This window comes from Stenotrophomonas maltophilia complex sp. Om-AH-Sm3, from assembly GCF_059337855.1.
On sequence record NZ_JBYBLQ010000008.1, the window covers coordinates 57018 to 172360 of the forward strand.

Below are 115343 nucleotides of genomic sequence, written 5' to 3' on the forward strand. Positions count from 1 at the left end.
CTCGCCGTCGGCGTGGTGATCGGCGCGGCCTTCGGCAAGATCGTGACGGCGCTGGTCGAGAAGATCATCATGCCGCCGCTGGGCCTGCTGATCGGCAAGGTGGACTTCTCGCAGCTGGCGTGGACGCTGTCGCCGGCACGGATCGGCCCGGACGGCAAGGAGATTCCGGCGGTGGTGATCGGCTACGGTGATTTCATCAACACCCTGATCCAGTTCGTGATCGTGGCTTTCGCGATCTTCATCGTGGTCAAGGCGATCAACCGCCTGTCTCGCAAGAAGGAAGCTGCACCAGCCGCACCGGCCGAGGAAGTGGTGCTGCTGCGCGAGATCCGCGACAGCCTGAAGAAATAAGGTATCGGGCGCCTACGGGCGCCCCTCCCACCTGTAGAGCCGAGCCCACGCTCGGCTGATCTGCAAAAGGCAGCCGAGCATTGGCTCGGCTCTACAGAAGCAGGCGAAAGCCCCGCCCCGGCGGGGCTTTCGCTTTGCTGCATCTGGCGGGAAACAGCATCCGCGCCAGCCATGACCTCCCGCCCATGCGCCGGGCTGAACGACTGTTAAGCTCCAAGGCTTAGGTCCCTTCCCGGAGTTGTCCATGCGTCGCCGCGTTCTTGCCATCGCATCCTCCCTCGCCCTGCTGGCCGCCCCGGCCTTCGCGGCGCCGCACACCACTACCCTGCCCCCGGCGTCGCTGGCCACCGCCGCACAGCTGCGCGACCAGGCCTTGGCCGATGACACCGGCTGGAAGGTGGTCGAATCGCTCACCACCGAGATCGGCCCGCGCATCGCCGGCAGCGAGGCTGACGCCCGCGCCGTGGCCTGGGCCGAAGCCAAGTTCAAGGCACTGGGCTTCGACAAGGTGTGGAAGGAACCGGTGACCTTCCCGAAGTGGGAGCGCCGCAGTGAACATGCTGCCGTGACCGGCAAAAATCCGCAGCCGCTGCAGATCACCGCACTGGGCGGCAGCCCGGGCGGCACCGTTGAAGCCGAGGTGGTGCGCTTCGCCGACCTGGCCGCACTGCAGGCGGCGCCGGCCGGTTCGCTCAAGGGCAAGATCGCCTTCGTCGATTACCAGATGCTGCCGTTCCGCGATGGCCGCGACTACGGCCGCGGCGGCGCGATCCGCAGCAAGGGTCCGTCCGAGGCGATCCGCAAGGGCGCGGTCGGTTTCCTGATGCGTTCGGCCGGCACCGACTCGCACCGCGTGCCGCACACCGGCATCACCCGTTTCGATGACGGCCTGACCCCGGTGCCGTCTGCGGCACTGTCGGTGCCCGATGCCGACCAGCTGGCCCGCCTGCTGGCCCGTGGCAGCACCACGGTGAAGGTGGCGCTGGACTGCGGCTGGGATGGTACGGCGACCTCGTACAACGTGATCGGCGAGATCACCGGCCGCAGCCTGCCGAAGGAAGTAGTGGTGATCGGCGGGCATCTGGATTCGTGGGACCTGGGCACCGGCGCGGTGGATGACGGCGCGGGCGTGGGCATCACCATGGCCGCAGGCCACCTGATCGGCCAGCTGAAGCAGGCACCGAAGCGCACCATCCGCGTGATCGCCTTCGCCAACGAGGAACAGGGCCTGTATGGCGGCAAGGCCTATGCCGAAGCGCACGCGAAGGACGTGGCCCTGCACCAGCTGGCCGCCGAGAGCGACTTCGGCGCGGGCCGCATCTACGCCTTCAATACCGGTTCGCCGAATCCGGAAGGCTCGCGCGAAGCGACGAAGCAGATTGCCGAAGTAATGAAGCCGCTGGGCATCGAGTACCAGGCCGACAAGGGTGGCCCGGGCCCGGACGTCGGCCCGCTGGCCGCCAAGGGCGGTGCGTGGGCGTGGCTGGCGCAGGACGGCTCGGACTACTTCCACCTGCACCACACCGCCGACGACACGCTGGATAAGATCGACCCGAAGGCGCTGGCACAGAACGTGGCCGCCTACACTGTGTTCGCCTACCTGGCGGCGGAAGCCGATGGCAGCTTCGGCAGCGAGGCCAAGGCGACCACGCCGCCGAACGAATGATGCGGTAGCGCCGGGCCATGCCCGGCGTTTGCGGCGGGAAGAGCGGTGCGAACCAAGGTTCGCACCCACCAAGTCAGATCCCGCATCGGTAGCGTCGGGCCAATGCCCGGCAAGCGCAGCGGCACGAGCGGTGCGAACCAGGGTTCGCACCCACCGGGCGTCACTCAGCCGCGGCGGCTCGCCCACTGCGCCAGCAGCACGGCCGTGGCGGAAGCGACATTCAGGCTTTCCACCGCGCCGCTGCCGGGGATCGAGACCTGCAGATCGCACTGGCTCGCCAGGCCACGGTCCATGCCCTCGCCTTCGGCGCCCATCACGTACACCAGCCGGTCTGGCAGGGACGCGCGGAACACGTCATCACCGCCCTCGACCAGGGTCGCGGCCAGGCCGAAACCGGCTGCGCGCAGTTGTGCCATTGCCTGAGCGGTCTCCGGCAGCTGCACCAGCGGCACCGCTTCGGCGCCGCCTTCGGCCACGCGCGCGGCGGCGCCGGACAGGGCCAGCGTGCTGCCGGCCGGCAACAGCAGCGCCTTGGCACCGAAGTGCGCGGCCGAGCGCAGGATCGCGCCGAGGTTGTGCGGGTTGCCCACGCCATCCAGCCACAGCGCCAGCGCCGGGCCGTCACCGACCTGCTGCAGCCACTGCGCCAGCGGCAGTGCCGGTGCGCGCAGCATGTCGGCCACCACGCCTTCGTGATGGGTGGTGCCGGCCAGCTTGTTCAGATCGCCATCCTCGACCACGCGGTAGCCCACGCGGTTGGCCACGCACCACTTCAACAACGGCTGCAGGCGCGGAATGCGTGCTTCCAGCAGGTACAGCTTGCGCAGCGCCTGCGGCCGCGCTTCGAACGCAGCCAGCACGGCATTCAAGCCGTACAGACGCAGCTCATCGCTGCCACCGCGCCCACCACCGCCCGTGGCCGGCACCTCCGGGCGCGGCAACGGCGTTGCGCGCGGCGGACGGGCGGACGGGCGGCGGTTGTTCCAAGGGTTGTTCACTTACACACTCTCCTGCTTGCGCTGGCGCCAGAAATCGGCGTTCTTGATGCCCAGGGCATCAGGGTCGAACACCGGATCCTGGCCCAGCTTCTTCTGTCGTTCGTAGTCACGCAGGGCCAGCATCGCCGGCTTCTGGATGATGAGGATGGCAATGATGTTCAGCCAGGCCATCAGGCCCACGCCGATGTCGCCAAGCGCCCAGGCCAGGGTGGCATTGTGGAACGCGCCGAACACCACCATGCCGATGATGCCCAGGCGCAGCACCAGCACCGTCAGCGGGCGCTTCCTGTTGTGGTTTACATAGCTGAGGTTGGTCTCGGCCATGTAGTAGTACGCCATGATGGTAGTGAAGGCGAAGAAGAAGATGGCGATGGACACGAATGCCGAACCCCAGCCCGGCAGCACCGCTTCCACGCCGGCCTGGGCGTAACCGGCGCCTTCGGGAATACCGGCCAGGCCCTGGAAGATCGGCGGTGCGCTGGCACCTGCCGGCGAGTACACGTTGTAGGTGCCGCTGGCCAGGATCAGGAACGCGGTGGCGGTGCACACCATCATGGTGTCGAAGTAGATGGCGAAGGCCTGCACATAGCCCTGCTTGGCCGGGTGCGAGACTTCCGAGGCGGCCGCTGCATGCGGGCCCGAACCCTGGCCGGCTTCGTTGGCGTAGATGCCGCGCTTGATGCCCCACTCCACGGCCAGGCCCATCATGGCGCCGAATGCGGCATGCGTGCCGAAGGCACTCTTGAAGATGATGCCGAACATTTCCGGCACGCGGTCGTAGTTGATGACCATGATGATGATGGCCATCAGGATGAAACCGGCAGCCATGAACGGCACCACCACTTCGGCGAAGTTGGCGATGCGTTTGACGCCACCGAAGATCACCACGCCCAGCAGCAGCGCGACCACGATGCCGATGCCCAGCTTCAGCGCCTGCACCGATTCCATGCCGAAGGCCTGGCCGTCGAGCGGCCCGCACAGCGCGGTGCCACGGCAGGCGTTGATGATGCTGTCGGCGATGGCATTGGCCTGCACGCCCGGCATCAGGAAACCTGCGGCGATGATCGTGGCGATGGCGAAGGCCAGCGCATACCACTTCAGGCCCATCGCCTTCTCGATGTAGTACGCCGGGCCACCGCGGTAGCGGCCTTCGGCGTCCTTGGTCTTGTACATCTGCGCCAGGGTGCATTCCACGTATGAGGTGGACGCGCCGAGGAAGCCCATCACCCACATCCAGAAGATCGCCCCGGGGCCGCCGAAGGCGATGGCCGTGGCCACGCCGGCGATGTTGCCGATGCCCATGCGGCCGGCCATCGACATGGCCAAGGCCTGGAACGAGGACACGCCGGCGTCGGATTTCTCACCCCTGACGGTGAGGCGGCACATTTCGAAGAAGCCACGGATCTGCATGAAGCGCGTGCGCAGGCTGAAGAACAGGCCGGCGCCCAGGCACACGAAGATCAGTGCCTTGCTCCAGATGATGCTGTTGATGAAGTGTACGGTTGCTTCCACGCGCGCTCTCTCCAGTCGGCGGGTTGTAAGGACGTCCCGTCGGCTGGAGGGGACCGGTCGATTCTCCCTGATCGCAGGCCGCTGCGGTAGCGCTGTCGTGTAGCGCCGAGCCCATGTCCGGCTTGGGCCCCGGAATCAGCCGAGCATGGGCTCGGCGCTACAGCGGCCAGCCCGCGCGTTCAGGGCAGCTGCGTGCGTACCCGGGCGAAGCGGCGCAGGTCGTGCAGCGCGCCGCGCTTGTAGACCGCGCAGCGCTCCACGCCCTCTTCCTGGAAGCCGTTCTTCTCCAGCACCCGGGCCGAGCCGAGATTGAAGTCGACCACCGTGGCCTGCAGCCTGAACAGGCGCAGCTCGTCCATCACCCAAGGCGCAAACACACCGACCACCCGGGTCATCAGGCCCTGGCCCCAGTAGGCCCGGCCCAGCCAGTAACCCAGTTCGGCGGTATGCCCACGCTCGGCCACGCCCTGCTGGGCACCGACGCTGCCGCAGGCCTGGCCGTCTATCTCGATGGCCAGGTTCAGGGTGCCGGGAGCCAGCACGCGGCCGGCGAGGAAGGCCTCGCCATCCCCGCGCGTGTACGGGTACGGAAAGCGATCACGCAGGCCCCGCGACACCTCGGCGTCGTTGGCGTGGTGCAGCAGCGATTCCAGATCATCCGGGCGCCAGGGGCGCAATTGGAAGCCTTCACCTCGCAGCACGGTGGTCGGGTCAGGCATGGCCACCCACCGACGGTGATTCCGCTTCCTGCTTCTCCAGCTCGCGCTTCACCGCTTCCGGCGAGCGGGTGTACGGGGCCAGCCGTGCGTAGAACGCCGGCACCACGAACAGCGACAGGAAGGTCGAAAGGGTTACGCCGAAGATGATCACGATGCCGATCGTGCCACGGCTGGCCGAGCCGGGGCCACCGGCGACCACCAGCGGGATCGCGCCGACCACGGTGGCGATCGAGGTCATCAGGATCGGGCGCAGGCGCACCATCGCCGATTCGATGATCGCCTCGCGCACCGTGCGCCCGTCATCGCGCAGCTGGTTGGCGAATTCGACGATGAGGATGCCGTTCTTCGCGGCCAGGCCAACCAGCATCACGATGCCGATCTGGCTGAACAGGTTCACCGTGCCGCCACTCACCCACAGGCCGACCAGCGCACCGAGCACACCCAGCGGCACGGTCAGCATGATGGTGAGCGGGTGGATGAAGCTTTCGAACTGCGCGGCCAGCACCAGGTACACCACCAGCAGGGCCATCGCGAAGGTCAGCAGCACCGCGCCGCCGGCACTCTGGTACTCACGCGACTCACCCTTCCAGTTCACCTGTGCGTACTGCGGCAGTTCTTCCCGGGCCACGTTCTGTGCCCAGGCAATGGCCTCGCCCAACGGATAGCCTGGCGCCAGGCCGGCACTGATGGTGATCGAGCGCAGTCGGTTGAAGCGGTTCAGGGTTCCGGCCTCAGCCACTTCGCTCAGCGTGACCAGGTTGGACAGCGGCACCAGCTCGCCGGAGGTGGCACGCACGCGGATCGCGGCCAGGTCGGCCGGGCTGGCACGGCCATCGCGCCCGGCCTGCACCAGCACGTCGTACTCCTCGCCGTTGTCGACGAAGGTGGTGACGCGGCGCGAACCCATCATGGTTTCCAGCGCCGATCCGATCGCGGTGACCGGCACGCCGAGGTCGGCCGCGCGCTGGCGGTCGATGTTCACCCGCATCTGCGGCCGGGTTTCCTTGTAGTCCGAGTCGGGGCCGACCAGGCCGGGATTGTCGGCCATGCGCAGCAGGATGCGGTCGCGCCACTGCGCGATCTCGGCATATTCGGGACCGCCCAGCACGATCTGGAACGGCTGCCCGCCACTGCGCACCAGGCCACCGCCCACCTGCGTGCGCACGCGCACGCCGCGGATGGTGTCCAGTTCTTTCTGCAGCGCGTCGGCCACTTCAGGCGTCCCCTCGCTGCGCTGGCGCCACGGCTGCAGGAAGATGCTGACGCGGCCGGTGTGCATCTCCTCGCTGGCGCCCCAGCCGCCCGGCACGCGCGGGTTGGCGCGCACGATCGGCTTGTCCGGGCCGACATGCGGCGCCAGCAGCGCTTCTACCTGCTGCACCTGCTGCACGGTGTAGTCGTAGCCGGCGCCTTCCGGGCCGTCGATCATGATCTGGAACGAACCGCGGTCTTCGGCCGGCGCCAGTTCCGACGGCAGCAGCTTGAGCAGGCCCCAGCTGGCAGCCAGTGCGGCCACCATCACCAGCAGGTAGATCCAGGTGCGGTCGACATGGTGGTCGAGCACGCGGCCATAGCTCGAGGCCAGGCGCTCCAGATTGCGGTTGATGAAGCCATGCAGGCCACGCGGTGCCTGCCCTGTGTGCGGCTTGAGCAGCTTGGACGCCATCATCGGCGTCAGCGTCAGCGCTACGAATGCGGACAGCGCCACCGCTGCCGCCAGCGCCACCGCCAGCTCGCGGAACAGGCGCCCGGTATTGCCTTCCAGGAAACCGACCGGCAGGAACACCGCCACCAGCACGGCGGTGGTGGCGATCACCGCGAAGGCAACCTGCGTGGTACCGCGCTTGGAGGCCACCAGTGGGGGCTCGCCCAGGTCGATGCGGCGCTGCACGTTTTCCACCACCACGATCGCATCGTCCACCACCAGGCCGATGCACAGCACCAGTGCCAACAGGGTCAGCAGGTTGATCGAGAAGTCGAACGCGTACAGTGCGATGAACGCGGCCACCAGGCAGACCGGCACGGTCACCGCCGGAATCAGTGCGGCACGGAAGCTGCCGAGGAACAGCCAGATCACCGCCAGCACCAGGATCATTGCCTCCACCAGCGTGGCGTAGACGCGGTCAACGGCGGCTTCGATGAAGGTGGTGTTGTCGAACGCAACAAAGATCTGCGTGCCCTTGGGCAGGGTCAATGCCACCCGCTCGGCTTCAGCGCGCGCGGTGCGCGCCACGTCCAGCGAGTTGGCGGTGGAGGTCTTGACGATGCCCAGGCCGATGCCGGGTTCGCCGTTGCTGCGGTAGTAGGCGCGGCGTTCCGCCGAGGCCAGCTCGATCTTCGCCACGTCGCCCATGCGCACCACGTAGCCGTCGCGGCCCTTGCCCAGCGGGATGGTCGCGAAGTCTTCGGGCTTGATGTAGTTGCGCTCCACGCGCAGGGTGAAATCGCGGTCGGTCGACTCGATGCGGCCGGCCGGCAGTTCCACGTTCTCGTTGCGCAGCGCGGTTTCCACGTCGCCGGTGGTCAGCCCGCGTGCGGCCAGCTGGTCGCGGTCCAGCCAGATGCGCATCGCATAGCGCTGGCGGCCGCCGATGCGGACCTGGGCCACGCCGTCGAGGCTGGAGAAGCGGTCGACCACATAGCGGTCGGCGTAATCGCTCAGTTCCAGCGTGTCCATGGTCGAAGAGACCATGTTGAACCAGATGATCGGGTCGGCATCGCTTTCGACCTTGGCGATTTCCGGCGGACGCGCTTCTTCCGGCATGCGGTCGGCGACGCGGCTGACCGCATCGCGCACGTCGTTGGCCGCCGCTTCGATATCGCGGTTGGAGGTGAACTCGATGCTGACCTGCGAGCGGCCGTTGGTGCTGCGCGCGTTGATCGTATCGATGCCTTCGATGCCGGCCAGCGCATCTTCCAGCACCTGGGTGATGCGGCTTTCGATGACCGCCGCCGAGGCACCGGTGTAATCCACCGACACCGAAACAATGGGCGGGTCGATGGCAGGCAGCTCGCGCAGGGTCAGGCGGGTGAAGGACATCACGCCCAGCACCAGCAGCAGCAGGCTCATCACCACGGCGAACACCGGCCGCTGGATGGAGATGTCGGACAGTTTCATCCGCCGTGCCCCTCGGCCGCGACCGGTGCCGGCGCGGCATCCGGTTTCGCGCCGCTGGCCGGTGCCGCATCCCTGGCCGCGACCTTCAGGCCCGGGCGCAGTTTGCCGGTGCCATCAACCACGATGCGCTGGCCCGCTTCCAGCCCCTGCTTGATCTCGACCACGCCGGCGCGGCGCGCACCGGTGACCACGTCCACGCGCTCGACGCTGTCGTCGGCCTTGATGCGGTACACGAAGGTATCGCGGCCGACCTGCACCACGGCGATTTCCGGGACCACCAGCGCCGGGCGCTCGGGGCGGAACAGCCGCACGTCCAGCAGCATGCCCGGGCGCAGCGCATGATCGCCGTTGGCGAAGTCGGCGCGCACGGTCACCGCACGGGTGACCGGATCGATGCGCGCATCGATGGTGCTGACCTCACCCTCGAAGGTGCGGCCCGGCCACGCCACGCTGGTGGCGCTGACCTTGTCACCGACGCCCAGCGCAGCCAGTTCCACTTCCGGCACCTGGAAATCGACGTGCATGTGCTCGATGTCATCGAGCGTGGCGATGACCGTGGTCGGGGTCACCAGCGAGCCGGGGCTGACCTGGCGGATGCCGAGCACGCCAGCGAACGGCGCGCGCACGCGGCGGTCACCGATGTCGGCCTGCATCTGCATCACGCGCGCCTCGGCCGCATCGCGGATCGACTTCTGCGTATCCAGGGTGGCGCTGGACACCAGGCGCTGGGAGGCCAGCTCGCGCTGGCGCCTGTACAGCTGGTCGGCTTCGTGGAAGGTGGCCTGCGCCTGCACCAGCGCGGCCTCCTGAGCCTGCCCGCGCAGGGTCACGATCGGCGCACCGGCGGCCACATGCTGGCCACTTTCAAAGTGCACCTTCTCGACGATTTCGCTGACCTTGGCCGTCACGCTGATGGACTCGCGCGCCTTGGCCGTGCCCAGCGCCTGCAGCGTGTCATTCCACTGCGAGGACTGCACGACCTGCGCGGTCACCGGCACCGCTTCGCCCTGCCGACGGGCGGCGGCCTCCTGTTTGCCCCCGCACCCGGCCAGAAGGGCCAGGCTGAGGCCAAGGGCCAGGGTCGAAGCAATGCGAGCCAACATGAACGGTCCTGATAGATCCACGGCCGCCGAGTGTAGGCAAGCACCCGTGGAAGCGATATGTGCCAAGCGTTTACTGGCGTGGCACCGGCGGCGCGATAGCGCCGTGAACCTGTTCCGTGCAAGGCTCACAGCAGCGGTGTCGGCATGTGTCGAGGTGTATCCCGCCGTGCGCCGCAGGCGTTGTCATCGTAGAGTCGAAGCTGCCCGACAGAGGGCGTCGGGCGGGGACGGATCCTGGCGGGGATCCGGCCCCGTTTTTTTACCCGGCCGATCAGTACCGGTAGTTCACCTTCATCCACAGGCTGCGCCCGGGTTCATTGATGCGCACCGGGTCGGCCGGGAAGCCGAAGTCGGCGCTGCCGGCCAGGTTCAGGTGCTCGCTGTAGGCGCGGTCGAACAGGTTGTCGACGCCCGCACTGAGCTGCAGCTGCGAACTGAAGCGGTAAGCGGCATTGAGCGCGAAGGTAGCGAAGCCGGCACTCGGCCCCAGGTCCTGCGCGACCACAGTGCCCTGGCCATCTGCGACACGATGCTGATGGGTCACCGCACGCAGCAGCGCACCGGCACTCCAGCGCTGGCCTTCCCAGTTCGCGCTCAGGCGCGCTTCCAGCGGCGGCATCTGCGGCAGCGGACGCTGCTGGTCGCGGTTCTCGCCCCAGGCATAGGCCAGCGTGCCACCCAGCTTCCACTGCGCAGCCAGGCTCACTTCCAGCCCGGCTTCGGCACCGGCGATGCGCGCATCGACGTTGTTGGCCTGGCTCATGCCCATCATGCCGCTGCCGTGATAGGTGAACAGGATGTAGTCCTGGATCTGCCCGGCATATGCCGATACCCATGCCTGCACACGCGGTCCCTTGAACTGCAGGCCCATGTCGAGCTGGGTGGTGCGCTCGGGCTGCACGCCGGTGAACGCGTTCACTGCGCCCGACGGGCCATGATCGGGCGAGAACAGTTCCCAGTAGTCGGGCATGCGTTCACTGTGGCCGAGGCCGGCGTACCAGGTCAGGCCGTCGGCAAGGTCCTGCTCGTAGCGCAGGAACCCGCTGCCGAGCCATTCCTTGCGCGTCTGCCCGGCGCTGGGATTGGGCCGGTTGCCCATCATGCCGCCGATCGATTGCCGCTCATCGCGGGCGCTGGCACGGTCGATGCGCAGGCCACTGATCCAGCGCTGGTCGGTGCCGGCGCCCAGGGTCAACTCGGTGAACACGCCATAGCGGCGGAAGTTCGCATCGGTCTGCCACGCGGCCTGGCGGTAAGTACCGCGGCCCATGCCGTTGCGGCCACGGTGGCGGCTGTCCTCACCGTCCACACCGGCCACCAGCTGCACCTCCTGCCAGCGCCACTCGGAACTGGCCCGGCCGCCCTGGGTTCGGCGGTCCACATTCGAAGCCATCGGCATGGGCATCATGCTGTTGGGATTCGGCGTGCGCAGCGTGTAGTTGTCCATCACATGGTCGGCTTCGTTGTAGTACACGTTGGCCTGCAACGTTTCCCACGCGCCCGGCAGGTTGCGCTTCTCGAAGCGTGCCGCGTAGCTGGTGCGCTCGAACGCGGCGCCGTCCATGCCACGCCCGGCATAGCGCGCGATCGCATCGCCGGCACCGGCGGAGATTTCCAGCAGCGTATCGGCGTCCGGCGTCCAGCCGATGGCCACGTCGCCGTTCCACTTGCGCCACTTCGACGGCACCACGTCACCATGACCATCCTTGTAGTCGTCCGCTTCCGAGCGATTGCCGCTGGCACGCACGTAACCGGCCGGATTGCCCAGCGTCAGGTCCAGCACCTGGTCGTTGCGGTTGCGCGAGCCGACCAGTCCACTGGCATCGGCACGCAGACCGGGTTCCTCGAAGCGCGGCGTATCGCGCTCGAAACGGATGGTGCCGGCCGAGGCACCTGCGCCCCAGCGCACGCTCTGCGGGCCCTTGATGATGGTCAGCCGGTCGAAGCTCTCCGGCGCGATATAGGAAAGCGGATTGTCCATGCGCGACGGGCAGGCACCGATCAGGTTGCCATCGTTGCTGAGGATGTTCAGCCGCGAACCGAACATGCCGCGCAGCACCGGGTCACCGTTGGTGCCGCCGTTGCGGATGGCGGAGAAGCCAGGCACGGTCTTCAGGTAATCGGCGCCATCACTGGCGGGGACCGGCTGCCGCGGCAGGCGCGGATCGGTCACCCAGTGCAGTGGCGACGAAGGCGCGGCGGCAGTGACCACCATCGTGTCGAGGGTGCGCGCTTCTTCAGCAGGCGCAGCGTGGGCCAGTGACGCGGCCACGGCCAGGCCAAGGGCAACCGGCAGGCGCGCGCAGGCGCCCGCGGGGCGGGAAGTCATTTTCATCGGAACAGCTCCAAGGTACGCACGCGCGCACGGCGCCCGGTCAGGCGTCGTGCGGCAGATTCGATAGGGACATCAGCGGACGATGGAGGAGCGTGGTGGTCCACGTGCGGCATGCGCCGGCCAGCGCAGTGCCGGCAGCACCTGTTGCGACCACGGGAACACCAGGCGCGGCCGCCACAGCAGCGGCAACCGCAGCACCAGCACCGCCAGCCACGGCAGCAGGCGCATGGCCAGCACGCAGTATTCGCAGACTTCGCCATGCATGGCGTGGGGGTCGGCTGGGCGGTTGGGTGCTGCCTGCGAAGCGCCATGCGGGTCGTGCCCGGCCATGGTCATGTCGTGCATGCCATGGCCCATGGCGGCGTGGTCCATGCCCGCCATTGCGGTGTGGTCCATCGGCGGCGCCTGCAGCGCGCGGCTGACCAGCGGCGCAAGCACCATCAGCAGCGTCGCCAGGACGGCGAGCTGGAGCAGAAGGCGCTGCGGGCGGGACAGGCGGGTCACCGCGCTAGTGTAGAGGCGGGTCCAGGGTTGCCCTGTGCGACGAACCGTCGCAGGAGGAGGTTTGTCGGCAGGGCTTGCAGCCCTGCACCTGCTGCGGACCACGGCAAGAGCCGAAGCAACAGCAAAAGCGGTTTCCTGAGGGTAGGCGGGGTGGGTCCGGTTGCGGGAGACGCCGTAAACCCATCCATGGGGCTTGGCCGCGGCATCCATGCCGCGGACACTCCCGCAACCGGACCCATCCCGCCTTCGACAGATCTCCGCGATCTGCAGTAGATCCACGCCATGCGTGGATGCTTTTCGATTTCAATTCGAAATATTCGATTTCGATGGAGATTCATCCACGCATGGCGTGGATCTACCGTGTCGACCAAAGTCGACATCTACCAACAGCCGCCGGAATCTGTCAGAGGTGGGGCGGTGTCGGAGTGCGGGGTGTCAGCCGCATGGATGCGGCTGCCAAGCCCCCATGGACGGGTTTACGGCGTCCCCGCACTCTGGCACCGCCCCGCCAACCCGCGGAATGCCAGCTTTTGCTGTTGCTTCGGCCGTTGCTTGAAGCCTCTGCGGGTGCAGGGCGCAGCCCTGCCGAACCCCCCTCTACTTGACCTGCACGTCGATCACGCCGTCGCCGACGCGGGCCTGCAGGGCGTCACCAGGTTGCACCTGGTCGATGCGCCGCACCAGCGCACCATCGTCGCTGCGGGTCAGGATGCTGTAGCCGCGGGCTACGGTGGCCAGCGGGCTGACTGCTTCCAGTGAACGCGCCAGCCCGCGCAGCCGCAGTGCATCGCGCTCCAGCAGACGCTGCATCGCTGCCTGCGGTCGTCCGCGCAGGGCGGCCAGGCGGCGCTGCATCGTGTCGAGCTGGCGCTGTGGATGGTGCCCGCGCAGGACCGCCGCTGCATGGCGAAGCCGCGCAGCACGGCGCTCCTGCTGCTGGTTGAACGCGGCATGCAGGCGTCGTCCCAGATCGAGCTGGCGTCGACGCAGCAGATTCAGTCGTGCCTGCGGGCTCTGGGCGTTCAGGCGCAACAGGGCGCGGTCGGCGCGCTGCATCGCCTGTTGCATCGCATGCCGGTGCAGCTGCAGCATGCGAACGGCCGTGCGGCGCACGCGCAGGGCCAGTTCGCGCTGGTCCGGTACCAGCAGCTCAGCCGCCACCGAGGGCGTCGGTGCACGCAGGTCGGCGGCGAAGTCGCTCAGGCTGAAGTCGGTTTCGTGGCCAACCGCAGACACCACCGGGGTGCGGCTGGCGGCGATCGCACGGGCCAGGGCTTCGTCATTGAAGGCCCACAGGTCTTCCAGCGAACCACCACCGCGGGTCAGCAGGATCACGTCGTAGCGGCCGCTGGCATCGGCGGCCTGCAGCAGCCGGGTGATCTGCGCGGCGGCACTGCTGCCCTGTACCAGGGTCGGCAGCAGGTCCACTTCCAGCAGCGGGAAGCGCCGGCCGAGCACGCTCAGCACGTCGCGCACGGCGGCGCCGGTGGGCGAGGTGATCACGGCCAGGCGCTGCACGTGCGCCGGCAGCGGCCGCTTGCGTGCCGGGTCGAACAGGCCCTCGGCCTCCAGCCGTGCCTTCAGCTCCTCGAAGGCGCGGCGCAGCGCGCCTTCGCCGGCTTCCTCCATGTGGTCCAGCACCATCTGGTACTCGCCACGGGCGTCGTACAGGGTCACCTTGCCGCGCACCAGCACGCGCATGCCTTCGCGCGGCACGAACTTCAGGTACTGCGCCTTCATCCGGAACATCGCCGCACGCAGCTGCGCGCGCGCGTCCTTCAGGGTGAAGTAGAGGTGTCCGGAGGCAGGACGCGCCACGCTGCCCAGTTCTGCCTCGACCCAGATCGCCGGGAAGCTGCCTTCCAGCAGGTCGCGGGCCAGGGTGTTGAGCTGGCTGGGGGTGAGGATGTCGTTGTTGCGTGGCTGCATGGAAACGGCGTGCTGCGGGCGGAATGGGGGCTCAGGATCGCACGTCAGCGCGCCGTATGCTGGCCCAGTGCCCACTGCACGTGTTCACGCACCAGCGGCGAGGGATCGTCGATGCGGGTCTGCAGCGCAGCCAGCGCTTCGGCCGAGGACGGCGCATTGCCCAGCGCCACGGCGATGTTGCGTAGCCAGCGCTCATGGCCGCTGCGCCTGATGGGACTGCCTTCGGTGCGGCGCAGGAACTCGGCTTCGTCCCAGGTGAACAGCTGGTCCAGGCGCGCGGTATCGAGGTTGTTGCGCGCGCGGAAATCGGCTTCGTCGGTGCGCTTGGCGAACTTGTTCCAGGGGCAGACCAGCTGGCAGTCGTCGCAGCCATAGATGCGGTTGCCGATCAGCGGGCGCATCTGTTCGGGAATGGCGCCGTCGTGTTCGATGGTCAGGTAGGAAATGCAGCGCCGCGCGTCCAGCCGCTGCGGGCCGGTGATGGCCTGGGTCGGGCAGACATCGATGCAGCGCGTGCAGGTGCCGCAGTGCGCCGTGGCCGGCGTATCGATCGGCAGCGGGATGTCGATGTAGATCTCGCCGATGAAGAACCAGGAACCGCCATGGCGGTCGATCAGGCAGGTGTGCTTGCCGATCCAGCCGAGCCCGGCGTTGCGGGCCAGTGCGCGCTCCAGGACGGGGGCGGAATCGACGAACACGCGGTAGCCCAGTGGCGCGACTTCGTCGTTGATCTGCGTGGCCAGCTTCTGCAGGCGGTTGCGCATCAGCTTGTGGTAGTCGCGGCCCAGCGCATAGCGCGCCACGTAGGCGCGGCCCGGGTCGGCCAGCGTCGCCCAGGCTTCGGTGTCATCCTTGTGGCTGTAGTCCATGCCCACCGAGATCACGCGCACAGTGCCGGGCAACAGCTCGGCCGGTCGTGCGCGCAGGGTGCCGTGGCGCGCCATCCAGTCCATCGTGCCGTACAGGCCCTGACCCAGCCAGTCGGCCAGGTGCGCCTCATCCTCGCCCAGCTCGATACCGGCGATGCCGCAGCGCTGGAAGCCATGCGCGCGGGCCAGTTCGCGGATGCGCTGCACGGCCTGGGCCGGATCGACGGGGGTGGGGGCGAGGGACATGCGCACCAGTATAAAATCCCTGCATGGCCAACCTCGCCGATCTGTTCGATTCCGCTGCCGCGCGTGCGCTTGATGCCCAGGCGTCCACCCTGGCGGGGGATGCTGGCTGGGGACTGATGGCGCAGGCCGGCCAGGCCGCCTGGCAGTGCCTGCTGCAGCATTGGCCGCAGGCTCAGCGCATCGGCGTGGTGGTCGGTGCGGGCAACAATGGCGGCGACGGCCTTGTGCTGGCTCGCCACGCGTTGCAGGCCGGACGCGAGGTGAGGGTGATCGCCCTGCCGGGCAGGGCGCCATCGACCGCGCTGGCGCAGCGTGCAACATCGGAGTTCAGGTCCGACGGCGGCGCCATCACCGAGTTCGACGGCGCGCTGCCCGAGGCCGACCTCTGGGTCGATGCCCTGTTCGGACTGGGCTTCGATCGCGCGCCGGAGGGTGCGGCGCAGGCGCTGATCGTTGCGATCAATGCGCAGGCGGCACCTGTGCTGGCCCTGGATGTGCCCAGTGGCGTCGATGCCGACCGCGGTGCGATACCTGGCGCGGCAGTGCGCGCGGCGCTGACCCTGCAGTTCATCGTGGCCCATCGCGGTCTGTACACCGGCGACGCGCTGGATCATTGCGGGCACAAGGCCCTGGCACCCCTGCAGTTGCCCGCTGCCGCATGGCAAAGCGTGTCGCCTGCCGTGGAGTACTGGGCGCAGGCACGGTTGCCGGCCCTGTTGCCGCCGCGCCGCGCAAATACCCACAAGGGTGAATCCGGCCACGTGCTGTGCGTCGGCGGCAACCATGGCAGCGGCGGTGCCATCGCCATGGCAGCCGAGGCCGCCTTGCGCGCAGGGGCGGGGCTGTTGAGCCTGGGTACCCGCCGCGACCACGTCGCTCCACTGCTGGCTCGCCTGCCCGAGGCGATGACCCACGCGCTGGAAGACGGCGAGGCGCTGCCGGCATTGCTTGACAGGGCAAAGGTGGTGGCGATCGGGCCCGGTCTGGGCCAGGACGAATGGGCGCGCGCACTGTTTGCGCGGGTGCTGGCCAGCGCCAAACCACTGGTGGTCGATGCTGACGCGCTGAACCTGCTGGCGCAGGATCCGCGTGCCTTGCCTGGCGCCGTCCTCACACCGCACCCGGGCGAGGCCGCACGCCTGCTCGGCTGCAGCACCAGCGACATCCAGGCCGATCGCTACGCCTGTGCGCAGACGCTCGCCGAGCGTTTCCACGCGGTGGTGGTGTTGAAGGGCGCCGGCAGCATCGTGGCGGCGCCCGGGCAAACGCCCCGGTTGATCGCCGCCGGCAATCCCGGCATGGCCGTGGGGGGCATGGGCGACCTGCTCACCGGCATCATTGCCGGCCTGCGCGCGCAGGGCCTGGCCGCCTTCGATGCCGGCGCGGCGGGCGCGTTGCTGCATGCGCTGGCCGGCGACGCGGCTGCCGCTGACGGCGCACGCGGCCTGCTTCCTACTGATCTGCTGGCGCCGTTGCGGCGACTGGCCAACCCGGAACGCTTCCCATGACAGATTTCTTCCTTGCCGACAGCGACGCCACCGAACTGCTCGGGCAGTGGCTGGCGACCACCCGGCCGCCGCAGGCGCTGATCGAACTGCGCGGCGACCTGGGCGCCGGCAAGTCCACCACGGCCCGCGCGCTGCTGCGGGCGCTGGGCGTGCAGGGCGCGATCCGCAGCCCCACCTACACCCTGGTCGAGCGCTATCCGCTGGCCAGTGGCGGTGAGGCGTGGCACCTGGACCTGTATCGCATCGGCCAGGCCGGTGAGCTGGATTTCCTCGGCCTGGACGAGGGCAGCGCGGTCTTGTGGCTGGTCGAATGGCCGGAACGGGGCGCCGGCGCGCTGCCGCCGACCGACCTGGTGGTAGCACTGGAGATCGAAGGACAGGGGCGACGCGCCAGTCTCACCGCGAGCAGCGACGTTGGGCATGAATGGCTGAAACGGCTGCCCCAAGGGGGCGACTTGCAGGCCATTTCTGTCGGCTGACGAGAACAAACACCGGCAGGTTACGGATTATTAAGGAAAAAGGTGTTGCATTCCGTTCAGCGCGGTGATTGAATCCTGAGCCATGCGCCCGGGGAACCGTCTCATCGCCATCTGTGCCGCCGTCGGACTGGGTCTGGCGAGCGTCAGTGCGTGGGCGGGTGAAGTCCGCCAGGTCCTGCTGAACACCGGCGCGACCGGCACCCGTGCCGAGATCTCGCTGGTCGGCAGTGGCGGCTACAAGACCCTGTCGCTGGCCGGCCCGAACCGCCTGGTGGTCGATTTCCCCGACTCCAGCGCCGTACGCAACCTGAAGATGCCGGCCGCGCAGGGCGTGGTCACGGCGGTGCGTACCGGACAGCCGGTCCCGGGCACCTTCCGTGTCGTCTTCGACCTTGCCGAATCGGTGGCGCCGTTCCGTCCGCAGATGCAGCGCGAGGGCAATGAATCCAAGCTGGTGATCGAATGGCCGGGTGATGGCCCTGCCGTGGCCACCAGCCGCCCGGCGACGCCACCGGCGGTGCAGTCGCAGGCGCCCGCTGCGGGGGGCTCAGTCGCGCCCACGCCGGCCGAGAACGCGCAGTCACGCACCGATGCTGCGCGGGCCACCGCCCTGCTGACCGCACAGGTGCAGCAGCAGGCCAGCGCCAGCGCCGCCGCACCCGCCACGCCGACCCCCGCACCGACCAGCGCGCCGGCCCAGGTTGCTGCGGCAGGCGTCGCGGCCAGCAGCACGCCTTCATCCTCGCCGGCTGCAATCCTCGCCGGCCAGCGCACTGCTGCGGTGGTGACCACGCCGCCGGCAACGGCCCCGGCACCGACGCCGACCGAGCCGCCGCGTCCGGCCATGCCCAGCGATGCATCGCGCATCCGCATGCAGCCCGGCATGCGCCACCTTGTGGTGGCGATCGATCCCGGTCATGGTGGCCAGGACCCGGGCGCGATCGGCCCGACCGGCAAGCGCGAGAAGGATGTCACCCTGGCGGTGGCGCGTGAGCTGGCCCGCCAGGTCAATGCCACGCCGGGCCTGAAGGCCTACCTGACGCGCGACAGCGACGTGTTCATTCCGCTGCCGATGCGCGCGCAGAAGGCGCGTGCGAACAAGGCGGACATTTTCATCTCGATCCACGCCGATGCGGCTGAAAACCGTTCGGCCACGGGTTCGTCGGTGTACGTGCTGTCGACCAAGGGTGCCTCTTCGCAGCGCGCCCGCTGGCTGGCGGACAAGGAAAACGCGGCCGACCTGGTCGGTGGGGTGCGCCTGCAGCAGACCGAAGGCACCCTGGCCAACGTGCTGCTGGACCTGGCCCAGAGCGGCTACATGAAGGCGTCCGAAGATGCGGCCGGCCACGTGCTGGGCGGTCTGAAGCGGATCGGCAACAACCACAAGCCGAACATCGAGCGCGCCAACTTCGCGGTGCTACGCACGTCGGACATGCCGGCGATGCTGGTGGAAACGGCATTCATTTCCAATCCGGATGAAGAGCGCCGCCTGACGGACCCGGCATACCAGCGCAAGGTGGCGGGCGCCGTGCTGGATGGCGTGCACACCTTCTTCAGCCGCCAACCGCCGCCGGGCACGTTGTATGCCGCCCGCGCGCAGGCCGAGATCGACGCCGCAGCCACCATGGCAGGCGGCAGCAAGTAAGCCGCCGAAGGCGGATTACTACTTTCCGTAGAGTCGACTGTCAGTCGACTGCGCGCGCAGTATGGGGGTTTCGGTGGCCGGCGAAGAGCAGTCGACTGACAGTCGACTCTACATGCGCAGCCTCCGTTATCATCCCCGCATGACGTCTGCTACCCATCCGCGCCCGATCCGGCCGTTGCCGGAGATCCTGATCAACCAGATTGCCGCGGGCGAAGTGGTCGAACGACCCGCGTCGGTGGTCAAGGAGCTGGTCGAGAACGCGATCGACGCCGGCGCCAGCCGCGTTGATATCGATCTTGAAGAGGGCGGCGTGCGCCTGATCCGCATCCGCGACAACGGCAGTGGCATCGCGCCCGAGCAGTTGCCCCTGGCGGTGTCGCGCCATGCCACCAGCAAGATCGCCGATCTTGACGATCTCGAATCGGTGGCCACGCTCGGTTTTCGCGGGGAAGCGCTGCCGTCGATCGCATCGGTCAGCCGCTTCACCCTGTGCTCGCGGCGCGCGCACGACGAGCACGGTTCGGCACTGCAGATCGAAGGCGGCAAGATCGGCGAGGTGACCCCGCGCGCGCATGCGCCGGGCACCACGGTGGAAGTGCGCGAGTTGTTCTACAACGTGCCGGCGCGGCGCAAGTTCCTGCGCGCCGAGCGTACCGAACTGGGCCATATCGAAGAGTGGCTGCGTTCGCTGGCGCTGGCACGGCCGGATGTCGAGCTGCGCGTGTCGCACAACGGCAAGGCCTCGCGGCGCTACAAGCCGGGCGATCTGTATTCCGATGCGCGCCTTGCCGAAACGCTGGGCGAGGATTTCGCCAACCAGGCCGTGCGCGTGGACCACAGCGGCGCCGGCCTGCGCCTGCATGGCTGGATTGCGCAGCCGCATTATTCGCGCGCGAGCGCCGACCAGCAGTACCTGTACGTCAACGGTCGCTCAGTGCGTGACCGCAGCGTCGCCCACGCAGTTAAGATGGCCTACGGCGACGTGCTGTATCACGGCCGCCAGCCGGCCTATGTGCTGTTCCTCGAACTGGATCCGACCCGCGTCGACGTCAACGTGCATCCGGCCAAGCACGAGGTGCGCTTCCGCGATTCGCGGCTGGTCCACGATTTCGTCTATCGCACGTTGAAGGATGCGCTGGCCGATACCCGTGCCGGCATGTCGGCGCAGGAGATCGGTGCCGGCCCCGCACATCCGGTGGACGCCGCCGCCGTCCCGACGGCATCGAGCGCCGGCGCGTCGGGGTTCGGGCTGGTGCGCGGGGCTGCGCCCGGCTCGGGAGGTGGTGGTGGCGGGTTTTCAGGCTGGCGTCCGCAGCAGCCGCTGGGCCTGCAGGTGGCCGATGCACCGGCCGCCTACGCCGCGCTGTACGCCGCGCCCGCCGGCGTCGAACGCGCAGCGGCGTTGCCGCCGATGCCGAGCGAGAACGGGTTGCCGGTGACCAGTGCCGACGCGGGTGTACCGCCACTGGGCTACGCGATCGCGCAGCTGCATGGCATCTACATCCTGGCCGAGAACGCTGAAGGCCTGATCGTGGTCGACATGCATGCGGCCCACGAACGCATCGGCTACGAGCGCCTGAAGAATGCGCACGATGGCATCGGCCTGCAGTCGCAGCCGTTGCTGGTGCCGATCACGCTGGCGGTGGGCGAGCGCGAGGCCGACACCGCCGAAAGCGAAGCCGAGACACTGGCGGCGCTCGGCTTCGAGGTGACCCGGGCCGGCCCCGGATCGCTGCACGTGCGCAGCATTCCGGCACTGCTGGCGCATGCAGAACCGGAAGGACTGCTGCGCGACGTGCTGACCGACCTGCGCGAGCATGGCCAGAGCCGCCGCGTGGCCAGTGCACGCGACGAACTGCTGTCGACCATGGCCTGCCACGGCGCGGTGCGTGCCAACCGGCGCCTGACCGTGCCGGAAATGAACGCGCTGCTGCGCGACATGGAAATCACCGAACGGTCCGGCCAGTGCAACCACGGCCGACCGACCTGGGCCCGTTTTTCGCTGGCGGAGATCGACCGCTGGTTCCTGCGCGGACGTTGAGGGGAGCATCGATGCGTTATCGGGGAATGGCGGGCCTGCTGGCCGCCGTGGTGTTGGCCGCCTGCAGCCCGGCAACACCGCCGGCGCCGACGGCCGCTGAAGATCCGGCCTACGCGGCCGCGCAGCAGCAATGGCGTGTAGCGCGCTACCAGGACCTGACCCGGCCCGATGGCTGGACGGCCCTGGTCGGCCTGCACTGGCTGCAGAACAAATCCCATTTCGTTGGCAGCGGCGCCACCAACGGCATCCGCCTGACGGTTGGCCCGGACAGGCTGGGCCTGCTGCGTCGCGAAGGGACGCAGTGGTGGTTCACGCCTGAAGCCGGTGTCGATGTCAGCCACGACGGCCAGCCGGTGCGTGGCCGCATCCGCGTCGACACCGACAAGGACGCGCAGCCGACGCTGCTGGCCTTCGATGGCGGCAAGGGCCAGCTCAGCATCATCCGCCGGGGGCCACGGGACGCGCTGCGGGTCAAGCATGCCGAGGCACCTGCGCGGCGTGATTTCGCCGGCCTGCAGTACTGGCCGGGCGGCGCGGACTGGCAGGTGCAGGCGCGCTTCATCGCGCATCCGCCGGGCAAGACCTTGCCGATCGTCGACATCACTGGCTTGACCACCGAGATGCCCAATGCCGGTGCGGTGGAGTTCGAACGTGATGGCCGCAGCTGGCGCCTGGAGGCCATCGGTGCGCCCGGGCAGCCACTGTTCCTGATCTTTGCCGACCGCACCAGCGGCCGCGGCAGCTATCCGGCCGGGCGCTATCTGGATACCGATGCCCCCGCTGCAGACGGCACGGTGCGCATCGATTTCAACCATGCCTACAACCCACCGTGCGCGTTCACCGCCTACGCGACCTGCCCGCTGGCGCCGCCGGAAAACCGGTTGGACCTGCGCGTGGAAGCGGGCGAGAAGGCCTACCACCTGCCTGAAGGAGAAGGCTGACCATGCCGATCAAACACCTGTTCCGTACCGCGCTGTTGCTGGCGGCCTGCGCAGTGGCGCCACTGGCCACGGCCCGCGATGGCCAGGCCAGCCCTGCCGCGGCCGCGGCCGCAACCGCGGCCAAGCCGCCGGTACCCCTGTTGTGGAAAGTCACCGGCCCGGGCGATGCACGCGTGTACCTGCTGGGATCGTTCCATCTCCTGAAGCCACAGGACTACCCGCTGTCGCCCGATGTCGAGCAGGCGTTCGAAGCCTCGCAGCGGGTGGTGTTCGAACTGTCGCCGGAAGACATGCAATCGCCCCAGTTGGCCAGCCGCATGGTGCAGGCTGCGACCCGCACCGATGGCAGCGAGCTGAAGCGTGATCTGGATGCGGCCACCTGGCAGAAGCTGCAGGCTTTTGCTGCCCAGAACCAGTTGCCGCTGGCGCAGATGCAGGGCATGAAGCCCTGGTTCGTCGGCCTGAGCATTTCGATCGGGCAGATGCAGAAGCTGGGCCTGGACCCGGCGCTGGGCCTGGACCGCCACTTCATGGAACGCGCGCAGAAGACCGGCCGGAAGACCGCGGGACTGGAAGATATCGATACCCAGATCGGCATGCTGGACGGGATGACGGTGCAGGAGCAGCGGCAGATGCTGGCCGAAGCACTGGACCAGGCCGGCAAGGCAGATGAGCAGGCGCGGCTGCTGCATGATGCATGGCGTCGCGGCGACGAGCGCCTGCTGTGGACCAAGATGGCGGCAGAGATGCGCCAGCAGTATCCGCAGCTGTACCAGCGCATCAACACCGGTCGCAACGATGCCTGGGTGCCGAAGCTGCAGCCGTACCTGCAGGCCGGGCAGGGCGGTACGCTGGTGGTGGTCGGCACGCTGCACCTGCTGGGCAGTGATGGCGTGGTCGAGAAGCTGAGGGCGAAGGGCTACAAGGTCGAGCGCGTGTGCACGGGGTGCAAGGCCAAGCGCTGACGCACCGCTGGAGCGATGCCAAACAAGACGGCGCGCCAGGGGCGCGCCGTTTTCATATCAGCCGTTGCTGCAGCTCAGCGGCGGGTCTTGCCGCCGGTGCCGGTACCGGTGCCGGGTTCGCCGGGCTTGTTGCCGGTTCCCGTTCCGGTGCCGCCCGGGCGCGGGCCACCGAAGCCGCTGCCCATGCTGCGCTGGAATTCCTGCCACAGCTCCAGGTTGCGCTCGGTCAGCTGGTTCATCATCGCCCACGGGGTCTGGCCCAGCAGGTTGCCCATCTGCTGGCGGAACTGCTGCTGCTGGTCGAGGAAGACCTGCATGCTGCGCTCCAGGTAGTTGCCCATGAAGCCCTGCAGGGAATCGCCGTAGAAGCGGATCAGCTGGCTCAGCAGCTGGGTCGACAGCATCGGTTCGCCGTCCTGTTCCTGGTCGGCGATGATCTGCAGCAGGACCGAACGGGTGAGGTCGTCGCCGCTCTTGGCGTCGCGGACTTCGAAGTCTTCGCCGTCCAGGATCAGCTGGCGCACGTCCTCGATGGTGATGTAGCTGGAGATCTCGGTGTCGTAGAGACGGCGGTTCGGATACTTCTTGATGATGCGGGTCGCAGCCATGAAGCGGTACTCGTCACAGTAGACGCGCAGCATGGCGCAGTGCAGCAGCGGTTGCAACCGCCCCAGCCCCCGCCAGGCTTGGCTTTCAGGGGCGATCATGTTGCGCAGCAAGGGTTTGCGTGCTGCGCAGCATGACCATCGGCAGGGGCCGTCAGCGCATGCCGCAGCGGCCCCTGCGCGGCTTACCAGCCCATGTGGTGGCCGCCGTTGATGTCCAGGTTGCTACCGGTGATCCACGAGGCTTCCTCGGCCACCAGGAAGGACACGCCATAGGCGATTTCCTCCGGCTTGCCGAGGCGCCCGGTGGGGATGTCGGCGATGATCTTGGCGCGCACGTCCTCCGGAACCGCCATCACCATGTCAGTGGCGACGTAGCCGGGCGAAATGGTGTTCACGGTGATGCCGAAGCCGGCGTTCTCGCGGGCCAGCGAAATGGTGAAGCCATGCATGCCGGCCTTGGCCGCGGCGTAGTTGGCCTGGCCGTACTGGCCCTTCAGGCCGTTGATCGAGCTGATCTGGATGACCCGGCCCCAGCCGCGGCGCCGCATGCCTTCGATGACCGGACGGGTGACGTTGAACACCGAATTGAGGTTGGTGTTGATCACATCGTGCCACTGGTCCGCGCGCATGCGGTGGAACGTCGTGTCGCGGGTGATGCCGGCATTGTTGACCAGGATCTCGACCGGGCCCAGCTCGGCCTCGACCGCACGCACCAGCGCCTCGGCGCTGCCTGGATCGGAGACATCGCCCGGGAAGATCGACACGCTGTAGCCGCGCTCGGTCATCGCCTGCTGCCATGCGCGGGCCTTGTCCTCGTCGCGGTAATTGGTGGCGACCCGGTGGCCCTGGTCGGCCAGGCGTTGGCAGATGGCGGTACCGATGCCGCCGGTTCCGCCGGTGACCAGTGCGACGCGAGATGTCATGGAATGCTGTCCGGGAATCAGGTGGGGGAAGGGGGATTCTGCAACATCGGCGCGGAAAGTGCGCCGGCCGGCAACAGGATGTCGGTCCGCGGCAGTCGAGCCGGGTCGAATGCCCGTTGCGCAGTGTGCAGCAGCGCATCCCGGTCATCGGCGCCGTCCAGTGCGGCAGGGGCCTGGCCCAGCAGCTGCCAGAGTGCGCGCAGTACCGGCACCGGCCGTGTACTGTCCACCGGCAGCGACGCCAGCGACTTGGACAGTTTGTGGCCGGGGGCGTCTAGCAGCAGCGGCAGGTGCCAGTAGCGCGGCACGGCCAGGCCCAGCGCCTGCTGCAGCAGGATCTGCCGCGCGGTGGAATCGAGCAGATCGGCGCCGCGCACCACTTCGGTCACCCCCTGCGCGGCGTCGTCGACCACCACCGCGAGCTGGTAGGCCCAGCAGCCGTCGGCACGGCGCAGCACGAAGTCGCCGACTTCGGCATGCACGTCCTGCTGCTGCGGGCCACGCAGGCCATCGTCGAAGCGGACCAGGTTGCCGGGCGGTACGCGGAAGCGGACGGCAGGATCCGGTCGCGGCTGCCGCGCAACGCAGCGGTGGTGGATGCCGCCGCTGGCAGCCAGTTCGCTGCGGCTGCAGTGGCAGATGAAAGCCTGGTCGCTGGCCAGCAACACGTCCAGCGCGGTCTGGTAGGCCTCGCCTCGAGCGCTCTGCCACAGGACCGGGCCGTCGTGGACCAGGCCGAACGCAGCCAGTGCCTGCAGCTGTGACTGCGCGGCGCCGGGTACGGTACGCGGCGGGTCAACGTCTTCGATGCGCAGCCGCCACAGGCCGCCGTGGTGGCGGGCCAGCAGCCAGCTGCCGAAGGCGGCAAGCAGGGATCCGGGGTGGAGCAGGCCGGTCGGCGAGGGCGCGAAGCGGCCGCAGGGAACAATGGCGGTCATGCAGGCTGAATCGTCGGTCAGGTTGGCGCTTGAATTCAAGCTGAGCGCACCGCAAATTGACGGATATCAACCCCTTCCGAGCCGGATTTTCCCATGTTCACCCGTATTGCCCTGTTCCTGGCGACCAACCTCGCGGTCCTGATCCTGGCCGGCATCGTCATGTCGATCCTGGGCGTGGACGCGCGTTCGATGAGCGGCCTGCTGGTGATGGCCGGCATCTTCGGTTTCGGTGGCTCCTTCATCTCGCTGCTGCTGTCCAAGTGGATGGCCAAGCGCTCCACCGGTGCGGTGGTGATCACTGAGCCGCGCAACCAGACCGAGCGCTGGCTGCTGGCCACGGTCGAGCGCCAGGCCAAGGCCGCCGGCATCGGCATGCCGGAAGTGGCGGTCTATGACGGCCCGGAGATCAATGCCTTCGCCACCGGCGCCAACCGCAACAACGCGCTGGTGGCGGTGTCCACCGGCCTGCTGCACAACATGAGCGAGGACGAGGCTGAAGCGGTGCTGGGCCACGAGATCGCCCACGTCGCCAATGGTGACATGATCACCATGGCGCTGCTGCAGGGCGTGCTGAACACCTTCGTGATCGTGCTGGCCCGCGTGGTCGGCGGCATCATCGACAGCGCGCTGTCGGGCAACCGCGAAGGCGGCGGCCGTGGCTTCGCTTACTACATCATCGTGTTCGTGCTGGAGATGGTGTTCGGCCTGTTCGCCACGATGATCTCGATGTGGTTCTCACGCCACCGCGAGTTCCGCGCCGACGCCGGCGGTGCCTCGCTGGCCGGTCGCCAGAAGATGATCGCTGCGCTGGAGCGCCTGCAGCTCAACCACGGCCAGAGCACGTTGCCGACCCAGATTGCCGCCTTCGGCATTTCCGGTTCGACGGCGAAGAAGCTGTTCATGAGCCACCCGCCGCTGGAAGAGCGCATCGCCGCGCTGCGGGCGTCGACGGTGGCGTAATTCTCTGCTCCTTGTTAGTGCAGGAACGCCTGGCCCCGCGCCGGGCGTTTTTGTATGTGCGCGCACGCATTGGTGGTGCCGGGATCATTTCCGCGACCGCGGAGGGGTGTTACTTTCTTTGCACGAGCAAAGAAAGTGACACCCCTCCGCGGTCGCCGAAACGACTCTCGCCAGGTCGTACCCGGCGCCACCAATGCATCGGCGCGCAAACGAAAACGGCACCCTCGCAGGCGCCGTCTCCATGAACCGCTTTACACGGAATCTCAGAACTTCGCGTCGAACTCCGCCGCGTAACCGGTGTTGACCAGTACCTTCTGCAGCGACTCGGCCACCTTCAGGTTGCCGGCCACGATCTGGTGGGTCTCCGGGCCACGGTTGTCCATGCGGCCCAGGGTCGCGCCCTTGAAGTCACAGACCTTGCCGCCCGCCTCGCGGACCAGCAGCAGGCCGGCAGCGATGTCCCACGCCTTCACGCCGGCTTCGAAGTAGGCGTCGGCACGGCCGCAGGCCACGTAGGCCAGGTCCAGTGCCGCCGAACCGGTGCGGCGGATGTCCTCGCCGTGCACCAGCAGGGCGTCGACCGCCTTCAGCTGGGCACTGGCGCGGCTGCGCTCGCGCGGGGCGAAACCGGTGTGGATCATCGTGCCTTCCAGATCCTTGCGGTCGGCCACGCGGATGCGGCGGTCGTTCAGCACGGCGCCGGCACCCCGGCTGGCGGTGAACAGTTCATTGCGCAGCGGGTCGAAGATGACCGCGTCGGTCGGCTCGCCGTTCTCTACCAGCGCGATCGACACGCAGTAGTGCGGCACGCCACGCAGGTAGTTGCTGGTGCCGTCCAGCGGGTCGATGACCCACATCTGGCGGCGCTCGCCCTGCACGCCACCTTCTTCACCGAAGATGCCGTAGTCCGGATAAGCGCGCTTGAGTTCCTTGACGATGACCTTTTCCGCGTCCGCATCCACTTCGCTGGCGTAGTCCATCCGGCCCTTCTGCACCACGTTCAGTGCCTCGAGCTTGTTGATGTTGCGCAACAGGACGTTGCCGGCGAGGCGGGCGGCCTTGACCATGACGGTGACGGCGGGTTTCTGCATGGCGTGGGCTCCCGGAAAGGCAGAAGAGATGGACTGGCGGGGGAAAAGAGCGGGTCCGGCGCAGTGGCCGGCCGCACAGTTTACCATTGGTCATCGTCCAGCTCGACCTTTTCCCTGTTCATGTCCCAGTTTCCCGCCGCCACCCGCCTCCGATTCGTCCTGGTCGGTACCCAGCACCCCGGCAACATGGGCGCCGCCGCCCGTGCCCTGAAGACCATGGGCTTGGCCCGCCTGGTGCTGGTCGCCCCCGAGAAACCGCTGGACGAGGGGGCCTTCCGCCGCTCTGCCGGTGCCGAAGATGTGCTGGGGGACGCCCCGGTGGTCGCCACCCTGGCCGAGGCCGTGGCCGATTGCCGCCTGGTGCTGGGCTGCACCGCGCGTGCCCGCCGCGTGCAGCTGGAGGAGTACCTGCCGGCCGATGCCGCCGCTCGTGCGGTGGCCAAGGCGGGCGAGGGCGCCGAGGTGGCGCTGGTGTTCGGCCGTGAGCGCACTGGCCTGACCAACGAAGAACTGCAGCTCTGCCACGCGGCGGTGCACATCCCGTCCGATCCGGCGTTCAGCTCGCTCAACCTGGCTGCCGCCGTGCAGGTGCTGGCCTATGAGACACGCATGCAGCTGCTGGGCGCGCAGCCGGCCGCGGACGCCGAGCCCGGTTTCCGCGAACAGGCAGCAAGCCATGAGCAGATGGAGAGCTTCTTCGCCCAGCTTGGCGACACCCTGGACGAGATCGATTTCCACAAGGGCCGCGCGCCGGAATCGGCGATGCGCAAGCTGCGCCGGCTGTTCCTGCGCAGCGAGCCGAGCGAGCAGGAAGTGCGCCTGTTGCGCGGCATCCTTGCCGACACCCAGCGGATGGCGCGGCTGGCACAGGCGGGCAACAAGGACGGCTGACGACGTTCTCATTTTTTCGGGTAGTCTGTCCGGATACCCAGGGGGGATGAAGCCTGTGTCGGGTCTGCGAAGGGCAGTGCAGAGGGGACTGCTGAGCCTGGTCATGATCCTGCTGGCCGGGACGGTACATGCAGCAGCGGACCGGGTGCTGGTGCTGGGCCGGATCAGCGATGATCCCAAGGCCCATAACGAGCAGCTGCAACCGTTGCTGGACTATGTGGTGGCACGCATGCACGACGTCGGCATCACCGAAGGGCGGATCCTGATGGCACGCGACCCGCAGCAGATGGCCAGCTATCTGCGGCGGGGGCAGGTCGACTGGGTCACGGAAACGTCGGGTACGGCGGTGGCACTGGGCCAGCGCAGTGGCGCGCGGCCGCTACTGCTGACCGAGCGCAATGGCGTGCGTGAGTACCAGACCGTGTTCTTCGTGCGTCGCGACAGTCCGATCCAGCGGATCCAGGACCTGCGCGGGCATCGCCTGGCGCTGCAGAACACGGCGTCCACCAGTGCCTACCTGGTGCCGGTGATGACGCTGCTGCAGGAGGGGCTGGCGCCGCAGATCCTGGCCGGTGTGTGGGACGTGCCGGGCCGGGACAGCGTGGGGTACGTGTTCGCACGTAGCGAGTTGAACATCGCCACGTTCGTGCACAAGGGCATGGTCGAAGTGGGGGCGGTGAGCAGCGTGGACTGGAATGACGAGCGACGGATGCCGACGGCATTCCGGCGCGACTTCTGCGAACTGCTGCGCACCGAACCCTACCCACGGGCGGTGGAAATGGTTCGCGCCGACCTTGACCCGCGGGTACGTGACCGGCTGCAGGACGTCCTGCTGCAGGCGGCCAGCGACCCGCAGGCACAGGGGGCGCTGCATCGGTTTTTCGGCACTTCCGGTTTCCACCGCGTCGATGCGCATGCGCAGCAGCGGCTGGATGAATTGAAACAAGGATTGACGCGCGTGCGGATGGAAGTGGAATGAAGTGGCTCGGCTCGGGAATGCAGGCCCGGTTCCTGCTGGCGATGGGCGGGGCGATGGTCGTGGTGGTGGCGATCCTGGCGGTGTTGCTGGGGCGGCAGGCGGCGATGCAGGGCGAGGTGCGCAACCTCAGTGGTGGCGTCATCCATGAACTGTTCGACCGCAGCGTGCGCAGCCGCGGCGAAGCGATGGCGCGCGAGCTGTCCGACGCGCTGGCCAACCCGCTGTACTACCGCGACCTGGACCAGGTCGGTGCGCTGGTGCGCAGCACCGCACGGCAGCCGGTCGTGCGCTATGTGCTGGTGTTCGACGAACGTGGCCGGCTGGTGCATGACGGCTCGATCGAGGTGTCCGGCTTCGGCCAGCCGATGACCGACCCGCTGGCCCCCAAGGCCGCGGTGGCGCAGGCGCTGGTGGTGCAGGAATCGCCCAAGGTACTCGACAACACCATGCCGATCATGGTCGGCAACCAGCGCATCGGCGGCGTCCGCGTCGGCATGGCGCTGGACGAGGTGCAGCAGCGCGAACAGGCCGCCAATGCCACGCTCGGCGAGCGCCTGCAGCAGGTCGGCAGCCGCCACCTGGGCTGGCTGCTGCTGATGCTGGGCCTGCTGGTGGTGATCGGCGTGGTGGTGATCCTGTACGTGCAGCGCACCCTGGTGGCGCCGATCCGGGACCTGGCCGCTGCGGCGCGCCGCATCGAGGCTGGCGACTACCAGGCGCCGCTGGCCGAGAACACCCGCGACGACGAAGTCGGCGAGCTGGTGCGCGGCTTCGCCCGCATGCGCGATGCCATCGCCCGCCATGACCGCGAGGTGCGGCGCATGGCCTATACCGATGCACTGACCGGGCTGACCAACCGGTTGGCATTCAGGGAGGCGCTGGACCATCGCCTGATGGCCGCGCGCGCATCCAATCATCGGCTGGGCCTGCTGTTTGCCGATATCGACGATTTCAAGCGCGTCAACGACACCCTGGGCCATGAGGCCGGTGACGAAGCGCTGTTGCAGTTCGCGCAGCGCATCGGCAGTGCGGTTACCGAGGCCGGTGGCGATGAAGCCCTGCTGGCCCGCTTTGGCGGCGACGAGTTCGTGATCCTGGTCGGTGATGGCGACGTGGCGGCCAACGCACGGCTGCTGGCCGAAGTGCTGGTGCGCGAGCTGGGCAAGCCGCTGGTGGTGCAGGGCCGGGAACTGTTCCTGGGCACTTCGATCGGCGTGACCCTGTTCCCGGATGATGCCGCCGATGCGACCACGCTGCTGAAGAACGGCGACATCGCCATGTACCAGGCCAAGATGGCCGGCAAGAACTGCTACCGCTATTACAGCCGTGCGATGGACCACGCGGTCGAGCGCCGCGTGCACATGGAGCAGGAGCTGCGCGGGGCCTGGGAGCGCGGCGAGCTGCGCCTGGCCTACCAGCCGATCTTCCGCATGCGCGATCGCCGCATGGTCGGCGTGGAAGTGCTGCTGCGCTGGCAGCATCCGACCTTGGGCACGATTCCGCCGTCGGTGTTCATCGAAGTGGCCGAGCAGAGCGGGCTGATCGAGCTCATCGGCCCGAAGGTGCTGCGTGCGGCCTGCATGGAAGCCTCGCAGTGGCCACGCGGGGCGGGCGGCGATGATCTGTTCGTGTCGGTGAATGTGTCGCCGCGGCAGCTGCGCGGCGGTGAACTGCCGGCATTGGTCGCGCAGTGCCTGCACGAGTCCGGGCTGCCGGCGTCGCGCCTGCACCTGGAGTTGACCGAAACCGCGGTGATCGGCGACGAAATGGTTGCCGCGCAGCTGCTGGACAAGCTGCACCGCACCGGCGTGAAGGTCTGGCTGGACGATTTCGGCACCGGCTTCTCCGGTCTCAGCCATCTTCGCCAGGTACCGGTGGACGGCGTGAAGATCGACAAGAGCTTCGTGGCCGACATGCAGCGCGATCCCGACGATCTGGCGCTGACCACGGCGATCATCGCCATGGCCCACGCACTGGGCATCACCGTGGTGGCCGAGGGCATCGAGCAGCAGGCGCAGTTCGAACTGCTGGTGCAGCGCGGCTGCGATCTTGGCCAGGGCTACTGGCTGAGCCACCCGGTGACCGCCACCGAAGTGGTGCGGATGATCGAATCGGGCCTCTGACCGACTGACGTTGTGCCGGGGTCAGATAACCAGACAGGCGTGCGGTCAGGCCGGCAATCAGCGCCTTGGCCTGGGCATCATCCACTTCGAAGTGGGCCACGCCTTCGACCCGGTCCAGCTGGTGCAGGTAGTAGGGCAGCACGCCGGCGGCGAAGCTGCGCTCGCTCAGGTCCTGCAGGGCCTGCACGCTGTCGTTGACCCCGCGCAGCAGTACCGCCTGGTTCAGCAGCTGGGCGCCGACGCCGCGCAGGCGGGCCATCGCCGCGTCCACGCTGTCGTCGAATTCATTGGCGTGATTGGCGTGGACCACGATCGCCAGCGGCCATGGCAGGCTGCCCAGCCAGCACACCAGTTCATCGTCCACGCGTTCCGGCAGCACGATCGGCAGCCGGGTATGGATGCGCAGGCGGCGGATATGCGGAATCGCGCGCAGGGCGTCGGTCAGCTCGACCAGCTTGTGCGTGGCCAGTGACAACGGGTCACCGCCGGACAGGATCACCTCATCGATGTCCGGGTCGGCCGCGATGGCGGCTACGGCCTCCTGCCAGCCGCCCTTGGCAGCGTTTTCCGCGGCATAGTCGAAGTGGCGGCGGAAGCAGTAGCGGCAGTTGATCGCGCAGCTGCCAGTGGCGACCAGCAGGGCACGGCCACGGTACTTCTGGATCACCCCGGTAGCCTTCTTGGCGGCACCATCGCCCACCGCGTCGAAGCTGAACCCGGGCGCCGGGCGCATTTCCTCGTCGATCGGCAGCACCTGGCGCAGCAGCGGGTCGGCCGCATCGCCCACGCGCATGCGGGCCACGAAGCCCTCGGGCACGCGCAATGCGAACTGGTCCATGGCCGCCTCCGAGACACCCAGCGCCGCCGGGTCCAGCTGCAGCCGGGCCAGCAGGGCGTGCGGGTCGCGCAGCGCCTGGCGCCAGAGCTGCTGCCAGCGCGCGGGCGCGCCTGGCGACTGGGGCCGGGGGAAGGCGGAAAGCTGCATGGAGAGGGGGCCTGCGGTTATCATGGGGGCAGAAAAACAGTCGCCCACCGGCATCCGGTGGGCTTTCCATTCTAACGGCTCGCCGCACCCGCGGCGTTTCTGCCACTCAGGAGTTTACGCATGGCCAGCTACGGCATGAACGACGTCAAGAACGGGATGAAGATCCTGGTCAACAACCAACCGGCCGTCATCATCGACACCGAATACGTCAAGCCGGGCAAGGGCCAGGCCTTCACCCGCGTGAAGTACCGCCTGATCAAGGACGGCCGTACCCAGGAAGTGACCATGAAGTCGACCGACTCGCTGGATGCAGCCGACGTCGTCGATACCGACATGAACTTCATGTACAGCGACGGCGAGTACTGGCACTTCATGGACCCGGAGTCCTTCGAACAGGTCCAGGCCACCAAGGCCGGCATGGGCGGCGCCGAGAAGTGGCTGAAGGGCGAAGAGTCCTGCGTGGTCACCCTGTGGAACGGCGAGCCGATCTTCGTTCAGCCGCCGAACTTCGTCGAACTGAAGATCACCGAAACCGATCCGGGCGTCCGTGGCGACACCTCGGGCGGCGGCGGCAAGCCGGCCACCCTGGAAACCGGTGCCGTGGTCCGCGTGCCGCTGTTCGTCAACCAGGACGAAGTGATCCGCGTTGACACCCGTTCGGGCGAATACTCCGCACGCGTCAAATAAGGTCCCGGCCGCAGGCCGACCTTGCTGTAGAGCCGAGCCATGCTCGGACACGCGCCAGCGCATTCGCGCTGGCGCTCCCATGATCTGCTTCGGCAGATCATGGGCCCCGCTTCACGGGTCTCCAGACCCCGCCGCTTCACGGCAGCCCCTGACCCAGGGGCGTGTCCCCAGAAGTATCTCGCCGCCCCCAGCCAGTGAGCCCGCATGAGCGATAGCCCGCACCTCCCCGAAGCCTGCGACCTGCTCATCGAAGCTGGTCATGTCGTTCCGATCGAGCCGCATGCGGTGGTGCTGGAAGACCATGCCGTTGCCGTGCGTGGCAGCGAGATCGTGGCCATCCTGCCGCGTGCCGAGGCGCGCGCACGCTTCCGTGCCGCGCAGGTGGTCAGCCGCCCCGAGTCGGCGCTGATGCCGGGCCTGGTCAACGCGCACACGCACAACCCGATGACCCTGCTGCGCGGCGTCGCCGACGACCTGCCGCTGATGACCTGGCTGCAGCAGCACATCTGGCCGGTGGAAGCGGCCGTGATCGGGCCGGAATTCGTGGCCGACGGCACCACCCTGGCCATCGCCGAGATGCTGCGCGGCGGCACCACCTGCGCCAACGAGAACTACTTCTTCGGCGACGTGCAGGCCGCGGTCTACAAGAAACACGGTTTCCGCGCGCTGGTGGGCGCGGTCATCATCGATTTCCCCACCGCCTGGGCCAAGACCGACGACGAGTACTTCGCCAAGGCCGGTGAACTGCACGACCAGTGGCGCACCGATCCGCTGATCGCCACCGCGTTCGCGCCGCATGCGCCTTACACGGTCAACGATGCCAACTTCGAGCGGGTGCGGATGCTGTCCGACCAGCTCGACATGCAGGTGCACCTGCATACCCACGAGACCGCGCAGGAAATCAACGATTCGATCAGGCTGCACGGCCAGCGCCCGCTGGCGCGGCTGGATCGGCTCGGCCTGGTCAACGACCGCCTGATTGCGGTGCACATGACCCAGCTGACCGATGCGGAAATCCACCTGTGCGCCGAGCGCGGCGTCAGCGTGGTGCATTGCCCGGAATCCAACCTGAAGCTGGCCTCCGGTTTCTGCCCGGCCTGCGCCCTGCAGCGCGCAGGCGTGAACCTGGCGATCGGTACCGATGGCTGCGCCAGCAACAACGATCTGGACATGTTCAGCGAGAACCGTACCGCAGCGATCCTGGCCAAGGCCGTGGCCGATGATGCCACCGCGCTCGACGCGGCGACCACGCTGCGCGCGTCCACGCTGGGCGGCGCACGCGCGCTGGGCTTCGGTGACCGCATCGGTTCGATCGAAATCGGCAAGCAGGCCGACCTGGTCTGCGTCGACCTGTCGGCGCTGGAAACCCAGCCGCTGCACAACGTGCTGTCGCAGCTGGTGTATGCCACCGGCCGCCAGCAGGTCAGCGACGTCTGGATCGCCGGCAAGCCGAAGCTGGTGCAGCGCGAGCTGGTCGGCATGGACCTGCCGGGCATCATCGCCAACGCGCGCCAGTGGCGCGAGCGCATCCGTCATATCCGCGCCTGATCCCTGGCGCCGCAAGGACCCCTCATGACTGCCCCCCACGCTTCCTCCAATTTCGATCAGGCCGAGCTGGACAAGTTCGCCGCGCTGGCCAACCGCTGGTGGGACGCTGACGGCCCGCAGAAGCCGCTGCATGCGCTGAACCCGGTGCGCCTGAAGTACGTGGCCGACCGCGTGCCGTTGCGTGGTGCGCGCGTGCTCGACATCGGCTGCGGTGGCGGGCTGCTGAGCGAAGCACTGGCGCAGGCCGGCGCCGACGTCACCGCCATCGACCTGGCCCCGGAGCTGGTCAAGGTCGCGCGCCTGCATGCGCTGGAAAGCGGCGCCAAGGTCGACTACCGCGTGCAGGCCGCCGAGGATCTGGCCGCCGAGCAACCGGGCAGTTTCGATGTGGTCACCTGCATGGAAATGCTCGAGCACGTGCCAGACCCGGGCGCGATCATCGACGCCTGCAAGCGCCTGCTGAAGCCGGGCGGCCACCTGTTCCTGTCGACCATCAACCGCACCGCCGCCGCGTTCGCGGTGGCGATCGTCGGCGCCGAGTACGTGGCGCGCCTGCTGCCCAAGGGCACGCACCACTACCAGGAATTCATCAAGCCGGCCGAGCTGGCGCGCTGGCTGCGCGAGGCTGATGTGCAGCTGGTGGATGTCAGTGGCATGGCTTACGAGCCGTGGCGCAACCATGCCCGCCTGAGCAGCCGCACCGACATCAACTATCTGGCCTACGCGGTCAAGCCGGCATGACCTCTGCACGCTTCCCGCGCGCGGTGCTGTTCGATCTGGATGGCACCTTGCTGGACAGCGCGCCGGACTTCGTCGCTACCTGCAACGCGATGCTGGCCGAACGTGGTCGTGCACCCATCGATCCGGCCGCACTGCGCCCGGTGGTGTCGAAGGGCTCGCGGGCGATGGTCTCGGCTGCCTTCCCGGAACTGGACGTCGCCGCACGTGACGCGCTGATCCCGGAATTCCTGCAGCGCTACGAAGCGCTGATCGGCCAGCACGCAGTGCTGTTCGACGGCGTGGCCGGCATGCTCGCCGCGCTGGATGAGGCCGGTACGGTGTGGGGCATCGTCACCAACAAGCCGGAGTACCTGGCGCGCCTGATCCTGCCGCAACATGGTTGGCAGCAGCGTTGCGCGGTGCTGGTCGGCGGTGACAGCCTGGCCGAGCGCAAGCCTCACCCGCTGCCGCTGCTGCACGCTGCGCAGGCCATCGGCATGGCCGCCGAAGACTGCGTGTACGTGGGTGACGACGAGCGCGACATCATTGCCGCGCGGGCCGCGGCCATGCCGTCGGTGGCGGCGCTGTGGGGCTACCGCCTGCACAGCGACGATCCGCTGGCCTGGCAGGCCGACGTGCTGGTCGAGAACGCTGAACTTCTGCAACTGGCCAGTCTCTGGCCGACCCGGCCGGCAGCCCCGGCCCAGCCGTAAGGAATCCCGTAGTGAGCAGTACCGCGCTGGACAGTTTCCTCGACAAGTGGCGCAGCCGTTGGCCGGAATGGTCGGTGGCCGCCCCGTTCGTGGCCGAACCGCAACGCGAGCTCGCAGTGGCGTGGTTTGCGCTGCTGCAGGAGTTCGACGACATGCTCAACACCAGCGGCGATCCGCTGCCCGCCGATGCCAAGCTGGCGTGGTGGGGCGAGGAGCTGCGCAGCTGGGCAGGGCATCGTTCGCGCCATCCACTGGGCCGTCTGCTGGAGCCGGTGCGTGCGCCGTGGGTGCAACTGGCCGAAGCGCTGCCGGACCTCGTTGAAGCGCGTACCGTTGCGTTGGATGCAGCCGCTGCCGAGCGTGCGCTGGCCAATTACGCCGAGGCCGTGGCCGCAGTGGAAGCGGCCTTGTTTGCCGACAAGCCGCGCACCGGCGCCGGTCGTGCGGTGCAGCTGCAGACCCTGGCCCAGCGCCTGCAGGACGCCGGCGTGGCCGGTGTGCCGCGCAGCCTGTTGGATGAGGATTCCAGCACGGCCGCGCAGCGCTGGGCCCAGTACCTGCTGAAAGGATGGGGCAGCCGCGTGCCGGGCCCGCGCCCGCGGCGCGTGTGGTCGAGCCTGGCGCGCGCCCGCGTTGCCGCCCAGGCCGCAGGCAAGCCAATCGAAGCCACCCCGGTGCGCACGTTGCTGCGCGTGTGGTGGGCCGCGCGCGGTTGATCCAACTGTCTGGTAGTGCCGGCCGCTGGCCGGCAGCTCGGGCACTGCAGAATTCATGCGGTTGCCGGCCAGCGGCCGGCACTACCGTTATTTGCGTTCCAGCACCAGCAACGGGTCGATGCGGGTGTCGAACCAGTTCATGCCCCAGTGCAGGTGCGGGCCGGTGGCACGGCCGGTGGCGCCGACGGCAGCGATCACCTGGCCCTGCTCCACACGGTCGCCAACTTTTACGTCGATGCGCGAAAGGTGCAGGAAATTGGAACTGACCCCGAAGCCGTGGTCGAGCAGCAGCGTGCCACCGGTCAGGTACAGGTCCGGCCCAGCGAAGGTCACGATGCCGGCCGCCGGCGCCTTCACCGGGGTGCCGGTCGGCACCGCGATGTCCATGCCGGAGTGGCCGGCCCCCGGCTGCCCGTTGTAGACGCGCGCATTGCCGAAGCGGCCGCTGATGCGGCCCTGTACCGGCCAGATGAAGGTCTGGGTGAAGTCGGTGCGGTCGTCATCGCGGGCACGTGCGGCGGTCACCTGCGCCTGCTCGCGCTTGATCCGCTCGGCAATCGCCGGCGGCGGGTTGACCGTCTTCGGCGGCACGCCGTTCACCCGCTCGGTGGGCCAGTCGCGCGGCGTTACCGCAATGGTGGCTGTCTCGCTGCCACCATCGGGGCGCTGCACCTGTACGCGCAGCGGACCCTTCTCGTCGCGGCCGATGCCGAACACCACGCTGCCGTAGCCGCTCACCCGCAGCTGGCGGCCGGCGTACTGCACACGACTGCCTGCGGGCACCTTGCCGATCACCAGCGCGCCCTGCGACGCACTTGCCGGGAACACCACGCGGCTGTCGATCAGGCTGCCGATGCCATCCTGCGCCTGCGCAGGGGAAGAGGAAAACAGGGGCGCGGCCAGCAGCAGCGCCCCGATCATCAGTGCCGAACGCATCAGCGGTCGTAGGTCATGCGCTGGCCGGCGGGTTCACCCACCAGCTTGCTGCCGTCCCACACCAGCTGGCCGTTGACCCAGGTGGAGGCGATGCGCGAGCGGAAAGTGGTGCCTTCGAACGGCGACCAGCCGCACTTGGACAGCACGTCCTCGCGCTTGACGGTGAACGGCACGTCCTCCACCAGCACCAGGTCGGCAAAGTAGCCTTCGCGCAGGAAGCCGCGTTCTTCCACGTCGAACAGCTGCGCCGGCGCATGTGCGAATTTCTGCACCACCTGCTCGCGGGTCAGCTTGCCTTCGTGCACCCGCTCCAGCGCGGCCACCAGCGCGTACTGCACCAGCGGCAGGCCCGACGGCGCCTGCGCGTAGGGCTTCTGCTTCTCTTCCCAGGTGTGCGGCGCGTGGTCGGTGGCCAGCACGTCCAGCACGTCATCGGCCAAGGCAGCGGTGATTGCCTCGCGGTCGGACACTTCCTTGATCGCCGGGTTGCATTTGATCAGGTTGCCCTTGGCCGCGTAGTCCGGGCGCGCGAAGTGCAGGAAGTGCACGCAGGTTTCGGCGGTGATCTGCTTGCGGCTGCCATCGGCGCGGATCAGCGGGCCCTTCTCGAATAGCGCCAGCTCATCGGCGGTGGAGATGTGCAGCACATGCAGGCGGGTGCCGTGCTTGCGTGCCAGCGACATTGCCAGGCGGGTCGACTTGATGCAGGCTTCGCGCGAACGGATGTCCGGGTGCATGTCCGGGGTCAGCGCATCGCCGTACTTTTCCTGGAAGGCCTTGAGGTTGGCATCGATCATCGGCGTGTCTTCGCAGTGCGTGATGATCGGGGTCGGGCATTCGCGGAAGATCGCGTCCAGCGTTTCCGGGTTGTCGACCAGCATGTTGCCGGTCGAAGCACCCATGAACACCTTCACGCCCGGGGCCTTCTTCGGGTCCAGGGCACGGATCGCGTCCAGGTTGTCATTGCTGGCACCGTGGTAGAAACCGTAGTTGGCCCAGGCGCGGCCGCGCGCGAGCTCGTACTTGGCTTCCAGGATGGTTGAATCCAGCGTCGGCGGGTTGGTGTTGGGCATGTCCATGAAGCTGGTCAGGCCACCGGCCACGGCCGCGGCCGATTCGCTGGCGATGTCGCCCTTGTGGGTCAGGCCCGGTTCGCGGAAATGCACCTGGTCGTCGATCATGCCGGGCAGCAGCCAGCGCCCGGCGGCGTCCACCACCTGCTCGCCGTCGCGCGGCGCCAGCCCGTTGCCGATCTGCGCAATGCGGCCGTTCTCGATGCGCAGGTCGCCGTCGAAGGTGCGGCCTTCGTTGACCATCCGGGCGTTGGTGATGAGGGTGGAGGACATGTCAGTGTTTTCCTGTGCAACGGCAAGAGGGGGCGTGGGTGGATTCGGGCACCGGATCGAAGCCGCCGGGGTGGAACGGATGGCAGCGGCCCAGCCTGCGCGCAGCCAGCCAGCTGCCGCGCAGCGGCCCGTGCCGGGAGATGGCATCCATCGCGTATTCAGAACAGCTCGGCACGAAACGGCAGCGCGGCCCCAGCAGGGGGCTGATGAAGCGCTTGTAGAAGCGCAGCAGGGCAATGAGCAGGCGCGAGATCACCCAGTCATCTTATGCCAGTTGGCATGAAGGCCGCATTTGTGCAGGATGGGCCGTTGGTCGCATGTCGCCGATGGCCTGCGACCGGTACCAGCACCCGCGGGTGTTGGCCAGGTTCCGTACCGCGCAAGGCGGTCCGTGTTCGTCGGACTGCCACTTGGGCACCTTGACTCCAGGACTGAATGGAGCAGGGTGCCAAGGTTGCTGCTGCGGGTCGGGTAGGCTATAAAGGCCCGCTTTCCCGGGCCCCGGGGAATCCAAGGAAGAGCGTTTCGTGGCTGCTAAAAAAACTGCAAAGAAGGCCGCAACGGCCGCCAAGAAAACCGCCAAGCCTGTTGTGAAGAAGTTGGCGGCAAAGCCCGTTGCCAAGAAGCCGGCCAGCAAGCCGGCGACCAAGGCAGCGTCCTCGCAACCGGCGGCCAGGAAGGCCACCGCAAAGAAAACGCCGGTCAAGGCAACCAAGCCGGTGGCGAAGAAGGCCGCTGCGCCCGCCAAGGCCAAGCCAGCCGCCGCCAGCAAGAAGGCGCCGGTGAAGAAGACCGTCAGCAAGGCCGCGCCGGTGAAGAAGGCCGCCGCCAAGCCGGTGGTCAAGAAGGCCGCCGCCAAGCCGGCGCCGAAGGCGGTGGTGAAGAAGGCTGCAGCCAAGCCGGTCGCCAAGCCCGTAGCAAAGAAGGTCGCTGCGGCTAAACCGGCCGCCACGCCTGCCGCTGTAAAGAAGGGTGCCAAGAATGTTGCCGCGCCGGCCGTGAAACCGGCCCCGGCCCCAGTAGTGAAGTCCGCACCGAAGCCTGCTGCCAAGCCGGCTCCGGCCAAGCCTGTCCCGGCCAAGACCGTGGCAGTGGCAGCAGCCCAGCCGGCCTCCAAGCCGGCCCCGGCCGCCGCTCCTGCCGCTTCGAAGGCCCCGCAATCCAAGAATCCCGTGCCCGTTTCGAAATCGCCTGCCAAAACCGCCGTGAAATCCGATTCCGCCCCGAAGACCGTGTCGCGCCCTGTCGGCAAGGTTGCCGTGGCCGTCGCCGCCCGCTCGGCAGCACCGGCCCCGCGCAGCAAGTACAAGGTGGTCGAATACAAGACCGACGAGGCCACCGGCCGCCCGATCCTGCCGGCTGGCTACAAGCCGTCCTCGGAAGAGGAATACATGAGCCCGCTGCAGCAGGAGTACTTCCGCCAGCGCCTGCAGAACTGGCGCGCGGACCTGGTGGAAGAGTCCAAGCAGACCATCGAGAACCTGCGCGAGGAAGTGCGTGACATCGGCGACGAAGCCGAGCGTGCGACCCGCGAGACCGAGAACTCGCTGGAACTGCGTACCCGCGACCGCTACCGCAAGCTGATCGGCAAGATCGACAGCACCCTGAAGCGCCTGGAAGCCGGCGACTACGGGTACTGCGTCGACACCGGCGAAGAAATCGGCCTGGAGCGCCTGGAAGCGCGCCTGACCGCCGAGCGTACCATCGACGCCCAGGAGCGTTGGGAGCACCTGCAGAAGCAGCAGGGCGACTGATTCCAGTTCGTTGTCTGGTCATGCGAAAAACCCGGCTTCGGCCGGGTTTTTTGTTGGGTTCGTGTTGGCTGCGTAGAGCGGCGCCTTGCGGGTATCGGCGTGAGCCTGCGGGTGGGTCCGGGCAGGACACGCTGCAAGTACATCCCTGTAAGCTCGGCCGCGGCATCCATGCCGCGGACGGTCCCGCCCGGACCCACCCGCAGGCTCTCGACGGTTTCCTGCGTGCGCGGCCGATGTAGAGCCGAGCCCACGCTCGGCTCAGGCCGACAGGAGCGGTCATGCGTGCTCGCGGCTGTTGAGTCCGCCTTGTAGCGAGCCGAGCACCGCAGGGGAATCAGGGGCGAAGAGGCGCCGCTGTTTGAGCGCAGCGAGTTCGGCGCCGTCCCCTGATTCACCGAGGAGCACAGGGCACCGGCGCGCAGCGCCGGCTCGCGGATGGCGGAGCGTTTCTTTGGTTACTTTCTTTTCGCGAAAAGAAAGTGACAAGCCCAATCATCAAGGGAGAGCAACGGCCCCAGCCAAACACCCGGCGCCGCCGAATCCGCTGTTAGCAGCGTCACTGCAGGTCGCGAAGATTCAGTTTCCGCAGCGTTGGGTTCTTCCACGCGGTGATCCCGGCCACGCTCAGCACCGCGAATCCACCCAGCACCACCGCCGGCACCAGGCCGAGCAGCTTCGCCATCGTGCCGGCATAGAACGCGCCCAGCTCGTTGGACGAACTGATGAAGATGCCGTTGATCGACGATACGCGACCGCGCATCTCTTCCGGCGTAGCCAACTGCAGGATGGTCGAGCGGATCACCACCGAGACACCATCGAACGCGCCGTAGAACAGCAGGATCAGCGCCGACAGCCAGAAGTGCTGCGACAACCCGAAGCTGATCACGCACAGGCCGAAGCCGGCCACCGCGAACAACAGCACGCGGCCGGCATTGCGGTGCAGCGGGTGGCGCGCCAGCCACAGGCCCACGCACACCGAGCCCAGCGCCGGCATCGCGCGCAGGATGCCCAGTCCTTCCGGGCCGTGGTGCAGGATCTCGTGCAGGAACGCCGGCAGCATCGCCACCACGCCGCCCAGCAGCACCGAGAACATGTCCAGCGCCATCGCGCCGACCATGATCCGGTTGCCGACCACGAAGCGCGCGCCTTCAGCGATGCTCTTGAAGATCGGGGCGGCCGGACCGGTATGCACCGGTTCTTCCACCTTCAGCGTGGCCAGGCAGGCCATCGCCACCAGCGCAAAAGCGGTGGCCACTGCGTAGGACAGGCCTTTGCCACCGAAGCCGACCAGCACGCCACCCAGTGCCGGGCCGGCGATCATGCCGGCCTGGAACACCACCGCGCCCAGGCCGGCGCCACGCGCGAACTGGTCACGGGCCAGCACGCGGGCGAACAAGGCGTTGTAGATCGGCGACAGGAAGGCGCGGACCATGCCGGTCAGCGCGATGGCCGCGTAGATCGGCCACACGCCGTCAATCGGCAACCAGCCCATGGCCACGCTGGTCAATACCAGTGCAGTGGCGATCAGCCCGCAACAGGCGACCATGCCCAGCCGACGGCGCGGCAGGTGATCCACCAGGTAACCGGCGAACGGAGCCACGCAGAAGAACGGCACGACCTCGGCCAGGCCGATCAGGCCCAGCGAGAACGGATTGCGGGTGACTTCGTAGATGTGCCAGCCGACAGTGACCGCGACCACCTGGTAGGACAGCATCGCAAAGATGCGGTAGGCCAGCAGCCTGGCGAAACCGGGCCGGGACAGCAGGCCCAGTGCACTGTCTTCGGCCGTGGCGGGCTCGCTCACGACGGGTCGCGCTGCAGCTGCGCCTGCGCCGTCTCACGGATGAACGCCAGCATCGCCGCCACGCCGTTGCTGCGGGTGGGCGAGAGGTGGCGGGCCAGGCCGATGTCCTGGATGTAGCTCGGTTCGGTGGCCAGGATCTCCTGCGCCGAGCGCCCGGAGTACACGCGCAGCGCCAGGAAGATCAGGCCGGAGACAATCGCCGAATCGCTGATGGCATGGAAGCGCAGCGACTGCGCGTTGCCTTCCGGCACGATCCAGACCATCGACTGGCAGCCGAGCAGGCGATGCTCTTCGGTCTTCCATTCTTCCGGGAAGACCGGCAGCTTGCGGCCGAGGTCGATCAGGTACTGGTAGCGCTCGGACCAGTCGCCGAAGAAGCCGAATTCCTCGGCGATGGCGGTCTGGGCCTCGGCGGCGGTGGGTTCAATCGGGAACGGGGAGTCGGTCACAACAGTCTCTACGGTGGGGGCGTGACCGGCGGACCGGCCACGGGGCAGGGCAGGTCAGCTGCGCTTGCGCGACCAGCGAACGCCCTGCGGGGTGTCATCCAGCACGATGCCTTCGGCGGCCAGCTGGTCGCGGATGGCGTCGGCACGGGCGAAATCGCGTGCCTTCTTGGCCGCGGTGCGCTCGTCGATCAGGCCCTGGACGCGGGCATCGTCGTCCTCGTCGCCCGCTGCGGTGCCGAACCACTGCGCCGGGTCGGCCTGCAGCAGGCCCAGCACCAGGCCCGCACCGAGCAGCTCGCCCTTCAGGCGTGCCTGCTCGGCCGGGTCGGTGGCACGACGCGCATCGGCGGCGATGCGGGCCACTTCGGCCAGCGCCTGTGGGGTGTTGAGATCGTCGTCCAGGGTGGCCTCGACCGTGGCCGGAATCACTGCCGTGGCCTCGATCGACGCCAGTTCGCGCAGGGTGCCGTACAGGCGGTCCAGGGTGCGCACCGATTGTTCGATCAGCGCATCGGACCAGTCCAGCGGCTGCCGGTAGTGGGCCGACAGCAGGGCCAGGCGCAGCGCTTCCGGCGGATGCTGGCGCACCAGATCATGCACGCGCTCGATGTTGCCCAGCGACTTGCTCATCTTGGCGCCGCCGAAGTTGAGCATGCCGTTGTGCAGCCAGAAGCGGGCGAAGATCTTGCCGCCGTGGGCGCATTCGCTCTGCGCAAGCTCGTTCTCGTGGTGCGGGAACTGCAGGTCGACGCCGCCGGCATGGATGTCGATGGTCTCACCCAGGTGAGCCGCGGCCATCGCCGAGCACTCGATGTGCCAGCCCGGGCGGCCACGGCCCCAGGGCGACGCCCAGCCGGGCAGGTCGTCGCTGGACGGCTTCCACAGCACGAAATCACCCGGGTCGCGCTTGTACGGGGCCACGTCGACGCGGGCACCGGCCAGCATTTCTTCCGGGTCACGGCGCGAGAGCTTGCCGTAGCCGTTGAAGCTGGCCACCGCGAACAGTACGTGACCCTCGGCGGCGTAGGCATGACCATTGGCGATCAGCTGCTCGATCATGGTGATGATCTGCGGAATGTGCGCGGTCACCTCCGGTTCGATGTCCGGCGGTACCACGCCCAGCGCGGCCATGTCTTCACGGTAGGCGGCGGCGAACTTGCCGGTGATGGTGCTGATCGGCACGCCCTGCTCGCGCGCGGCGGTGTTGATCTTGTCGTCCACGTCGGTGATGTTGCGGGCGTAGCGCAGCGCGCCGAAACGGCGCCGCAGCAGATCGGCCAGCACCCCGAACACCACCGGGCCACGGGCGTTGCCGATGTGCACGTAGTTGTAGACCGTGGGGCCGCACACATACAGGGTCGGACAGGCCGGGTCGAGCGGAGTGAACGGTTCGAGCTGGCGAGTCAGGTTGTTGTGCAGGCGCAGGGTCATGGGGCTGTGGCTGGGGGACAAGCCTGTGATTTTAGAACGTGTCGGCCCCCTTTGGGGGCACTGGCTGCCACCGGTGGACGCCGGGTCCATCCAGGGTGGGGTGGGCAGGAGCAGCGTGGACGGGTAATGTTCAGCCCCTTGCGCTCGCCACTGCCTACACTATTGCCGTGTCCTTGCTCCCGTCGCCAATGAAATCCACCGCGTTGCTGACCCTGGCCTGCCTGTCGGCGCTGCCCGCCGTGGTGCTGGCCCAGGAGGCCGAGCCCCGCAACCGGGTGGTGATCGTGGAGAACGTGAAGTTCGACTACGCGCAGGTGCTGAACGTCGAACCCGTGTTCCAGACCCTGCGTGCGACCCGCACCGAAGAGCACTGCGAGCCGGTGTCGACACGGACCCTGGCCCCGGTGAACGTGACCGGCGAGGAGCCGGTCGAGGACAAGGGCCGGATCAGCCGCTTCTGGGATTCGGTGCGCTCGATGTTCAAGCGCAGCGACGAGGAGCCCTCCGAAGAGGCCGGCCCCGAAACGCCGGCCCCAGCGCCTGCCAACAATGGCCCGATGCTGACCCGCGACTGCCGCATCGTGCCGGTGGGGCGTGAATTCCGCCGGCCCATCGCCTACGACGTGGACTACGTCTACAAGGGCACCAAGTATCGGTCGCGGCTGCCGGAAGACCCGGGCAACCGGCTCAAGATCCGGGTGTCGATCACCCCCTGGGTCGGTCCGGAGCAGGGCGCCGCCGGCAATCCCTGATTCTGCGACCCCGGCCCCTTGCGCCGGTCACGGCCGCATGCAAAGATATTCGGCCATGAAGCTCACCGACTTCCAGCACGACAGCAGCGCAGCCCGACAGGCGTCGGGCATGACCTCGCGTGCGCGTCGACCGGAACCCCACATTCTCGCTGGGTAACCGGAGCTTTTTGCTGTTCGTCCGAAGAAAACCCAGCCCGCCGGCTGGGTTTTTTCGTTTCCGCGTTCTGAAAGCTGCAACTGCAACCTTTTCGTTTCACCTTTGCTTCCTTTTTTCCCTTCCACCGCGTCGAACCCGGCGCCGCCACGCAAGGAAAGATGATGTCCCCCAAGCACTTCCTGAACACCCAGGACTGGAGCCGCAGCGATCTCGACGCGCTGCTGACCCAGGCCGCGCTGTTCAAGCGCAACAAGCTCGGCGACCAGCTCAAGGGCAAGTCGATCGCGCTGGTGTTCTTCAACCCTTCCATGCGTACCCGCACCAGCTTCGAACTGGGCGCATTCCAGCTCGGTGCCCACGCGGTGGTGCTGCAGCCGGGCAAGGATGCGTGGCCGATCGAGTTCAACCTCGGCACGGTGATGGACGGCGATACCGAAGAGCACATCGCTGAAGTGGCCAAGGTGCTGGGCCGTTACTGCGACATCATCGCGGTGCGTGCGTTCCCCAAGTTCGTCGACTGGGCCTACGACCGCCAGGACATCGTCCTCAACAGCTTCGCCAAGTACTCGCCGGTGCCGGTCATCAACATGGAGACCATCACCCATCCGTGCCAGGAGCTGGCCCACATCATGGCGCTGCAGGAGCACTTCGGTACCCAGGACCTGCGCGGCAAGAAGTACGTGTTGACCTGGACCTACCACCCCAAGCCGCTGAACACCGCCGTGGCCAACTCGGCGCTGACCATCGCCACCCGCATGGGCATGGACGTGACCCTGCTGTGCCCGACCGCCGACTACATCCTCGACGAGCGCTACATGGGCTGGGCCGAGCAGAACGTGGCCGAGAGCGGTGGTTCGCTGAAGATCAGCCATGACATCGACAGCGCCTACGCCGGCGCCGACGTGGTCTACGCCAAGAGCTGGGGTGCGCTGCCGTTCTTCGGCAACTGGGAACCGGAAAAGCCGATCCGCGACCAGTTCAAGCACTTCATCGTGGACGAGCGGAAGATGGCGCTGACCAACAACGGGGTGTTCAGCCACTGCCTGCCGCTGCGCCGCAACGTGAAAGCCACCGATGCGGTGATGGATTCGCCGCAGTGCATCGCCATCAACGAAGCCGAGAACCGCCTGCACGTGCAGAAGGCGATCATGGCCGCCGTTGCCGGGCGCTGATCCAACACTTCAGCCGACCAGCGGTCGGCTCTACCGAATTCCCATCCCCCAAGTGGACCTGATCCCCATGAGCAACAAAGACGTCGTTCTCGCCTTCTCCGGCGGCCTGGATACCAGCTTCTGCGTGCCGTACCTGCAGGAGCGTGGCTACAACGTGCACACCGTGTTCGCCGACACCGGCGGCGTGGATGATGAAGAGCGCGATTTCATCGAGAAGCGTGCCGCCGAGCTGGGCGTGACCAGCCATGTCACCGTCAATGGTGGCCCGGCCATCTGGGAAGGCTTCGTCAAGCCGTTCGTGTGGGCCGGCGAAGGCTACCAGGGCCAGTACCCGCTGCTGGTCTCGGACCGCTACCTGATCGTCGATGCCGCGCTGAAGCGTGCTGCCGAGCTGGGTACCCACATCATCGCCCACGGCTGCACCGGCATGGGCAATGACCAGGTCCGCTTCGACCTGGCCGTGAAGGCGCTGGGTGACTACCAGATCATCGCGCCGATCCGCGAGATCCAGAAGGAACACACCCAGACCCGCGCCTACGAGCAGAAGTACCTGGAAGAGCGCGGCTTCGGCGTGCGCGCCAAGCAGCAGGCCTACACCATCAACGAGAACCTGCTGGGCGTGACCATGTCCGGCGGCGAGATCGACCGTTGGGAAGCCCCGGGCGAAGGTGCGCGTGGCTGGTGCTCGCCGCGCAGCGAGTGGCCGGAACAAGCGCTGACCGTCACCCTGAAGTTCGTCGAAGGCGAAGCGGTTGAACTGAACGGCAAGGCGCTGCCGGGCGACCAGATCCTGGCCCAGCTCAACAAGCTGTTTGCCCCGTACGGTGTTGGCCGCGGCGTCTACACCGGCGATACCGTGATCGGCCTGAAGGGTCGCATCGTGTTCGAGGCCCCGGGCCTGGTCTCGCTGCTGGCCGCGCACCGCGCGCTGGAAGATGCCGTACTGACCAAGCAGCAGAACCGCTTCAAGCCGGACGTGGCACGCAAGTGGGTGGAGCTGGTGTACGAAGGCTTCTACCACGACCCGCTGAAGACCGACATCGAAGCCTTCCTGAAGTCCTCGCAGGCCAAGGTCAACGGCGAAGTGGTGCTGGAAACCCGCGGTGGCCGCGTCGACGCGGTGGCGGTGAAGTCGCCGCACCTGCTCAACACCAAGGGTGCCACCTACGCACAGTCGGCCGACTGGGGCGTGGAAGAGGCTGAAGGCTTCATCAAGCTGTTCGGCATGAGTTCGACTGTCTATGCGCAGGTCAATCGCGGTTGACCTGTGACGGGGGCGCCGGCCGCTGGCCGGCGCCTCGCAGCGTCGATGGAAGGTAGTGCCGGCCGCTGGCCGGCTCGTGGCACGGCTGGATCATTGCGGAGCCGGCCAGCGGCCGGCACTACCGATTTCGAACCCTACGGATATTCAGACACATGCTTGAACAGACGCTCGATCACCTGCAGGCCCTGGTGTCCTTCGACACCCGCAACCCGCCGCGTGCGATCACCACCGGTGGCATCTTCGATTACCTGCGCGCGAACCTGCCCGGCTTCAACGTCGAGGTGATCGACCATGGCGCGGGTGCGGTCAGCCTGTACGCCGTGCGTGGGACGCCGAAGTACCTGTTCAACGTGCACCTGGATACCGTACCGGACTCGCCGCACTGGAGTGCCGATCCGCATGTGATGCGCCGCCTGGACGACCGTGTGGTCGGCCTGGGCGTGTGTGACATCAAGGGCGCCGCCGCTGCGCTGGTGGCGGCGGCCAACGCCAGTGATGGCGATGCCGCCTTCCTGTTCTCCAGCGACGAAGAAGCCAACGACCCGCGCTGCATCGCCGCGTTCCTGGCGCGTGGCCTGCCGTATGAAGCCGTACTCGTGGCCGAACCGACCATGAGCGAAGCGGTGCTGGCGCATCGTGGCATCAGCTCGGTGCTGATGCAGTTCGCCGGCCGTGCCGGCCATGCGTCGGGCAAGCAGGATGCGACTGCCAGCGCATTGCACCAGGCCATGCGCTGGGGCAATCGCGCGCTGGATCATGTGGAATCGCTGGCCTCGGCGCGCTTCGGTGGACTGACCGGCCTGCGCTTCAACATCGGTCGCGTCGAAGGCGGTATCAAGGCCAACATGATCGCACCGGCTGCTGAGGTGCGCTTCGGGTTCCGCCCGCTGCCGTCGATGGACATCGATGGCCTGCTGGCGACCTTCGCCGGTTTCGCCGAGCCGGAAGCCGCCGTGTTCACCGAGACGTTCCGTGGTCCCAGCCTGCCCGCCGGTGACATCGCCGAGGCCGAGAACCGCCGCCTGCTGGCGCGCGACGTGGCCGATGCGCTGGAGCTGCCGATCGGCAATGCCGTGGATTTCTGGACCGAGGCGTCGCTGTTCTCGGCCGCTGGCTATACCACACTGGTATTCGGCCCGGGTGACATCGCCCAGGCACACACCGCCGATGAGTTCGTGACGCTGGACCAGCTGCAGCGCTACACCGACGCCGTGCATCGGATCATCACCGCCGGCGCCTGATCGACCCCACAACGCCGCCATGCCCCCGGGCATGGCGGAACTGCAACGCGGCGACCGCCGCCTGTGACGAAACCGAAATGTCTCCTGCCCTCCAGCCCCACCGCCAGACCCGCCAGACCATCGTGCGCCTGCTTTCCAGCATGGCCAGCGCGAAGGAGATCAGCCAGTACCTCAAGCGCTTTTCGCAGCTGGATGCCAAGCGCTTCGCCGTGGTCAAGGTCGGCGGCGCGGTGCTGCGCGACGACCTCGACGCACTGACCTCCTCACTGTCGTTCCTGCAGGAGGTCGGTCTGACCCCGATCGTGCTGCACGGCGCCGGCCCGCAGCTGGATGCCGAGCTGTCGGCCGCCGGCATCGAGAAGCAGACCGTGAACGGCCTGCGCGTGACTTCGCCGGAAGCATTGGCGATCGTGCGCCGGGTGTTCCAGCAGTCCAACCTGCGCCTGGTCGAGGCGCTGCAGCAGAACGGCGCACGTGCCACCTCGATCACCGGTGGCGTGTTCGAGGCCGAGTACCTGGACGTGGACACCTACGGCCTGGTCGGCGAGGTGAAGAAGGTCAACCTGGCACCGATCGAGGCCAGCCTGCGTGCCGGCTCGATCCCGGTCATCACCAGCCTGGGTGAAACCGCCGGTGGCCAGATCCTCAACGTCAACGCCGACTTTGCCGCCAACGAGCTGGTGCAGGAACTGCAGCCGTACAAGATCATCTTCCTGACCGGCACCGGTGGCCTGCTGGACGAGGCGGGCAACGTGATCGATTCGATCAACCTGTCCACCGAATACGACCACCTGATCGCGCAGCCGTGGATCCACGGTGGCATGAAGGTGAAGATCGAACAGATCAAGGACCTGCTCGACCGCCTGCCGCTGGAATCGTCGGTGTCGATCACTCGCCCGGCCGACCTGGCCAAGGAACTGTTCACCCACAAGGGCTCGGGCACGCTGGTGCGCAAGGGTGAGAAAGTACTGCGCGCCACCGCCTGGAGCGAGCTCGACCTGCCGCGGCTGAAGGGCCTGATCGAATCCAGCTTCGGCCGCACCCTGGTGCCGGACTACTTCGAAAAGACCAGGCTGCTGCGTGCCTATGTCAGCGAGAACTACCGCACTGCGGTGATCCTCACCGACGAGGCAGAGGGCGTGTACCTGGACAAGTTCGCCGTGCTCGACGACGCGCAGGGTGAAGGCCTGGGCCGCGCGGTCTGGAACGTGATGCTGGAGGAGACCCCGCAGCTGTTCTGGCGCTCGCGCCACGGCAACCCGATCAACCACTTCTACTACGCCGAGTCCGATGGCTGCTACAAGCAGGACCATTGGAAAGTGTTCTGGTTCGGTGCCGATGGCATCGACCGCATCAAGACCTATGTCGACCACTGCGCCCAGCGCGCGCCGAGCCTGCTGGGGTGAGCGATGAGTCCTCCTGACGTGTGGAACACGGTGCCTACCCTGCACGGCCAGCACGTGGCGCTGCAGCCGCTTCAGCTTGAGCATGTCCCGGGCCTGCGCGCTGCACTCGAAGGCAGCGGCCTGGACCAGCTCTGGTACACCCAGGTGCCGTCACCGCAGCAGGTCGAGCACTATGTGCAGGCCGCGCTGCAGGCGCACGCCGAAGGCAAGGTGCTGCCGTTCGTGATCTACGATGCGGCGGGTGACATCATCGGCAGCACGCGCTTCTACGACATGGATGCCAGCGTGCCCAAGCTCAGCCTCGGCTACACCTGGTACACGCCGCGCGTGCAGCGCACCGGCGCCAACACCGAAGCCAAGCTGTTGCTGCTGCAGCACGCCTTCGAGGCCATGGGCTGCATCAGCGTGGTGCTGGAAACCAGTTGGTTCAACGTCACCTCGCGCACCGCCATCGCCCGCCTGGGCGCCAAGCAGGATGGCGTGCTGCGCAACCACAAGCGGCACGCCGACGGCACGCCGCGCGACACCGTCATCTTCTCCATCATCGATGCGGAATGGCAGGGCGTGAAGCGCCACCTGCAGTACCGCCTGGACAGTCACGCATGAACGATTCGACTTTTACCTTGGGCATCGTCGGTGCCCGCGGCCATACCGGCGCCGAGCTGATCAAGCTGGTGGCCGCGCATCCGCGCCTGAAACTGGCCTTCGTCTCTTCGCGCGAGCGCGCCGGGCAGCGCCTGTCCGACCACCACCCGGAATTCCAGGGCGAGCTGCAGTACGAAAACCTGGACGCCGATGCGGTGGCGGCCAAGGGCGTGGACGCGGTGATCCTGGCCCTGCCCAACGGCCTGGCCGCGCCGTTCGTGGCCGCGCTTGAAACCGCGAAGCCGGACACCGTCATCGTCGACCTGTCGGCCGACTACCGCTTCGACAACAGCTGGTACTACGGCCTGCCGGAGCTGACCCGCGGCCGGTACAACGGCCAGAAGCACATCAGCAACCCGGGCTGCTATGCCACGGCGATGCAGCTGGCGGTGCATCCGCTGCTGGACCTGCTGGCCGGCCCGCCGCAGTGCTTCGGTGTGTCCGGCTACTCCGGTGCCGGCACTACGCCGTCGGACAAGAACAACGTCGAACTGCTGGCCGACAACCTGATGCCGTATGCGCTGACCAACCATGTGCACGAGCGCGAAGTGTCCGTGCAGCTGGGCGTGGCCGTCGAGTTCATGCCACACGTCGCGCCGCACTTCCGTGGCATCACGCTGACCGCCAACCTGTGGCTGAACCGCGTGCAGACCCGTGAGCAGATCGTCGAGCGCTTCCAGCAGGCCTATGCCGGTGAACCCTTGATCGAAGTGCTGGACGAAGCGCCGTGGGTCAGCCGCATCGCCGGCCGCCACGGTGCCCAGGTCGGTGGCTTCACGCTCGCGCCGGGCGGCAAGCGGGTGGTGGTGGTGGCGACGCTGGACAACCTGCTGAAGGGCGCGGCCACCCAGGCCATGCAGAACCTCAACCTCGCGCTGGGCATCGACGAACTGACGTCGATCCCGCACTGAACACGCCTTCCGGAGCCCCCATGGCAGACCTTCTTTGGCAGAAGCCCGGCGTCGCCGTCGACGCCCAGATCCAGACCTTCCTCGCCGGCGACGACGTGATCCTCGACCGCGAGTTCTTCCTGCATGACATCGCTGCCAGCGCCGCGCATGCGCAGGGCCTGCAGCACATCGGCATCCTCAGTGCCGATGAGCTTGCCGGACTTCTGCGCGAACTGGAGATCCTGGCGCAGGACTTCCGCGAAGGCCGCTTCGTGCTGGATACGCAGTACGAGGATGGCCACTCGGCGATCGAAGCGCGCCTGACCGAACGCCTTGGTGATGCGGGTCGCAAGATCCACACCGGCCGCAGCCGCAATGACCAGATCCTGGTCGCCACGCGCCTGTGGCTGAAGGAGAAGCTGCTGCGCGTGGCCCAGCTCAGCGCCGACGTGGCCAAGGTCGCGCTGGACCGCGCGCAGGCTGAGAAGGATCTGCCGATTCCCGGCTACACCCACATCCAGCGTGCCGTGGTGTCCTCGGCCGGAATGTGGTGGGCGGGCTGGGCCGAGGCCTTCATCGACAACGCCATCCGCGCCCGTGACACCCATGCACTGGTCGATGCCAATCCGCTCGGCACCGCTGCCGGCTACGGCGTGAACCTGCCGCTGGACCGCAAGCACACCACCGCCGCGCTGGGCTTCGCGCGCATGCAGATATCGCCGATCTACGCGCAGCTGTCGCGTGGCAAGTTCGAGCTGGCTGCACTGGAAGCGCTCGGTGGCGCCACGCTGGACCTGCGCCGCATTGCGTGGGACCTGTCACTGTTCACCAGCGCCGAGTTCGGCTTCGTCGCGCTGCCGGCGCAGTACACCACCGGCAGTTCGATCATGCCCAACAAGCGCAATCCGGATGTGATCGAGCTGATGCGCGCCACCCACGCCAGCGTCGCCGCTGCGCGCACCGAGATCGAGCAGCTGCTGTCGCTGCCGTCTGGCTACCATCGCGACCTGCAGTCGTCCAAGGGTGCCATCTTCCACGGCTTCGGCCGTGGCCTGGCCGCGCTGGAACTGCTGCCGGCGCTGCTGGCCAATCTGGAATGGCGTGAGGACAGGCTGCGCGCGGCGATTGATTCGGGCATGTATGCCACCGACGTCGCCGTGGAGGCGGCCGTGGCTGGCGTACCGTTCCGCGAGGCCTACAAGGCCGCTGCGGCCGGTGCCGACAGTGCAGGGCAGGGACGCACGCCGGAAGGCAGCCTGGCCGCGCGTGTATCGCCGGGCGCGGCCGCTGACCTGCGCCTGGACGAACTGCGCGCGCGCTGGCAGGCGCTGTCCTGATGGCGGGCACTGTCTACCTGGTCCTGGCGATGCGCCGGCCGGACTTCAACGATGCAGCGGTGCAGCCGCACCGCGATTTCCTCGATGCGTTGCGGGCGCAGGGCAAGCTGCAGCTGACCGGTGGCTTCGCCGATGGCAGCGGTGGCGCCTACGTGCTGTGCAACGTGGACAGCCTGGCGCAGGCGCGGGCCATCGTCGCCACCGATCCACTGGTGACGATGCAGGCCTCCGACCTGACCGTGCACGAATGGAACACCCGCTGAGAGCCTGACCGATGATCCAGCACGCGGCCCATGTCGCCTCGCCGTTCCCCGAACAGGCGCTGCCGCCGTGGCGGCGTGCGGTGCTCAAGGTCGGCAGCAGCCTGCTGGCAGCCGATGGCGGCGGCCTGTCGCCACGCCACGCGCTGGGCCTGGCCCAGTTCGTCTCGGCCAATCTCCTGGCCGGGCGCGAGGTGGTGATCGTCTCCTCCGGCGCGGTCGCTGCCGGGCGCGCGATCCTGCCGCGCGCCGATGAACCGGGCGCAGCGATGGCGGCGCGGCAGGCCCTGGCGGCGCTTGGCCAGGCCCAGCTGATCGGGCTCTGGCAGCGCTTCTTCGAGCGCCCGGTGGCGCAGGTGCTGCTGACCCATGACGACCTGCGCAACCGCCGCCGCTACCTCAATGCACGCGCCACGTTGAGTGAACTATTGCGCCTGGGCGCGTTGCCGGTGGTCAACGAGAACGACACCGTGTCGGTGGATGAGCTCAAGCTCGGCGACAACGACAACCTGGCTGCCACCGTGGCGGCGCTGGTCGACGCCGATGCGCTGTTCATCGCCACCGACATCGATGGCCTGTACAGCGCCGACCCGCGCACCGTGGCCGATGCGCGGCCGTTGCACGACGTGCCGGAACTGGGTGACGAGGTGCTGGCGATGGCGGGCGGCGCCGGCTCGCGCGCCGGTACCGGCGGCATGCGCACCAAGCTGGAGGCGGCGGCGAAGGCCGGACGCCTGGGCATCGAAACCTATCTGTTCAATGGCCGCAGCGGTGACGTGGTGCGCGCGCTGGCGCAGGACCGCCTGTTCGGCACCCGAATCCATGCCGCACGCAGCCGCGAGGCCGCCCGCAAGCACTGGCTGCGGCATGCACCGCTGGCCGAGGGTGTGATCGTCATCGATGCCGGTGCGGCACAGGCGATGCGCGAGAAGGGCGCCTCGCTGCTGCCCGGTGGCATCACCGGTGCAGAGGGCGTGTTCCGCCGCGGCGATATGGTACAGGTGTGCTGGAACGCGCCGCAGGGCCGAGTCTGCGTGGCCCGTGGCGTCAGCCAGTATGCTGCCGACGACGTACGCCGGATTGCCGGCCACCATTCGCGCGACATCCAGGCCGTGCTCGGCTACAACTACGGCGGCAGCGTCGTCCATCGCGACGACCTGGTGCTGCCATGACCGGATTGAAGGACACACCGATGAGCGAGATCGAAGCGCAGGCGCGTGCCTGCCGTGATGCGGCGCAGATCGTTGCCGGCCTGGACAGTGCGGCACGACGCACGCTGCTGCTGGCGATGGCGCAGGCACTGGAGGTGAATGCCGGACTGATCCTGGCCGGCAATGCACGTGACCTCGCCGCCGCGCGCGAGAAGGGCGTGGGCAGCGCCATGCTCGATCGTCTGGCACTGGACCCGCCGCGCCTGTTCGCGATGGCCGAAGCCGTGCGCGAAGTGGCCGGATTGCCAGATCCTGTCGGCGAGGTCACCCGCGATGACGTGCGCCCGAATGGCATCCGCGTGCAGAAGGTGCGCGTGCCGCTGGGCGTGATCGCGATGATCTACGAGGCGCGCCCGAACGTGACCGCCGAAGCCGCGGCGCTGTGCCTGAAGGCGGGTAACGGCGTGATCCTGCGCGGTGGTTCCGAGGCAATTCACTCCAACACCGCGATCGCGCAGGCACTCGCCGGTGCGTTGAATGCCAACGGCGTACCGCCGGCCGCCGTGACCGTGCTGACCGACCTGCGCCGCGAGGCGATGCTGGAACTGCTGCAGCTGCATGAGCTGATCGACCTGGCGATTCCGCGCGGTGGCGAAGGCCTGATCCGTTTCGTTGCCGAGCATGCGCGGGTACCGGTGATCAAGCACTACAAGGGTGTCTGTCACCTGTTCGTGGATGCCAGCGCCGACCTGGGCAAGGCTATCGACCTGCTGGTGGATGGCAAGTGCAGCCGGCCAGCCGCCTGCAATTCTCTGGAGACACTGCTGGTACACCGTGACGTAGCCGATTCCTTCCTGCCGCGCGTGGCGCAGGCGCTTGGCCAGCGTGGCGTTCAGCTGCGCGCCGATGCGCAGGCGCAGCCGCTGCTGCCGGGCAGCATGGCGGCGACCGAGGAGGACTACGCCGCCGAGTTCCTCGACCTTGTGCTGGCCGTGCGCGTGGTGGACGACCTCGATGCGGCCATCGCGCACATCCGCCGCTATACCTCCGACCACACCGAAGTGATCGCGACCGCAGACGCCGACCATGCCGAGCGTTTCGTTACTGCGCTGCGCTCGGCGGTGGTGATGGTCAATGCCTCATCGCGCTTCTCCGATGGTGGCCAGCTGGGCCTGGGCAGCGAAATCGGCATTTCCACCACGCGCCTGCATGCCTATGGCCCGATGGGTCTGGAAGCGCTCACTGTCGAACGTTTCGTGGTGCGTGGCGAAGGGCAGACGCGCACATAAGTGGATCCACGCCATGCGTGGATGTTCTTCGCGGCAGACCCCGGTGCCGACCAAGGCCGGCATCCACCGGGCTGTCGGGCTACACCACCTCGCGGCGGATGCCGACCGGGCGTGCGTGATCATCCATGTGCAGCGTGGCGGCCTTGCAGCTCATCAGGCGTTCGGCCAGGCCGGTGCTGGCACCCAGATCGGCGGCTACTTCGTTGAGGCTGGCCAGTGGCCGTGGCAGGCGGCGCTCGCGGCCACGGAAGCGGGCACGGTTGTACTCGGCCCAACCGATCAGCAGCACGCTGGCGCACAACAGCATCAGCGGCAATGCCACCAGCACGTAGGGATCGAACTGGCTTTGCCGTTCGTACAGCTGCTGCCAGGCCAGCTGGCCGCCAACCAACCACGAGAACAGGGTCACCAGGGGCGCCCACAGGTAGAAGTAGAAGCCCCAGAACGCCAGCGTGACGAATCCCCAGGCGGTGCGCTGGAAGCGCGGCTGGCGGTGTGGCTTGCGGATCATCCGTGAGTCGAAGCGGTTGGACGGGCGTTGCGCGTTCATCGGATCCCCCGGTCAGGGCTGGTCCAGGTGGCGCGCTTGCTGCGACGGCGCAGCAGTGTCTTCGGCAACGCCACCAGGGTGGTGGAAAGGCTGATCAGCCAGTACGCCATCGGGTACCAGATGACCCAGAAATAGTTGCGTCCAATCTGTGTTTCGTAACGCCGGTCGATGATCAGGCTGCTGGCGAACTGCAGCAGGCAGACCAGCGCCAGGATCACGCCATGCCACTGCGGCAGCAGGCTGGCGATATGCAGCTGCGGCGGCAGCTCGACGAACTTGCCCAGTGCCCACAGCAGCACGATGAACAACATGGTGTAGGCCCAGATCACGCTCAGCACGTACTCCAGAAGCACGCCCCACATGCGCCGCTCTTTCCAGTGCAGCAGCGAGCGCGCGTGGCGCAGCATCACCTCCACGCCGCCCTGGGCCCAGCGCAGGCGCTGCCGCCACAGGCCCTTGAGGGTCTCCGGCATCAGGATGAAGCACAGCGCATTGGGTTCGTAGCGGATGTCCCAGTGCGCGCGCTGCAGGCGCCAGCTGATGTCGATGTCCTCGGTCACCATGTCATCCGACCACCAGCCGACCTGATGCAGGGCGGTACGGCGGAAGCCGGCGATCACCCCGGAGATGGTGAAGATGCGCCCGTATACGCGCTGCGCGCGCTTGATCATGCCGATGATCGAGGAAAACTCGGCCACCTGCAGGCGTCCGAGCAGGGTGGAGCGGTTGCGGATGCGCGGGTTGCCGGTGACCGCACCGACCCGGTTGCCGCTGACCAGGTGCCAGATCATCCAGTGCAGCGCATGTTCCTCCAGCATTGCATCGCCGTCGATGCACACCAGGTACTCCGAGCGAGCGGCCAGTGCGCCCATGCGCAGCGCATTGGCCTTGCCCAGGTTACGATCCAGGTGCAATACGCGCAGCCGCGGGTGCCTTGCCGCCAGCACATCCAGCCGCGCGCCGGTGTCATCGCTGCTGCCATCATCGATGGCGATCACTTCGTAGTCGGCGGGGTAACGCTGGGCCAGCGCCGCAGTGAGTGTGTCATCCAGATTCTCTGCCTCGTTGTGGCAGGGCACCAGCAGGCTCGCGAAGGGGGGATCGACCATCAATGGAGGGTCGTTGCGCGGGCGCGAGTGGCGTTCGCGCCGGTAGTAGTAGTAGAGGCCGCCGGACATCCAGAAGAACGCCATCACCATCGGGTAGTAGAAAGCGAACTGGAACAGGACCTGCAGCAGCGGATGCATGTCCATGTCACTTCTCCGGGTACGGGAAGGTGCCGGCGGACATCGCCGCGCGGGCATCGCGGGTGGAGGGCTGGTCGGCGATGAAATCGTCCGGGTACCAGGCGAAGTGGTGCACGCCCTGTGCCTGCAACTGGCGGATCTGTGCGCGCAGGCGCTCGGCGGGAATCGGTTGCCCGTTGCGCCAATCGACGGTCTGCAGCTCGAACAGGGTGTGCTGCAGCTGCGGGTCGTGTGCGCGTACTGCGGCCAGCAGCTGGTCCAGCCAGCGCTCGGGGTGCTTGCTGCCTTCCATCCACGGCATCGCCATCAGCGCGGTCTGGTCATAGGCGTTGTTGAACAGGTCCAGGCGCTGCGCGAACCAGGCCTCGCTCTGCGGGCGGAGTACCGGCTCAGCGTACAGGTTGCGCACGGTGGCCAGTTTCGGGCGCCAGCGTTGCGCGCTGTCGCGCAGCGCCAGGGTGAAGCTGATCAGCGCCTGCGTGCGCGCACTGCCATCGCCGCCGGCTGCCAGTGCCGGCAGCTCGGTGTCGCGCAGGTAGCCGTCGTCATGGAACAGCAGGCCTTCAAAGTAGGAATTGACCGCCAGATCCTCGTAGATGTCGAGCATGATCTGGCGGGCCTTCGGGTTGGTGAAGTCGAGCCGGTACATGCCGTCGGCATCGCCGTTGCGGATCGCCAGCGCCTTGCGCTGCGCCGGGTCGGGCAGCTCGAAGCCAAGCACCGGCAGCCATGCGTAGACCTTCACGCCGGCGCGGGATTTCAGTTGCCAGGCGACGCGGCTGAACAGGTCCGCCCGCATCGGCATGTGACGATTGGGGAAGTACAGCGCATCGGCCGTGTTGTTGCCGTCCGGATCGGCGAACGCCTGCAGGTAGACGTGCGTCGGCGCGATGCGCTTGACCCGTTCGACCAGCGCATCGAGGTTGCGTGCCTGCTGCGCCGGGTCAGCGTCGTAGACATCATCCAGGTCGATCTGCAGGGCACGGATGCCATCGAGCGCGACATCGCGGCGCAGCTCGTAGGCCAGCCCTTCCACGGTCGGGTTGTCGCTGACCAGGAAGCGCGCCAGGCCATGCAGGTCGCTGGCTACCGGCGTGCTGCGGCCCTCCAGATCGAAGGACACTGGCATGCCCAGCTGTTCGGCGATGTCGTTGCTCAACTGGTTGTAGGCGGCGTATGGCCAGACGATGGCGCGCGGGCGCACGCCCAGGTGCTGCTTGATGCGCTGCACGCTGCGCGAGAGATCGGCGCGCAGGCGCTGCCCATACTGCGTTTCAGTCTCGTACCTGTGCGTGGCCGGGCTGTAGATGCGGGTGACCACGGCGGGCGTGGAATTGCCCTGTGGATTGGCGAGCACGCCGTGGTGCAGGTCGTCGGTGTGGCTGGCCACTTCGATCAGGCCGCTGTCGTGCATCTGCTTGAGCTGCGCCCAGGTGACGAAGTCATCGCGGCCGAACGGCCGATACCCGTAGTCGATGGTGCGTCCCGGAGCCATGTCCACGTAGTCGGTGATTACCGCCACCAGTGCCGGGTAGCGGTAGGCCTGCAGCAATGGGAAGGCCTTGTCGTAGACGCTGCGCAGGCCGTCATCGAAGGTCAGCAGCACAGGCTTGGGCGGCAGCGTGGCCCGCCCCTGCGAGGCATCGATCACCTGCGACAGCGAGACCGGGTGGTAGCCATGCGCGCCGAGCCAGTCCAGGTGTGCGGCGAAGTTCTGCGTGCTCACCGCATAGGTATCGGCATCGCCCTTGGCCGCGACCTGGTCGCGGATGTCGTGGTAGCTGAGGATCAGCAGGCCATTGTCGATCGCATCGAGATGCGCGGCCTGCTGCGCGAACGCCGGCGGCATGGCGGCCAGCAGCAGGAGCACGATCAGTCGCAGGAAGCAGGCCATGTCAGTCTCCCCAGCGCAGTGCGGCTTCGAAGCCGATATGACGCTCGCGGTGGCCGTCGTAGACCGGCCGCGACCAGCGCACGCCGTATTCGAGCACGCGGCCCGGGCCCAGCTGCCACTCGTGCACGTAGGACACCGTCGGCACCAGCGCACTGCCGAAACCGTCCTGCCAGTAGTCACCCAGCGAGACGGTCAGCCGGTGCCGGAAGTGGCGTTCGTAGTGCCGCCACAGCTGCTGGTCGATGCGCAGGCCGATCTCGACCATGCGGTCACGCTTCGGATTGAAGTAGGGCGCGTCGTCGCGGCTGCTGCGGCTGGTATAGGCACTGGCCAGGCCATCGAGCAGCCAGCGCGGGCGGGTCAACAGGCGCTGTTCAATGCTGGTGCTGAACAGTTCGCGATGGTTGCCGTCGTCGTAGCGGAAGCGGCTGGCACCGAGCATCCAATGGGTGAGCTCGCTGCGCCGGTAGTCCACCTGTGCGCTCACGCTGTCGGCGGTGATGCCGGCCGCGCGTGCCTGCATCGAGGCGTCTGGATCATTGCGCGCGGCCACCAGGCCGGCGTGCCAGTAATCGTTGAACTGCCAGCCGACGCCGACCCGCAGGCCGGTATCGCCGATGTGGTCGTTGGCGCGCAGGACGGCCGCCTCCGCATCCAGCTGCCCGAAGCGGTAGCGAACGCCCGCACCCAGCCACAGGGGATCGATGCGCTGGTCCTGGAAATCGGTCGAGCGCCGGTCGGCCAGGGCGAACAAACGCCAGCGGTCATCAAGGATCGGTGTCTCCACTTCCACACCATAGTGGCGATCGTTGTTGCCCAGTGGCGAGGTGCCACCGCCACCGGAGCTGCGGCCGATGTCGGTCCATGCCTTCAGCTGCCAGCCGCGATGCGCACGCCAGGCCTGGTCCATGCGTTCGACAGCCGGTTGGGTGGGATAGCGTGCGACCAGGTCATCGTGCAGCGGCCGCGCCAGGTCGTCGCGCTGCAGGGCGACGTAGGCCTCTTCCATGCCCAGTCGCGGTTCGATGTCACGCGGGTCCAGCGCGTGTGCCATCTGCTGCCGCTGCAGCGCCCTGCGTGGCCAGCCGCGCATCATGTAGACGCTGCCCAGCGCACTCTGCAGGCCTCCGTTGCCGGGTGCGATGTCCACCATCGACTCCAGGTCGTGCTGCGCGGTGACCAGGTCGCCGCTGTAAGCGCGCACCATTGCCAGGTTGAGATCGGCCTCGTAGCGTGACCAGTTCGCGTACGGTGATTTGCCGTTGCTCCAGCGCCACGCCGGCTCCTTGTCGCGCCATGCCTGCAGCAGGTCGATCGCTTTTTCCTGCTGCTCGCTTTCCAGGTAGGCGTAGGCCAGTTCCGAATGTGAGGCGTCGCGCGCCGGATCGCCAGCGACGGCTGCCTGTAGTACCGGAATGGCTTCTTCCGGGTGCAGGGTGCCCATCAACGAATCGCCCACGGCAGGCAGCACGTAGTCGGGCAGGGTGTGGCCTTCGGCCTGCAGGGCTCGTGCTTCCTCGCGGACCTGCGCATGGCGGCCCAGCCGGTTGAGCAGGATCAGCCGGTCCATGCGGATGCGCAGTGGGGCCTGCGAGGGCGGGGTGCCTTCGCCGCCGATGTAGCGCTGCATGCGCGCCAGGGTCGATTCGGCTTCTTCCAGGCGGCTGTCCTCGCTGCTGCTGTAGGCCAGGCTCCAGACCACGAGTTTGGCCAGGTAGTCGCCTTCCAGGCGCTGCTTCTGGGCGTTGTCGAACAGCTGCGGCCGCTGCTGGTACAGCTCCCAGGCGCGCCAGGCATTGCCGATGTCGCCCAGGGTCAGGACGCGCAGCTTGAACAGCAGATCGTCGTTGGGCTGCTGCTGGCTGGCGCGCTCGATTGCGCCGAGCGCATCCAGCCAGCGGGCCTGGTCGCGGTAGCGGCCGATCTCGGCAAGGGCCGCGTCGCGGTCGGTCGGAGCCGCGCCGCTGGCCCAGGCCAGAGCGGTGCATGCGAGGCCGACGCAGAGCGCCAGCTGGCGGTGGACGACCATTGGGGGCCCCCTTGGCTTCCGAACCAGACAACCTGTGAAAATGTGACGCATATCACATGCCAGTATTTGGCGTGGCCGTGGCCCGCGTCACTCCCTTCGTGCGTTCCCGCCGATTGAAGACGGATACAACCCGGACAGCGACCTGCAATGTCTTGTCTGAAACGAGAGTCCCCCGCACACCGAGTGGTGGCCTGGGCGGCGCTGCCGCCCCCATGCCCGATGCCGGCACGCGGCAAGGAAGGGCATTCGTGGGCACTATCCGCCCGGAATTGTCAGTTCGGCGTCAAGATTGCCCGGTGTCTGACGAGCGGTAGGCGGGGCCGTCTGGCGGCCCCGGCCGGGCTACCAGAGATCTTCCAGCTTGCGGGGCTTGCAGGCGACCCACGAGGCGCACAGCATCAGGGTGGCGCAGCCGAACAGGAAGCTGAACGGGAGCGTCCAGCCATTGCTGACGGTATGCAGCCAGCCGACCAGGAACGGGCCCAGGCAGCTGAAGCTGTAGCCCACGCCCTGCATGAAGCCCGACAGCGCGGCCGAGCCGGCCGGGGTGCGGGTGCGCAGGTTGATCAGGGTCAGCGCCAGCGGGAAGGTGGACGGGCCGACGCCGAGCAGGCAGGCCCACAGCAGGGGCGCCTTCATCGGCGCCAGCAGCAGCCCGGTGAAGGCGATCACGAACGAGAAGAAGCCGATCAGCACCAGCGGGAACGGGTTCTGCATGCGTACCGCCATCGACGGAATGACCAGTGACGGCAGCAGGCCCAGTGCCGAGAACACGGCCACCATCACGCCGCCGAACGCGGGCGTGCCACCGGCCTCGACCACGATGCGCGGCAGCCAGGTGAACATCGAATAGGTCATCAGCGAGGTCATGCCGAACATCAGCGTCATGCTCCAGCCCAGCGACGTGCGCCAGACCTTGCCGTGCGGCTGCGCGGTGGGATCGGCGGCGTCGGCCAGCGGCTTCGGTGCGCGCCTGGCCAGCAGCAGCCACGGCAGCGCGGCGGCCAGTGCAAGCAGCGCCCACATGCCCAGCGACACGCGCCAGCCAGCAGCGTTGGCCACCGGTACTGCCAGTAGCGCCGGCAGCATCGTGCCCAGCTGCAGCACGCTGATGTAGAGCGTGCTCATGGTGCCGACCTTGTTGGCGAAGTAACGCTTCACCAGCGGCGGCACCACCACGTTGCCGATGCCCATGCCGGCCAGCGCGATTACCGAGCCCAGCAGCAGCGTGCCGACGTTGCCGGCGCTGGAGCGCAGCAGCAGGCCGGCCATCGCCATCGCCATCGCCAGCAGTGTGGTGCGTTCCAGGCCCAGGCGCCGCGCCAGTGCCGGCGTGGCCACGCCGAACAGCGCGAACGAGGCGGTCGGCAGCATGCCCAGCACGCCGGTCATGGTGGTGCCGAAGCCGAACTGCTGGCCGAGCACGTCCAGCAGCGGGGTGATCGAGGTGACCGCAGTGCGCAGGTTGACTGCTGCCAGCAGGATCGCGGCAAACGCGAGGACGCGACCGTGCAGCAGCGACGGCGAATCGGAAGTGGAGGAACTCATCGATGGTCCTTGCAGGTGTCGCACGCCGCAGCAACGGCATGCAGCGCCGGCATCGGTCTACGCCGAAGCGGCAGGTGGGGGTGGGGGCTGCAGGTGGGCCGGCAGCGCGGCCATTGTACGTGTGCGCTCCGGCAAGGTCCCGTCATGCGGGCGGCCTGGCGCGGGGTACAAAAAAACCCGGAGGACAGTGATGTCTTCCAGGCTTCTTGGTGACCACCGAAGTGGTCGGGGAGACAGGATTCGAACCTGCGACCTCTACGTCCCGAACGTAGCGCTCTACCAGACTGAGCTACACCCCGAAGGGAGCCGCCTATTCTAGCGATTCACCCCGATGGCGGCAAGGGGTGAATGCTGTTTTCTTCACACTGCCGAAGCAGTGCCACCTCAGGGAACAAAAAAGCCTGGATGACTTCACCAGGCTTCAATGCGACCACGTGAGTGGTCGGGGAGACAGGATTCGAACCTGCGACCTCTACGTCCCGAACGTAGCGCTCTACCAGACTGAGCTACACCCCGAAGGAGCCGCCTAAGATACCGTGTGAAGGCCAAGGCGGCAAGGTTTTTTTACAGCTCAGCGACGATTTTCTTTCTCGATACGGTTCTGCTCGCGGGCTTCGAACCACATGCCGTTGAGGATGGCCACTGTCGAGGCGAGGCCGGCACCGAGAATCCAGGCGAAATACCACATGATCAGTCTCCTTCATTCCGGGTAGGTGCCGACCGTTGGTCGGCACACGTGCAAGCAATCAATACGCGTTGGGGTTGTTGCCCATCTCTTCGGTGGTGGTCTTGCCCTTCAGTACGCGGTACACCCAGGTGGTGTAGGCGAGGATGATCGGCAGGAACACCGCCGTGGCCAGCAGCATGATCCACAGGGTCAGGTGGCTGGACGAGGCATCCCACACGGTCAGGCTGGAGGTGGGCTGGCTCGAGGACGGCAGCAGGAACGGGAAGATGGCGAAGCCGACGGTCAGGATGATGCCGGCGATGGCCGCACCGGAGGCGATGAAGGCCAGGCCGCCACGACGGGCACGCAGCAGCACCGCACTGGCCAGCAGACCCGCCAGGCCGAGCAGCGGGGCCAGGATCGTGGCCGGCATCGCGCTGTAGTTGCGCATCCAGCCACCGGCGGCGCCGAGTTCGGCGGTCTTCAGCAGCGGATTGGTGGCGCCATCGGTAACCACCTGCGAGGTGATCTGGTAACCCGGCAGGCCGAAGGCCACCCAGGCGCCACCCACTGCGAACAGCACGAAGGCGATGATTGCCGCGATGCTGCCGAAGCGGGCCGCACGCTCGGCCACCGGGCCGTCGGTCTTCAGCACCAGCATGGCGGCACCGTGGGCGACCAGCATCGACACGCTGAGCAGGCCGGCCAGCAGCGCGAAGGGCATCAGCAGGCCGAAGAACGAGCCGGTGTAGAAGATGCGCATGCTGTCATCGAAATGGAACGGAACGCCCAACAGCACGTTGCCCACGGCCACGCCCATGATCAGTGCGGGAATGAAGCCACCGATGAACAGCGCCCAGTCCCAGGTGTTGCGCCAGCGTTCGCTGGGCATCTTGCTGCGGAACTTGAAGCCGACCGGACGCAGGATCAGGGCGAACAGGATCACGAACATCGCCAGGTAGAAGCCAGAGAAGCTGACCGCATACAGCGGCGGCCAGGCGGCGAAGATCGCGCCACCGCCCAGGATCAGCCACACCTGGTTGCCTTCCCAGACCGGGCCGATGGTGTTGATCACCCGGCGGCGTTCGGCATCAGTGCGGGCGACGAAGGGCAGCAGGGTGCCCACGCCCAGGTCGAAACCATCCATCACGGCGAAACCGATCAGCAGGATGCCGAGCAGCAGCCACCAGATCACGCGCAGCGTGGTGTAGTCCAGAAGAATGAAATCCATCTTGGTTCTCCTGCCTCAGGCCTGGCCGGCGGCGGGCGCCGAGGCATTGTGGGAAGCATGCGGCTGGGGCGACTGCAGCGAAGGCAGCAACTCGTCCGGACCCTTGCGGATCGCCTTGAGCATCAGCTTGATCTCGACCACGATCAGCGCGGTGTAGATCGCGGTGAAGCCGGCCAGGGTCAGCACGATTTCATGCAGGGCCAGGCCCGATGCCGCATAGAAGGTCGGCAGCACGCCATCGACCGCCCACGGCTGGCGACCATACTCGGCCACGAACCAGCCGCACTCGATCGCGATCCACGGTGCCGGCAGCGTCCACAGGGCCAGCTTGAGGAACCAGCGCTTGTCCTGGAAGTTGTTGCGGCACGAGTAGTAGAAGGCCAGCGCGAAGAAGGCGATCAGGTAGAAGCCCAGGCCGGCCATCACGCGGAAGGTCCAGAACAGCGGCATCACGCGCGGCACGGTATCCATCGCCGCCTGCGAGATCTCCTGCGGGGTGGCGTTGAGGATGTCATCGCGGTAGCGCTTGAGCAGCAGGCCGTGGCCCAGGTCCTGCCAGTGGCGGTCGAACATCTCACGTGCTTCCACGTCGTTCTTGTTCGCACGCAGGCGTTCCAGCGCGCCGTAGGCGAGCTGGCCGCCGCGCACGCGGTGTTCGGCGCGCTCGACCAGTTCCAGGATGCCTGGAATCGGCTGGTTCAACGAACGGGTGGCGATCAGGCCCATCAGGTAGGGGATCTTCACCGCATAGTCGTTCTGGTGGGTGTTCTGGTTCGGGATGCCGAAGGCGGTGAAGTCGGCCGGCGCACGCTCGGTCTCCCACATCGCTTCGATCGCGGCCAGCTTCATCTTCTGGTGTTCACTGGCGGCGTAACCACTCTCGTCACCCAGCACCACCACCGACAGCGAGGACAGCAGGCCGAACGCTGCGGCCACCGCGAACGAACGACGGGCCAGGTCCTTGTGCTTGTTGCGCAGCAGGAACAGGGCACTGATCGCCATCACGAACACCGCACCGGTCACGTAGCCGGCGCTGACGGTGTGCACGAACTTGGCCTGCGCCACCGGGTTGAACACCACCGCCATGAAGTCGACCACTTCCATGCGCATGGTTTCCGGGTTGAACACCGCACCGGTCGGGTTCTGCATCCAGCCATTGGCCACCAGGATCCAGATCGCCGACAGGTTGGTGCCCAACGCCATCAGCCAGGTCACCATCAGGTGCTTGACCTTGGTCAGGCGATTCCAGCCGAAGAAGAACAGGCCGACGAAGGTGGCTTCCAGGAAGAACGCCATCAGGCCTTCGATAGCCAGCGGCGCACCGAAGATGTCACCGACGTAGTGGCTGTAGTAGGACCAGTTCATGCCGAACTGGAATTCCATGACGATGCCGGTGGCGACGCCCATGGCGAAGTTGATGCCGAACAGGACACCCCAGAACAGGGTCATCCTGCGCCAGATCTCCTTGCCGGTCATCACGTACACGCTCTCCATGATGGCCACCATGAAGGACAGGCCGAGGGTGAGCGGTACGAATAGGAAGTGGTACATCGCGGTCAGCGCGAATTGCAGCCGCGACAGTTCTACGACTGTCTGATCAATCATGGCCTGGCTACCTCGTGGGATAGTGCCGTTGCAGGTGGCGGGAAGGGTGGTCTACGACGTGAATGATGTGACCGACTACTTCAAACAGCCTTGATCCAGATCAATGTATGAACAGGTGCCCCGGTTGATCGTATGCCAACCCGATGAAGACTGCGACCGCTGGCCGCAGAGGCCGGCCATTGCCTGCGCCTACAATGCCGTGTCTCCCCCATCGCCCGTGAAGACCCCTTGAGCGCTGCCGAAACGACCCCTGACAGCCTGTCCCCGGAGGCCGAAACGACCCGCCAGCGGCGCGCCCGCAGCGCGTGGCTGGCCGATCTGGCGCGGCCTGCTCGAGGCCGCCAGCGGCTGGCGGCACTGTGCATCAGCCTGTCCGGTGCCCTGTTGATCGGCCAGGCGGCCGCCATCGCCTGGCTGGTGCAGCAGGTGCTGGTAGAGCGCGCGCCGCTGGCCTCGGGGTTGCCGGTGCTGGGCGGTCTGGCGGCGATCCTGGTGGCGCGCACGCTGCTGGGCAGCGCCACCCAGGCCGCCGCCGGTGATGTGGCCGATGCCGCGCGGTTGGCCCTGCGTGAACGCGTGTTCGGACGCCTGCTTGGCCATGGGCCGCTGTGGCTGCGCCAGCGCCGCACCGGCGAACTGGGCGAATTGATGCTGCATCACGCTGATGCGATCGAGAGCTATTACAGCGGTTTCCTGCCGGTACGCACCGAAGTAGTGGTGGTGCCGCTGCTGATCCTGGCCGCCGTAGCCTGGGTCGACTGGGTGGTGGCGCTGATCCTGCTGTTCACTGCACCGTTGGTACCGTTCTTCATGATGCTGGTGGGCTGGGGAGCCGAAGCGGCCGGCCGCGCGCAGCTGGGTGAGCTGGCGCGGATGAGCGGCCATTTCGCCGACCGCATCAAGGGCCTGGGCCTGCTGCGCCTGTATGGCCGCGGCGAGGCTGAGCTGGAGGGGATCGAGGCGGCTGCCGAAGGTGTGCGCGTGCGCACCCTGAAGGTTCTGCGCATCGCTTTCCTTTCGTCCACGGTGCTGGAGTTCTTCGCCTCGGTCAGCGTGGCGATGGTCGCCCTGTACCTCGGGCTGAGCTATCTGGGCATGATGTCGCTGCATGCAACGGTACCGACGCTGGGGGCGGGCCTGTTCTGCCTGCTGCTGGCGCCGGAATTCTATGCGCCGCTGCGACGGCTGGCCGCGCACTACCACGACCGTGCCAATGCGCTGGCTGCCGCTGCCGAGGTGGAGCGCCTGCTGCAGTCGCTGCCCGATGAGCAGGGCCTTATCGAGAAAGAAGCTGCGCCGCTGGCGGTGGAGCCGGCCGAGGCCGCGCTGCCGCCGCTGCGGGCACAGGGTCTGGTGCTGCGTCCGCTGGGCGCGCCGCACGATGTGCTGCAGGATCTTGACGTGCTGCTGGAACCGGGCCAGCGCCTGGCCCTGGTCGGTCCCAGCGGGTCCGGCAAGAGTACGTTGCTGGAGGCGCTGGCCGGTTGGCTGCCGCCGCGTGCCGGCAAGCTGCAGGTGCTTCCCGGCGTGCAGGTGGCCTATGCCAGCCAGCGTCCGTACCTGTTCCACGGCAGCATCGCCGACAACCTGCGCCTGGCTGATCCCGGCGCCAGCGATGCGCGCCTGCGCGCGGTGGCCGAGGCTTCGCAGGTACTGCAGTTTGCGCAGCGCCTGCCGCAGGGGCTGGATACGGTGATCGGCGAACGTGGCTTCGGCCTGTCCGGTGGTGAGGCGCGTCGCATCGGCCTGGCCCGCCTCCTGCTGCGTGATCCGCAGGTGCTGCTGCTGGACGAACCCACCGCGTTCCTGGATGCCGATACCGAAGCGGCATTGCTGCGCAGCCTGGCCGCATATGCACGTGGCCGCAGCGTGGTGGTCGCCACCCACAGCCCGGCGGTGATCGCCTGGGCCGATCGTTGCCTGCTGCTGCCGGAAGGCCGCCTGGTGGAACCGGCACAGGCGGTGCGCGCATGAGCCGTTCGCCCGATTCGCTGCGCGCGGTGTTCCTGCGCCATCGTCCGCGCCTGTTGCTGACGATCCTGTTGTTGTGGACCACGATGCTGGCCGGCACTGCATTGCTGGGCCTGTCCGGTGGTTTCCTCACCGCGGCCGCGCTGGCCGGTGCCGCAGGCCTGGGGCAGGGATTCAATTTCTTCTCGCCGTCTGCGGGTATCCGTGGCTTGACCATGGCGCGCATCGTGTCGCGCTACTTCGAAAAGCTGGTGGGCCACGATGCCACCCTGCGCATCGCCCGCGATCTGCGCGTCTGGTTCTTCCGCCGCGCGCTGCCACTGGCGCCGGCACGGCTGGGCGCTACGCGCACCGGCGAGCTGCTGGCGCGACTGCTGGGCGACATCGGCGAGGTGGATGGCCTGCTGGTACGGGCGATCGGGCCGCTGGTGGCACTGGGTGCGCTGTCGGTGGTGGCGGTTGCATCGGCGGCGCTGATCCTGCCGTCGGCGGCAGTGCTGCTGGCGGTGCTGGCGCTGCTGATCGCCTTCGGTGTGCCGTGGCTGGGCGTGCGTGGCCACGATGAGGAAGAAGCCGACCGCGCCGCGCATCGCGCCGCATTGCGCACCGCGGCCTTTGAAGGGTTGGAAGGGGCGGGAGATCTGGCCGCGCTGCATGCCGATGCCGCGTGGCAGCTGAAGGTGCGCGTGGCAGCCAAGCAGTTGGCCTCGCGTGACCGCCGCCGTCGCTGGCGCCTGATCGCGGCCTCGACCCTGCACGGCCTGGTGGCCGGGCTGGGCCTGGTGGCGATGCTGGCGTTGGCCCTGCACGCCGCCGAACAGCAGCGCATCGCGCCGGAGATGGCGGCGGGCCTCGTGTTCCTGACCGTGGCGTTGATCGAACTGTGGGCCGGCATGGGCCTGGCCTGGCAGTCGCTGCAGTCCGGGCGCATTGCCGCAGATCGCCTGCAGGCGGTCGTCGAGCAACCGCCGACGGTGGACGATCCGCAAGTGCCACAGCCGGTGCCGCAAGCCGCGCGCGTGCATTGGGACGATGTGCATTTCCAGTGGCCGGGCGCGGCGCGGCCGGTGCTGTCCGGTCTCCAGCTGACCCTGGCGCCAGGCGAACGCATTGCCATCCGCGGCGACAGCGGCAGTGGCAAGACCACGCTGTCCAGCCTGCTGCTGCGGCTGTGGGATCCGCAGCAGGGGCGAATCACCTATGGTGGCCGCGATCTGCGCGACGTCGCCCAGGCTGAGTGGCACCAGCAGCTGGCGTGGCTGCCACAGAACGCACCGGTGTTTGCCGGCAGCGTGGCAGAAAACCTGCGGTTGGGCGATCCCGATGCCAGCGACGCCGCCTTGTGGGCGGTCCTCCGTCGCGTGCGCCTGGGCGACTGGGCCGAGCGCAACGGTGGCCTGCAGGCCTGGGTGGGCGAGAACGGCGCGACGATGTCGGCCGGCCAGGCGCGACGGCTGGCGCTGGCGCGGGCGCTTCTGCGCAACGCGCCGATCCTGCTGCTGGACGAACCAACCGAAGGGTTGGACGTGGATACCGCACGTGCGCTGCTGCACGATCTCTCCGGGTTGCTGGACGGGCGCAGCCTGTTGATGATCACCCACGACGACCTGCCCGAAGGCGTGGTCGATGCGCAGTACCGGTTGCGTGATGGGGTGTTGATCCGCGAATCGTGACGATGGTCCGGTAGTGCCGGCCGCTGGCCGGCAATTGAAGCGTCTGAGGTTGCCGGCCAGCGGCCGGCACTACCGATGGCGAGGGTTATCGCGAAAATTCGCGCAGCAGTACCGCGATCGAGGCCACGTTGGCCAGCACGCACAGCCAGAACACCCATTGGAACGCGGCCTTGCGGTGCTTGTGGCGGAACATCGCCTGGCCCAGCAGCGCGCCGGGCCAACCACCGGCAAAGGCCAGCAGCTGCAGGGTGCGCTCGGGAATCCGCCACTGCTTTCGCTGCGCCGCGCGCTTGTCATGGCCATAGAGGCCGAACGACACCGCGCTGGCCAGCACGCACCAGCCACCCAGCCACAGCGGCAGCACGCTGCTGATCATCAATGCAGCCAACGCGCCGAAGGCGGCCAGCGCGAGATTACGCCGCCACGCCACTTACAGCGCGTCGAGGAAGCCGCGCACGGCCGGGCCGAAACGCTCGAAATCGACGAGGAAGGCGTCGTGGCCCTGCGGCGATTCCAGGCCGATGAAGTGCGCATCGGCACCGCCGGCGCGCAGGCCATCGGCAATCTGTTGCTGCTGCTGCACGGGGAACAGGATGTCGGTGTTGGCGCCGATCGCCAGCGCCTTCTCCACACGGATCTTCGCAAGCCCGGCCAGCACGTTGCCGTCGGCATACTCGGCCAGGTCGAACCAGTCCATCGAGCGGCTCAGGTACAGGTAGCAGTTGGGATCGAAGAAACGCACGAAGCGCCGTGCGTGGCCTTCCAGATAGCTTTCCACCTGGAATTCCAGGCCGAACGGATCGTCGTCGGTCTGGTCCGAATCCAGCCGCACGCGGCCGAAGCGGCCATCCCACTCCAGCGCCGAGCGGTAGGTGATCACGCCCAGCTTGCGCGCCATGCGCATGCCGGACTCGGGGTACTCGGCATCGTCGTAGTGGCCGCCATTCCAGCGCGGGTCAAGGCGGATTGCCTCGCGCTGCAGCGAGCGGATCGCGATCGAGAACGGCAACGCCTGCGCGCTGCCGGAAATGTTGACGTGGCTGCGCGCGATGCCCGGATGCAGCATCAGGATGGCAAGGGCCGTCATGCCGCCCATCGAGTTGCCGACCACGCAGGCCAGCTGCCCGATGCCCAGCGCACGCACGACTTCGATCGCGGCGCGAGCGCCGTCTTCGATCGACAGCTCGGGGAAGTCCAGGCGGTAGGGCTCACCGTTGGCCGGGTTGAGCGAAGCGGGGCCGGTCGAGCCCTTGCAGCTGCCCAGCGAATTCACGCACACCACGAACCAGCGGTTGGTATCGATGGGTTTGTCGGGGCCAACCATCGCTTCCCACCAGCCCGGTGCCGGATTGGCCTCGTTTGCGGCCGCATGCGCATCCGGCGACAGGCCGGTCACGATCAGGATCGCATTGCTGGCGTCAGTCGCCAGCGTTCCCCAGGTCTCGTAGGCCACCCGTGCACCGTGCAGGGCGCCACCGCGCTTGAACGGGAAGGGCGAGGGCAGGGCGTGGAAGCGGGTGCCGGGCGGGATGAATTCAGTCATGCGGGCATTCTAGCGGGGCCGCATGTGGAGCTGGCGACACGCTGGCTTCCATCGGCGATGCAGGTAGTGCCGGCCGCTGGCCGGCAACCTCATGAATCCTGATGCGCCTGCGTGGTTGCCGGCCAGCGGCCGGCACTACCGGGCGGCGCGTTATGGAAACCGCAGTTCCACCACGCCTTCATGCGGCAGGCTTATCTTCACCGGAACGCTCTGCAGGTCATCCTCGCTGCGGTTGGCGCTGCCGCTGCGCGAGATGCGTGCCAGCACTTCCACTTCGCGATGGGCCGACAGCGGTGCGGTTGGCATCGGACTGTCAGCGTCGCCCAGCGCAACCGTGGCCGGGAAGCCGGCCAGCGGCAGCTTGCGAGCGGCCACCGGCATCGGCGGTCCATCCACGGCGCGCGCCAGTACGAACACCTGGGTGCTGGCTGGCCAGTCGGCGTTGTTCAGTGCCGGCAGCTGCACGCGCACCTGCAGCAGCGCCGCTGGCGCCGCAGCGCCAGCATCGGGCGCCTGGCCAGCGGCCTCGCGGGCAATCGCGATCTGCGCCTGCAGCGCCTGCGCGGCGCCGGGCTCAAGCCGTGGCAGCAGGCCGCTCCACACGTCCGCAGCCTCGGCGTTCTTTCCGCGCTGCCGCAGGGCGATGCCCAGCAGCCAGCTGGCGCGCTCGGCGTCGGGGGCCAGTGTACGTGCCTGCTGCAACCAGGCCATCGCAGTGTCATCGAACTGCTTGCCGGCATCAGCCTGCGCGCGCGCCTGCGCGGCTTCCACCAGCACGCCCGGATCATCCGGTGCCAATTCGGCGGCCTTCGCGAAGGCGTCTGCCGCAGCTGAGGCATTGCCCAGTTCGGCCTGCGAACGCCCGAGCAATGCCCAGCCATCGGCACGCTGAGGGTCGCGCTTCAGTGCATCCTGCAGGGCCTGCACGCCATCGCGCAGGGTGGCTACCGACGGCGTCGGCTGCACCTGTGCTGCACGCGGATCACCGACCAGCAGGTACAGGCAGGCACCGGCCACGCCCAGTGCGAACACGCCGACCACGAAACCGCGACGACCTTGGTGGCGCAACGGCCACAGCACCAGTGCTGCCATCAGCGCAGCAACCAGGCCGGCCAGCACCGGCAGCCAATGGTTCACCATTCGTCTCCTTCATCGGCCTTGCCGGCCGGTGCCGCGCCGACGGTGCGTCCACGTCGGCGGACGATGCCCAGCACCACCAGTGCACCGGCGCCGAGCACCAGCAGGGGGCCACCCCACAGCAGCCAGGTGCCCGGCTGCAACGGTGGTTGATAGAGCACGAACTCACCGTAGCGGGCGACCAGGAACTGCTTGATCTGTGCGTCGTCGTGGCCCTGCTGCATCAGCTGCAGCACCTCGCGGCGCAGGTCCTGCGCGATCTGCGCATTGGAATCGGCCAGCGACTGATTCTGGCACTGCACGCAGCGCAGCTGCGCGGCCAGGTCATGGAAGCGGCGTTCCTCGGCATCATCGCGGAACTGCAGCGGCTGCGGATCGTGCAGCGGCTGCTGGGCCAGCGCGGCCAGCGGCACCATCAGGAGCAGCAGCGCCAGCAGCCAGCGCATCGGCTCAGGGCGCCGTATGCAGGGTGTTGCCGGCACTGCCCTGGGCCTTCTCGATCTTCTGCAGTGCCGGGATCAGCTTCTCGTCGACCACGCGCTGGGTCATCGCGCCACTGTACTTCCAGCGCACGATGCCACTGCCATCGACCAGGAACGTCTCCGGTGCGGCGGTCACGCCCCAGTCGATCGCGGTGCGGCCCTCGACGTCACTGAGCACCACCATGAACGGGTTGCCCAGCTGTTCCAGCCAGTGCAGCGCGTCGGTCGGATCATCCTTCCAGTTGTAGCCGATCACGCGCACGCGCTTGCTCTCGGCAAAGCGGGTCAGCACCGGATGTTCTTCGCGGCAGGCGGCGCACCAGCTGCCCCAGACGTTCAGCAGATAGGGCGCACCGCGCAGGTCGTCGCTGTGTACGATCATTTCCGGGTCATGCAATACCGGCAGCGCGAACGCCGGCGCCGGCTTGTCGATCAGGGCCGACGGCAGCACGTCGCGCTGCGGGTCGCCCGATTTCATCACCCCGTAGATCATCAGCCCGAGCAGGCCGAAGAAGAACAGCACGCCGATCACGATGGCTACCGGCGGCAGCGGGCGGGAGGGGCGCGGGGCGGGGGACTCGGACATGGGAACTCCTACGGACGACGGAAACGGCGGTCGGCGGCGGTGATGAATCCGCCCAGGGCCATCAGCAGCGCGCCCAGCCAGATCCAGCGCACGAACGGCTTGATGTGCACCCGTACCGCCCATGCATTGTTGCCCAGCGGCTCGCCCAATGCCACGTAGACATCGCCGTCGAAGCGTGCATCGATGCCGGCCTCGGTCATCACCTGGCCGCCGCTGGCGTACTGGCGTTTCTCGGGATGTAGCAGGGCCTGCTCGCGGCCGTTGCGGAGCACCCGCAGGTGGCCCCGATCAGCGATGAAATTCGGCCCTTCGCGATGGTCCACGCCTTCGAAACGGACTTCGTAGCGACCGACCACCAGCTGCTGCCCTGGTGCCAGCGCCACTTCGCGCTGCACGTTCAGCGCTTCCACCAGCAGGGCGCCGGCCAGGAACACGGCGATGCCGGCGTGGGCGACGATCATGCCGAGCATCTCGGCGGTGAAGCGGCCATTGCCGCGCAGGCGCTGCCAGACGAAGCGTGCGGTGCCGAGTGCGACCCATGCCGCAGCGGCGACGCCGATGCCGGCCTTCCAGCCATTCTGCGGTGCCTGCCACCAGGTCAGCGCGCCCAGCAGCAGCGACAGGCCCAGCCAGGGTGCCAGCAGCGCGAAGGCGCGCGAGGGCTGGTCACGCTGCCATTTCACCAGCGGGCCGAACGGCAGCAACAGGATCATCGGTGCCATCAGCAGCAGGAACAGGCTGCCGAAGTAGGGCGGGCCGACCGAGATCTTGCCCAGCGACAGGGCATCGGCCAGCAGCGGGTACAGCGTGCCCAGCAGCACCATTGCGCAGGCGGTGGCCAGCAGCAGGTTGTTGGCCAGCAGCAGGGTCTCGCGCGAGGTGGCGGTAAAGCCACGGCGCGGGTCGTCGGCGTCCACGCTGAGCTGGCTGGCGCGCAGCGCGTACAGCAGCAGGCTGCCGCCGACCAGCACCGACAGGAACACCAGAATGAACAGGCCGCGCGAGGGATCGGCAGCGAACGAATGCACGCTGGTCAGCACGCCCGAGCGCACCAGGAAGGTGCCCAGCAGCGACAGCGCGAACGCAGCGATGGCCAACAGCAGGGTCCAGCTGCCGAAGGTGCCCCGTTTTTCGGTGACGGCCTGTGAATGGATCAGTGCCGCACCGACCAGCCACGGCATGAAGCTGGCATTTTCCACCGGGTCCCAGAACCACCAGCCGCCCCAACCCAGCTCGTAGTAGGCCCACCAGCTGCCCAGTGCGATGCCCAGGGTCAAAAAGCCCCAGGCGACGTTGGTCCACGGCCGCGTCCAGCGCAGCCAGCGCGCATCCACGCGACCTTCCAGCAGCGCGGCCACTGCGAATGCGAAGGGCACCGCGAAGCCTACGTAGCCCAGGTACAGCATCGGCGGATGGATGATCAGCCCCGGGTCCTGCAGCAGCGGGTTGAGGTCGCGGCCTTCCAGCGGCGCCGGGTTCAGGCGCAGGAACGGATTGGAGGTGAAGATCAGGAAGGCGAGAAAGCCGACGCTGACCACGCCCATCACTGCCAGCACGCGCGCCTGCACCGGTGCCGGCAGGTGCCGCGAAAGCAGCGCCACCGCGCCGGTCCACAATGCCAGCACCAGCGCCCACATCAGCAGCGAGCCCTCATGCGCGCCCCACACCGCCGAATAGCGGTAGATCAGCGGCAGCAGCGAATTGGAGTTCTCGGCCACGTAGCGCACCGAGAAATCCTGCTGCACGAACGCGGCGGTCAGCACCGCGAAGGCGCCGGCCAACAGCAGCAGTTGCGCGAAGGCGGCAGGCCGCGCCACTGCCATCCATCCCGCGTTGTTGCGATGCGCACCGACCAGCGGCAGGCCGGCCTGCAGCAGCGAGGCCAGCAACGCACACAACAGCAGGATCTGACCCAGTTCGGGCAGCACTCAGCGCACCTCGGGGGCCGTCACCGGCACGTCGTGCTTGCGATGGGCATCGCCCATCTTGTCGGCCACTTCCTTCGGCACGTACTTCTCATCGTGCTTGGCCAGCACTTCGTCGGCGACGAAGACACCGTCCTGCAGGCGGCCACTGGCGACCACCGCGGTGCCTTCGGCGAACATGTCCGGCAGGATCCGCGAGGTGGTCACCGCCAGCTGTGCATCGCCGTCGGTCACCTCGAAGCGCGCCTCCAGCGAGCCCACCGGGCGGTCGAAGGAGCCCTTCACCACCATGCCGCCCAAGCGGAAACGCGACTGTGCATCGACATCGCCGCGCAGCACTTCCGAAGGGGTGTACAGGTAGGCGATGTTGCGCTCCAGCGCCATCGCCACCAGCGCGGTGGCCAGGCCGGAGGCGAGCAGGGCCAGCAGCACCCATACCAGGCGGCGACGCTGCACCGGGGTCATCGTTCCAGCTCCGTCGACAGCGTCGTCGCCGCGTCCTGCCTGCCAGCGCGGGTCTGCTGCCGCTGCTGGCGGGCCAGTGCCAGCCGGCGCGCCACGCGCAGGCGCAGCCACGAACCGAGGGCATCGGCGCTGAGTACCAGCACGAATACGGCGTAGGCGCCGATCACATAGGGCAGGTGGGTCATGGCTGGGCCTCCCGGGAGGCGCGCGCGGCATCGACACGGCCGCCGACCCAGGCCTTGCCGGCCTCGCGGTCGAGATTGTCGGCGCGGGCCTTGGCCAGCACCGAACCGGCGAACCAGAACTTGGTGCCGATCACCATCCACCACAGCGGCGCGATCATCGCGCTGCTGATCGCCGATTCACCGAACACGCTGATCGACTGGCGCTGGTGCAGGCCACCCCACCAGTCCACCGAATAGCGGATCACCGGCAGCAGGCTGACACCTACAATCGCCAGCAGGCCAGCGGCGCGCGCGGCGCTGCGGCGGTCTTCGATGGCGTGGTACAGGCCGATCACGCCCAGGTACAGGAACAGCAGTACCAGTTCGCTGGTCATGCGCGGGTCCCAGTCCCACCAGGTGCCCCAGGTGCCCTTGCCCCAGATGCTGCCGGTCAGCAGGGTGATGAGGGTGAAGCCGGCGCCCATCGGCGCGCAGGCCATGGCCAGGATCTCGCAGACCTTGATCCGCCAGATCAGCGCGATCGCGGCATACAGCGCCATCAGCGCGAACACGAACAGGCTCATCCAGGCACTGGGCACGTGGATGTAGAGGATCCGGAAGCTGTCCAGCTGCTTGGCTTCAGGCGGCACCACCAGCAGCGCCTGCCACATGCCGACCAGCAGCACCGGCACTGCAGCAAGGTAGAACACCCGCGACCAGCGGGCAGCGAAACGGTCGAACGTGGGAGGCGAACCGAGTTGGTGGAACCAGCGGACAATCGGATTCATGCGTGGCGGCTATCCAGCAGGGGTGGATTGGCTCTCAGCTCGGTCAACTCAGAGAAATACGTATTGCAGCGGCGGTGGCCAGCGGCGCCAGCACCAGCGCGACCAGCAGGCCGGCGCCCAGCATCAGCAGCGCACCGACCGGATCCTGCCCGCGCCCGGCTGCCGCCAGGCTGCCTGCGCCGAACACCAGCACCGGCACGTACAGCGGCAACGACAGCAGCGCCACGAGAATACCAGAGCGCCGGATGCCAACGGTCAGTGCGGCGACCACGCCACCGATCAGGCTCAGCAAGGGCGTGCCCAGCAGCAACGATGCCAGCAACATCGGCAGCTGGTCATGCGGCAGATGCAGCATTTCGGCCAGCAGCGGGCTGACCACGATCAGCGGCAGTGCCGTGGTGGCCCAGTGCAGCAGCACGCGCACCAGTACCAGCCAGGCCAGCGGCACCGGCGCCAGCAGCCACTGCTCCAGCGAGCCATCTTCGGCGTCGGAACGGAACAGCGAATCCAGCGACAGCTGTCCCGCCAGCAGCACGGCCAGCCACAGCACGGCGCCGGCGGTGGCGGCCAGCAGTTGTGGCTCACGACCCTGGGCCAGCGCGAACAGCACCACCACCAGCACCGCGAACAGCAGCGGTTGCAGCGCGTCGCCGCGGCGGCGCCAGAGCAGGCGCAGGTCGCGCTTGAGCAGGGCGCCTGCGGTCTGCCACAGGCCTGGTTCGGTACCCGGCGCGATCATGCGGCACCGCCTAGGTCGAGCTGGCGGGTACGTACCGGCGGTGCGGCATAGGCGCCATGGGTGGTGACCAGCGCAGCGCCGCCGGCGCGCAGGTGCGCCGAAATCATCCGGTTGACCAGGGTGATGCCCTCCAGGTCGAGGTTGGCGTAGGGTTCGTCGAGCAGCCACAGTGGCGCCGGCGACAGCCAGATGCGCGCCAGTGCCAGCCGCCGCTTCTGCCCGGCCGACAGGTGGCGTACCAGAGTGTCTTCGTAACCGGCCAGGCCGACGATGGCCAGCGCGTTGCCGGGCATCTGCCGCGCACGGCGGCCGTGCAGGCCACACAGGAAGTGCAGGTTTTCCAGCGTGCCGAGGTCCGGCTTCAGCGCCGGCAGGTGGCTGAGATAGGCGACATAGCGCGCACGCTCTGCGTTGCTGGAGGGCTTGCCGTCGATCCGCACCTGGCCGGCGCCGGGCCGGGCCAGGCCGGCCAGAACGCGCAGCAGGGTGGTCTTGCCGGCGCCGTTGCCACCCTGCACCAGCAGGGCTTCACCCGCGTCCACATGGAAGTCCAGCGGGCCGAACACCGGCTCGTCATTGCGGGAGAAGCTCAGGCCGCTGGCGGCCAGCAATGCAGGGGTGTTCAAGGGGCAGGGGTCTTCATGCCGGAGTGCGGTCGCAATTGTAGCGGTGAATTCACGGGGTAGTGCCGGCCGCTGGCTGGCAATTTCTCCAACTGCCAGCCGAGGTTGCCGGCCAGCGGCCGGCACCACCGACGCGCGGATTGCGTAAACTCGGAGGCCTTGTTCCCCACAGTCCAGGCCGATGCAACCCACCACCAAGCTGCCCAAGGTCGGTACCACGATCTTCACCGTGATGTCCCAGCTCGCCGCCGAACACGGCGCGGTCAACCTGGGCCAGGGTTTCCCGGACTTTTCCGCGCCGCAGCGCCTGATCGATGAGACTGCCAAGGCGATGGCCGCCGGGCTGAACCAGTACCCGCCGATGACCGGCGTGGCCCCGCTGCGCCAGGCCATCGCCCAGAAGGCGCTGGACTGCTACGGCGCGCAGGTGGATGCGGACAGCGAGATCACCGTCACCAGCGGCGGCACCGAGGCCATCTTCAACGCCATCCACGCCGTGGTGCGTGCGGGCGAGGAAGTGATCGTGCTCGACCCGGCCTACGACTGCTACGAGCCGGCGATCGACCTGGCCGGCGCCAAGGCGGTGCATGTGTCGCTCGATCCGCAGACTTTCGCCGTCGATTGGGATCGCGTGCGTGCAGCGATCTCCCCGCGCACCCGCATGTTGATCGTCAACACCCCGCACAATCCGTCCGGCGCGATGCTGTCGGCGCAGGACATGCAGGCGCTGGCCGAACTGCTGCGCGGCACGCAGATCTACCTGATTTCCGATGAAGTGTATGAGCACATCATCTACGACGGCCGTCGCCATGAGTCAGCGCTGCGCTACCCGGAACTGCGCGAGCGCGCGTTCGTGATCTCCAGCTTCGGCAAGACCTACCACTGCACCGGCTGGAAGATCGGCTATGCGATCGCGCCGCCGGCGCTGACCGCCGAGTTCCGCAAGGTGCACCAGTACAACACCTTCACCAGCTTCGGCCCGGCGCAGTACGGTTTCGCCGCGATGATCCGCGATGAGCCGGAACACCACCTGGAACTGGGCGCGTTCTACCAGGCCAAGCGCGACCGCTTCCGCGAGCAGCTGGCCAGCACCCGCCTGAAGGCGCTGCCGGTACCGGGCGGCTACTTCCAGCTGGTCGACTACTCGGCCATCAGCGACCTGCCGGATCATGAGTTCGTGAAGTGGCTGACCATCGAGAAGGGCGTGACCGCCATCCCGCTGTCGCCGTTCTACGAGACTCCTCCGGCCGGCCAGCGCCTGGTGCGCCTGTGCTTCGCCAAGAACGAAGCGACCATGGACGCGGCGATCGAACGCCTGCGCGTGCTGTGAGCGGAGCCGTAGACATGCAGGACCTGCGCATTTCCCTCGTCCAGGGCGACACCCGCTGGCACGACCCGGCCGGCAACCGTGCCTACTATGGCGCGCTGCTGGCGCCGCTGGCCGGCAGCACCGACCTGGTGATCCTGCCGGAGACCTTCACCAGTGGTTTCTCCAACGAGGCCATTGCCCAGGCCGAAGGCATGGACGGCCCGACCGTGGCCTGGGTACGCGAGCAGGCCAAGGCCTTGAATGCCGCGGTGATCGGCAGCGTGCAGCTGCGCGACGGCGAGGGCGTCTACAACCGCCTGCTGTTCGCCATGCCCGATGGCGACCTGCAGTACTACGACAAGCGCCACCTGTTCCGCTACGGCGGCGAGCACGAGCGTTATGCCGCCGGCCGTGAGCGCCTGAGCGTGGAATGGAAGGGCTGGCGGATCAATCCGCAGGTCTGCTACGACCTGCGCTTCCCGGTGTTCTGCCGCAACCGCTACAACGTCGAGCGTCCGCAGCAGCTGGACTTCGATCTGCAGATCTTCGTGGCCAACTGGCCGTCGGCGCGCGCCTATGCATGGAAGACCTTGCTGCGCGCGCGCGCGATCGAGAACCTGTGCTTCGTGGCGGCGGTGAACCGCGTCGGCGTGGACGGCAACCAGCTGCACTACGCCGGCGACAGCGCGGTGCTGGATTTCCTCGGCCAGCCGCAGGTGGAGATCCGCGAACGCGAACAGGTAGTGACCACCACCATCTCGGCCGATGCCCTGGCCGCACATCGCGCGCGCTTCCCGGCGATGCTCGATGCCGATGCCTTCCACCTGGACGAACAGGCCTGAGCCACGGCCTGAACACCACCGCACCAGCGCGCGCGCGTGCATCCAACGTGCACGCGCACGCTGCTAGATTCGCCGCCAGTCCGACCGAACTGGAAGTCCCGCCATGAACAAGCCCTTCGCCCTGCTGCTGGCCCTGTCCGCTGCCACGCTGGCCCCGGCCGCGCACGCCGCTGGTAACCTCGATTGCCAGCTGCGCTACAACCTGTCCGGCTGGTCGTTGATCTACAAGACCGCGTCGGGCAACGGCACCGTCAGCTGCAGCAATGGCGCCAGCCTGCCGGTGCGCATTGAAGTGAAGGGCGGCGGCCTGACCGTGGGCAAGTCGAAGATCACCAATGGCCGTGGCAGCTTCACCGGCGCGGTGAGCGTCAATGAGCTGCTGGGCACCTACGCCTCGGTCGGTGCGCATGCCGGCGCAGTGAAATCCAGCAACGCGCAGGTGATGACCAAGGGCGACATCTCGCTGGCCCTGTCCGGCACCGGCAAGGGCTGGGATCTGGGCGTGGACGGCGCCGCCTTCACCATCAGCCGGCGCTGATCCCAAAAAAAGGGGACGGAGGGGATTAAGTCGCTTTCGCCCCTTTGAGGCAAAAACGACTTAATCCCCTCCGTCCCCTTTTTGTATCAGATGCCGTCGGTGTTGGTGCGCACGATCAGCTTCCAGCGGATGTCGCCCTCGTGGGGCGCGTGCTGGTGATGGGATTGGGGCGGGAATGGATCGTTCTTGTTGCACGTCACTTCACGCTTGCAGCCCTTGCACCGATAGATGCCTGACGCCTGGACCTTCTCGGCCGGGCCATGCGTGTCAGTCCATACCTGTGTGACCTTCTCTGCCTGCAGGTGCGCTGCTTCGGTGTACCACGCCATCGTCAATGCCTCATGTTGCGGGTGAGGGTTCACGATAGGCGTTCATCGCGTTGCTCGCGTCGACCTATGGCACTAATTGCACGTTTTCAAAGAATTCCTAGCTCACGCTTTTCATCCGCGCATGGCGTGGATCTGCCAACGGATCGACCCGCCAGACAAAGAAAAACCCCGGCCTGCGCCGGGGTTTTTCATTTCAACGTGGCTGCCGATCAGCCGCCGCGCGGGCCGCTACGGCGCGGGCCGCCGGGACCGCGATTGCCACCGGGGCCACGGTTGCCCCCCGGACCGCCGGGACCACGGTTACCGCCCGGGCCACGGTTGCCACCACCACCCGGACCACGACCGCCCGGACGGGCGCCCTGTGCTGGCTTTGGGCTGCCATACGGGTTGAAACCCGGGGTTGCATGGTCGGACGGGAAGCTCGGGGCGTTGCCCGGATGACCGTACGGGTGCTTGTTGCCCTGGCCCTGCGAGCGGTTGCCGGCACCGGCCGGACGACCCTGACCGCCTGCGCCGCCACGGCCTTCACCACCGAAACCGCCACGGCCCTGGCCGCCACCGGCGCCCGGGCCCTTCGGCTTGCCGTACGGACGGCCTTGGCCGCCTGCGCCCGGACCTCGGGCACCCGGGCCACGTGCGCCCGGGCCGGCATTGCGGTGGCCGCTCGGGCCGGTGCTCACGCCATCGGGCACGTACCAGGTGCGGAACGCGGCCGGATTGCCTTCCGGCAGCGAACGGTCATTCTTCGGCGCGCGCTGCTTGAACGGCTTCTGCGACTGCTTGGCCGCTGCTTCACCGCTGACCGTCAGGCCGCCCTTGAAGCCGCCACCCTTGCCGCCGCGACCACGGCCGCGGTCTTCGCGGACGTTGTCGAAACGGCGCAGCTCGCGACCTTCGTCAGCGGTGTTGTGGCCATTGACGTAGGCATTGCCGCGGCCACCTTCGCGCACGCGCACGGTGGTCTTTGCGGCGCGGCGCTGGCCGATCACCGGCTGCAGCGTCAATGCCGACGGAGCGCCTTCTTCCAGCTTCAGCTGCGCACGCAGCGCTTCCACCTGAGCGGTGCCCAGTTCCACCGAATGGCCACGGGCCAGTTCGCGCGGCAGGCTCACCTTGCCATAGCGGGTGCGCTTCAGGCGGCTGACCTGGCAGCCCTGCGATTCCCACAGGCGGCGCACTTCGCGGTTGCGGCCTTCCTTCACCACGACGCGGAACCAGTCGTGAGAATCGGTGCCGCCGATGCGTTCGATCTCATCGAACTTGGCCGGACCGTCTTCCAGTGCGACGCCACGGCTGAGGCGGTCGACGATGGCGTCGGAGACCTTTTCCTCGCCTTCCGGTGCACGCACGCGCACCACGTACTCGCGCTCGACCTCGAACGACGGGTGCATCATGGCGTTGGCCAGCTCACCGTCGGTGGTGGCCAGCAGCAGGCCGGTGGTGTTGATGTCCAGGCGGCCGATGGCGATCCAGCGCGCGCCCTTCAGCGGCGGCAGCGACTCGAACACGGTCGGGCGGCCTTCGGGATCTTCGCGGGTGGTCACCTGGCCTTCCGGCTTGTTGTAGACCAGCACGCGCGACGGCTCGGCCAGGGCAGTGGCGACGAAGCCGCGGCCATCCAGTTCGATCCTGTCGCCGCTCTTGACCGACATGCCGGTCTGCGCGACTTCACCGTTGACCTTGACCAGGCCTTCGGCGATGCGCTGTTCCAGCGCGCGGCGCGAGCCGAGGCCGGCCTGGGCCAGCACCTTGTGCAGGCGCTCTTCCAGCTTGAACTGTTCGGAGGTGGCTTCGCGCTTCAGCGAGAGCTTGTTACGGGGGGTGTCACTCATCAGTTTTGCTCCGGCCGACGGTTTCGAGGTCGGCCTCTGGTTCGGAATCGGCTTGGTCAACAGCCACGGTCGTCATCGCGACGGCGTTGTCTTCGCGTTCGTTCACTGGCACCGCGCGCTCGCCCGGCGCGGAATCGGGGTGCCCATCATCGAGGGGCGAAGGTGCTTGCTCATCGGAGGCCGATGCAGGGGCTGCATTGGCGGAATCGGGGGTGTCACTGCCGGCCAGGCCGGCGTCATCGTTCGCGGCAACGCCATCGGCGCTGGCCGAGATGTCCGGACCCTCGGCACCGGCCACGGCCGGTGCATCACGGTCCAGGGCCAGCTGCGGTTCCAGCTCGCCCAGGTCCTTCAGTTCCGACAGCGGCGGCAGTTCGTCCAGTCGCTTCAGCCCGAAGTAGTCCAGGAAGCCCTTGGTGGTGCCGAACAGCGCCGGCTTGCCGGGCACGTCGCGGTGGCCGACCACGCGGATCCATTCGCGTTCTTCCAGCGCCTGGATGATGTTGCTGCTGACCGCCACGCCGCGCACCTGCTCGATCTCGCCGCGGGTGATCGGCTGCCGGTAGGCGATCAGCGCCAGGGTTTCCAGGGTGGCGCGGGTGTAGCGGGTCTTGCGTTCGGTCCACAGCCGGCTGATCCAGCCATGTACTTCGCTGGTGACCTGGTAGCGGAAGCCGGAGGCGACCTCGACCAGTTCCACGCCACGACCTTCGCAGGCCTCGCGCAGGCGCTCCAGCGCACGTTCGATGCTGCCCGGCGGTGCCGGTTCCTCTTCCGGGAACAGGTCCTTCAGCTGGGCCAGGGTGAGTGGCTGGCTGGAGGCCAGCAGGGCACCCTCGACAATGCGGTCGATCAGCGATTGATCCATCGGCAGTCAGCGCTCACTCGTGGGCATTGGCGGCGTCGTTGTCGTCAAACTCGCTGCTGAACTGCAGCGGCGCGTTGGTGTTGCCAGCAGCCAGCGACTTCACGTAGATCGGCGCCAGCGGTTCTTCCTGGACGATGTCCAGCAACTGTTCCTTGGCCAGTTCCAGCACTGCCAGGAACGTGACAAGCACGCCCAGCTTGCCTTCTTCGGCGGTGAACAGCCCTTCAAAACGATAGAATTTGCCGTCTTCCAGGCGTCCCAGTACTTCGCCCATGCGTTGCCGCACACTCAGTGCTTCGCGCTTGATGGCGTGGCCGCTGAACAGCTCGGCGCGCTTGAGCACGTCGTGCAGGGCCAGCAGCATTTCCTTCAGGTCCACCGGCGGCGGCAGCTTCACCGTGGCGCGCTCGGGCATGAAGGCATGCGCCACCGTCGTGTCGCGGTCCTGGCGGGGCAGGGCGTCGATGTCCTCGGCGGCCTGCTTGAAACGTTCGTACTCCTGCAGCCGGCGCACCAGCTCGGCGCGCGGGTCGGCCTCATCGCCTTCCTCGCTGACCGGGCGCGGCAGCAGCATCCGCGACTTCACCTCGGCCAGGATCGCGGCCATCACCAGGTACTCGGCCGCCAGCTCGAAGCGCAGCTCGCGCATCACGGTGATGTATTCCACGTACTGCCGGGTGATTTCGGCCACGGGAATGTCCAGCACATCCAGGTTCTGGCGGCGGATCAGGTACAGCAGCAGGTCCAGCGGGCCTTCGAAGGCGTCCAGGATGACTTCCAGCGCGTCCGGCGGGATGTACAGGTCCTGCGGGATCTGCAGGACCGGTTGCCCATGCACCACGGCCAGCGGCATTTCCTGCTGCTGGGGGGCGGGCGGCCGGGTTGGCGGGTTCGCGTCGAGCGCGAGTTCGGAAGTCATCTAATGGACATCAGGATTGCAACGGACCAGTCGCGGCACCGGGTTCGCCGGGCCAACGCCACGGAGCCCCAGGGCACCAGACGCGCCGGGATCGGCGCGATTCCACACATATCAAACAGCAGGACGCGCCGCAGTAAACGGCAGCGACAGAACTACGGGGAGGTCGTCTACGTGGCCCGGCCAGGTGGTCCGGTTTGAAGCAGCGGATCTGTCGTCGGGGGCTGCGTGGCCGCAGAAACCAACGGGCTGCTGCATCCAGCCACGTGCAATGGAGTCTAGGGTAAGCCTTTGCTGCGCCAGTGTCCAGCCGGACCGGGGCAGGGGCTGCATTGGCTAGAATCGGCGGACCCGACAACGCAAGCGAGGAAATGCCGGTGTGGTATGTGATCGAAGGGTATGACGGCCAGGATGTGCTGGCGCAGCGGCTGCAGTCGCGGCCGGAGCATCTGGCGCGGCTGCATGCGCTGCGCGACGCGGGACGCCTGCTGCTGGCCGGGCCGTGCCCGGCGGTGGACAGTGAAGACCCGGGCCCGGCCGGTTTCAGCGGTTCGGTGGTGATCGCGCAGTTCGAGTCGCTGCCGCAGGCCCAGGCCTGGGCCGATGCCGACCCGTACGTGGCTGCAGGCGTCTACACCCGCGTGCAGGTCCGCCCGTTCCGCAAGGTGCTGCCGTGAACGCGGAACGGATCGAGCGGATCCGTGATGCGCTGCAGCAGGCGCTGGCGCCGAGCGTGCTGGAGATCGAGGACGATAGCCATCGTCACGCCGGCCATGCCGGTGCGCGCGACGGGCGCGGCCATTTCAACGTGCATGTGGTCAGTGAGCGTTTCGCCGGGCTGGGGCCGCTTGCCCGGCACCGCGCGGTCTATGCCGCGCTGGGGTCGATGATGGAGACCGATATCCACGCGTTGTCCATCCGCGCGCAGACCCCGTCAGAACAGGGCTGAGCCCTTGTCCCACGCTGTCCTGGCGGGTCCTTCATGGCCTCGCCACGGACAGGTTTTCATGTCCATTTCGGGACATTCGCCTAACGGACTGTTTACAAGCCTGGATGGAAACGCTTACATTCCGCGCCAATGCTGGTAGGTCCAAGCCGTGGAGGGCGGCTTCGTGAACAAGGCAGCTATCACAATCAAAGACGTCGCACGCGAAGCCCGGGTCTCCGTGGCCACGGTTTCCCGCGCGCTCAACGGGCATGAAAATGTCGCCGAACCGGTCCGCCAGCTTGTGCTGGAGGTGGCCGCACGGCTGCGTTACACCCCGCACGCCGCCGCCCGCAGCCTGAGCAGCCGCCGCACCAATACGGTGGGCGTGGTGCTGCCTGACCTGTACGGCGAGTTCTTCTCCGAGCTGATGCGCGGCATTGACGGGGTGGCCCGCAACCGCCGCCAGCACCTGCTGGTGTCCAGCTACCACGGTGACCAGGAACAGCAGGGCGCCGCCCTGCGTGCCATGCGCGGCCGCGTCGACGGCCTGCTGGTGCTTTCGCCCTATGCCGAGAGCCCGGGCTTCCTGACCGACAACCTGCCGCAGTCGTTGCCGACGGTGTTGATCAACACCTACCTGCCCGGGCAGGACCACCCGGTGCTGAGCATCGACGACCACGCCGGCGCAATGGCGATGACCCGCCACCTGCTGGATGCCGGCCACCGCCGCATTGCCTTCATTTCTGGTCCGGACCTCAACTTCGACGCGCGCGAGCGCCTGCGCGGCTTCCGTGACGCGCTGGCGGCTTCTGGCGGTGGCGCCGAAGGCATCGAGTTGCCCGGTGATTTCGACGAAGCTTCCGGCCATCGTGCCGGTCAGGAGTTGCTGGCAGCCGGAGCGCTGCCCGATGCCGTATTCGCCGCCAACGACATGATGGCCCTGGGCTGCCTGTATGCGTTCACGCAGGCAGGGGTCCGCGTCCCGGCCGATGTGGCCTTGGCGGGTTTCGATGACATTCCACTGGCGCGTTTCGTCCACCCGTCGCTGACCACCATGCAGGTCAGCATCGCCGAGCTCGGCGACCGGGCCATGACGCGTCTGATGCAGTTGATGGACGGCACCTCCACGGATGGGGCAGGGGACAAGCAGACCCTGGTTCCCCGCTTGATTGTTCGCGATTCCACCACTCCGCCATCCGGCCGTTGAAGCCAGAGGCGTTCCTTCTTTTTTGATTGATCGCAGGGACCGCGCAAGCGGTTACCGCCACCCGGAGATTGAGTTGATGATGCATACCACCTTCCGCATGCCGGCGCGCCGGCTGCTGAGCACCGCCCTGGTCAGCTGCCTGATGCTGGCTGCCGCCCCCAACGTCATGGCGCAGTCGGCCAACGCCAGCCTGCGCGGCCAGGTTGCCGGTGCCCAGGCCGGCACCGAAGTGACCGCCACCAACGTCGCCACCGGTACCGTCCGCCGTGGCACCATCCGCGCCGACGGCAGCTACTCGCTGATGGGCCTGGATCCGGGCACGTACAACGTGGTCGCCAACGGCCAGACCCAGAAGGTCACCGTCACCGTGGCCTCGACCGCGACGCTGAACTTCGCCGGCGCGGCCAGCAGCACCCCGGGTTCGACCGCGGCCACCAACCTGGACACCGTCAACGTTGTCGCGCCGACCCTGCTGCAGGAAGTGCGTACCTCCGAAGTCGGCAAGACCGTCAGCCTGCAGCAGATCCAGACCACCCCGCAGGTGTCGCGCAACTTCCTGGAGTTCGCTGACGCGGTGCCGGGCCTGATCTTCACCCGCGACGCCAAGGGCAACACCTCGCTGCGCGGCGGCGCCACCAATGCCGACGGCACCAACGTCTACATCGACGGCGTGGGCCAGAAGAGCTACGTCAAGGGCGGCGGCGTGGCCGGCCAGTCCGGCAGCGCCGGTAACCCGTTCCCGCAGCTGGCCATCGGCGAATACAAGGTCATCAGCGGCAACTACAAGGCCGAGTATGGCCAGGTGTCGAGCGCCGCCGTGACGGCTGCAACCAAGTCCGGCACCAATGAGTTCAAGGGTGAGGCGTTCTACCGCTACACCGATGAAGACATGCGTGCCAAGACCCCGGCCGAGCGCCAGGGCGGCAAGGAGAAGATGGTCTCGGCCGAGAAGGAATACGGCTTCGCCCTGGGCGGCCCGATCATCCAGGACAAGGCGCACTTCTTCGTGACCTACGAAGCCAAGCGCTTCGACCTGCCGGTCACCATCGCGCCGGATGGCGCGGTCACCGGCGCTGCCGGCCTGCTGCCGCCGGCCGGCGCCGCCGGCCTTGGCCCGGCCAGCCAGCCGTTCCAGCAGGATCTGATCTTCGGCAAGATCGACTTCGAGCCGACCGACAACGACCGCATCGAGCTGACCTTCCAGGACCGCGACGAAACCCAGTCGCAGTTCAGTGGCCAGACCTCGCCGGAAGCCGGCCGTGAAGTGGTCAACACCGACCGTCGTTATGCCCTGCGCTGGAACCACAGTGGTGAGCGCTACTACAACGAGTTGATGGTCACCCACGAAGACTCGTTCAACAACCCGACCCCGCTGACGCTGGCCAACGGCATCACCTACACCGCACCGGACGGCCCCGAAGACCGCACCATCGTGAAGATCGGTGGCGCCTCGGCACTGGATTCGCAGGTGAAGGGCCAGAAGGGCTGGTCGATCGAAGACAACCTGACCCTGGATGGCATCCAGTGGGCGGGTGACCACACCATCAAGATGGGCGTGAAGTACAAGCAGATCGACCTGTACGCATCCGATGCGGCGCAGATCAATCCGACCTTCACCTACTCGCTGGGCGATCCGGACTTCCCCGATTCCATTCCGTACAAGGCGCAGTTCGTCAAGCCGGTGACCGGCGTGACCGGCGTGTCCGGCGAAGTGCGTTCGAAGTCCAAGCAGTACGGCGTGTTCATCCAGGACGACTGGCAGGTCAACGATCACCTGCAGCTGAACATCGGCCTGCGCTGGGACTACGAAAAGACCCCGTCCTACCTGGACTTCGTTACCCCGCAGCAGGTGGTCGACGCCATCTATTCGCAGGATCCGCGCGCTCCCGCCGGCCAGACCTATGCCGATTCGCTGGCACTGGGCGGCCTGGACATCAGCGACTACATCAGCAACGGCCACAACCGCAAGGCGTTCAAGGATGCCTGGCAGCCGCGCCTGGGCTTCTCGTATGACATCAACGCCGACGAGCAGCACGTGATCCACGGTGGTGCCGGCCGTTCCTACGACCGTGACCTGTTCGACAACCTGCAGCTGGAAACCACCAAGCTGGCCCTGCCGCAGCCGACCATCTACTTCCGCAACCCGGCCACCGACGCCTGCATCAACGGCCAGGCTGCCTGCTATGACTGGAACCCGAACCTGCTCAACGGCATCGGCAACCTGCAGGCACTGGTCGGCGCGACCAGCAATGCCGGCCTGGAAGTGGACCTGCTGAACAACAAGCTGAAGGCGCCGTACTCGGACCAGTTCAGCCTGGGCATGAGCAACCAGATCGGCGACTGGCTGACCGACGCCACCATCGCACGTACCCTGAGCTACGACGGCTTCGCCTTCACCCTGGGCAACCGTTATCCGACCGGCCAGTTCTTCGATGATCCGCGCCTGTGCGGTGGCACCTCCCCGGGCCTGAGCCAGGCCTGGAGCTGCAACGTACCGGGCTTCGGCAGCCTGATCATCGGCCAGCAGGGCATCAAGACCCGTGCCACCCAGGTCCTGCTGTCGGCGCAGAAGCCGTTCACCAAGGAAAGCGGCTGGGGCACCTCGATCGCCTATACCTGGACCACCGCGCGCCACAACCGCGACATCAACGAGAAGTACGCCTTTGATCGCGGTCTGATCGGTGACTACCCGACCATCCGCTCCAACGGCGCACCGCGCCACCGCCTGGTGGTGACCGGTTCGTACGCGGGCTTCTGGGGCATCACCTTCGGCGGCAAGATCACCCTGGCCACCCCGACCGCCGTCAACGACTGGTACCCGGTGATGCAGGCCAGCGGCTACACCCTGCCGACCCCGCAGGCGGCCGTGCCCAACGCAACCGGCAAGTTCCTGGTGGGTGGCAAGATCTTCGGCTACCGTTCGGTTGACCTGCAGGCGACGAAGACGTTCAAGCTGGCGGGCAACACCGAGCTGTACGCCCGTCTGGACATCATCAACGTGTTCAACTTCGACAACTTCTCCACCTACAACTACGTCAAGACCAACGGCAAGCTGCAGGCCAGCTACAACGAGACCGGCGACATCATCGGCACGCCGCGCCAGGTGAAGGCCGAGGTGGGCTTCCGCTTCTAAGCGGCGCCGCCTGCTGCTGTATCCGATGCCGCCGGTCCGCCGGCGGCATCGATTGTGTGAGAACGGCAATGGCCGGCCCCGTGCCGGTCCATTGCCCACGCCGCTGCCGGGCAGGGGGCAGCGGCGTGGGCAATGATCGCGGTGTCAAACCACGTTTTTCGTGGTTTTTTAAGAGCGCATCTTGTAAACGATTTCAGATCATTGGACGGTATGCTTTCCCATCGATCAGACCACCGGAGGAACCGCGCCATGCAGGCACGCCATCTGTTGTCCGCCGCAATGCTGTGCTTGGCGGTGGCCGCCTGCCAGCCGGCCCAGCAGGAACCTGCCAAGCCGCGCCCGCCGGTGATCCTGATCGAGGCCGATGCACCGCCGCGGCCGATGAAGCCGGAGCTGCCGCCGCTGTTCGATGACATCGAGCGCCGCACCTTCCAGTTCTTCTGGGACACCACCAACGAGATCAATGGCCTGACCCCGGACCGCTATCCGTCGCGGCCGTTCGCCAGCATCGCGTCGGTGGGTTTCGCGCTGACCGCCTATCCCGTCGGTATCGAGAACGGCTGGGTCAGCCGCAACCAGGCGATCGACCGGACCCTGACCACCCTGAAATTCTTCCGCGACGTGCCGATGGGCCCGCAGCGCACCGGCAAGGCGGGCTACAAGGGTTTCTACTATCACTTCTTGGACATGCAGGAAGGCCGTCGCTACGACAGCTGGGTCGAACTGTCCTCGGTGGATACCGCACTGCTGATGATGGGCGTGCTGTTCGCGCAGTCGTACTACGACGGTGACGATCCGCGCGAGAAGGAAATCCGCCAGATTGCCGATACCTTGTACAAGAAGGTCGACTGGCCGTGGCTGCAGCAGCGTGCACCGCTGATCTCGATGGGCTGGTTCCCCGAGAGCGGCTTCATCGACCACGACTGGATGGGCTACAACGAGGCGATGATGGTCTACATCCTCGCCCTGGGCTCGCCCACGCACCCGGTCAGCCCGGACGCGTGGACAGTGTGGACGCGCACCTATGACAACGACTGGGGTGTCTACCAGGGCCAGGAATACCTGTCCTTCGGCCCGCTGTTCGGCCACCAGTACAGCCACGTCTGGATCGATTTCCGCGATATCCAGGACGCGTACATGCGCGAGCGCGGCAGCACCTATTTCCTCAACAGCCGCTCGGCCGCGCTGGCCCAGCGCGAATACGCCATCGCCAACCCGATGCAGTGGAAGGACTATGGCGAGAACGTCTGGGGCCTGACCGCCAGTGATGGCCCGCAGAACACCACGCAGGAGTACCGCGGCGAACAGCGCCAGTTCCGCCATTACTCCTCGCGCGGCGCCGGCCTGCGCGAGAACTTCGATGACGGCACCATTGCCCCGACTGCGGCGATCGCCTCGGTGGTGTTCGCGCCCGAGCAGGTGATCCCGGCCACGCTGGAAATGCACAAGCGTTACGGGGACTACATCTATTCCAGCTACGGCTTCCTGGATTCGTTCAATCCCAGCTTCAACTATGACATCCCGATCAAGACCGGTCGCCTGGTGCCGGATCGCGGCTGGGTCGCCAGCGACTACATCGCCATCGACCAGGGGCCGATCCTGACCATGATCGCCAACTACCGCAACGACTTCGTCTGGGAAGTGATGAAGAAGAATCCGTACATCCGCAAGGGCCTGGAGCGGGCCGGATTCAGCGGCGGCTGGCTGGCGCCGGAAGGGTCGTTCCAGCCGCTGGAACTGCAGAAGGACGAAAAGGCCGCGGCAGCACGCGCGGTGGGTATCGCCGAATCACGCGCGGCTGCCGCGCAGGAACAGAAGAACAATGCCAACCGCACCACAGGCCAGGGCAAGTAACCCGATGCCGAACTGGATCGACCGCCTGCGCCGCTGGGCGCTGCCTGCCCTGGCCGCCCTGGCCGTGGCCGGCTGCGCCCGCACCGAACCGGGCACCACCACCGTGCGCTTCTGGGCGATGGGCCGCGAAGCCGAGGTGGTCAGCGAGCTGATCCACGAGTTCGAGGCCGAAAATCCCGGCATCAAGGTGGATGTGCAGAACATCCCGTGGACCGCTGCGCACGAAAAGCTGCTGACCGCGTTCGCTGCCGACGGACTGCCGGACGTGTGCCAGCTCGGCAATACCTGGGTGCCGGAGTTCGCCGAACTCGATGCATTGACCCCGCTGCAGCCGTTCGTGCAGCGCTCCACCGTGGTCGACCCGAAAGATTACTTCCAGGGCATCTGGGACACCAACGTGATCCACGGTGAGCTGGTCGGCGTGCCGTGGTACGTCGATACGCGCCTGATCTACTACCGCAAGGACCTGCTGGCCAAGGCCGGCTACGACCACCCGCCGCGCACGTGGCCGGAGTGGGAAGAGCAGATGGCGGCGATCAAGCGCATGCAGGGCCCGAACCGCTACGCGGTGCTGATGCCGATCAACGAGTTCGAGCAGCAGCTGTCGCTGGCCCTGCAGCAGCCCGACCCGCTGCTGCGCGACGACGATACCCGTGGCAATTTCGCCAGCCCGGGGTTCCGCCGCACGCTGTCCTTCTACGCCAACATGTTCGAGCAGGGCTGGGCGCCGAAGATGTCCGAGACGCAGATCTCCAACGTCTGGGATGAATTCTTCCGCGGCTTCAACGTGTTCTACATCTCCGGCCCCTGGAACATCCGCGAGTTCAAGAAACTGCAGCCGAAGGAACTGGAAGGGCAGTGGGGTACTGCGGCACTTCCCGGCCCGGATGGCCCCGGTGCCGGCATCGCCGGTGGCACCAGCCTGGTGATCTTCCGCAAATCGCAGCAGAAGGAGGCGTCCTGGAAGCTGATCGAATTCCTGTCGCGCCCGCAGATCCAGGCACGCTTCCATTCGATCATCGGCGATCTGCCGCCGCGCCGCAGTGCCTGGAACGCGCCGTCGCTGGCCAGCGATCCACTGGCCGCCGCGTTCCGTGATCAGCTGGAGCGGGTCAAGCCGACGCCGAAGGTGCTCGAATGGGAGCGCATCGTGCAGGAAATGCGCATCGTCACCGAAAAGGTGGTGCGCGGTGGCCTGGCGCAGGACAAGGCGGTGGAAGAGCTGGACCAGCGCGTGGACAAGGTGCTGGCCAAGCGCCGCTGGATGCATGAACAACAACGCCTGCAGCAGCGCGCACCGTCGTCGCAGTCCAGCAGTGCCGTGGCCGCCGGGAGCGCGCAATGAAACGTACTTCGCTGGCCGGCTGGATCTTCGCCGGCCCCTCGCTGATCGTGCTGGGCGTGTTCTTCGGCCTGCCGGTGGCCTCGGCGCTGGCGCTGAGCGTGACTGACTTCGACCTCTATGCACTGGCCGACAGCAGCAACCTGCGCTTCGTCGGCCTGGGGAACTACATCGACCTGCTGCAGACGCCGATGTTCTGGAAGTCGCTGTGGAACACCACCTACTTCGTGTTGATCGGCGTACCGTTGTCGATCGGCGTGTCGCTGGGCGCGGCCATGCTGCTCAACGCACCGGCCGCGCGCTTCAAGGCGCTGTTCCGTACGGCACTGTTCGCGCCGGTGGTGACCACGCTGGTGGCGGTGGCGGTGATCTGGCGCTACCTGTTCCATACCAGCTATGGCCTGGTGAACTACGGGCTGGGCCACCTGGGCATCAGTCCGATCGACTGGCTGGGTGATCCCAACTGGGCGATGCCGACCATCATGCTGTTCGCGGTGTGGAAGAACTTCGGTTACAACATGGTGATCTTCCTCGCCGGCCTGCAGGCGATCCCGCATGACCTGTACGAAGCCGCGCGCATCGACGGTGCTTCGCGCTGGAAGCAGTTCCTGCACATCACCCTGCCGATGCTCGGCCCGGTACTGCTGGTGGTCGGGGTGATCACCGTGTCCGGCTACTTCCAGCTGTTCGCCGAGCCGTACGTCATGACCCGCGGCGATCCACTGCAGAGTACCGTCAGCGTGCTGTATTTCATGTTCGAGGAAGGCTTCAAGTGGTGGAACCTGGGACGCGCATCGGCTGTAGCGTTCCTGCTGTTCCTGATCATCCTGGCGGTGACCACCGTGATGCTGCGTTTCGGCCGCAAGAGGCAGTTGGTATGAGTCGTGAAATCGGCCAGTCGCGCTGGTATCCGTGGATGATCAATGGTGCGCTGCTGGTGCTGGCCCTGGTCAGCCTTGCACCGCTGCTGTGGATGCTCTCGGTCTCGTTCATGCCGCAGGGCGAGGCCAGTCATTTCCCGCCGCCACTGCTGCCTTCGAGCATCACCACGCACAACTACCACGAGCTGTTCGCGCGCACCGGCATGGGCGGCAACTTCGCCAACAGCCTGCTGGTGTCGCTGGCTATCACGCTGGGTTCGCTGCTGCTCAACACCATGGCCGGCTACGCCTTCGCCAAGCTCAACTTCGTTGGCCGCGAACGCCTGTTCCAGGTGCTGATGGCAGCGCTGGTGATTCCGGCGCAGGTGGCGATGCTGCCGCTGTTCCTGCTGATGAAGCAGCTGGGCCTGGTCAACAGCTTTGGCGGGGTGATCGTGCCGGCGCTGGCCAGCGTGTTCGGCATCTTCCTGGTGCGCCAGTACGCGCGTTCGATCCCGGACGAGCTGCTTGAAGCGGCGCGCATCGACGGCGCGGGGGAGCTGCGCATCTTCTTCCAGATCGTGCTGCCGATGCTCAAGCCGGTACTGGTGACCCTGGCGATCTTCACCTTCATGGGTGCATGGAACGATTTCATGTGGCCGCTGATCGTGTTGACCGACCAGGAGCACTACACTTTGCCGGTGGCGCTGGCCACCCTCTCGCGCGAGCACATCATGGACGTGGAAATGATGATGGCTGGCGCGGTCGTCACCGTGGTTCCGGTGCTGGCACTGTTCCTGGTGCTGCAGCGTTACTACATCCAAGGTCTGTTGCTGGGGAGCGTCAAGGGATGAAGCGAGCGATCGCCGTTGGACTGGGCCTGTTGTGGACTTCCCTGGCGATCGCCGCACCACCGGCACTGCCGGCGCCGAAGGTACTGGACGATTTCGACGACATCGGCGCCTGGAAGCTGGTGCTGTCCGACCAGGTCAGCGGTTCGCTGCGGCCGGTGAGCGGTGCCGGTGGCGGCCGCGCGCTGTGCCTGGACTACGATTTCCACAAGGTGTCGGGCTACGTCGGCATCCGCCGCGCGCTGGGCATCGAGTACCCGGCCAACTACCGCTTCGGCTTCCAGCTGCGGGGAGATTCGCCGGGCAACGACCTGCAGTTCAAGCTGATCGATGCCAGCGGCGATAATGTCTGGTGGGTCAATCGCCCGGGCTACAGCTTCCCCAAGGCGTGGACGCCGGTCGAATTCCGCCGTCGCCAGATCGACAAGGCGTGGGGTCCGTCGCCGGAGAAGGAGATGGCGCGCAGCGCTGCGGTCGAGTTCACGATCTACAGCAAGGTCGGCGGCCGCGGCACGGTGTGCTTCGACAAGCTGACCCTGCAGGGCCTGCCGCCGCAGGATGATTCGGCGCTGGTGCCATCGGTGATCGCCGACACCGCCACCGCGCTGCAGGACCGGATGATTGACGGAAAGAGTGATACGTTCTGGATCAGTGGCGGGGTCAAGCAGCAGACCATCAGCCTGGACCTGCACAAGAGCCGCGAGATCGGCGGTGCGGTGATTGACTGGCTGCCGAACCTGGAAGCCAATCGCTACACCGTGCGGACGTCCGAGGATGGCCGGGACTGGCGCACCGTGCGCGAGGTGGCCGGCGGTGCGGGCGGCCGCGACTGGCTGGCGCTGCCGGATACCGACGCGCGCTACGTGCGCTTCGATCTGCACGATGGCCCGAACTGGCGCTATGGCATCCGTGACATCACGCTCAAGCCGCTGGCGTTCGCGGCCACGCCGAACGCATTCCTGTCCTCGGTGGCGGCCGACTTGCCGCGCGGCTCGCTGCCGCGTGCATATGTGGGCGAACAGCCGTACTGGACCCTGCTCGGCCTCGATGGCGGCCAGGAGCAGGCACTGATCAGCGAGGACGGTGCGCTGGAACCGGCCAAGGGCAGTTTCAGCATCGAGCCGTTCATCCGCGTGGACGGCAAGTTGCTGGACTGGTCGACGGTGACCATCACCCAGTCGCTGCAGGATCGCTACCTGCCCATCGCCAATGTCGACTGGGTGCATGAGAAGGCCGGCCTGGCGGTAACCAGCTTCGTGCAGGGCACGCCGGAGCGCGCGCAGCTGATCGGCCGCTACCGGTTGAGCAATCCGGACAAGGTGGCGCACGAGTACACCCTGGCGCTGGCGATCCGGCCGTGGCAGGTGAACCCGCCGACCCAGTTCCTCAATACCGTCGGCGGCTTCAGTCGCATCGATGCGCTGGATGTGGGCGAACAGCTGGTGCGCATCAACGGTGAGCCGCGCATCTATCCGTTGCAGGTGCCGGATGCGCGCTTTGCCAGCACGTTCGATGGCAAGCTCGACGCGATGCATCTGGCCTCCGGGAAATATCCGGCCAGCACGGCGGTGAAGGACAGCACCGGCATGGCGTCCGGTGCGCTGCTGTATACGATCAAGCTGGAGCCTGGCCAGAGCCGAGAAGTGGCGGTGGTGTTGCCACAGACCGGAGGCTGGGCGCCGCAGGCGCTGGATGTGGCCAAGGCGCAGGCACAGGTCGCAGAGCAGTGGCGGCAGAAGCTGGGGGTGGTCTCGTTGCAGGTACCGGCTGCGGGCCAGGCACTGGTCGATACCCTGCGCACCGCCGTGGCGCACATGCTGATCTCGCGGGTCGGCCCGCGCCTGCAGCCGGGCACGCGCTCGTACGCACGCAGCTGGATCCGCGATGGCGCGATGATTTCAGAGGGCCTTCTGCGCATGGGGCGCAGTGATGCGGTGCGTGATTACATCAACTGGTATGCGCCCTATCAGTTCGAGAATGGCAAGGTGCCGTGCTGTGTCGATGCCCGTGGCAGCGATCCGGTGCCGGAGAACGACAGCCATGGCGAGCTGATCTACAGCATTGCCGAGTATGGGCGCTATACCGGTGACAGCACCTTCGCCGAACGGATGTGGCCGCATGTGCAGGGCGCCTACAACTACATGGAGCAACTGCGCGCCAGCGAGCGCACGGACGAGAATCGGGCGCGCAATCCGGCGTTCTACGGGATGATGCCGGCGTCGATCAGCCACGAAGGCTATTCGGCCAAGCCGATGCATTCGTACTGGGACAATTTCTGGGCGTTGCGCGGCTACAAGGATGCGGCATCGCTGGCGGCCCAGCTGGGCAAGGTCGAAGCCATGCAGATTGCCGAATCGCGTGACCAGTTCCGTGATGACCTGCAGGCCTCGCTGCTGTCGGCGATGCAGCAGCACAACATCGATTACCTGCCGGGCTCGGCCGAACTGGGCGATTTCGATGCGACCTCGACCACCATCGCGCTGGCTCCGGGCGGTGAACAGGGGCGCCTTCCGCAGCAGGCGCTTGATGCCACTTTCGAGCGCTACTGGAAGGAATTCGTGGCCCGTCGGGACGGCAAGCGCGAGTGGAAGGACTACACGCCCTACGAGTGGCGCAACGTGGCCGCCTTCGTCCGCCTTGGCTGGCGCGATCGCGCCTGGCAGGCGACTGAGTTCTTCTTCAAGGACCGTGCGCCGCAGGCCTGGAACCAGTGGGCCGAAGTGGTCTCGCGCACGCCGCGCAAGCCGTTCTTCGTCGGTGACCTGCCGCATGCCTGGGTCGCCTCGGACTTCGTGCGCTCGGCCCTGGACATGTTCGCCTACAGCCGTGACATGGACGATGCGCTGGTGTTGGCCGCCGGCATTCCGACCGCCTGGCTGCAGGGCGACGGCATCGCTGTGCAGGGCCTGCGCACGCCGCAGGGTCAGCTCAACTACCGCCTGCAGCGCAGCGACAAGCAGCTGGTGCTGGAGGTGCAGCCGGGCCTGGTGCCACCGGTCGGTGGCGTGGTCTTGCCGTGGCCGTACGCCGGTGATCCGGGCGAGGCGACCATCAACGGCGAAGCGGCCGAATGGACCGACAGGGAACTGCACGTGCACCAGCTGCCGGCGCGGGTCGAGATCGATGTACCGGGCGCGGTGCGCCGCGCCGAGCGCAAGGGGCAGTAACGATGAAGCAGCAGGGGGCAAGGGTGCGCACGGCCGTGCGTGCCTTGGGACTGGCCATTGCATTGGCATTGCCGGGTGCCGTGATGGCAGCCGTGCCAACCGCCGCGACGGCGGCTGACGTCGCCAGCGCGCCAGGCATGAGCATGGTGACCTTCAACCTGCATCACGACCGCGAGGACTGGCCGAGCCGCCGCCGCACCATCCTGGCCGAACTCAAGCGCCTGCAGCCGGATGCGGTTGCCCTGCAGGAGGTGATCCAACGCCGTAACGTGCGCAACCAGGCACAGTGGCTGGCCAGCCAGCTGGGCTACAGGTACATCTTCGTCTCCACCGATCCGGTGGGCGCGCCGAAACGTTACGGCAACGCGCTGCTGAGCCGGCGCCCGATCCTCGCCCAAGGTGAGCACCTGTTGCGGCCGCTGGACGATTATCGGACGGTCGCCCATCTGCGCATCAATGTGGACGGCAAGGCGGTCAACGTCTATGCCACCCACTTCAACGAGCGCAGCGACGAGAATGGCCAGCGCATCCGTCGCACCCAGGTCGAGGACCTGCTGCGCTTCATCGCCAGCACCTCGGCCGGCGCACCGGTGGTGATCGCGGGCGACTTCAACGCACTGGTCGATGCCAGTGACCTGAGCGAGCTGCGCAGCCATTACGGTGACAGCTACGGCAGCGTGCACGTCAACACCGACCTGGCCGGGGTCAGTACGCTGAACAGGCACTACTACCCGGTGGCCTCGCGGATCGACCACATCTTCTTCCAGCAGGACGCGATGGTTGCACGTGAGGCCAAGCTCCTGTTCGACCAGCCCGATGACAGCGGTCGCTGGGCCTCGGACCACTACGGCGTGTGGACCCGCCTGCAGTTCGCTCCGACGCGCTGATGTCCTGGTAGGTGCCACCCTTGGTTGGCACGGACGTGTCCGCGTTCGCTCCAACAACGGCGCCGACCAGGGTTGGCCTCCCAGATCGCTGCACGCGCCCGGCGCACAAACAGAAACGGCGGGGATCATCGATCCCCGCCGTTTTTTCACGCGATCAAAGCGCGATCAGTTCGCCGGCGGCGTCCGCTTGGCGCCTTCTTCGTCTTCTTCGTCGGCCTTGGCTTCGGCCGCCTGGGCTGCCGCATCGGCGTGGCCATCGGCGACCGGATCGATCGACGGTGTCACCACTGCATCGGCAACCGGGGCCGCAGCTTCCACCGGTGCAGCTTCCACCGCCACCGGCGCGACCGGCTGTTCGGCGACCACGACCGGCTCGACGACCGGCTTGGCTTCAACCACCGGAGCAGCGTCAACGATCTCCGGCTTGGCTTCTACCACCGGAGCGGCTTCGGTAGCGGCCGGCTTGGCTTCAGCCACCGGTGCAGCCTCGACTGCCGCCGGCTTCGCTTCGATCGCCTGAGCGACTTCAGCCACCGGGGCTGCTTCCACCGCGATCGGCTTTGCTTCGACTGCCGGTGCGGCAACAGCCACCGGCTGCGCCGGGGTTGCTGCGTCGATGGCATCGAGCATGCTGGTCTGCACCGGCGAGGACACCGGCTCTGCCTTGGCTGCGGTTTCAACCGCCGCCGGCACTTCGGCGGTGATCGGTGCGGCAGTCTCGACCACGGCGCTGCTCACCACCGCCACCGGTGCGGCGACAGCAGCGGCGGCAGCACGGACCGGCTTCTCGGCTTCGACAGCAACCGGTTCGGCTTCGTCATCGAAATCGAATTCCGGCTGCGCACGGGTCGGCTGTGCGGCGGCGACCGGAGTGGCCGGGGCGGCACTGTCGACGTTCGGCTCGACGCCCTCGGCGTCATCACCCTCGTCACCCTCGTCCTGGTCATCGCCCAGGCCGTCACCACCGGCAGCGTTCTCGGCGCCACCGCGACGACGACGACGGCCGCCACGACGGCCGCGACGGCGGCGGGTTGCACCTTCGCCAGCCTGCTCGCCATGGGCGTCGGCTGCAGTCTCTTCAGCGGCAACCGCAACCACCTCGGCCTCGCCGGCAGCGGTCTCGACCGGTACTGCGTCCACCGGAGCGGCGGCCACTGGGGCAACCGGGGCGACCGGTGCAGTGGCTTCCTGCGCGGTCACCACATTGGCGGCGACGGCAGTGGCGACCACGGCTGCTGCCGCGGTCACACCTTCAACCGGGGCGTCGGCGACGTTGCGCTGCGGCTTCTCGGCCGGCTTGTCACCGTCCTGCTGCTGGCGTGGCTGCTTGGGCTGCTTCAGCTTCGGCTGGTTCTGGTTCTGGCCCTGCTGCTCGTTGCGCGGCTTGTTCTGCTGCTGCGGTTGCTGCTGGCCATCCTTCTGCTGCGGCTCTTTCTGCCTGCCCTGCTGCGGCTGCTGCTGGGCATTGCCGTTGTTGCCGTTGCGGCCGTCCTTGTTGCGCTGCTCACCACGGTCCTTGCGGTTGCCGCCATCCTTCTGCTGCTGCGCGTTGCCGTTGCCACCGTTGCCACGGTTTTCGTCGCGACGGTCCTTGCGATCCTTGTTGCGATCCTTGTTGCGGTCCTTGCGACCACCGTCCTGCTGCTGGCGCGGAGCCGGGGCGGCCGGAGCCGGCGCCGGCGCCGGCTCGCCACCGAACACGCGCTTGAGCCAACCGATCACGCCGCCGCTCGAAGCCGGCGCCACGGGCGCTGCCACGACCGGAGCCGGAGCGGCTGCAGCCGGAGCCGCTTCCTCGCGCACCGGGGCGGGAGAGGTGTGCTTGACCTGGGTTACCGCCGGCGGCGGGATGTTCAGCTGGCCCTTGGTCAGGGCGTGCACCGGCAGCTTGCGCGGGGTGCCGCGCTGGTAGCTGGGCTTGCTGCTCTCTTCACCGAGCTCGTTCTCACGCAGGCGGGTGACCGCATAGTGCGGGGTGTGCAGCTGCTCGTCGGCGACGATCACGATCGGCGCTTCGTGGCGCTGCTCGATCTCGCGCAGGGCGCTGCGCTTCTCGTTCAACAGGTAGTTGGCGATCTCCACCGGCGCCTGGACCAGCACCTGCCCGGTGTTCTCCTTCATCGCGTGCTCTTCGGCGACGCGGATGATCGACAGCGACAGCGACTCGACGCTGCGCATGCGGCCGTGGCCGTCGCAACGCGGGCAGACGATCTGGCTGGATTCGCCCAGGCTCGGGCGCAGGCGCTGGCGGCTCATTTCCAGCAGGCCGAAGCGCGAGATGCGGCCGACCTGCACGCGGGCACGGTCGTACTTCAGCGCGTTGGCCAGGCGGTTCTCGACCTCGCGCTGGTGCTTGTTGGAGGCCATGTCGATGAAGTCGATCACCACCAGGCCGCCCAGGTCGCGCAGGCGCAGTTGGCGAGCCACTTCCTCGGCCGCTTCCAGGTTGGTCTGGAACGCGGTGTCCTCGATGTCGCTGCCCTTGGTGGCGCGCGAGGAGTTCACGTCGACTGCGGTCAGTGCTTCGGTCTGGTCGACCACGATCGAGCCACCCGACGGCAGGCGCACGTTGCGCTCGTAGGCACCTTCGATCTGCGACTCGATCTGGAAGCGGTTGAACAGCGGGATGTCGTCCTTGTAGTGCTTGAGCTTGCGCAGGGTCTGCGGCATCACCTGCTGCATGAACTCGCGGGCGTGCTCGTACATCTCCTCGGTGTCCACCAGGATCTCGCCGATGTCGGCGCGCAGGTAGTCACGCAGGGCGCGCACGATCAGGCGCGATTCCTGGTAGATCAGGAACGGGGCCGGCTTGCTCAGTGCGGCTTCGGCGATGGCGCGCCAGACGTTGAGCAGGTAGTCCAGGTCCCACTGCAGCTCTTCCGCATCGCGACCGACGCCGGCGGTGCGGATGATCACCCCCATGTCGTCGGGAATGTTCAGCTTGTCCAGGGCCTCCTTCAGCGCGGCACGGTCTTCGCCCTCGATGCGGCGGGACACACCGCCGGCGCTGGGCGAGTTCGGCATCAGCACCATGTAGCGGCCGGCCAGCGAGATGAACGTGGTCAGGGCGGCGCCCTTGTTGCCACGCTCTTCCTTGTCGACCTGGACAACGATCTCCTGGCCTTCCTTCAGCAGCTCGCGGATACCGGCCTTGTTGTGGTCGACACCGGCCTGGAAGTAGTCGCGGGAAATCTCCTTCAGCGGCAGGAAGCCATGGCGGCCACCGCCATACTCGACGAAGGCGGCTTCCAGCGAGGGCTCGATGCGGAAGATCCGGCCCTTGTAGATGTTGGACTTCTTCTGTTCCTTCGACGGCTGTTCGATGTCGATGTCATACAACGACTGGCCATCCACGATGGCAACACGCAGCTCTTCAGCCTGCGTGGCGTTGATCAGCATTCGCTTCATTGTTGCGTTCCTCGCAAGCGGCTACCGCGCGGAACGCCATGGGGTTTCGCCTCTGGACACGGCTCGCCGCCCATTCGCGCAAGCGCGGGGAGGGCGGCTTGGGTTTCCAGCGCTACGACACCACGGCAGGCCGCGGGAGCGCTTCACTCTTATGGGTTTTTGGGTGTTGCAGGGCCGCAGGCAGCTGTCAGCCAGGCTGGAGCGCCACGCGGGACATGTTCAGCACGGTTGCGTGTCAGGCATCCGGCGATGGCCGGGAAGGCCGGTGAGCCGCTAACATGGCCGCCCCGCGGGCGGTGGTCGCGCACTGTGCCGGATTCGTCGGAAGCTGGGCTTCTGGCCCTGAGTAACTTCCAACGAAATCAATCCCTTATCTCGCCCCCCGAGTGTAACAGAATAAACAGCCTGATGACCGCCCAAGACCCGACCAAACCCGCTGGCGACAAGCCTTCCGTGCGCATGATCACCGTTCCCGCCGACCGCGCCGGCCAGCGCCTGGACAACTTCCTGCTCGGCCAGCTGAAGGGAGCCCCGCGCAGCCTGGTGTACAAGCTGGTGCGCAGTGGGCAGGTCCGGGTGAACGGCGGCCGCGCCAAGGCCGAGCGCAAGCTGGAGGCGGGCGATGAGGTGCGTGTGCCGCCGGTCCGTCTCAGCGAGGAAGGAGACAAGGCCGGTCCGCCGGAGGCGTTCATGCGCCGCCTGGAGCAGGCCATCGTCTTCGAGGACGCCCGGCTGCTGGCCCTGAACAAGCCCTCCGGCGTGGCCAGCCACGGCGGCAGCGGCATCAGCTTCGGCGCCATCGAGACCCTGCGCGCCTTGCGCCCGGGACAGACGCTGGAGTTGGTCCATCGGCTGGATCGCGACACCTCGGGCCTGCTGATCGTGGCCAAGAAGCGTTCGGCGCTGAGCGAACTGCAGGCGCTGTTGCGTGAAGACCACGGCGCCGGCATCCGCAAGCGCTACCTGACCCTGCTGGCCGGCCGCATGCCGGACGGCGTGATGACCGTCGACGCGCCGCTGCACGTGGGCCTGCGCCAGGGCGGCGAGCGCCATGTACAGGTCAACGCGATCGGCAAGGAATCGATCAGTCACTTCCGGGTGCTGGAGCGCCGCGGCGGCCATTCGTACTGCGAGGTGCGCATCGAAACCGGCCGCACCCATCAGATCCGCGTGCATGCCCAGCATCTGGGCCATCCGGTGGCCGGTGACGACAAATACGGCGATCCTGCGGTCAACAAGCGGCTTCGTGAGCAGATCGGGCTGAAGCGACTGTTTCTGCACGCGGCCTCGCTGGAGTTTGCACTGGATGACGGCAAGAGTCCGTATGTGCTGAACGCGCCGCTGGCCGATGAGCTGGTCGAGGCGCTGGACCGGCTGCGCTGACGGCGGTTCGGCGGCGCCGGGTGCTTGGTCGGCGCCGTCGCTTCCCTGCGATGAGTGGGCTTGTCACTTTCTTTGCTCGTGCAAAGAAAGTAACCAAAGAAACACGCCGCCATCCGCGAGCCGGCGCTGCGCGCCGGAGCCCTGCGCTCCTCGGTCCGCCGAGGGCCGGCGCGGAACTCGCTGCGCTCAGACACCCGCGCCTCTTCGCCCTCGCCGGACCTGCGGTGCTCGGCTCGCTACAAGGCGGACCTGCCAGCTGCAGCGTAGGCCCATACCCGCCCGTGACCTCTCGATACTGTGGGACGTACCAGCCGCGAGGGGGCTTAGCCCGTCGGCCGCAACCCCCTCACCATTTGAACAGCACCAGGCTGATCGCCAGCGTGCCCATGCCCGCCACCAGCCCATAAACGGTCTCGTGGCCCTTCGCATAGCGCTTGGCGGCCGGCAGCAGTTCATCCAGTGCCAGGAACACCATCACGCCGGCAATCAGCCCGAACACCCAGCCGAAGGTGGCGTGCGAAAGCGACCCGGACAGCAACCAGTAGCCGAGCGCCGCGCCCACCGGCTCGGCCAGACCCGACAGCAGGCTGGCGCTGAATGCATAGGCCTTGTTCTGGGTGGCGAAGTACACCGGCACCGCGATCGCGATGCCCTCGGGGATGTTGTGGATGGCAATCGCAAAGGCCAGTGGCATGCCCACCGACGGGCTTTCCAGCGTGGCGAAGAAGGTCGCCAGCCCTTCCGGGAAATTGTGCGCGGTGATCGCGACGGAAGTCAGCAGCGCGACCCGCTTCAGGTACTCGCGGCTGTTCTCGCGGAACGCGGGATCCTGCTTGTCCAGGCTGTCATGCGGGTTGGGAATGAAGTGGTCGATCAGCACGATCGCGATCACGCCCAGCAGGAACGCGAGGGTGCCGTAGGTGAAACCGGTGCGCTCGCCATGGGCCAGTGCGAACGAAGCAATGGACTTGTTGAGGATTTCCGACAGCGACACATAGACCATCGCGCCGCCGGCGAAGGCCAGGCCAAAGGCCAGCAGGCGCGGGTTGGGGCGGCGCGAGAACAGCACCAGCAGGCTGCCGATCGCAGTGGCGAGGCCGGCCGCGAGGGTGACCGTCAGCGCAATCCAGATGTTTTCGGGGGGAATCTGCAGCATCTACCGACGCAGTCCTGGTCAACAGACAGCCGCCCCGGACAGGGCCGGGGCGGCGAGGGCGAGGCGGGCGCCGGCTGGCCTCGTCGGGTGCGTGCGATCAGCCGCCGCGGCGCAGGCGCTCTTCAATGGCGAAGCACTGGTCCGGCTTCGGCTGCGGCGGGTTGAAGCTGACCGGCACCTGGATGGTGGCCGGCACCGGCTGGCCGTTGCGGGTGGCGGCATTGAACTGCCAGCCCTGCACGGCAGTCTTGGCCAGCTCGTCCAGCTGCGGGTTGCCGGCGCCAGTCAGCAGGGCCACTTCGCTCGGCTTGCCGTCGGTGCCGATGGTCACCTTGAACGTACTGGTGCCGCCCACGCCCATGCAGGCCAGTTCAAGCGGGTACTGCGGCGGCGGCGTCTTCACCGCTGCGACTTCGGTCGGCGGAGGCGGTGGCGGTGCCGGCGGTTCGGATGAACCACAGCCGGCCAGGCCGGTCGCAGCGATCAGGGACAGGCTCAGCAAGCGTACGTTCATGGCAGTTGCTCCGTCAGGGCCGAAGTCTTTGCCGCGCAGATGAAGTCGTTCTCGCTCAGGCCACCCACGTCGTGGGTGGAAAAGCGCACGACCGCGCGGTCGTAGTGCACGCCCAGGTCCGGATGGTGGTCCTCGCGATGGGCAATCCAGGCCAGCGCGTTCACGAAGGCCATGGTGGCGTAGTAATCCTTGAAGCGGAAGGTGCGCGTCAGGGCCTGCCCGCCCTCGCTCAGCTCCCAGCCGGGAACCTGCGGCAGCAGTTCGGCCAGGCGGGCTTCGCCGAGCTTGTGGTCGCTGCCTTTGCGTGGCACGCAACGGGCCTGGGCCAGTGGAATCAGGTCGGCCATGGGAATCTCCACCTCGTGTTGACTGAACAATGCGCCGGACGGTGTATAAACCGAATGAGCGGCTGACGCTTACTTGGCTAGAATAGCCTGATGATCCAGATCTCCGACACTGCCCAGACCCATTTCCGCAAGCTGATCGAACGCGAGGGCGTGCCTGGCATGGGCGTGCGCCTGAGCGCGGTCGACCCCGGTACCCCGCGCGCCGACGCCCGGCTGGAGTTCGCCGAACCCACCGACCTGCTGGGCGACGAGTGGGCGGTGGACTGCGATGGCTTCACCCTCTATGTCGATGCCGGCAGCGTTGGCTGGCTCGACGGTGCCGAGATCGACATCGTCGCCGGCACCGCCGGTGCCCAGCAGTTGACCATCAAGGCGCCGCGCATCAAGGGTGAAGCGCCCGGTGATGCGGCCTCGCTGGTGGAGCGCGTGCACTGGGTGGTGGAGAACGAAGTCAATCCGCAGCTGGCCTCGCATGGCGGCAAGGTGGCCGTGCAGGAAGTCTCGGCCGACGGCGTGGTGCTGCTGCGCTTCGGTGGTGGCTGCCAGGGCTGCGGCATGGCCGACGTGACGCTCAAGCAGGGCATCGAAAAGACCCTGATGGGCCGCGTGCCGGGCGTGACCGCCGTGCGCGACGCGACCGACCACGACAGCGGCCACGCGCCGTACATCCCGCGCGACAACGTCGCCTGATCGCTGACGCGTGCCTCTGACCCGGGCCGAGCAACTCATCGATCTGCTGCTGGCCCGCCAGCAGCCCCGCGCCGTCCTTGAGAAGACCACGCGCCTGCCTTATGGCTGGGCGTTGTGGCTGCGCTCGCTGGGGCCGCTGCCGCGGCCGTTGCATGCCGGCGAAGTAATTGCGGTGTTGCTGCCGCGTCCGCTGCCCGGCCGGCCAGGCCAATCGCCGCAGCTGTCGCTGTGGCAAGCGTTGCGCCGTCTGTTCTGGCAGGACTGGGACGCTGCGCCGCGCGACCAGCGCTGGATGCGCTGGACCTCGGCACTGATCAGCGCGTTGCTGCACCTGCTGTTCTTCATGCTGCTGCTGTGGGTGGCGGTGATCCGCACCACTGCGCCAGACGAAGAGGGCTCCGAGGGCGAGCGCGTGCAGGTGGAGTTCGTCGGCCGCGCGACCCAGGAAGGCGGGGGCGATCAGCCAGGCGCCGAAGTCGCTGCGGCCGCTGCGGCAGGTCGGGTTGCGACGGGGCAGCAGGCGGGTGCCGCCACAACTCCTGCCCCGCGCCCGGCGACTGTCGAAGCCGCCGCATCTTCCCCTGCATCCGCGCCGACCGCCAGTGTTCCTCCGCCGCCAGCCGAAGCTGAGCCGGCGCCGGTTGCCGCGCCGCCGCCTTCGCCGGTCCAGGCCACCGAGGTGGCGCAGGCCAGCACGGATTTCGTGGTGCCGCCGGTCAGCGTGCCGCGAACCGAAGTCAGCGTCGTGCCGCGGGACAGCACGCCCAGCGTACGCGAGCGCAGCGTGCAGCCGGTGCACGCGCCGCCGGCGCCTGCCCAGGTGCGCACCCCAGAGCTGGCCGTGCGCACACCTCAGGTGCGTGACATCCAGGTGCGCGAACGCGAAGTCAGCATCGTCGAAGCGCCCGTCGCGCCCAAACCGCTGCGCAGCCCTGAAATGCAGGTGCGCGTGCCACAGCAGGACGTGCAGGTGCTTGAACGTGAAGTGCAGGCCGTGGCCGATCCGCAGGTGCGGATGGCGGCGGTGGCCGGGCGTGAGCCCGCCGTACGCGCGCCCACCGGCCGTGATGTACAGGTGCGGGAGCGTGAAATGGCCCCGGCACCGGCGGTGGCACCGGCATCCTCCAGTGGCAGTGCCACCGTGACGCCTGCGGCTGCGGCCCAAGGCCGCGCGGCGCAGACGAGCAGCAGCACGCGTCCGTCAGCCTCCAGCAGCACACCGGCAAACGCAGGAGCGCGCCCGGCCCCCGATCCCGGCAACTGGGCGACACCGGCCAAGGGCGATGACTGGGGATCTTCCAGCCGCAGCCGCGACGGCAGCAATGGCGGTGCCCGCCAGGCCAGTGCCGCCGGCAGGGGCAATGGCCTTTTCAATGCCGATGGCAGCGTACGCGTGCCGGGCCAGGACGGCGACGGCCACGCCGAGCGAGGTGCGCCCGGTGGCGCCAACGACGGCTGGAGCAAGGAGCGCATCGCGCAATCGGGCACATGGCTGAAACGTCCGCCGTACGACTACACGCCGACGTCGTTCGACAAGTACTGGGTGCCACAGGAATCGCTGCTGGCCGAATGGGTGCGCAAGGGCGTCAAGGCGATGGAGATTCCACTGCCGGGCACCAACACGAGGATTTCCTGCGTCATTTCGATCCTGCAGGCCGGCGGTGGCTGTGGCCTGACCAACCCCAACATGCAGGACCAGCCGGCCGTGGCACGGCCGCCGCCGGACATCCCGTTCAAGAAGGAACTGCAGGAAGATAACGGGAGCCGCTAGGACGGCGCATCCACGCATGGCGTGGATCTACTGTGCATCCAGCTGGGCCGGGTAGATCCACGCCATGCGTGGATGATCCATGGGGGGGCACGCCCATGCCGACCAAGGTCAGCCTCTATCAGGGCGTTGCCCTTACGCGCTCTGCGACAGGAACACCCAGAACGGCACATCGCGACCGACCCAATCGCGGCTGGCTTCATCCATCACGTCCAGCAGGGTGTCGAAGTCCCTCTGTGCGTTGGCACGCAGTGCATCCACGTCGGCCAGGAACAGCGCGTAGCCGTTGGCCGGCAGCCATTGCAGATCACGCAGATTGTCTGACAGTGCATCCCAGTTGCCGCCGAAACCGGCCGGGAAATCCAGTTGCGCGGCGAGCCGGGCGAGCAGGGTGCGCTTGTCCGTCACGCCTTCCAGATCAATGCGGATCACCTTGAGGCTGGCATCGCGCATTGCTGCGGCCAGTGCGCCGATGTCATCGCTGTCGATGGCATAGACGCCGGCATTGTTGATGTCATGCAGGCCGAGGCCGAAATCATCGTGGCTCATCACTGCGCTCCCTGGGCCGGTACGGTGAAGCTGCGGAACGATTCGTAGTGGTCGTCGGTGTAGTACCACGCCTCCGGCGGATCGCCGCCGGTGACGATGCGGCGCGTGCCACGCGTGCGTGCACCGGGGGTGTTGACGGTGTACTCGCGGTAGTAGCCACGCGGACGTTGCGGCAGCTGCTGCTCGCGGTTGCCGAAGGTGGTGCCGTCCTGGCGGTGCGGGAATGGACCGCCTCGCTGGATCAGGGCAATGGTCTGGCGTGCTTCGGTGGGCAGGAACGCGGGCAGGCCGTTGTCCCGTCCGGGCGTGGCCGTGGCAGGCGCCCGTGCGGTCGGTGTTCCCTGCAGGTCCGGTGCGAACTGTGGCGCCGGCGGCCGTTGCAGGAAATGGTTGGCGACCAGGCCGAGCAGCAGCAGGGCGATGGCGGTGATCAGCAGCCGGGGGTTGCGCATGGGCAGGGGCGGGCGAGGGTGGTGCACGCACTGTAGCGCCTGCGCGCTGCATGGCGCATGAGGGGGGCGCCGCGTCACTGCTGCGTAACAATTGCCGTCGTGCTCACTGGCAGGACGCAATTTCCTTTACATCCCCCTTGGTAATCTGCGGGTCTGTCCCCATCATTCACCGCGCACCGCCCGACATCGTCGGGTGCCCTCGCAATCAGGAGATGCATCATGGCCTACACCCTGCCCAAGCTGTCCTACGCCTACGACGCGCTGGAGCCGCATATCGATGCGGCGACGATGGAAATCCATCACACCAAGCATCACCAGACCTACATCAACAACGTCAACGCGGCGCTGGAAGGCACCGAATACGCTGACCTGCCGGTCGAAGAGCTGGTGAAGAAGCTCAAGTCGCTGCCGGAGAACCTGCAGGGTCCGGTGCGCAATAACGGTGGTGGCCATGCCAACCACTCGCTGTTCTGGACCGTGATGGCCCCGAACGCGGGCGGCAACCCGGTGGGTGACGTGGCCAAGGCCATCGACAAGGACCTGGGCGGTTTCGACAAGTTCAAGGATGCCTTCACCAAGGCGGCGCTGACCCGTTTCGGCAGTGGCTGGGCATGGCTGAGCGTGACCCCGGACAAGAAGGTCGTGGTCGAGAGCACCGGCAACCAGGACAGCCCGCTGATGGAAGGCAACACGCCGATCCTCGGCCTGGACGTTTGGGAGCACGCGTACTACCTGAAGTACCAGAACCGCCGCCCGGAATACATCGGCGCGTTCTTCAACGTCATCGACTGGAATGAAGTCGAGCGCCGTTACCAGGAAGCGATCGCCTGATTGCGGTGATGGGATGAGTGGAAAGGCCGGGGGAGACCCCGGCCTTTCCTGTTGCAGGATTCATTCGGTAGCGCCGGCCGCTGGCCCGCAATCGTGTGGTCCCCGGGGAGCCGGCCTGCGGCCGGCACGACCTATTCGGCAGTGGCCGTATCGTCCTGCAGGCGCAGGGTTGCCAACACGCCCAGGCGCAGTCCGGGCAGGTCGCCGTCGGCGGGCAGCAGGATCGGCTGCTGGCGGATGCCGCCGAAGTGCTTGACCTGGAACAGCACGTCCAAGCCGTGGCCACTGGCGCCGCCACCACTGGCTGCAGGCGGCTCGGCGCGACCGCCGGGATTGCGCCGTGCCGGCTGGAAGCCGGGCGTGCTCCGCACCAGCTCAACCGTGCTGGCCGAAAAGTCGCCCGCGATCAGGCTGGGCATGCCTTCGGCGGTGGCGCCGATCCAGGTCATCAGGTCGCTGGTCTGGTGTTGGCGGGCGGTGGCCTCGTCCGGGTCCGGGCGCAGCCGCGCCACGTAGATGTTGACCAGCGCCTCGCCCAGCTTCAGCCGCATCATGCCGGCCGCACTGAAGGTGCCGGGAGGATGCAGCAGGGTCACGCCGTCCTCGCTCACCGGCAGCCGGGTCAGCATGGCGTTGCCATGCCGCAGTGGCTGGCTGGGTGGGTCGGCGGTGACGAAGTCGCAACTGTAGCGCAGCCGGCTGGCCAGCCAGCAGGCCGGGTTGCGGCCTTGCTGCTGCAGCACCTGCTGCACCGAGATCACGTCCGGCTGCAGGTCGGTCAGCAGTTGTGCGACCTGCTCGCGGCGTTGCTTCCATTGCGCGTCATCGCGGCTGGGCAACTCCAGCGCGGCCACGGTCAGCTGACGGGGCGCGCTCTCACTGGCGGCGGCCGGCGCCTGCGGCCGCGCCTGTACCTGCAACGCCGGCAGCAGCACGAGACAGCTGAGCAGGAGGCGGGCGGGGGCGAGGGGGCGCATAACGATAAGTTTACGCTTTTGTCGTGCAGGTGCCGTGACTTCCGGCAGGGCCTGCACTGCCTGCCATGGATTGGCACCGTTGTCATGCAGCCCTGCAGCGTGCTTCGCAAGCCCCGGTTCCGGTAACCTTGCGCCTTTCGCTTTGCAGGAATGCCTTACAGGATGAGCCACGACGCAGTCGCCCCCATCGCCGGCCAAGGAAAGATGCCGCGCCAGATTCCGTACATCATCGGCAATGAGGCCTGCGAACGGTTCAGTTTCTACGGGATGCGCAACATCCTGGTGCAGTTCCTGATCACCTCGCTGCTGCTGCAGGAAATCACTGCGGAAGGCCGTGCCGGTGAAGCCAAGGACATCATGCACAGCTTCATGATCGGCGTGTATTTCTTCCCGCTGCTCGGTGGCTGGCTGGCCGACAGGTTCTTCGGCAAGTACCACACGATCCTCTGGTTCAGCCTGGTCTACTGCGCCGGCCACCTGTGCCTGGCGCTGTTCGAGAACAGCCGCGAGGGCTTCTTCCTCGGCCTGGGCCTGATCGCGCTGGGTGCCGGTGGCATCAAGCCGCTGGTGGCCTCGTTCATGGGCGACCAGTTCGACCAGAGCAACAAGCACCTGGCCAAGATCGTCTTCGACGCCTTCTACTGGATCATCAACTTCGGCTCGCTGTTCGCCTCGCTGCTGATCCCGCTGGCACTGAAGAACTGGGGGCCGCAGTGGGCGTTCGGTATCCCGGGCATCCTGATGTTCATTGCTACCTTCGTGTTCTGGCTGGGCCGCAAGCGCTACGTGCTGGTGCCGCTGCCGCCGAAGGATCCGCATTCGTTCGCCAACGTGGTGCGTACCGCGCTGACCACGCGCGTGGCCGGCCAGGGCCGTCCGGGTCTGGTGATCGCCGTGCTCGGCCTGGCGCTGGCTGCAGCCTCGTTCGGCCTGGTCGGCTCGCTGGGCATCGTGATCTGCCTGTGCCTGGCGCTGGTGTCGATCCTCGCCGGCATCGGTGGCGGTACCTGGTTGCAGCTGGACCGCGCCCGCGGCCAGCATCCGGCCGAAGCCGTGGAAGGCGTGCGCTCGGTGCTGCGCGTGCTGGTGATCTTCGCGCTGACCACGCCGTTCTTCTCGCTGTTCGACCAGAAGGCCTCGACCTGGGTCCTGCAGGGCCAGCAGATGCAGATGCCGAGCTGGTTCACCGCCTCGCAGATGCAGGCGCTGAACCCGCTGCTGGTGATGATCCTGATTCCGTTCAACAACCTGGTGCTGTACCCGGCCCTGCGCCGCTTCGGCTTCGAGCCGACCGCGCTGCGCCGCATGACCGCCGGCATCGCCTTCAGCGGCCTGGCCTGGATCGTGGTCGGCGGCATCCAGGTGGTGATGGACGGCGGCAACGCCATGTCGATCTTCTGGCAGATGCTGCCGTATGCGCTGCTGACCTTCGGTGAGGTGCTGGTCTCGGCCACCGGCCTGGAGTTCGCCTACAGCCAGGCGCCGCAGGCGATGAAGGGCGTGGTGATGAGCTTCTGGAACCTGACCACCACCATCGGCAACCTGTGGGTGCTGCTGTCGAACGCTGCCGTGCGCAACGATGCCGTGACCCACAGGATCGCCAGTACGGGCCTGAGCGAAGCGGCGTTCCTGATGTTCTTCTTCGCCGGTTTCGCCTTCGTCGCGGCGTTGGCCTTCGGTTGGTACGCGAAACGCTATCGTATGGTCGACAACTACCGTAGCGCCTGAGCCTGACATGACCCCCGTCAATCTGCTGTTGATCGCCATCACCGCCATCCTGTCGTGGATGGCGTTCAACAACCGCAAGCTGGCCGATCGCCTGATCCTGTGGCCGCCGGCCGTCGACCGCCATCGCCAGTACGACCGGCTGGTGACCTATGGCTTCATCCACGCCGACTGGTCGCACCTGATCTTCAACATGATCACCCTGTTCTTCTTCGGGGGATTCATCGAGAGCGTGATGGTGCAGCTGACCGGCAGCTACCTGACCTACCCGGCGTTCTACATCGGCGCGCTGCTGGTCTCGATCCTGCCCAGCTACCTGAAGAACCAGAAGAATCCGAACTACCTCAGCCTCGGGGCATCCGGTGCGGTGTCGGCGGTGCTGTTCGCCTTCATCCTGATCAAGCCGTGGTCGATCATCCTGGTGTTCTTCATCCCGGCACCGGCGATCATCTATGCCGCGTTCTACGTCGGCTACAGCATCTGGATGGACAAGCGCGGCGGCGATCGCATCAACCACAGCGCGCACCTGGCAGGTGCGGCGTTCGGCGTGATCTTCATGCTGGCCATGCAGCCGAGCATCTTCAACCACTTCCTGCGCGAACTCTCCAACCCGACCTTCCGCCTGGGCGGCTGAAGCGTGCCGGGGTCGGATCCTGCGGATCCGACCCCCGGCGTATCCGGTTTCAGGCCTGGGTCGTGTGGCCGTAGGTATCCAGCAGGCGGGCGAATACTTCCTCGCCGATGCGCTGGAAATCCTGATCCTCGGTCTGCCCTTCCACCGCCAGTTGCAGCAGGCCCTCCAGCAGGGCGCGGTCGGTATCGGAATGGGAATCGCTGGCGTGCATGGGAGCCTCCACGGTGGTGCGCATGATCAACAGTCGCAAGGGTCGTGCCAGCCTGGCCGTACCCCGCCATAGGCGATAGCGGCCGGCGCCCCTCCAGCTTGAGGGCGAAAACTGACGTGAATGGACTGGACTTGCCCCTGTTCAGGCTTCACGCGATCATGGCGCCCGGCTGCGCACCATCCACGCAGTCGCCGCAGGAGACAGTTCCATGGCTTCGGTCACGCCCCCCGGTCTGGCCTACGAGGTCGAACACGATCTGGCCAACCACCGCTTCACCGCCCGTGTGCGAGGACAGCTGGCGGTGCTGGACTACCAGATCAAGCGCAAGCGCATGGTCATCACCCACACCGAGGTGCCTGAGCCGATCGCCGGCCGTGGCATCGCCGGTGAACTCACCCGCGTGGCACTGCGTTTCGCCCGCGAGCAGAAGTACAAGGTGGTGCCGGCATGTTCCTACGCCGAGGCCTTCCTGCAGCGGCACGAGGAGTACCACGACCTGCTCGTTGGCTGAATGCCAGCGGGCCACGCTTCAGCCATGGCAGGCGATGATGTACAAACATGAACAGGGGATCCCGATGAAGATTGGAAACAACCGGCCACTGCACGGCAGCGTGCTGGCCGGCGTGGTGGGCGTGCTGTTGCTGGCCGGTTGCCAGCGTGAAAGCGAGCCGGCGCCGGTAACCGACGCGGCGCCCGCCGCCGAAGCCACCGCCGCCGGCGAGACGCCGGCCACGGAAGCGCCGCTGGACCTGCGCGACGTGATCGAAAACAACGAGCGCGAAGTGGTGGGCATCAGCTACCCGGCCGGTATCGACCGCTACCCCGGCCTGGCGCGCGCGCTGCAGAGTTATGCGACGAGTGCACGCAGTGACC

The 115343-nt window shown here is 67.3% G+C and carries 102 protein-coding genes, 2 tRNA genes and 1 pseudogene (2 of these 105 cut by a window edge); 52 read left to right on the top strand and 53 right to left on the bottom strand.

Going from position 1 to position 115343, the window contains the following annotated elements; genetic code table 11:
• Positions 1–351, top strand: the 3' portion of a protein-coding gene (gene mscL, locus AC10QF_RS11480) for a large-conductance mechanosensitive channel protein MscL (RefSeq protein ID WP_019660191.1). The gene continues 54 nt to the left of window position 1, outside the view; 351 of the gene's 405 nt are visible here — the last part of the coding sequence; its start codon lies off the left edge, out of view; it ends in the stop codon at positions 349–351.
• A gap of 244 nt (positions 352–595) precedes the next feature.
• Entirely contained in the window at positions 596–2017 is a 1422-nt protein-coding gene (locus AC10QF_RS11485; RefSeq protein WP_019660192.1) for a M28 family peptidase, read from the top strand.
• A 164-nt stretch (positions 2018–2181) separates the two neighbouring features.
• Here the strand turns inward: AC10QF_RS11485 and AC10QF_RS11490 are convergent, their stop codons facing one another.
• The 9 genes from AC10QF_RS11490 to queG form a co-directional block, all read right to left on the bottom strand.
• Complete coding sequence (locus tag AC10QF_RS11490) at positions 2182–3015, bottom strand: TrmH family RNA methyltransferase (RefSeq protein WP_134731279.1); 834 nt, start codon at positions 3013–3015, stop codon at positions 2182–2184.
• Positions 3016–4527 carry an alanine/glycine:cation symporter family protein gene (locus AC10QF_RS11495; RefSeq protein ID WP_494542232.1) on the bottom strand — a complete coding sequence of 504 codons (1512 nt, stop codon included), beginning with the start codon at positions 4525–4527 and terminating at the stop codon, positions 3016–3018.
• A gap of 179 nt (positions 4528–4706) precedes the next feature.
• Positions 4707–5246: a GNAT family N-acetyltransferase gene (locus tag AC10QF_RS11500; protein ID WP_134731277.1), complete on the bottom strand. Its 540-nt coding sequence runs from the start codon at positions 5244–5246 to the stop codon at positions 4707–4709.
• Entirely contained in the window at positions 5239–8364 is a 3126-nt protein-coding gene (locus AC10QF_RS11505) for an efflux RND transporter permease subunit (protein WP_021202005.1), read from the bottom strand. The genes AC10QF_RS11500 and AC10QF_RS11505 overlap by 8 nt, the downstream gene beginning before the upstream one ends.
• Positions 8361–9467, bottom strand: coding sequence for an efflux RND transporter periplasmic adaptor subunit (locus AC10QF_RS11510; RefSeq protein WP_227845091.1), 1107 nt, complete (start codon positions 9465–9467; stop codon positions 8361–8363). The genes AC10QF_RS11505 and AC10QF_RS11510 overlap by 4 nt, the downstream gene beginning before the upstream one ends.
• Before the next feature lie 271 nt (positions 9468–9738).
• Entirely contained in the window at positions 9739–11802 is a 2064-nt protein-coding gene (locus AC10QF_RS11515; RefSeq protein WP_494542233.1) for a TonB-dependent copper receptor, read from the bottom strand.
• Positions 11803–11874: 72 nt separating this feature from the next.
• Positions 11875–12306, bottom strand: coding sequence for a DUF2946 domain-containing protein (locus tag AC10QF_RS11520; protein WP_494542234.1), 432 nt, complete (start codon positions 12304–12306; stop codon positions 11875–11877).
• Between the two features lie 597 nt (positions 12307–12903).
• Entirely contained in the window at positions 12904–14235 is a 1332-nt protein-coding gene (gene xseA, locus AC10QF_RS11525) for an exodeoxyribonuclease VII large subunit (protein ID WP_494542235.1), read from the bottom strand.
• 44 nt (positions 14236–14279) lie between these two features.
• A complete protein-coding gene (gene queG, locus AC10QF_RS11530; RefSeq protein ID WP_005417785.1) occupies positions 14280–15350 on the bottom strand; it encodes a tRNA epoxyqueuosine(34) reductase QueG in 1071 nt (356 codons plus the stop codon).
• 23 nt (positions 15351–15373) lie between these two features.
• Here queG and AC10QF_RS11535 point away from each other — a divergent pair, with 23 nt between their 5' ends.
• The 6 genes from AC10QF_RS11535 (at position 15374) to AC10QF_RS11560 (ending at position 22929) form a co-directional block, all read left to right on the top strand.
• Positions 15374–16858: an NAD(P)H-hydrate dehydratase gene (locus AC10QF_RS11535; protein ID WP_095378141.1), complete on the top strand. Its 1485-nt coding sequence runs from the start codon at positions 15374–15376 to the stop codon at positions 16856–16858.
• Positions 16855–17337: a tRNA (adenosine(37)-N6)-threonylcarbamoyltransferase complex ATPase subunit type 1 TsaE gene (tsaE, locus tag AC10QF_RS11540; protein WP_053500618.1), complete on the top strand. Its 483-nt coding sequence runs from the start codon at positions 16855–16857 to the stop codon at positions 17335–17337. Before AC10QF_RS11535 ends, tsaE begins: the two co-directional genes overlap by 4 nt.
• 82 nt (positions 17338–17419) lie before the next feature.
• A complete protein-coding gene (locus tag AC10QF_RS11545) occupies positions 17420–18982 on the top strand; it encodes an N-acetylmuramoyl-L-alanine amidase (protein ID WP_494542236.1) in 1563 nt (520 codons plus the stop codon).
• A 139-nt stretch (positions 18983–19121) separates the two neighbouring features.
• Positions 19122–21023: a DNA mismatch repair endonuclease MutL gene (gene mutL, locus AC10QF_RS11550; RefSeq protein ID WP_032954348.1), complete on the top strand. Its 1902-nt coding sequence runs from the start codon at positions 19122–19124 to the stop codon at positions 21021–21023.
• 11 nt (positions 21024–21034) lie between these two features.
• Entirely contained in the window at positions 21035–21964 is a 930-nt protein-coding gene (locus tag AC10QF_RS11555) for a DUF1684 domain-containing protein (RefSeq protein ID WP_053500615.1), read from the top strand.
• Between the two features lie 2 nt (positions 21965–21966).
• Positions 21967–22929 (top strand): TraB/GumN family protein, encoded by a 963-nt coding sequence (locus AC10QF_RS11560; RefSeq protein ID WP_005417757.1) that lies wholly within the window; start codon positions 21967–21969, stop codon positions 22927–22929.
• Between the two features lie 74 nt (positions 22930–23003).
• Here the strand turns inward: AC10QF_RS11560 and phaR are convergent, their stop codons facing one another.
• The 3 genes from phaR to gluQRS all read right to left on the bottom strand — a co-directional run bounded on the left by phaR (position 23004) and on the right by gluQRS (position 25398).
• The gene (gene phaR, locus AC10QF_RS11565; RefSeq protein ID WP_005417756.1) at positions 23004–23537 is read right to left on the bottom strand and encodes a polyhydroxyalkanoate synthesis repressor PhaR; all 534 of its coding nucleotides are present in this window, start codon (positions 23535–23537) and stop codon (positions 23004–23006) included.
• Between the two features lie 182 nt (positions 23538–23719).
• A complete protein-coding gene (gene phbB / locus AC10QF_RS11570; RefSeq protein ID WP_005417754.1) occupies positions 23720–24460 on the bottom strand; it encodes an acetoacetyl-CoA reductase in 741 nt (246 codons plus the stop codon).
• A gap of 17 nt (positions 24461–24477) precedes the next feature.
• Positions 24478–25398, bottom strand: a complete 921-nt coding sequence (gene gluQRS, locus AC10QF_RS11575; RefSeq protein WP_494542237.1) for a tRNA glutamyl-Q(34) synthetase GluQRS — start codon at positions 25396–25398, stop codon at positions 24478–24480.
• 93 nt (positions 25399–25491) lie between these two features.
• Here gluQRS and htpX point away from each other — a divergent pair, with 93 nt between their 5' ends.
• A complete protein-coding gene (gene htpX, locus AC10QF_RS11580) occupies positions 25492–26358 on the top strand; it encodes a protease HtpX (protein ID WP_049415827.1) in 867 nt (288 codons plus the stop codon).
• Positions 26359–26621: 263 nt separating this feature from the next.
• Here the strand turns inward: htpX and AC10QF_RS11585 are convergent, their stop codons facing one another.
• Positions 26622–27449: an inositol monophosphatase family protein gene (locus tag AC10QF_RS11585; protein WP_005417749.1), complete on the bottom strand. Its 828-nt coding sequence runs from the start codon at positions 27447–27449 to the stop codon at positions 26622–26624.
• Between the two features lie 120 nt (positions 27450–27569).
• Here AC10QF_RS11585 and AC10QF_RS11590 point away from each other — a divergent pair, with 120 nt between their 5' ends.
• The 3 genes from AC10QF_RS11590 to AC10QF_RS11600 are packed head-to-tail and all read left to right on the top strand — an operon-like array spanning position 27570 to position 31442.
• Positions 27570–28340, top strand: a complete 771-nt coding sequence (locus AC10QF_RS11590) for an RNA methyltransferase (protein WP_111176253.1) — start codon at positions 27570–27572, stop codon at positions 28338–28340.
• Between the two features lie 46 nt (positions 28341–28386).
• Complete coding sequence (locus AC10QF_RS11595; RefSeq protein ID WP_494542238.1) at positions 28387–29319, top strand: phosphate/phosphite/phosphonate ABC transporter substrate-binding protein; 933 nt, start codon at positions 28387–28389, stop codon at positions 29317–29319.
• Positions 29316–31442 (top strand): putative bifunctional diguanylate cyclase/phosphodiesterase, encoded by a 2127-nt coding sequence (locus AC10QF_RS11600; protein WP_005417742.1) that lies wholly within the window; start codon positions 29316–29318, stop codon positions 31440–31442. The genes AC10QF_RS11595 and AC10QF_RS11600 overlap by 4 nt, the downstream gene beginning before the upstream one ends.
• On the opposite strand, the pseudogene epmB reads toward AC10QF_RS11600, so the two are convergent.
• Positions 31435–32451: pseudogene (gene epmB, locus AC10QF_RS11605) on the bottom strand (EF-P beta-lysylation protein EpmB); the annotation flags it as partial. The gene AC10QF_RS11600 and the pseudogene epmB overlap by 8 nt on opposite strands.
• A 96-nt stretch (positions 32452–32547) precedes the next feature.
• Between epmB and efp the strand changes: the two are divergent.
• From efp to AC10QF_RS11630, 5 genes are all read left to right on the top strand, one after another.
• Positions 32548–33114: an elongation factor P gene (efp, locus tag AC10QF_RS11610; RefSeq protein ID WP_005410381.1), complete on the top strand. Its 567-nt coding sequence runs from the start codon at positions 32548–32550 to the stop codon at positions 33112–33114.
• A gap of 204 nt (positions 33115–33318) precedes the next feature.
• Positions 33319–34662 (top strand): TRZ/ATZ family hydrolase, encoded by a 1344-nt coding sequence (locus AC10QF_RS11615; protein ID WP_494542239.1) that lies wholly within the window; start codon positions 33319–33321, stop codon positions 34660–34662.
• 24 nt (positions 34663–34686) lie between these two features.
• Complete coding sequence (gene ubiG, locus AC10QF_RS11620) at positions 34687–35403, top strand: bifunctional 2-polyprenyl-6-hydroxyphenol methylase/3-demethylubiquinol 3-O-methyltransferase UbiG (protein WP_494542240.1); 717 nt, start codon at positions 34687–34689, stop codon at positions 35401–35403.
• On the top strand, positions 35400–36095 hold the full coding sequence (locus AC10QF_RS11625; RefSeq protein WP_111176198.1) for a phosphoglycolate phosphatase: 696 nt from the start codon (positions 35400–35402) through the stop codon (positions 36093–36095). The genes ubiG and AC10QF_RS11625 overlap by 4 nt, the downstream gene beginning before the upstream one ends.
• Before the next feature lie 11 nt (positions 36096–36106).
• On the top strand, positions 36107–36811 hold the full coding sequence (locus AC10QF_RS11630; RefSeq protein ID WP_111127511.1) for a squalene/phytoene synthase family protein: 705 nt from the start codon (positions 36107–36109) through the stop codon (positions 36809–36811).
• 87 nt (positions 36812–36898) lie between these two features.
• On the opposite strand, the gene AC10QF_RS11635 is transcribed toward AC10QF_RS11630, so the two are convergent.
• From AC10QF_RS11635 to yidD, 3 genes are read right to left on the bottom strand one after another with little or no spacing between them, the layout of a single operon-like run.
• A complete protein-coding gene (locus AC10QF_RS11635) occupies positions 36899–37747 on the bottom strand; it encodes a M23 family metallopeptidase (RefSeq protein ID WP_061478049.1) in 849 nt (282 codons plus the stop codon).
• Positions 37747–39093 (bottom strand): dihydroorotase, encoded by a 1347-nt coding sequence (locus AC10QF_RS11640; protein ID WP_069139798.1) that lies wholly within the window; start codon positions 39091–39093, stop codon positions 37747–37749. Before AC10QF_RS11640 ends, AC10QF_RS11635 begins: the two co-directional genes overlap by 1 nt.
• 1 nt (position 39094) lies before the next feature.
• Positions 39095–39349, bottom strand: coding sequence for a membrane protein insertion efficiency factor YidD (yidD, locus tag AC10QF_RS11645; RefSeq protein WP_005417723.1), 255 nt, complete (start codon positions 39347–39349; stop codon positions 39095–39097).
• A 271-nt stretch (positions 39350–39620) separates the two neighbouring features.
• On the opposite strand from yidD, the gene dksA reads away from it, so the two are divergent.
• On the top strand, positions 39621–40847 hold the full coding sequence (gene dksA / locus AC10QF_RS11650) for an RNA polymerase-binding protein DksA (protein ID WP_494542241.1): 1227 nt from the start codon (positions 39621–39623) through the stop codon (positions 40845–40847).
• 556 nt (positions 40848–41403) lie between these two features.
• Here dksA and AC10QF_RS11655 read toward each other — a convergent pair.
• The 3 genes from AC10QF_RS11655 to cysS are packed head-to-tail and all read right to left on the bottom strand — an operon-like array spanning position 41404 to position 44531.
• Positions 41404–42651: an MFS transporter gene (locus AC10QF_RS11655; protein WP_005417718.1), complete on the bottom strand. Its 1248-nt coding sequence runs from the start codon at positions 42649–42651 to the stop codon at positions 41404–41406.
• On the bottom strand, positions 42648–43100 hold the full coding sequence (locus AC10QF_RS11660) for a SufE family protein (protein ID WP_494542242.1): 453 nt from the start codon (positions 43098–43100) through the stop codon (positions 42648–42650). Before AC10QF_RS11660 ends, AC10QF_RS11655 begins: the two co-directional genes overlap by 4 nt.
• A gap of 54 nt (positions 43101–43154) precedes the next feature.
• The gene (cysS, locus tag AC10QF_RS11665; RefSeq protein WP_494542243.1) at positions 43155–44531 is read right to left on the bottom strand and encodes a cysteine--tRNA ligase; all 1377 of its coding nucleotides are present in this window, start codon (positions 44529–44531) and stop codon (positions 43155–43157) included.
• Between the two features lie 188 nt (positions 44532–44719).
• Between cysS and AC10QF_RS11670 the strand changes: the two genes are divergently transcribed.
• The 11 genes from AC10QF_RS11670 (at position 44720) to AC10QF_RS11720 (ending at position 56095) form a co-directional block, all read left to right on the top strand.
• On the top strand, positions 44720–45283 hold the full coding sequence (locus tag AC10QF_RS11670) for a glycine zipper 2TM domain-containing protein (protein WP_111176208.1): 564 nt from the start codon (positions 44720–44722) through the stop codon (positions 45281–45283).
• A 318-nt stretch (positions 45284–45601) separates the two neighbouring features.
• Positions 45602–46612, top strand: coding sequence for an N-acetylornithine carbamoyltransferase (locus tag AC10QF_RS11675; protein ID WP_072168395.1), 1011 nt, complete (start codon positions 45602–45604; stop codon positions 46610–46612).
• A gap of 67 nt (positions 46613–46679) precedes the next feature.
• On the top strand, positions 46680–47876 hold the full coding sequence (locus AC10QF_RS11680; RefSeq protein ID WP_072168394.1) for an argininosuccinate synthase: 1197 nt from the start codon (positions 46680–46682) through the stop codon (positions 47874–47876).
• A gap of 152 nt (positions 47877–48028) precedes the next feature.
• The gene (locus tag AC10QF_RS11685; RefSeq protein WP_494542244.1) at positions 48029–49117 is read left to right on the top strand and encodes an acetylornithine deacetylase; all 1089 of its coding nucleotides are present in this window, start codon (positions 48029–48031) and stop codon (positions 49115–49117) included.
• Positions 49118–49194: 77 nt separating this feature from the next.
• Positions 49195–50523, top strand: a complete 1329-nt coding sequence (locus AC10QF_RS11690; protein WP_061478039.1) for an acetylglutamate kinase — start codon at positions 49195–49197, stop codon at positions 50521–50523.
• A 3-nt stretch (positions 50524–50526) separates the two neighbouring features.
• Entirely contained in the window at positions 50527–51129 is a 603-nt protein-coding gene (locus tag AC10QF_RS11695; protein WP_494542245.1) for a GNAT family N-acetyltransferase, read from the top strand.
• Positions 51126–52079, top strand: a complete 954-nt coding sequence (gene argC / locus AC10QF_RS11700) for an N-acetyl-gamma-glutamyl-phosphate reductase (RefSeq protein ID WP_065178253.1) — start codon at positions 51126–51128, stop codon at positions 52077–52079. Before AC10QF_RS11695 ends, argC begins: the two co-directional genes overlap by 4 nt.
• A gap of 20 nt (positions 52080–52099) precedes the next feature.
• Positions 52100–53395, top strand: coding sequence for an argininosuccinate lyase (argH, locus tag AC10QF_RS11705; RefSeq protein WP_053499972.1), 1296 nt, complete (start codon positions 52100–52102; stop codon positions 53393–53395).
• Positions 53395–53658, top strand: coding sequence for a YciI family protein (locus tag AC10QF_RS11710; protein ID WP_069139789.1), 264 nt, complete (start codon positions 53395–53397; stop codon positions 53656–53658). Before argH ends, AC10QF_RS11710 begins: the two co-directional genes overlap by 1 nt.
• Before the next feature lie 11 nt (positions 53659–53669).
• Positions 53670–54827, top strand: coding sequence for a glutamate 5-kinase (gene proB / locus AC10QF_RS11715; protein ID WP_069139788.1), 1158 nt, complete (start codon positions 53670–53672; stop codon positions 54825–54827).
• On the top strand, positions 54824–56095 hold the full coding sequence (locus tag AC10QF_RS11720) for a glutamate-5-semialdehyde dehydrogenase (protein WP_494542246.1): 1272 nt from the start codon (positions 54824–54826) through the stop codon (positions 56093–56095). The genes proB and AC10QF_RS11720 overlap by 4 nt, the downstream gene beginning before the upstream one ends.
• A 79-nt stretch (positions 56096–56174) precedes the next feature.
• Here AC10QF_RS11720 and pgaD read toward each other — a convergent pair whose 3' ends face one another.
• From pgaD to AC10QF_RS11770, 10 genes are all read right to left on the bottom strand, one after another.
• Positions 56175–56645 carry a poly-beta-1,6-N-acetyl-D-glucosamine biosynthesis protein PgaD gene (gene pgaD, locus AC10QF_RS11725; RefSeq protein WP_072168388.1) on the bottom strand — a complete coding sequence of 157 codons (471 nt, stop codon included), beginning with the start codon at positions 56643–56645 and terminating at the stop codon, positions 56175–56177.
• Positions 56642–57898, bottom strand: coding sequence for a poly-beta-1,6-N-acetyl-D-glucosamine synthase (gene pgaC, locus AC10QF_RS11730; RefSeq protein WP_065186044.1), 1257 nt, complete (start codon positions 57896–57898; stop codon positions 56642–56644). The genes pgaD and pgaC overlap by 4 nt, the downstream gene beginning before the upstream one ends.
• A gap of 1 nt (position 57899) precedes the next feature.
• Positions 57900–59786: a poly-beta-1,6-N-acetyl-D-glucosamine N-deacetylase PgaB gene (pgaB, locus tag AC10QF_RS11735; RefSeq protein ID WP_494542247.1), complete on the bottom strand. Its 1887-nt coding sequence runs from the start codon at positions 59784–59786 to the stop codon at positions 57900–57902.
• 1 nt (position 59787) lies between these two features.
• On the bottom strand, positions 59788–61815 hold the full coding sequence (gene pgaA / locus AC10QF_RS11740; RefSeq protein ID WP_494542248.1) for a poly-beta-1,6 N-acetyl-D-glucosamine export porin PgaA: 2028 nt from the start codon (positions 61813–61815) through the stop codon (positions 59788–59790).
• Positions 61816–62157: 342 nt separating this feature from the next.
• Positions 62158–63363 carry a CynX/NimT family MFS transporter gene (locus AC10QF_RS11745; RefSeq protein WP_423173086.1) on the bottom strand — a complete coding sequence of 402 codons (1206 nt, stop codon included), beginning with the start codon at positions 63361–63363 and terminating at the stop codon, positions 62158–62160.
• 222 nt (positions 63364–63585) lie between these two features.
• Positions 63586–63662 (bottom strand) — tRNA-Pro (locus tag AC10QF_RS11750).
• Between the two features lie 140 nt (positions 63663–63802).
• A tRNA-Pro gene (locus AC10QF_RS11755) sits at positions 63803–63879 on the bottom strand.
• A gap of 55 nt (positions 63880–63934) precedes the next feature.
• A complete protein-coding gene (gene cydX / locus AC10QF_RS11760; protein WP_005410354.1) occupies positions 63935–64051 on the bottom strand; it encodes a cytochrome bd-I oxidase subunit CydX in 117 nt (38 codons plus the stop codon).
• A 58-nt stretch (positions 64052–64109) separates the two neighbouring features.
• Positions 64110–65261, bottom strand: a complete 1152-nt coding sequence (gene cydB, locus AC10QF_RS11765; RefSeq protein ID WP_049411665.1) for a cytochrome d ubiquinol oxidase subunit II — start codon at positions 65259–65261, stop codon at positions 64110–64112.
• Positions 65262–65276: 15 nt separating this feature from the next.
• The gene (locus AC10QF_RS11770) at positions 65277–66866 is read right to left on the bottom strand and encodes a cytochrome ubiquinol oxidase subunit I (protein WP_494542249.1); all 1590 of its coding nucleotides are present in this window, start codon (positions 66864–66866) and stop codon (positions 65277–65279) included.
• Between the two features lie 228 nt (positions 66867–67094).
• Between AC10QF_RS11770 and cydD the strand changes: the two genes are divergently transcribed.
• Both cydD and cydC read left to right on the top strand, forming a co-directional pair.
• Positions 67095–68840, top strand: a complete 1746-nt coding sequence (gene cydD, locus AC10QF_RS11775) for a thiol reductant ABC exporter subunit CydD (RefSeq protein ID WP_494542250.1) — start codon at positions 67095–67097, stop codon at positions 68838–68840.
• The gene (gene cydC, locus AC10QF_RS11780; RefSeq protein ID WP_494542251.1) at positions 68837–70510 is read left to right on the top strand and encodes a thiol reductant ABC exporter subunit CydC; all 1674 of its coding nucleotides are present in this window, start codon (positions 68837–68839) and stop codon (positions 70508–70510) included. The genes cydD and cydC overlap by 4 nt, the downstream gene beginning before the upstream one ends.
• Positions 70511–70595: 85 nt before the next feature.
• Here cydC and AC10QF_RS11785 read toward each other — a convergent pair whose 3' ends face one another.
• From AC10QF_RS11785 to ccmA, 11 genes are all read right to left on the bottom strand, one after another.
• Positions 70596–70940: a DUF1294 domain-containing protein gene (locus AC10QF_RS11785; protein ID WP_069139778.1), complete on the bottom strand. Its 345-nt coding sequence runs from the start codon at positions 70938–70940 to the stop codon at positions 70596–70598.
• Positions 70941–72053, bottom strand: a complete 1113-nt coding sequence (metX, locus tag AC10QF_RS11790; protein WP_494542252.1) for a homoserine O-acetyltransferase MetX — start codon at positions 72051–72053, stop codon at positions 70941–70943.
• Between the two features lie 150 nt (positions 72054–72203).
• Positions 72204–73193 (bottom strand): tetratricopeptide repeat protein, encoded by a 990-nt coding sequence (locus AC10QF_RS11795; RefSeq protein ID WP_494542253.1) that lies wholly within the window; start codon positions 73191–73193, stop codon positions 72204–72206.
• Entirely contained in the window at positions 73187–73636 is a 450-nt protein-coding gene (locus tag AC10QF_RS11800; RefSeq protein WP_065178270.1) for a cytochrome c-type biogenesis protein, read from the bottom strand. The genes AC10QF_RS11795 and AC10QF_RS11800 overlap by 7 nt, the downstream gene beginning before the upstream one ends.
• A 4-nt stretch (positions 73637–73640) precedes the next feature.
• Positions 73641–74258: a DsbE family thiol:disulfide interchange protein gene (locus AC10QF_RS11805; RefSeq protein ID WP_005417655.1), complete on the bottom strand. Its 618-nt coding sequence runs from the start codon at positions 74256–74258 to the stop codon at positions 73641–73643.
• A gap of 8 nt (positions 74259–74266) precedes the next feature.
• On the bottom strand, positions 74267–76186 hold the full coding sequence (locus tag AC10QF_RS11810) for a heme lyase CcmF/NrfE family subunit (protein ID WP_494542254.1): 1920 nt from the start codon (positions 76184–76186) through the stop codon (positions 74267–74269).
• Positions 76187–76648: a cytochrome c maturation protein CcmE gene (ccmE, locus tag AC10QF_RS11815; protein WP_069139775.1), complete on the bottom strand. Its 462-nt coding sequence runs from the start codon at positions 76646–76648 to the stop codon at positions 76187–76189.
• Entirely contained in the window at positions 76645–76833 is a 189-nt protein-coding gene (locus AC10QF_RS11820; RefSeq protein WP_005417652.1) for a heme exporter protein CcmD, read from the bottom strand. The genes ccmE and AC10QF_RS11820 overlap by 4 nt, the downstream gene beginning before the upstream one ends.
• Entirely contained in the window at positions 76830–77600 is a 771-nt protein-coding gene (gene ccmC / locus AC10QF_RS11825) for a heme ABC transporter permease CcmC (RefSeq protein WP_005417651.1), read from the bottom strand. Before ccmC ends, AC10QF_RS11820 begins: the two co-directional genes overlap by 4 nt.
• 43 nt (positions 77601–77643) lie before the next feature.
• A complete protein-coding gene (ccmB, locus tag AC10QF_RS11830) occupies positions 77644–78339 on the bottom strand; it encodes a heme exporter protein CcmB (protein ID WP_006456616.1) in 696 nt (231 codons plus the stop codon).
• Positions 78336–79190, bottom strand: a complete 855-nt coding sequence (gene ccmA / locus AC10QF_RS11835; protein ID WP_428993237.1) for a heme ABC exporter ATP-binding protein CcmA — start codon at positions 79188–79190, stop codon at positions 78336–78338. Before ccmA ends, ccmB begins: the two co-directional genes overlap by 4 nt.
• On the opposite strand from ccmA, the gene AC10QF_RS11840 reads away from it, so the two are divergent.
• The 3 genes from AC10QF_RS11840 to AC10QF_RS11850 all read left to right on the top strand — a co-directional run bounded on the left by AC10QF_RS11840 (position 79144) and on the right by AC10QF_RS11850 (position 81651).
• Positions 79144–80292, top strand: a complete 1149-nt coding sequence (locus tag AC10QF_RS11840; protein WP_069139773.1) for a pyridoxal phosphate-dependent aminotransferase — start codon at positions 79144–79146, stop codon at positions 80290–80292. The genes ccmA and AC10QF_RS11840 overlap by 47 nt on opposite strands.
• Before the next feature lie 14 nt (positions 80293–80306).
• On the top strand, positions 80307–81113 hold the full coding sequence (locus AC10QF_RS11845) for an amidohydrolase (RefSeq protein ID WP_494542255.1): 807 nt from the start codon (positions 80307–80309) through the stop codon (positions 81111–81113).
• Between the two features lie 103 nt (positions 81114–81216).
• Positions 81217–81651: a hypothetical protein gene (locus AC10QF_RS11850; RefSeq protein ID WP_005417639.1), complete on the top strand. Its 435-nt coding sequence runs from the start codon at positions 81217–81219 to the stop codon at positions 81649–81651.
• An 86-nt stretch (positions 81652–81737) separates the two neighbouring features.
• Here AC10QF_RS11850 and AC10QF_RS11855 read toward each other — a convergent pair whose 3' ends face one another.
• The 4 genes from AC10QF_RS11855 to AC10QF_RS11870 all read right to left on the bottom strand — a co-directional run bounded on the left by AC10QF_RS11855 (position 81738) and on the right by AC10QF_RS11870 (position 85599).
• Positions 81738–81980 (bottom strand): hypothetical protein, encoded by a 243-nt coding sequence (locus AC10QF_RS11855; protein WP_005417638.1) that lies wholly within the window; start codon positions 81978–81980, stop codon positions 81738–81740.
• A 209-nt stretch (positions 81981–82189) separates the two neighbouring features.
• Positions 82190–83812: a pseudouridine synthase gene (locus AC10QF_RS11860; RefSeq protein WP_005417637.1), complete on the bottom strand. Its 1623-nt coding sequence runs from the start codon at positions 83810–83812 to the stop codon at positions 82190–82192.
• The gene (scpB, locus tag AC10QF_RS11865) at positions 83805–84680 is read right to left on the bottom strand and encodes an SMC-Scp complex subunit ScpB (protein WP_053497859.1); all 876 of its coding nucleotides are present in this window, start codon (positions 84678–84680) and stop codon (positions 83805–83807) included. The genes AC10QF_RS11860 and scpB overlap by 8 nt, the downstream gene beginning before the upstream one ends.
• A 13-nt stretch (positions 84681–84693) precedes the next feature.
• The gene (locus tag AC10QF_RS11870; RefSeq protein ID WP_494542256.1) at positions 84694–85599 is read right to left on the bottom strand and encodes a segregation and condensation protein A; all 906 of its coding nucleotides are present in this window, start codon (positions 85597–85599) and stop codon (positions 84694–84696) included.
• Positions 85600–85973: 374 nt separating this feature from the next.
• Between AC10QF_RS11870 and AC10QF_RS11875 the strand changes: the two genes are divergently transcribed.
• From AC10QF_RS11875 to AC10QF_RS11920, 10 genes are all read left to right on the top strand, one after another.
• Entirely contained in the window at positions 85974–86273 is a 300-nt protein-coding gene (locus AC10QF_RS11875; protein WP_494542273.1) for a YciI family protein, read from the top strand.
• Positions 86270–86545: a BolA family protein gene (locus AC10QF_RS11880; protein WP_005417632.1), complete on the top strand. Its 276-nt coding sequence runs from the start codon at positions 86270–86272 to the stop codon at positions 86543–86545. The genes AC10QF_RS11875 and AC10QF_RS11880 overlap by 4 nt, the downstream gene beginning before the upstream one ends.
• Positions 86546–86693: 148 nt before the next feature.
• On the top strand, positions 86694–87731 hold the full coding sequence (locus AC10QF_RS11885) for a LacI family DNA-binding transcriptional regulator (RefSeq protein ID WP_005417630.1): 1038 nt from the start codon (positions 86694–86696) through the stop codon (positions 87729–87731).
• A gap of 76 nt (positions 87732–87807) precedes the next feature.
• Positions 87808–90864 carry a TonB-dependent receptor gene (locus tag AC10QF_RS11890; RefSeq protein WP_069139768.1) on the top strand — a complete coding sequence of 1019 codons (3057 nt, stop codon included), beginning with the start codon at positions 87808–87810 and terminating at the stop codon, positions 90862–90864.
• A gap of 249 nt (positions 90865–91113) precedes the next feature.
• Positions 91114–92718: a glucoamylase family protein gene (locus tag AC10QF_RS11895; RefSeq protein WP_494542257.1), complete on the top strand. Its 1605-nt coding sequence runs from the start codon at positions 91114–91116 to the stop codon at positions 92716–92718.
• Between the two features lie 4 nt (positions 92719–92722).
• Positions 92723–94063 carry a sugar ABC transporter substrate-binding protein gene (locus AC10QF_RS11900; protein ID WP_494542258.1) on the top strand — a complete coding sequence of 447 codons (1341 nt, stop codon included), beginning with the start codon at positions 92723–92725 and terminating at the stop codon, positions 94061–94063.
• The gene (locus AC10QF_RS11905) at positions 94060–94941 is read left to right on the top strand and encodes a carbohydrate ABC transporter permease (protein WP_005410323.1); all 882 of its coding nucleotides are present in this window, start codon (positions 94060–94062) and stop codon (positions 94939–94941) included. Before AC10QF_RS11900 ends, AC10QF_RS11905 begins: the two co-directional genes overlap by 4 nt.
• Positions 94938–95774, top strand: a complete 837-nt coding sequence (locus tag AC10QF_RS11910; protein WP_005417620.1) for a carbohydrate ABC transporter permease — start codon at positions 94938–94940, stop codon at positions 95772–95774. Before AC10QF_RS11905 ends, AC10QF_RS11910 begins: the two co-directional genes overlap by 4 nt.
• A complete protein-coding gene (locus AC10QF_RS11915; RefSeq protein WP_494542259.1) occupies positions 95771–98938 on the top strand; it encodes a discoidin domain-containing protein in 3168 nt (1055 codons plus the stop codon). The genes AC10QF_RS11910 and AC10QF_RS11915 overlap by 4 nt, the downstream gene beginning before the upstream one ends.
• A gap of 2 nt (positions 98939–98940) precedes the next feature.
• On the top strand, positions 98941–99825 hold the full coding sequence (locus tag AC10QF_RS11920; RefSeq protein ID WP_111177420.1) for an endonuclease/exonuclease/phosphatase family protein: 885 nt from the start codon (positions 98941–98943) through the stop codon (positions 99823–99825).
• 165 nt (positions 99826–99990) lie between these two features.
• Here AC10QF_RS11920 and AC10QF_RS11925 read toward each other — a convergent pair whose 3' ends face one another.
• Positions 99991–103233: an Rne/Rng family ribonuclease gene (locus AC10QF_RS11925; protein WP_494542260.1), complete on the bottom strand. Its 3243-nt coding sequence runs from the start codon at positions 103231–103233 to the stop codon at positions 99991–99993.
• Between the two features lie 408 nt (positions 103234–103641).
• Between AC10QF_RS11925 and AC10QF_RS11930 the strand changes: the two genes are divergently transcribed.
• Positions 103642–104616, top strand: coding sequence for an RluA family pseudouridine synthase (locus AC10QF_RS11930; protein ID WP_031269982.1), 975 nt, complete (start codon positions 103642–103644; stop codon positions 104614–104616).
• Positions 104617–104962: 346 nt separating this feature from the next.
• Here the strand turns inward: AC10QF_RS11930 and zupT are convergent, their stop codons facing one another.
• The 3 genes from zupT to AC10QF_RS11945 form a co-directional block, all read right to left on the bottom strand.
• Positions 104963–105772 (bottom strand): zinc transporter ZupT, encoded by an 810-nt coding sequence (gene zupT / locus AC10QF_RS11935; RefSeq protein ID WP_111177414.1) that lies wholly within the window; start codon positions 105770–105772, stop codon positions 104963–104965.
• Between the two features lie 97 nt (positions 105773–105869).
• A complete protein-coding gene (locus AC10QF_RS11940) occupies positions 105870–106286 on the bottom strand; it encodes an energy transducer TonB (RefSeq protein WP_053497847.1) in 417 nt (138 codons plus the stop codon).
• Positions 106283–106633 (bottom strand): 4a-hydroxytetrahydrobiopterin dehydratase, encoded by a 351-nt coding sequence (locus AC10QF_RS11945; protein WP_021203009.1) that lies wholly within the window; start codon positions 106631–106633, stop codon positions 106283–106285. Before AC10QF_RS11945 ends, AC10QF_RS11940 begins: the two co-directional genes overlap by 4 nt.
• A 90-nt stretch (positions 106634–106723) precedes the next feature.
• Here AC10QF_RS11945 and AC10QF_RS11950 point away from each other — a divergent pair, with 90 nt between their 5' ends.
• The gene (locus AC10QF_RS11950; RefSeq protein ID WP_049417239.1) at positions 106724–107323 is read left to right on the top strand and encodes an NfuA family Fe-S biogenesis protein; all 600 of its coding nucleotides are present in this window, start codon (positions 106724–106726) and stop codon (positions 107321–107323) included.
• Between the two features lie 10 nt (positions 107324–107333).
• Entirely contained in the window at positions 107334–109094 is a 1761-nt protein-coding gene (locus tag AC10QF_RS11955; protein ID WP_111177412.1) for a hypothetical protein, read from the top strand.
• Positions 109095–109226: 132 nt separating this feature from the next.
• On the opposite strand, the gene AC10QF_RS11960 is transcribed toward AC10QF_RS11955, so the two are convergent.
• Together AC10QF_RS11960 and AC10QF_RS11965 are read right to left on the bottom strand one after the other, a co-directional pair.
• Positions 109227–109640, bottom strand: coding sequence for a barstar family protein (locus AC10QF_RS11960; protein ID WP_171957288.1), 414 nt, complete (start codon positions 109638–109640; stop codon positions 109227–109229).
• Positions 109640–110092: a guanyl-specific ribonuclease gene (locus tag AC10QF_RS11965; RefSeq protein WP_095378112.1), complete on the bottom strand. Its 453-nt coding sequence runs from the start codon at positions 110090–110092 to the stop codon at positions 109640–109642. The genes AC10QF_RS11960 and AC10QF_RS11965 overlap by 1 nt, the downstream gene beginning before the upstream one ends.
• Positions 110093–110311: 219 nt before the next feature.
• Here AC10QF_RS11965 and AC10QF_RS11970 point away from each other — a divergent pair, with 219 nt between their 5' ends.
• Complete coding sequence (locus AC10QF_RS11970; RefSeq protein WP_005410310.1) at positions 110312–110923, top strand: superoxide dismutase; 612 nt, start codon at positions 110312–110314, stop codon at positions 110921–110923.
• 131 nt (positions 110924–111054) lie between these two features.
• Here AC10QF_RS11970 and AC10QF_RS11975 read toward each other — a convergent pair whose 3' ends face one another.
• Entirely contained in the window at positions 111055–111900 is an 846-nt protein-coding gene (locus tag AC10QF_RS11975) for an endonuclease/exonuclease/phosphatase family protein (protein WP_032954310.1), read from the bottom strand.
• Positions 111901–112062: 162 nt separating this feature from the next.
• On the opposite strand from AC10QF_RS11975, the gene AC10QF_RS11980 reads away from it, so the two are divergent.
• Together AC10QF_RS11980 and AC10QF_RS11985 are read left to right on the top strand one after the other, a co-directional pair.
• On the top strand, positions 112063–113628 hold the full coding sequence (locus tag AC10QF_RS11980; RefSeq protein WP_065186063.1) for a POT-type proton-dependent oligopeptide transporter: 1566 nt from the start codon (positions 112063–112065) through the stop codon (positions 113626–113628).
• A gap of 7 nt (positions 113629–113635) precedes the next feature.
• The gene (locus AC10QF_RS11985; protein WP_005417591.1) at positions 113636–114259 is read left to right on the top strand and encodes a rhomboid family intramembrane serine protease; all 624 of its coding nucleotides are present in this window, start codon (positions 113636–113638) and stop codon (positions 114257–114259) included.
• Positions 114260–114308: 49 nt separating this feature from the next.
• Here AC10QF_RS11985 and AC10QF_RS11990 read toward each other — a convergent pair whose 3' ends face one another.
• On the bottom strand, positions 114309–114470 hold the full coding sequence (locus AC10QF_RS11990) for a hypothetical protein (RefSeq protein WP_162911592.1): 162 nt from the start codon (positions 114468–114470) through the stop codon (positions 114309–114311).
• A 208-nt stretch (positions 114471–114678) separates the two neighbouring features.
• Between AC10QF_RS11990 and AC10QF_RS11995 the strand changes: the two genes are divergently transcribed.
• Both AC10QF_RS11995 and AC10QF_RS12000 read left to right on the top strand, forming a co-directional pair.
• Complete coding sequence (locus AC10QF_RS11995) at positions 114679–114981, top strand: GNAT family N-acetyltransferase (RefSeq protein WP_005417588.1); 303 nt, start codon at positions 114679–114681, stop codon at positions 114979–114981.
• A gap of 37 nt (positions 114982–115018) precedes the next feature.
• Positions 115019–115343: the start of a DUF3298 and DUF4163 domain-containing protein gene (locus AC10QF_RS12000; RefSeq protein ID WP_111177410.1), read on the top strand. Its footprint extends 557 nt past the window's final position; 325 of the gene's 882 nt are visible here — the first part of the coding sequence; it begins with the start codon at positions 115019–115021; its stop codon lies beyond the right edge, outside the window.

Coding starts and splice junctions, on each gene's coding strand:
- AC10QF_RS11485 (WP_019660192.1), top strand. CDS start 596: ATGCGTCGCCGCGTTCTTGCCATCGCATCCTCCCTCGCCCTGCTGGCC.
- AC10QF_RS11500 (WP_134731277.1), bottom strand. CDS start 5,246: ATGCCTGACCCGACCACCGTGCTGCGAGGTGAAGGCTTCCAATTGCGC.
- AC10QF_RS11505 (WP_021202005.1), bottom strand. CDS start 8,364: ATGAAACTGTCCGACATCTCCATCCAGCGGCCGGTGTTCGCCGTGGTG.
- AC10QF_RS11510 (WP_227845091.1), bottom strand. CDS start 9,467: ATGTTGGCTCGCATTGCTTCGACCCTGGCCCTTGGCCTCAGCCTGGCC.
- AC10QF_RS11515 (WP_494542233.1), bottom strand. CDS start 11,802: ATGAAAATGACTTCCCGCCCCGCGGGCGCCTGCGCGCGCCTGCCGGTT.
- xseA (WP_494542235.1), bottom strand. CDS start 14,235: ATGCAGCCACGCAACAACGACATCCTCACCCCCAGCCAGCTCAACACC.
- queG (WP_005417785.1), bottom strand. CDS start 15,350: ATGTCCCTCGCCCCCACCCCCGTCGATCCGGCCCAGGCCGTGCAGCGC.
- AC10QF_RS11535 (WP_095378141.1), top strand. CDS start 15,374: ATGGCCAACCTCGCCGATCTGTTCGATTCCGCTGCCGCGCGTGCGCTT.
- tsaE (WP_053500618.1), top strand. CDS start 16,855: ATGACAGATTTCTTCCTTGCCGACAGCGACGCCACCGAACTGCTCGGG.
- AC10QF_RS11545 (WP_494542236.1), top strand. CDS start 17,420: ATGCGCCCGGGGAACCGTCTCATCGCCATCTGTGCCGCCGTCGGACTG.
- mutL (WP_032954348.1), top strand. CDS start 19,122: ATGACGTCTGCTACCCATCCGCGCCCGATCCGGCCGTTGCCGGAGATC.
- AC10QF_RS11555 (WP_053500615.1), top strand. CDS start 21,035: ATGCGTTATCGGGGAATGGCGGGCCTGCTGGCCGCCGTGGTGTTGGCC.
- AC10QF_RS11560 (WP_005417757.1), top strand. CDS start 21,967: ATGCCGATCAAACACCTGTTCCGTACCGCGCTGTTGCTGGCGGCCTGC.
- phaR (WP_005417756.1), bottom strand. CDS start 23,537: ATGGCTGCGACCCGCATCATCAAGAAGTATCCGAACCGCCGTCTCTAC.
- phbB (WP_005417754.1), bottom strand. CDS start 24,460: ATGACATCTCGCGTCGCACTGGTCACCGGCGGAACCGGCGGCATCGGT.
- gluQRS (WP_494542237.1), bottom strand. CDS start 25,398: ATGACCGCCATTGTTCCCTGCGGCCGCTTCGCGCCCTCGCCGACCGGC.
- htpX (WP_049415827.1), top strand. CDS start 25,492: ATGTTCACCCGTATTGCCCTGTTCCTGGCGACCAACCTCGCGGTCCTG.
- AC10QF_RS11585 (WP_005417749.1), bottom strand. CDS start 27,449: ATGCAGAAACCCGCCGTCACCGTCATGGTCAAGGCCGCCCGCCTCGCC.
- AC10QF_RS11590 (WP_111176253.1), top strand. CDS start 27,570: ATGTCCCAGTTTCCCGCCGCCACCCGCCTCCGATTCGTCCTGGTCGGT.
- AC10QF_RS11595 (WP_494542238.1), top strand. CDS start 28,387: ATGAAGCCTGTGTCGGGTCTGCGAAGGGCAGTGCAGAGGGGACTGCTG.
- AC10QF_RS11600 (WP_005417742.1), top strand. CDS start 29,316: ATGAAGTGGCTCGGCTCGGGAATGCAGGCCCGGTTCCTGCTGGCGATG.
- efp (WP_005410381.1), top strand. CDS start 32,548: ATGGCCAGCTACGGCATGAACGACGTCAAGAACGGGATGAAGATCCTG.
- AC10QF_RS11615 (WP_494542239.1), top strand. CDS start 33,319: ATGAGCGATAGCCCGCACCTCCCCGAAGCCTGCGACCTGCTCATCGAA.
- ubiG (WP_494542240.1), top strand. CDS start 34,687: ATGACTGCCCCCCACGCTTCCTCCAATTTCGATCAGGCCGAGCTGGAC.
- AC10QF_RS11625 (WP_111176198.1), top strand. CDS start 35,400: ATGACCTCTGCACGCTTCCCGCGCGCGGTGCTGTTCGATCTGGATGGC.
- AC10QF_RS11635 (WP_061478049.1), bottom strand. CDS start 37,747: ATGCGTTCGGCACTGATGATCGGGGCGCTGCTGCTGGCCGCGCCCCTG.
- AC10QF_RS11640 (WP_069139798.1), bottom strand. CDS start 39,093: ATGTCCTCCACCCTCATCACCAACGCCCGGATGGTCAACGAAGGCCGC.
- cysS (WP_494542243.1), bottom strand. CDS start 44,531: ATGACCCTGCGCCTGCACAACAACCTGACTCGCCAGCTCGAACCGTTC.
- AC10QF_RS11670 (WP_111176208.1), top strand. CDS start 44,720: ATGAAATCCACCGCGTTGCTGACCCTGGCCTGCCTGTCGGCGCTGCCC.
- AC10QF_RS11675 (WP_072168395.1), top strand. CDS start 45,602: ATGTCCCCCAAGCACTTCCTGAACACCCAGGACTGGAGCCGCAGCGAT.
- AC10QF_RS11680 (WP_072168394.1), top strand. CDS start 46,680: ATGAGCAACAAAGACGTCGTTCTCGCCTTCTCCGGCGGCCTGGATACC.
- AC10QF_RS11685 (WP_494542244.1), top strand. CDS start 48,029: ATGCTTGAACAGACGCTCGATCACCTGCAGGCCCTGGTGTCCTTCGAC.
- AC10QF_RS11690 (WP_061478039.1), top strand. CDS start 49,195: ATGTCTCCTGCCCTCCAGCCCCACCGCCAGACCCGCCAGACCATCGTG.
- AC10QF_RS11695 (WP_494542245.1), top strand. CDS start 50,527: ATGAGTCCTCCTGACGTGTGGAACACGGTGCCTACCCTGCACGGCCAG.
- argC (WP_065178253.1), top strand. CDS start 51,126: ATGAACGATTCGACTTTTACCTTGGGCATCGTCGGTGCCCGCGGCCAT.
- argH (WP_053499972.1), top strand. CDS start 52,100: ATGGCAGACCTTCTTTGGCAGAAGCCCGGCGTCGCCGTCGACGCCCAG.
- AC10QF_RS11710 (WP_069139789.1), top strand. CDS start 53,395: ATGGCGGGCACTGTCTACCTGGTCCTGGCGATGCGCCGGCCGGACTTC.
- proB (WP_069139788.1), top strand. CDS start 53,670: ATGATCCAGCACGCGGCCCATGTCGCCTCGCCGTTCCCCGAACAGGCG.
- AC10QF_RS11720 (WP_494542246.1), top strand. CDS start 54,824: ATGACCGGATTGAAGGACACACCGATGAGCGAGATCGAAGCGCAGGCG.
- pgaD (WP_072168388.1), bottom strand. CDS start 56,645: ATGAACGCGCAACGCCCGTCCAACCGCTTCGACTCACGGATGATCCGC.
- pgaC (WP_065186044.1), bottom strand. CDS start 57,898: ATGGACATGCATCCGCTGCTGCAGGTCCTGTTCCAGTTCGCTTTCTAC.
- pgaB (WP_494542247.1), bottom strand. CDS start 59,786: ATGGCCTGCTTCCTGCGACTGATCGTGCTCCTGCTGCTGGCCGCCATG.
- pgaA (WP_494542248.1), bottom strand. CDS start 61,815: ATGGTCGTCCACCGCCAGCTGGCGCTCTGCGTCGGCCTCGCATGCACC.
- AC10QF_RS11745 (WP_423173086.1), bottom strand. CDS start 63,363: ATGAGTTCCTCCACTTCCGATTCGCCGTCGCTGCTGCACGGTCGCGTC.
- cydX (WP_005410354.1), bottom strand. CDS start 64,051: ATGTGGTATTTCGCCTGGATTCTCGGTGCCGGCCTCGCCTCGACAGTG.
- cydB (WP_049411665.1), bottom strand. CDS start 65,261: ATGGATTTCATTCTTCTGGACTACACCACGCTGCGCGTGATCTGGTGG.
- AC10QF_RS11770 (WP_494542249.1), bottom strand. CDS start 66,866: ATGATTGATCAGACAGTCGTAGAACTGTCGCGGCTGCAATTCGCGCTG.
- cydC (WP_494542251.1), top strand. CDS start 68,837: ATGAGCCGTTCGCCCGATTCGCTGCGCGCGGTGTTCCTGCGCCATCGT.
- metX (WP_494542252.1), bottom strand. CDS start 72,053: ATGACTGAATTCATCCCGCCCGGCACCCGCTTCCACGCCCTGCCCTCG.
- AC10QF_RS11795 (WP_494542253.1), bottom strand. CDS start 73,193: ATGGTGAACCATTGGCTGCCGGTGCTGGCCGGCCTGGTTGCTGCGCTG.
- AC10QF_RS11800 (WP_065178270.1), bottom strand. CDS start 73,636: ATGCGCTGGCTGCTGGCGCTGCTGCTCCTGATGGTGCCGCTGGCCGCG.
- AC10QF_RS11805 (WP_005417655.1), bottom strand. CDS start 74,258: ATGTCCGAGTCCCCCGCCCCGCGCCCCTCCCGCCCGCTGCCGCCGGTA.
- ccmE (WP_069139775.1), bottom strand. CDS start 76,648: ATGACCCCGGTGCAGCGTCGCCGCCTGGTATGGGTGCTGCTGGCCCTG.
- AC10QF_RS11820 (WP_005417652.1), bottom strand. CDS start 76,833: ATGACCCACCTGCCCTATGTGATCGGCGCCTACGCCGTATTCGTGCTG.
- ccmC (WP_005417651.1), bottom strand. CDS start 77,600: ATGAATCCGATTGTCCGCTGGTTCCACCAACTCGGTTCGCCTCCCACG.
- ccmB (WP_006456616.1), bottom strand. CDS start 78,339: ATGATCGCGCCGGGTACCGAACCAGGCCTGTGGCAGACCGCAGGCGCC.
- AC10QF_RS11840 (WP_069139773.1), top strand. CDS start 79,144: ATGCAACCCACCACCAAGCTGCCCAAGGTCGGTACCACGATCTTCACC.
- AC10QF_RS11845 (WP_494542255.1), top strand. CDS start 80,307: ATGCAGGACCTGCGCATTTCCCTCGTCCAGGGCGACACCCGCTGGCAC.
- AC10QF_RS11850 (WP_005417639.1), top strand. CDS start 81,217: ATGAACAAGCCCTTCGCCCTGCTGCTGGCCCTGTCCGCTGCCACGCTG.
- AC10QF_RS11855 (WP_005417638.1), bottom strand. CDS start 81,980: ATGGCGTGGTACACCGAAGCAGCGCACCTGCAGGCAGAGAAGGTCACA.
- AC10QF_RS11860 (WP_005417637.1), bottom strand. CDS start 83,812: ATGAGTGACACCCCCCGTAACAAGCTCTCGCTGAAGCGCGAAGCCACC.
- scpB (WP_053497859.1), bottom strand. CDS start 84,680: ATGGATCAATCGCTGATCGACCGCATTGTCGAGGGTGCCCTGCTGGCC.
- AC10QF_RS11870 (WP_494542256.1), bottom strand. CDS start 85,599: ATGACTTCCGAACTCGCGCTCGACGCGAACCCGCCAACCCGGCCGCCC.
- AC10QF_RS11890 (WP_069139768.1), top strand. CDS start 87,808: ATGATGCATACCACCTTCCGCATGCCGGCGCGCCGGCTGCTGAGCACC.
- AC10QF_RS11895 (WP_494542257.1), top strand. CDS start 91,114: ATGCAGGCACGCCATCTGTTGTCCGCCGCAATGCTGTGCTTGGCGGTG.
- AC10QF_RS11900 (WP_494542258.1), top strand. CDS start 92,723: ATGCCGAACTGGATCGACCGCCTGCGCCGCTGGGCGCTGCCTGCCCTG.
- AC10QF_RS11905 (WP_005410323.1), top strand. CDS start 94,060: ATGAAACGTACTTCGCTGGCCGGCTGGATCTTCGCCGGCCCCTCGCTG.
- AC10QF_RS11910 (WP_005417620.1), top strand. CDS start 94,938: ATGAGTCGTGAAATCGGCCAGTCGCGCTGGTATCCGTGGATGATCAAT.
- AC10QF_RS11915 (WP_494542259.1), top strand. CDS start 95,771: ATGAAGCGAGCGATCGCCGTTGGACTGGGCCTGTTGTGGACTTCCCTG.
- AC10QF_RS11920 (WP_111177420.1), top strand. CDS start 98,941: ATGAAGCAGCAGGGGGCAAGGGTGCGCACGGCCGTGCGTGCCTTGGGA.
- AC10QF_RS11925 (WP_494542260.1), bottom strand. CDS start 103,233: ATGAAGCGAATGCTGATCAACGCCACGCAGGCTGAAGAGCTGCGTGTT.
- AC10QF_RS11930 (WP_031269982.1), top strand. CDS start 103,642: ATGACCGCCCAAGACCCGACCAAACCCGCTGGCGACAAGCCTTCCGTG.
- zupT (WP_111177414.1), bottom strand. CDS start 105,772: ATGCTGCAGATTCCCCCCGAAAACATCTGGATTGCGCTGACGGTCACC.
- AC10QF_RS11940 (WP_053497847.1), bottom strand. CDS start 106,286: ATGAACGTACGCTTGCTGAGCCTGTCCCTGATCGCTGCGACCGGCCTG.
- AC10QF_RS11945 (WP_021203009.1), bottom strand. CDS start 106,633: ATGGCCGACCTGATTCCACTGGCCCAGGCCCGTTGCGTGCCACGCAAA.
- AC10QF_RS11950 (WP_049417239.1), top strand. CDS start 106,724: ATGATCCAGATCTCCGACACTGCCCAGACCCATTTCCGCAAGCTGATC.
- AC10QF_RS11960 (WP_171957288.1), bottom strand. CDS start 109,640: ATGAGCCACGATGATTTCGGCCTCGGCCTGCATGACATCAACAATGCC.
- AC10QF_RS11965 (WP_095378112.1), bottom strand. CDS start 110,092: ATGCGCAACCCCCGGCTGCTGATCACCGCCATCGCCCTGCTGCTGCTC.
- AC10QF_RS11970 (WP_005410310.1), top strand. CDS start 110,312: ATGGCCTACACCCTGCCCAAGCTGTCCTACGCCTACGACGCGCTGGAG.
- AC10QF_RS11975 (WP_032954310.1), bottom strand. CDS start 111,900: ATGCGCCCCCTCGCCCCCGCCCGCCTCCTGCTCAGCTGTCTCGTGCTG.
- AC10QF_RS11980 (WP_065186063.1), top strand. CDS start 112,063: ATGAGCCACGACGCAGTCGCCCCCATCGCCGGCCAAGGAAAGATGCCG.
- AC10QF_RS11985 (WP_005417591.1), top strand. CDS start 113,636: ATGACCCCCGTCAATCTGCTGTTGATCGCCATCACCGCCATCCTGTCG.
- AC10QF_RS11990 (WP_162911592.1), bottom strand. CDS start 114,470: ATGCACGCCAGCGATTCCCATTCCGATACCGACCGCGCCCTGCTGGAG.
- AC10QF_RS11995 (WP_005417588.1), top strand. CDS start 114,679: ATGGCTTCGGTCACGCCCCCCGGTCTGGCCTACGAGGTCGAACACGAT.